Source organism: Stieleria bergensis (genome assembly GCA_007745635.1).
GTDB classification, from domain to species: Bacteria; Planctomycetota; Planctomycetia; order Pirellulales; family Pirellulaceae; genus Stieleria; species Stieleria bergensis.
In genome coordinates this window covers 4,901,786-4,993,487 of record CP036272.1, presented here as the reverse complement: position 1 = coordinate 4,993,487, position 91,702 = coordinate 4,901,786, and the positions used below count along the sequence as shown (strand labels likewise).

Annotated in this window: 40 protein-coding genes and 2 tRNA genes (1 of these 42 only partly in view); 23 read left to right on the top strand and 19 right to left on the bottom strand. The window is 55.8% G+C overall.

The genetic code is table 11. The features are described 5' to 3' along the window. Nucleotides 1-207: 207 nt before the first annotated feature. Entirely contained in the window at nucleotides 208-975 is a 768-nt protein-coding gene (hisF, locus tag SV7mr_RS17480) for an imidazole glycerol phosphate synthase subunit HisF (RefSeq protein WP_145275058.1), read from the top strand. A 15-nt stretch (nucleotides 976-990) separates the two neighbouring features. On the opposite strand, the gene SV7mr_RS17475 is transcribed toward hisF, so the two are convergent. The 3 genes from SV7mr_RS17475 to SV7mr_RS17460 form a co-directional block, all read right to left on the bottom strand. Beyond that, complete coding sequence (locus SV7mr_RS17475; protein ID WP_419187535.1) at nucleotides 991-1,506, bottom strand: DinB family protein; 516 nt, start codon at nucleotides 1,504-1,506, stop codon at nucleotides 991-993. An 808-nt stretch (nucleotides 1,507-2,314) separates the two neighbouring features. After that, nucleotides 2,315-2,983 (bottom strand): response regulator transcription factor, encoded by a 669-nt coding sequence (locus SV7mr_RS17470; RefSeq protein ID WP_145275055.1) that lies wholly within the window; start codon nucleotides 2,981-2,983, stop codon nucleotides 2,315-2,317. 1,081 nt (nucleotides 2,984-4,064) lie between these two features. Then, the gene (locus SV7mr_RS17460; protein ID WP_419187534.1) at nucleotides 4,065-5,453 is read right to left on the bottom strand and encodes a sulfatase; all 1,389 of its coding nucleotides are present in this window, start codon (nucleotides 5,451-5,453) and stop codon (nucleotides 4,065-4,067) included. A gap of 376 nt (nucleotides 5,454-5,829) precedes the next feature. Between SV7mr_RS17460 and SV7mr_RS17455 the strand changes: the two genes are divergently transcribed. Together SV7mr_RS17455 and SV7mr_RS17450 are read left to right on the top strand one after the other, a co-directional pair. Further along, a complete protein-coding gene (locus SV7mr_RS17455) occupies nucleotides 5,830-6,690 on the top strand; it encodes an alpha/beta hydrolase (RefSeq protein WP_419187533.1) in 861 nt (286 codons plus the stop codon). A 348-nt stretch (nucleotides 6,691-7,038) separates the two neighbouring features. Further along, nucleotides 7,039-8,097: a hypothetical protein gene (locus SV7mr_RS17450; RefSeq protein ID WP_419187532.1), complete on the top strand. Its 1,059-nt coding sequence runs from the start codon at nucleotides 7,039-7,041 to the stop codon at nucleotides 8,095-8,097. A gap of 43 nt (nucleotides 8,098-8,140) precedes the next feature. On the opposite strand, the gene SV7mr_RS17445 is transcribed toward SV7mr_RS17450, so the two are convergent. Further along, the gene (locus SV7mr_RS17445) at nucleotides 8,141-10,141 is read right to left on the bottom strand and encodes a sodium-translocating pyrophosphatase (RefSeq protein WP_145275042.1); all 2,001 of its coding nucleotides are present in this window, start codon (nucleotides 10,139-10,141) and stop codon (nucleotides 8,141-8,143) included. A 487-nt stretch (nucleotides 10,142-10,628) separates the two neighbouring features. Here SV7mr_RS17445 and SV7mr_RS17440 point away from each other — a divergent pair, with 487 nt between their 5' ends. The 5 genes from SV7mr_RS17440 (at nucleotide 10,629) to SV7mr_RS17420 (ending at nucleotide 17,013) form a co-directional block, all read left to right on the top strand. Beyond that, nucleotides 10,629-11,687, top strand: a complete 1,059-nt coding sequence (locus SV7mr_RS17440; RefSeq protein ID WP_145275039.1) for an NAD-dependent epimerase/dehydratase family protein — start codon at nucleotides 10,629-10,631, stop codon at nucleotides 11,685-11,687. A 355-nt stretch (nucleotides 11,688-12,042) separates the two neighbouring features. Further along, nucleotides 12,043-13,995 carry an alpha/beta hydrolase gene (locus tag SV7mr_RS17435; protein WP_145275036.1) on the top strand — a complete coding sequence of 651 codons (1,953 nt, stop codon included), beginning with the start codon at nucleotides 12,043-12,045 and terminating at the stop codon, nucleotides 13,993-13,995. A 236-nt stretch (nucleotides 13,996-14,231) separates the two neighbouring features. Next, nucleotides 14,232-14,317: transfer RNA gene (locus SV7mr_RS17430), tRNA-Leu, on the top strand. A gap of 166 nt (nucleotides 14,318-14,483) precedes the next feature. Further along, nucleotides 14,484-15,533 (top strand): class I SAM-dependent methyltransferase, encoded by a 1,050-nt coding sequence (locus SV7mr_RS17425; protein WP_145275033.1) that lies wholly within the window; start codon nucleotides 14,484-14,486, stop codon nucleotides 15,531-15,533. Between the two features lie 304 nt (nucleotides 15,534-15,837). After that, entirely contained in the window at nucleotides 15,838-17,013 is a 1,176-nt protein-coding gene (locus tag SV7mr_RS17420) for a hypothetical protein (RefSeq protein ID WP_145275030.1), read from the top strand. A gap of 296 nt (nucleotides 17,014-17,309) precedes the next feature. Here the strand turns inward: SV7mr_RS17420 and SV7mr_RS17415 are convergent. Continuing rightward, a tRNA-Pro gene (locus tag SV7mr_RS17415) sits at nucleotides 17,310-17,383 on the bottom strand. A gap of 353 nt (nucleotides 17,384-17,736) precedes the next feature. Between SV7mr_RS17415 and pyrF the strand changes: the two genes are divergently transcribed. The 7 genes from pyrF (at nucleotide 17,737) to SV7mr_RS17380 (ending at nucleotide 25,327) form a co-directional block, all read left to right on the top strand. Beyond that, complete coding sequence (gene pyrF, locus SV7mr_RS17410) at nucleotides 17,737-18,651, top strand: orotidine-5'-phosphate decarboxylase (protein WP_145275027.1); 915 nt, start codon at nucleotides 17,737-17,739, stop codon at nucleotides 18,649-18,651. A 238-nt stretch (nucleotides 18,652-18,889) separates the two neighbouring features. After that, a complete protein-coding gene (rpmI, locus tag SV7mr_RS17405; RefSeq protein WP_145275024.1) occupies nucleotides 18,890-19,096 on the top strand; it encodes a 50S ribosomal protein L35 in 207 nt (68 codons plus the stop codon). A 172-nt stretch (nucleotides 19,097-19,268) separates the two neighbouring features. Further along, nucleotides 19,269-19,625, top strand: a complete 357-nt coding sequence (gene rplT, locus SV7mr_RS17400; RefSeq protein ID WP_145275021.1) for a 50S ribosomal protein L20 — start codon at nucleotides 19,269-19,271, stop codon at nucleotides 19,623-19,625. Nucleotides 19,626-19,672: 47 nt separating this feature from the next. Next, nucleotides 19,673-20,701, top strand: a complete 1,029-nt coding sequence (gene pheS, locus SV7mr_RS17395) for a phenylalanine--tRNA ligase subunit alpha (RefSeq protein ID WP_145275019.1) — start codon at nucleotides 19,673-19,675, stop codon at nucleotides 20,699-20,701. A gap of 225 nt (nucleotides 20,702-20,926) precedes the next feature. Further along, on the top strand, nucleotides 20,927-22,972 hold the full coding sequence (gene pheT / locus SV7mr_RS17390; RefSeq protein WP_145275016.1) for a phenylalanine--tRNA ligase subunit beta: 2,046 nt from the start codon (nucleotides 20,927-20,929) through the stop codon (nucleotides 22,970-22,972). A 1-nt stretch (nucleotide 22,973) separates the two neighbouring features. Continuing rightward, the gene (locus SV7mr_RS17385; RefSeq protein WP_145275013.1) at nucleotides 22,974-24,002 is read left to right on the top strand and encodes a DUF4272 domain-containing protein; all 1,029 of its coding nucleotides are present in this window, start codon (nucleotides 22,974-22,976) and stop codon (nucleotides 24,000-24,002) included. Between the two features lie 323 nt (nucleotides 24,003-24,325). After that, the gene (locus SV7mr_RS17380; RefSeq protein ID WP_145278556.1) at nucleotides 24,326-25,327 is read left to right on the top strand and encodes a CDP-alcohol phosphatidyltransferase family protein; all 1,002 of its coding nucleotides are present in this window, start codon (nucleotides 24,326-24,328) and stop codon (nucleotides 25,325-25,327) included. A 3-nt stretch (nucleotides 25,328-25,330) separates the two neighbouring features. On the opposite strand, the gene hrpB is transcribed toward SV7mr_RS17380, so the two are convergent. Then, nucleotides 25,331-27,931: an ATP-dependent helicase HrpB gene (hrpB, locus tag SV7mr_RS17375; RefSeq protein ID WP_419187531.1), complete on the bottom strand. Its 2,601-nt coding sequence runs from the start codon at nucleotides 27,929-27,931 to the stop codon at nucleotides 25,331-25,333. Between the two features lie 38 nt (nucleotides 27,932-27,969). Then, on the bottom strand, nucleotides 27,970-29,034 hold the full coding sequence (locus tag SV7mr_RS17370) for an alpha/beta hydrolase-fold protein (protein ID WP_419187530.1): 1,065 nt from the start codon (nucleotides 29,032-29,034) through the stop codon (nucleotides 27,970-27,972). Nucleotides 29,035-29,425: 391 nt separating this feature from the next. Here SV7mr_RS17370 and SV7mr_RS17365 point away from each other — a divergent pair, with 391 nt between their 5' ends. Genes SV7mr_RS17365 through SV7mr_RS17345 form a run of 5 tightly spaced genes read left to right on the top strand, consistent with a single transcriptional unit; the run spans nucleotide 29,426 to nucleotide 37,443 of the window. Continuing rightward, the gene (locus tag SV7mr_RS17365; protein WP_145275006.1) at nucleotides 29,426-33,355 is read left to right on the top strand and encodes an outer membrane protein assembly factor BamB family protein; all 3,930 of its coding nucleotides are present in this window, start codon (nucleotides 29,426-29,428) and stop codon (nucleotides 33,353-33,355) included. After that, complete coding sequence (locus SV7mr_RS17360) at nucleotides 33,352-34,389, top strand: hypothetical protein (RefSeq protein ID WP_145275004.1); 1,038 nt, start codon at nucleotides 33,352-33,354, stop codon at nucleotides 34,387-34,389. The genes SV7mr_RS17365 and SV7mr_RS17360 overlap by 4 nt, the downstream gene beginning before the upstream one ends. A gap of 60 nt (nucleotides 34,390-34,449) precedes the next feature. Further along, on the top strand, nucleotides 34,450-35,967 hold the full coding sequence (gene modA / locus SV7mr_RS17355) for a molybdate ABC transporter substrate-binding protein (protein WP_145275002.1): 1,518 nt from the start codon (nucleotides 34,450-34,452) through the stop codon (nucleotides 35,965-35,967). After that, nucleotides 35,960-36,808: an ABC transporter permease gene (locus tag SV7mr_RS17350; protein WP_145275000.1), complete on the top strand. Its 849-nt coding sequence runs from the start codon at nucleotides 35,960-35,962 to the stop codon at nucleotides 36,806-36,808. Before modA ends, SV7mr_RS17350 begins: the two co-directional genes overlap by 8 nt. Continuing rightward, nucleotides 36,805-37,443, top strand: coding sequence for an ABC transporter ATP-binding protein (locus SV7mr_RS17345; RefSeq protein WP_145274998.1), 639 nt, complete (start codon nucleotides 36,805-36,807; stop codon nucleotides 37,441-37,443). The genes SV7mr_RS17350 and SV7mr_RS17345 overlap by 4 nt, the downstream gene beginning before the upstream one ends. A 1-nt stretch (nucleotide 37,444) precedes the next feature. Here SV7mr_RS17345 and SV7mr_RS17340 read toward each other — a convergent pair whose 3' ends face one another. Together SV7mr_RS17340 and SV7mr_RS17335 are read right to left on the bottom strand one after the other, a co-directional pair. Continuing rightward, complete coding sequence (locus SV7mr_RS17340) at nucleotides 37,445-38,209, bottom strand: HesA/MoeB/ThiF family protein (protein ID WP_145274996.1); 765 nt, start codon at nucleotides 38,207-38,209, stop codon at nucleotides 37,445-37,447. A 140-nt stretch (nucleotides 38,210-38,349) separates the two neighbouring features. Further along, nucleotides 38,350-39,888 carry a lipopolysaccharide biosynthesis protein gene (locus SV7mr_RS17335; protein WP_145274994.1) on the bottom strand — a complete coding sequence of 513 codons (1,539 nt, stop codon included), beginning with the start codon at nucleotides 39,886-39,888 and terminating at the stop codon, nucleotides 38,350-38,352. Nucleotides 39,889-40,555: 667 nt separating this feature from the next. Between SV7mr_RS17335 and SV7mr_RS17330 the strand changes: the two genes are divergently transcribed. Then, nucleotides 40,556-41,569 carry a GNAT family N-acetyltransferase gene (locus SV7mr_RS17330; RefSeq protein WP_419187529.1) on the top strand — a complete coding sequence of 338 codons (1,014 nt, stop codon included), beginning with the start codon at nucleotides 40,556-40,558 and terminating at the stop codon, nucleotides 41,567-41,569. Nucleotides 41,570-41,592: 23 nt separating this feature from the next. Beyond that, entirely contained in the window at nucleotides 41,593-42,486 is an 894-nt protein-coding gene (locus SV7mr_RS17325; RefSeq protein WP_145274990.1) for a polysaccharide deacetylase family protein, read from the top strand. A gap of 73 nt (nucleotides 42,487-42,559) precedes the next feature. Here the strand turns inward: SV7mr_RS17325 and SV7mr_RS17320 are convergent, their stop codons facing one another. The 5 genes from SV7mr_RS17320 to SV7mr_RS17300 form a co-directional block, all read right to left on the bottom strand. Continuing rightward, nucleotides 42,560-43,438 carry an HDOD domain-containing protein gene (locus SV7mr_RS17320; RefSeq protein WP_145274987.1) on the bottom strand — a complete coding sequence of 293 codons (879 nt, stop codon included), beginning with the start codon at nucleotides 43,436-43,438 and terminating at the stop codon, nucleotides 42,560-42,562. Between the two features lie 246 nt (nucleotides 43,439-43,684). Beyond that, entirely contained in the window at nucleotides 43,685-44,407 is a 723-nt protein-coding gene (locus SV7mr_RS17315) for a pyridoxine 5'-phosphate synthase (protein ID WP_145274984.1), read from the bottom strand. An 88-nt stretch (nucleotides 44,408-44,495) separates the two neighbouring features. Continuing rightward, nucleotides 44,496-46,034 (bottom strand): flagellar basal body P-ring protein FlgI, encoded by a 1,539-nt coding sequence (locus SV7mr_RS17310; RefSeq protein WP_419187528.1) that lies wholly within the window; start codon nucleotides 46,032-46,034, stop codon nucleotides 44,496-44,498. 714 nt (nucleotides 46,035-46,748) lie between these two features. Further along, complete coding sequence (locus SV7mr_RS17305; protein WP_145274978.1) at nucleotides 46,749-64,904, bottom strand: tandem-95 repeat protein; 18,156 nt, start codon at nucleotides 64,902-64,904, stop codon at nucleotides 46,749-46,751. A 395-nt stretch (nucleotides 64,905-65,299) separates the two neighbouring features. Then, nucleotides 65,300-82,951 (bottom strand): tandem-95 repeat protein, encoded by a 17,652-nt coding sequence (locus tag SV7mr_RS17300; RefSeq protein WP_145274975.1) that lies wholly within the window; start codon nucleotides 82,949-82,951, stop codon nucleotides 65,300-65,302. 918 nt (nucleotides 82,952-83,869) lie between these two features. On the opposite strand from SV7mr_RS17300, the gene SV7mr_RS17295 reads away from it, so the two are divergent. Then, on the top strand, nucleotides 83,870-86,965 hold the full coding sequence (locus SV7mr_RS17295; protein ID WP_145274972.1) for a PVC-type heme-binding CxxCH protein: 3,096 nt from the start codon (nucleotides 83,870-83,872) through the stop codon (nucleotides 86,963-86,965). Between the two features lie 117 nt (nucleotides 86,966-87,082). Here SV7mr_RS17295 and SV7mr_RS17290 read toward each other — a convergent pair whose 3' ends face one another. The 5 genes from SV7mr_RS17290 to SV7mr_RS17270 all read right to left on the bottom strand — a co-directional run. Next, nucleotides 87,083-88,234 carry a lactonase family protein gene (locus SV7mr_RS17290; RefSeq protein WP_145274969.1) on the bottom strand — a complete coding sequence of 384 codons (1,152 nt, stop codon included), beginning with the start codon at nucleotides 88,232-88,234 and terminating at the stop codon, nucleotides 87,083-87,085. A 60-nt stretch (nucleotides 88,235-88,294) separates the two neighbouring features. Continuing rightward, nucleotides 88,295-89,509 carry a coiled-coil domain-containing protein gene (locus SV7mr_RS17285; RefSeq protein ID WP_145274966.1) on the bottom strand — a complete coding sequence of 405 codons (1,215 nt, stop codon included), beginning with the start codon at nucleotides 89,507-89,509 and terminating at the stop codon, nucleotides 88,295-88,297. A gap of 93 nt (nucleotides 89,510-89,602) precedes the next feature. Then, complete coding sequence (locus SV7mr_RS17280) at nucleotides 89,603-90,730, bottom strand: hypothetical protein (RefSeq protein WP_145274963.1); 1,128 nt, start codon at nucleotides 90,728-90,730, stop codon at nucleotides 89,603-89,605. A gap of 73 nt (nucleotides 90,731-90,803) precedes the next feature. Beyond that, on the bottom strand, nucleotides 90,804-91,634 hold the full coding sequence (locus tag SV7mr_RS17275) for a tributyrin esterase (protein WP_419187527.1): 831 nt from the start codon (nucleotides 91,632-91,634) through the stop codon (nucleotides 90,804-90,806). Nucleotides 91,635-91,692: 58 nt separating this feature from the next. Further along, on the bottom strand, nucleotides 91,693-91,702 hold the final stretch of the coding sequence (locus SV7mr_RS17270; RefSeq protein WP_419187526.1) for a purine-nucleoside phosphorylase. Its footprint extends 872 nt past the window's final position; only the last 10 of its 882 coding nucleotides appear in the window; its start codon lies beyond the right edge, outside the window; it ends in the stop codon at nucleotides 91,693-91,695.

Here is a 91,702-nt window from a genome sequence, read left to right as displayed (position 1 = left end):
GAAGACGACTACGAGATCAAGGCAGATTGACGTATAACCTGGGCGTGATTTTTCCGCGTTCCAAGGCCCGGGATTCCAAACGAGGCGTTTTGCCCTCCGCATCCTGGGACGCGGACGTTTACTACCTGGTTCCTCAGCAATCACGCTGCTTGCTCAGCAATCGCAACACTGAATTTTCCATAGGCGCCCAAGGGTCTTCAACGCAACATGTTAGCCGCACGAGTGATCCCCTGCTTAGATGTTCATGCTGGTCGTGTCGTCAAAGGCACGAATTTCGTCAACCTCCGCGATGCAGGCGATCCTGTTCAGGTTGCCAGTCGCTACGAGGCCGAAGGCGCCGATGAACTGGTCTTTCTTGATATCACCGCCAGCCACGAAGAACGCGACATCATCCTCGATGTCGTCCGGCGGACGGCGGACTGTGTGTTTATGCCGTTGACCGTCGGCGGTGGAGTTCGCACCATCGACGATGTACGCGACTTATTGAACGCCGGCTCAGACAAGGTGTCCATCAATTCTGCTGCTTGCCAAGATCCAGACTTCATCCGTCGCGCCGCAGATCGCTTTGGTAGCCAGTGCATCGTGGTTAATATCGATCCCAAACGCGTGATCAAAGAGGGCCAGGAGTTCTGGGAAGTCCATATCAATGGTGGCCGAAAACCGACGGGCTTGCAGGCCGTTGAATGGGCTCAACGAGTCGAAGAGCTGGGGGCCGGTGAAATCGTTCTGACCAGCATGGACGCCGATGGTACCCGCGATGGCTACGACTTGCCGATTACCTCGGCTGTCAGTGAAGCCGTTTCCATCCCGGTTGTCGCCAGTGGCGGCGCCGGTAGCCCGCAACACTTGGCCGACGCGATCACAAAAGGAAAAGCCAGCGCCGCCTTGGCCGCCAGCATCTTTCACTTCGGTCAGTACTCGATCGCTGAAACTAAGCAAGTGATGAAAGACGCTGGCATCTCGGTTCGCATGTAATCACTGCCATCGCGATTACATCACGACCGGCAATTCCAACTGGCGACGCAGGGGAACCAGTTGTCCTGCGTGCATCAATGGATGGCAGGCAATCAACACGTAGACGTCGCCAACGGTCTTGGCGATGCTTTGCAGGTATTCCGGAGCATCATCGTCCAGGCTCTCGTCACTGGCTTGTTCCAGACCCGCGAAGGTTGCTGCTTTGATCTGCTCAAGCAGCTGGAGGTACTGTGACTTGCTGTAAAAGTCCGCGGCGTTGTCGTTGCCAGCTGTTTCTTTGTTGTGCTTGTCGGCAAAACCTTCTGGCAGCTCAATGGTCTGGGCGCCAACGCCTTCCAGCATGCCGTTTGCAGAGCTAATCAAGTGGCCGAGTTGCCAGGCCACGTGATTGCAGCCCGGCACGGAGCGGACAAGCAGGTTTTCATCGGTCATGTCATTCACGTAAGCCGTCAGAACCATGTGGCTGATCTTATAGGCTTGGCGGATCGAGTCCTTGGCATGCATGTAGTGTTGTCCTTTTGGTTTTCGCATCCGCGTCAGGTTCGGTCGTCTGTCGTTGCGATGAACCCGTTGGTTCAACAGCATCGCCTCAGATGAACCCAGCGGCGATGGAATGCGCGTGGTGATGGGAAATGCGATGGAGCAAAAACACGGCTGGCTGAATTCGCCAGCCGTCATGGAACGATTCGATCGTGGCAAAACACCGCCTTTGAATCGTCGTTACCAGCCAATGTAACCGGTCCGTCCCAGAACCCACAGACAGTGAGCTTGGTTCGGCGAGATCCAATGGATCTAGTCTGGGCTGTCAGAGGCGTTATCAAAGAAAACGGATAACGCAGTTGAAAAAAGAAGCTAGCCCTTTCGCACCTTGACGAGCATCAAGGAAAGGAAATAAGAACGAAAGTCATCGGATGAAAAGGGCTAGCTTTGTGCTGGGCAAGCATTCTGATCGATCACTTGCCAGCATCAGTAAGCGGAATGAATTCAAACTCTTGTCGCCTAACAACAGGTTCTCTCACCACTGCAAATGCCCCACTTGCCAAGGTGAGTCATGTCAACGACGAGTGTTCAACCAATCCGCTTGCATGTCGTTACCGGCATGCGTGTCAGCGAAAGCTGGAGGCTTTTGCTGACGAACAGGCAACCGGTCTATCTGAATTAGAACGATCGGCGCCGATACCAAATACAGAATCATCTGCATAATTCTGCGGGAAGCTGCAGGTGGTGTTGGTGAGGTGAACTGGCAATCGCAGGGTTTCTGCGTTTGGGGACCTCATGGGGAGACACGCGTTGCTAAGAGCGTGTCTCACCCGGCAAGACCTTTGAGTCGAGGGTTCTGCTAAGTCAATTGAGACTCATGATGCAGATCCAGTTCCTCAACATTCGCCTCGATCACCATTCGCACCAATTCGACAACCGAACCGGCTTGCAGTTTGTTGTAAATCTCACTGCGGCGGTTTTCGACCGTGCGAACACTGACGTCCAGACGATTTGCGATGACCTTGTTGGGTTTGCCTTGGACGACAAACGACAGCACGGCACGCTCCGATGGTGTGAGTTCGTCAATCCGATGACGGATCTCGCGACGACGTGTTTCCGCAACTCGTTCGCTGGCATCAGTTGACAGCGCGCGTCGAATGGCGTTCCACAAATCGTCCTCAACATACGGCTTGTCCAGCATCGTGATCGCACCACGCTGAATCGCTTCCACCGTGACCGGTGTTGTCGCATAAGCCGTTAGAATAATCACCGGGAGCATGGCTCCCATCTCCTCTAGCCGGGCTTGCAGCTCCAAGCCGCTCATGCCAAGCATGCGTACATCGGTGACCAAGCATCCAGGCTGGTCAATGTTGTAGTCTTGTAAAAAAGCTTCAGCAGACAGGTAAGCTTTGGCAGCTAATCCCATTGAAGTTACTAAAGCACAAACGGACTCTCTGGCCCGCTGATCGTCGTCCACGACAAAAATGGTTTGCTGTGGAACCTCCGCTAATGGTTGTTGAGATGTCATTTGCGAACCCCGCTAAACGTTGCAAGAAGGGACCCGCTTTTCCAAAGCCAAACTCAAACCTGTACTTTGATAGCCATGAATATTGCACGTGCACATCGGACCAAGCGGCAACCCACTTCGCGCTGCAACCTAGCCCCAGGTTGCTTTGCTGATGTGTTGCGTTGAAGTCAGTCTCTGGTCGTTGCCCGACATCGCTCGGAATCCCGAGAAATCTCAGTAAACGACCGCAAGACAAACCGTGTCGGCCTCTGCCACGCACCATCGAAACAAATGGTCGCCACACAATCGTGTGGCCACTAATTACAAACTTTCTCTGCCCCAGGAACAAACGCAATGGTTTGCTCCGAATGAATAAAAAGAGAACAACGGCTAAAATAAGCAAAGGAATCATTCAGTTAGGAAAAGCGAGAGTGAATGAAAAGAAAAGAAAAGAGAAGGTGGAGAGAAAAAGGAACTCTCCGAAAGACAAATCCCCGTTGGGGTGGAAGCTAGATTACACTTTATTAGACCGCTAGTAAAGCGATTCAGCGGACCCTTAGCGTATTCTGAAGAAAAGGGCCCACGCAATTTGGGTTGCTTGCGTGTGGCTGAATGGGTGGATTGAGGCTGGTTGCGCTTGCGAATGAGCCCCTTTTGTCACCTTTCTGTTAATTTGGGTGTTTTGCATGCGTTTTCAGCTCCATCCCATTTTTTTTCTTTGAGTCCCCTGAGTACTTGCAGCTGAGGTGGGCGTTTTGCGCCAATCACGTTCGATTTACACATAGCACGCGCATTGGGTGTGGTTGACGATCAACGCTGCATCATCGGCCAACACCCTGTCGTCAGTTCCCTCGCCAACACCTTGTCCCCGTTCTTCACGAGCAACGCGCCGATGCTTCACACACGGCCTGGTCGTTTTTCGAGCCCCCGTCGTCTCGGCCCCCGTCATCTCGGCGGTCTGGCATCTCGGCGGTCTGTCATCTCGGCGGTCTGGCATCTCGGCGGTCTGGCATCTCGGCGGTCTGGCATCTCGGCGGTCTGGCATCTCGGCGGTCTGGCATCTCGGCGGTCTGGCATCTCGGCGGTCTGGCTGGCTGTAGGCTCACTTGCCTTGGGCAGCTTCAATCCGCTGCATCAGCTGTTGATGCATTCTGTGTCGCACCTCCTGATGCTCTTTCAGTTCCGCCAAGTTCTGGTACTGAGTGGCGTCTTGTTGCATGTCGTACAGCATGACGCCTTCGGGATGCTTTTTGGATTTCGGGTACCACATGTAGGCCCAGCGTCCGTGCCGTAATCCGAAACCGCCGTTGACTTGAATCAAGGCGTTTTGCTTGGCGTGGGTGGCTTCTGGATTCTCTAGCAAAGCTGCCAGGCTATTGCCTTGTGCAGCACTGTCGCTGGGCAATCCGGCCAGTTCAGTCAGGGTGGGATAAAGGTCGACCAGTTCGACGGTTCGCTGACAGGTTGCTCCTTGTGTTTTCCCGGGCGCGGAGATGATCATTGGCACATGGATCGCTTCTTCCCAGAGCTTGGCTTTTTTCCACATGTGATGTTCACCAAGCAGGTAGCCGTGATCGGAAACAAAGACGACGATGGTGTTGTCACGAAGTTGCAGCGTTTCCATCGCTTCGAGCAGACGTCCGACTTGCCGGTCCATAAAGCTAACGGCACCGAAGTAGGCTCGGCGCATTTCTTGCTGTGCTGGTTTTTCGAATTTCAGCACCGTATTGATGGTTTGTTTGGGCATGTCTTGATGATCGTTGGCCGGGACGTTGGGGATCGCCAGTTCGTCAGCGTGGTACTGCCCCATCGTTTCCGTTGTCCCGATGAACGGGAAGTGCGGTCGAATCAGTCCGACAGCCAAGAAGAACGGTCGCTGATCGTTGGCCCGCTGCTGCAACAGTTCGATGGCTTGATCGGTTGCCATGGTATCGGCCAGCAAGCCTCGGTCTTTTTCTGCAACCTCAATCGAAGCATACTGAGCGCGGGCAACTTGCGTGTGTTGATAGGGTTCGTTTGCAGCGCGAGCGGCGAGCCATTTTTTGCGTTCAGCGGCGTACTGTGTGACACTTTCAGGGTTTAGAAAGTCGGTGGCTTTTCCGGGAGTGATCGCTTCCATCGCCATCATGTTGTGAGCTTCGTGCCAGGAGGCTGCGTGGTCGTTGCCGGGCTTGCCTTCGACGATATCCCCTGGGATTCCCATGTGGTAAATCTTGCTGACCCGGCCGGTCCAGTAACCGTGATTGGCAAAGTGTTTCGGCAGTGTGACTCGGTTTACAGCGACGGTGCCCCCGTTGCCTTTGACGCCATTGATCATTGGATACTGTCCGGTCATGAGCGATGCGCGGGACGGTCCGCAAAGCGGGAACTGGCAATACGCTGACGTGAAACTCACGCCGGTCTTTGCGAAGGCATCCAAATTCGGCGTCTTGCACTCGGGATGCCCCATGCCGCTGAGCGTCATGCTCAAGTCATCCGAAATGATGAACAATACATTGGGCTTTCTGAGTGTTGGTTCGGTGGCCGCAGGCTCGGTTGCTTGCAACGGAACTCGGAGCCCGAAGGCTAGAACAGCAAGCGCGAGTCGTGACCAGAAGGACCGGCGGGGCAAGCAGGCAGCAGTCAGTTGAAGCATCACAGCGAGAAAACCAGACGAGAGTGCAAAAGGCAGTTAGCCGGGAGTGGAGGTGCCCAGCATGAGGTTGGAAGACGGAGTATAGTCTACCGTCGTGATGGACGGATCCTGCCCAGCATTTCGAGCATCCATTCCAAGAGCACATCCTACTCTGATGAGATCTTCCCCATTCAGGCATCGTTTGTTGTGTGCCGTGGTTCCCTGGCTTTGTCTTTGCATTCATCCCTGGCCGATGTCACTGACTGCTCAATCACCTGATCACGCTGACATTCCTTATGCCAAGCTCGGTGAACGAGAACTGCATTTGGATCTGTACCTGCCGACTGCGCGGGCTGCGGATCGTCAAGCAGAGGTTGTGGGGGACGGGGCGCCACTGATTGTTTGGGTGCACGGTGGCGCTTGGCGAGCGGGGTCAAAGGCCAGCGTGCCAGTAAAGCATCTGCTGCAGCATGGCTTTGCCATTGCCAGCGTCGATTATCGTTTGAGCGGTGAAGCAAAGTTTCCAGCACAAGCCTTTGACATTAAGGCAGCGATCCGCTACCTGCGCGCGAACGCGGACCAACTGGGCATTGCCCCCAATCGATTCGTTATCGCTGGCGCCTCGGCGGGCGGACATCTAGCTGCTTTGATCGGCACATCGAATCACAGCAAGCCATTGGAAGGCAGCGTGGGTGAGCATCTTGACACCTCATCAAGCGTCCAAGCAATCGTCTCGTTTTACGGAGCAGCCAACTTGGAAACCATTTTGGCTCAATCGACTCCACATGGCCTTCGCGTCCGCGTGCCAGCACTGGAACTCTTGCTCGGTGGTCAGCCCAAGCAACAAACAGCATTAGCCAAATTGGCAAGTCCGGTGAACCACGTGGGGCCAGAGGATCCAGCGTTATGGCTGATTCATGGCGACGCTGACCCGCAGATGCCGTTTGACCAGTCGGTGGAGTTAATGAAAGCCTATCGTGTGCAGAAACTTCCGGTTCGTCTGGAGGTCGTCTCTGGTGGTCAGCATGGCGGCAGCGAGTTCTACGCCACGCGGCGTTTGGACCGACTTGCCGAGCAGTTACATGAACAGTTGCCCAAGCCCCTGTCTCGGTAAGTGTGCTGCGTCCCGGTAAGTGTGCCCCTGTCTCGGTAAGTTTTTTATCTCGCGTTGTTGTTCCCAGCCCAGTTCGTCGCCCTGCTTTATTGTTCTACCGATTAAGCCTGTGTTTGGCGCGGATCGTGCAGACGCGGTTGTTTGTTGAGGGAAACCACTCTGTGGCAATGTGAGCAATCTCTCATCAGTCGCACCCGGGTGATGTATAGATCCTCAGAGGGGGCTCTCCTACCGACCGGCTAAGCATCTGGTAAGATCCCGGCTGGGCCGCAGCCGAATTGAGGGCTCTTGCCTTCCAATCGTCTTGATTTTCCTTCACTCACCCACGCTGGCAACCACAGACGGCTCATGAACGCTGAGATCATTGCGTTGATCGGTTTCCTGATCGCCGCTTATGCAATCGTTGCCAATGATGCGATTCAAACTTTGGGTACCTTTTTGAGTTCTAACTCGAAACGTCCCTGGTGGGTGCTGTGGTTGTATGCTGGCAGCGTGCTGCTGATTGTCTTTCTCTACAGTTGGTTTCGCTATGACGGGGACGTCACGTACGGGCGGCTTGAAAAGTTCCCCGAGCCGGCAGGTGGATTGACCTGGTTGCATGTGATCCCACCTGTTGTGGTGCTGGTCCTGACTCGATTTGGGATTCCGGTCAGTACGACGTTCTTGGTGCTGACCATGTTTGCGCCTAGCAATATGGGCGGCATGCTGACCAAGTCGCTGATGGGGTACGTGGTCGCATTTGTGCTTGGCTTATTGGTTTATCGTTATGTCGCCAAGACTCTTGAAAAGCGTTGGATCGATTCGCCCAGTGACGCGCCCGGACGGACCTGGGTCGCCCTGCAATGGTGCTCGACTGGGTTCCTATGGAGCCTGTGGCTGATGCATGACTTGGCAAATATCTTCGTCTACCTTCCGCGTCGACTAAGCATTGCCTATCTGGTGTTCGCTGCGGTCACAATGTTGGTTCTGCATGCGATTATCTTTGCGTTTCGTGGTGGCGAAATTCAAAAGATTGTCCTCTCCAAGACCAACACGACGGACATCCGGTCGGCGACGGTTGTTGATTTCCTGTATGCCTTCATTCTGTTGTTCTTCAAAGAATTGAACAACATGCCGATGAGCACGACCTGGGTGTTCCTGGGGTTGCTGGCCGGACGAGAAATCGCCATCACGCTCAACAGCAAACAGAAATCACTCAAGGCAACCGGCAAGCTGGTCTTGTCCGATGGAGCCAAGGCGGGAATCGGGTTGGCCATCAGTGTCTTGCTGGCGATCGGTTTGCCCGGGATCAACCATTCGCTAAACGAAGGCTCATCGTTGACCGCCAGCGAACCGGTCACCAAGACCGTTGAACCAAAGGGTGCCAGGGAACAAAACGCGGCCCTTGCCAACACGCCACTGCATTGAGCAGCGACGCGTTTTCGCAAGGGATTGATTCGGTCTCCTGGGTTTACAGCAACAAAGGGGCGATCACCAGGCTGGTGACTGCCAGGACTTTGATCAGGATATTCAACGCCGGCCCTGAAGTGTCTTTAAACGGATCGCCCACCGTGTCCCCAATCACGCAGGCATGGTGAACGTCAGAGCCTTTGCCGCCCAGGTTGTCTTGTTCGACGTACTTCTTGGCGTTGTCCCAGGCCCCTCCAGCGTTGCTTAGCAAGATCGCCAGCAAAACACCCGTCAGCATGGATCCGACCAGTAATCCCCCCAGTGCATCCGCTCCGACAAAGAAACCCACCAGCGGTGGCGTCGCGAGCGCGATGACCGCCGGTAGTGGCGTTCGTCGCAGTGCCGCAGCGCCAGCAATCTTGATACAGCTGGCGTGATCCGGTTTCGCTTTTCCTTCCATCAGTCCGGGAATCTCGCGAAACTGACGACGAATTTCTTCCACCATCTCAAAGGCTGCGTCGCCCACGGCGTTTAGCGTCAAAGCACTGAACAAGAACGGCAGCATGCCGCCGATGAACATGCCCGCCAACACACGCGGGCTATCGATTTGCAGCCCACCGGGAAACGATGGCTCGATCACTTTTAGAAAGGCGCTAATGACCGCGAGTGAAGTTAACGCAGCGGCGCCGATGGCAAATCCCTTGCCGACCGCTGCGGTGGTGTTGCCGACTTCGTCCAGTTCGTCGGTGATTTCTCGGGTCTCTGGCCCCATTGCTGACATTTCGGCAATGCCACCGGCGTTGTCTGCGACCGGGCCATAAGCATCGACCGTCATGATCATCCCGACGGTGGCCAGCATGCCAACCGCTGCCATGGCAACCCCGTACACGCCGGCAAGTGAAGTGGCAATCAAGATCGCGACCGAAATCGAAACAATCGGAATCACGATGGATTCCATCCCAACTGCGGTGCCACTGATGATCACCGTCGCCGGGCCAGTCTTGCCTGTTTCAGCAATGCGTTCCACTTTTCGTCCCCGGGTGTAGTACTCGGTGGACAAGCCAATCACGACGCCTGTGAGTGCTCCGCAGACCACTGCCCAGCCCACATTGGGTTTGACACCTAGCAACCACAGCACCAAAAAGATCGTTGGCACGAATAGGACACTCGATCCCACCATGCCCCAGCGCAAAGCATCAGCGGCGCTCTTGGCGGCAATTGGTTTCATGATCAGCATCGCCAGCAATGAGACCGCCAAGCCAGCGGCGGACAAAAACAAGGGCAGCCCAATCAGGGCGGCTTTACCACCCAAGGCATCGGTCTCTTCGGCACTCAGGACCAGGGCGATGGCGATCGCCGAGATAATCGAGCCGCAATAGGATTCGAAAATGTCGGCGCCCATGCCAGCCACATCGCCGACATTGTCACCGACGTTGTCCGCGATCACGCCAGGGTTGCGCGGATCATCCTCCGGAATGTCTGCTTCTAATTTGCCGACCAAGTCAGCGCCGACATCGGCACACTTGGTGAAAATCCCACCGCCGACACGCGCGAACAGCGCCACCAATGAGGCGCCCATTCCAAAGGCGCTAAACAGGGTCAGTGATTCCTCGGTGACGTCCAAAAACACATACATGCTGCCCAGCCCGATCAGGCCAATGGAGGCAACTGTTAAACCCATCACGATGCCACTCATCACCGCCACCATGAACGCACCGACACTGCCCTGCTCTTTGGCGGCAACAGCGGTGCGACTATTGGCTTTTGTGGCCGTGAGCATTCCTATGATGCCAGCTGCAGAAGACCCGATCGCCCCACTGACAAAGGCAACCGCAGCGGTCGGTGAGAGCAACCAAGCCATGATCCCAGCAACCATCACCACCACGGCCGCCAGCACGGTGTACTGCTGACGCAGATAGATGATCGCGCCAAGCCGGATCGCACTGGCGATCTCCTGGACCTTGCTGTCACCCGCCGGTCGTTGCAGAATCGAACGCGTCACTGCCGCCGCAACCACCAAACCTGCAATTCCCGCCGACGGGACTACCCACTGATAACTCATGATGCTGCCTCCTCATCATCGTGTTCCAAACAGGGTGTGGATCGGAGCGACTCATTCAGTTCCACAGAACGAGGTGTAGCTTGCCTTCATTCAATGGTTAAGGGCGCCATAACTGATTTCATCGCTATCCTCTCCGGTCCGATTTCTTGATCGTAACAGAATCTAAACCTTCCTCCGCCATCAGTTTGGCCGAGGCCGAGGCAGATTCTACAAGTTAGCGGCAAAAGGCAAGTCCGGTTGTATGGTGTCAAACCTGCGAAGTGTTTTGAAACCGATCAGCCTGCCGAAGAATTTGATCTGGCCATTGATCGGGTAACTAAAATTGAGTTGGAACACCAATTTTGAACCAATGACCAGTCCGTTGAAACGCTCATGGGCAACACAAGGATGAGCAGCGCGGGAGATTTCTAGCAGGGAGGTCCTTGGTCGCAACGCAAGAACGACTCAAGACCAAACCACAGCCATTGAAGTAGCGGGGCATTGTGAGATGAAACAGGTTCTGATTACCGGGGCCACCGGATTTATTGGCGCTCAACTGGTGCGACTTCTGAAACAACAGGGCGTTGAAGTTCGCTGTCTGGTTCGGAAAACCTCCGATCGAAGTCGCTTGGATCCGTACAGCCCGGAATATGTCGTTGGTGAGCTGACTGACGACAATGCTCTGGCACGAGCCGTTGAGGGTTGTCAGACGGTGTTCAATTTGGCGGGCACCACAAAGTCTCTTGGCTTACGCGGTTTCGTGCGCGCCAATGTGCACGGTCCTCGCTCGGTTGCCAGAGCCTGCCTGAAACAGGATGCCAAACCTGTGCTCGTGCATGTGTCCTCACTCGCTGCGTCAGGTCCCAGTACCTCCGATCGAGCGCGTCAGGAGAGTGACTGCGAAGCGCCTGTTTCGAATTATGGACGCAGTAAATTGATGGGGGAACGAGCGGTTGCGAGCTACGCCGATCGGCTGCCGATTTCCATTGTGCGGCCGCCGATTGTCTTGGGACCCGGCGACAAAGACGGATTTGAAATGTTCCAAAGCGCTTCGCGTTTCGGAGTGCATGTCACTCCCGGCAAGGGCAACGGCAAAATGTCTGTCGTCCACGTGGACGATCTTTGCCAAAACTTGACGGCTGTCGCGCGGCGCGGCCAACGTTTGACCAAGCCCAATCCCGATGGCCAGGGCATCTTCTATGTGGGCGACCATCATCAGCCCACGTACGCAGAACTCGGCCGCATGATTGGCAAAGCGATGGGGCTGCGCTCCACACGCGTGATCCCGATCCCCATGCCGGCGCTGTGGGCCGTCTCGGCGGTCAATCAGTGGGTCAGCAAGCTACGCGGTCGACCTCATATTCTGAACTTGGACAAGACCCGCGAAGCCGCAGCCGGTTGCTGGACCTGCGACCCCGGCAAGCTGCGCGAGCAATTGGGATTCCAGCCCGTCTTCAGTCTGCAAGAACGCTTGAATCAGACCGCGCAGTGGTATTTGGATAACGGTTGGCTCAGCGCAGGAAGCACTGTTACAGAGCCTCGCAAAGACACCCTCTCGACGCGCTGATTGCCAGCTCCGGCGCTGCATCGCTGGCCTGGCCAGCGGCGGAGCACTGCTTGATGTCATGGCTGGGAAGCCCCACGCGACAAAATTCGGCGCGACAAAATTCGGCGCGACAAAATTCGGCGCGACAAAATTCGGCGCGACAAAATTCGGCGCGACAAAATTCACGGCCATCGGTCCTGAACGCTGCGTCTTGGATGCGATGATGCTGGTTGGCAATCGCTCGCATTCAGGATGCTCTCGACTTGCAAGCCCCCAGCTGGCTAAACTGGCGCGATGAAGCAGCGTCCGTTTCCGCAACGTTTCGCTGACCAGGACCAGGACCAGGACAACTTGGATCACAAGAGCGAATGCAAGGATGCCAGCGATGAACGTGGTGGGGCGAAGGAGTGCAGGGTACAGCAGTGGGGCAACCAAGCTTGTTCGGCGGACAAGTCCCGTCATCTTGCTGTGCTTGATCCTGGTTGGCTGTGGGGGTGAGTCTGCTGACGCTCCTGCTGAGCCCGAACCCGGCCCCGATAAAATGGCTCAAGCACCGCCGCCGCTGGATGCGGTGGAAGGCGGCGATTCACAGCCCCTGCTGGACAAGCCGCTGGACAAGCTGCTGGACAAGCCGCTGGACGATGCCTTCCCTCCAGTGCTGAACCCTGACGACTTGGTCGAATCTTCAGAGCTTCAGACCGTGCCGTTGCCGCAAATGGAGTTCCGCCGATCGCAAGCAGCCCCGCGTGTTGAGATGGCAGCTCCGCGTGTTGAGATGGCAGCTCCGCGTGTTGAGATGGCAGCTCCGCGTGTTGAGATGGCAGCTCCGCGTGTTGACAAAGCAGCTCCGGTGCAGATGCCGCTGCAGATGGCTGCCGAACCCGAGCAAGCTGCCGAACCCGAGCAGCCTGCTCAAGCAGCGCCCAGTGAGGCGATCGCCACAGGCAGTCCCAATCCGGCCGCTGGAGATCCATCCGGTACTGACAGCGCCGCTGTCGGGCCAGCGGTCGGGCCAGCTGGCGCAACGATCGATCGCGACGCGGGTTATCTGACTGTCCCTGTTTTTTACGCAACCGATCGCTTGTCCGATCCGGTGGGTTTATCTCAGTACCGGATCGCAGGGAATCGCAAGAGCTTCTATACCGTGCTGATCGCATCGATTGTTTTCGCAGTGTTGGCGATCGGGCAGTGGTTGCGTCGCAATCTGTTTGCGGCGGGCGTCATGGGCTTGTTCGGTGCTGCATCGGTGCTCATTTGCGGCATCATTCTTGCCGCCGGTTCGACGCACCTTCAAAAGCACGGCGTCAATTATGGGGCGGCGCGCGGTCGCTTTGTTCGTGGAATCAGTCGAGTCACCGTGCCGCTGGAGCGAGAGCGTGGTGATGTTCCTCGGCCGAGCGTGTTTCGGTTTGAATTCGCAGAAGACCAGCGCAAGCATGTTGTCCTTCGCTCGGCAGTGGAATTGGATCAGGATCAATTCCAGTCACAACTCGCCGACACCGTGGCCAGCGCCAACCAGCCCGAAGCGATGGTGTTTGTGCACGGTTACAACGTGACATTTGAGTCAGCCGTCCAGCGGACCGCTCAGCTTGCGGTGGACTTGCCGTTTGACGGTGTGGCGGTTTGTTATTCCTGGCCCAGCCAAGGCAGTCTTTCTGGTTACACGATCGACGAGACCAACGCCCGCTGGACAGCCACGCATTTGAAGCAGTTCCTCCTGGAGTTGGCTCAGGTCAATGGCGTTCAAAAAGTGAACGTGATCGCTCACAGTATGGGCAACCGCCCCACCACCGCAGTGTTGAAAGAGATCGCCAGTGATCTCCGTTTGGACTCGGCAAGTTTAGCCGCGTCAACAGATGCAGCGGTGGCTCCCAGGAAAGCACCGGCAATGGTGCCCGGCGGAGCAAGCTTTGGGCAAGTCGTCTTTGCCGCTCCCGACGTTGACGCCGATGTGTTTCGACGGGACTTGGCTCCCGCTCTGATTCCGCTGGCAGATCGCGTGACGTTGTACGCTTCGTCCGACGACCAAGCGTTGGTCGCATCGAAGAAGGTTCATGGTTACGCCAGGGCTGGAGAAGGAGGCGCAGAGATCACCGTCGTCCCCGGGGTGGAAACCATTGATGTGACCGGCATTGATCTCAGTTTGCTGGGACACAGCTACTACGGCGATCATCCTCAGATTTTGCATGACTTGTACCACGTCATGACGCATCCTTTGCCGGTCGACCAGCGTCGAGCGTTGATTGCCACTCAGGCGGGCCCTGGAAAAAGCTATTGGAAAATGCAGCTCGGACGTCCATTGCAGACGGCTCGCGCGGTCGATCAGTGAGTCCGTGTTCGGGCTTCGTGCTCGATCAGAGTCACAGCTTGTGACTTCTGGCAGAACTCGTCCGGCAGGGGTTCTGAAATGCTGCCGGTGACGCTAGAATCTGCAATTGTTCGATCAGAGCCATCAAGCAGGCGAACCCACCTTCGCCCACTTGACTCTGTTTGAGTGTCATGGCCAACGGCTTGAACATTGCAAGTTTCGCTTGGTCCGCTGGCCATCATTGATGGCAGCAATCAGCCCGGGTGGTGGAATTGGCAGACACAGGGGATTTAAAATCCCCCGGCCAAATGCGGCTGTGCGGGTTCGAGTCCCGCCCCGGGTACTTGCTTTTCTGGCCGTCGGGCCAGCTTTTCTGTTGGCGCCGTTTCTCGCCTGTCTTTTTTGGCAATGTCGGATCGTGCCCTCGCACTGGGTACCACAATCCGTTGCAGTGCCGCTCTAATGGTTCGTTTGATCAGTCATCAGCCGAACACAGAGGGGGACACGCGATGGATGAAAACGAACTCAATGCGTTGTTAGGTCAGTTGCTTCAAGATTTGGGCGGAGCGTTCAGTGTGCCCTTGGTGCAGATTGGTGAACGACTGGGCCTGTACGAAATGCTGACCGATGCGGGACCATGTACCGCGCAAGAGTTGGCTCAAAAAGCTGACGTCAATGAACGTTACCTTCGCGAATGGCTTAGCGCTCAGGCGGCATCCAAATACATTGGTTACGATCCTGAGTCTGACACATTTTTTATGACGGCAGAGCAAAGTTACGTGTTCGCTGATCGATCCAGCCCAGTTTACATGGCGCCGGGATTCAGCGCAGCGGCGGCGTTTGCACAAAACGAGCCACTGGTGCGAGAGGCTTTCAAAACAGGGCAGGGGATTCCTTGGGGAAGCCAAACGACCTGCCTCGCCTGTGCGGTGGCACAGTTTTTTCGGCCCGGATACGAGAACCATCTTTTGCAAGCCTGGTTGCCCGCGCTCGAAGGGGGGTTGGAAAAGTTACAGTCCGGAGCAAACGTCGCTGATATCGGTTGCGGGCACGGTCTGACCACAACCATGATGGCCAAGGGCTTTCCGAATTCGCAATTCTTGGGAGTGGATTTTCATGAACCTTCCATCGAGGCGGCGCGTGAACATGCTGCCCCGCTGGCATTAGGAAACCTGAAGTTCGACATCAGTTCGGCAAACGCGGTTTCAGGTGGTTTTGATTTGGTCACCATCTTTGACTGTCTGCACGATATGGGCGATCCGGTTGCCGCAATGCGGCATGTCAAAGAGATGCTTGGCGCCGAGGGTGTCTGCATGATCGTTGAGCCGATGGCTGGCGACTCATTGGCAGAAAATTTGAACCCCGTCGGGCGACTGTATTACAGTGGCTCGACCATGGTCTGCGTGCCCACGTCATTAGCCCAGGAGACAGGGGCGGCACTGGGAGCTCAGGCCGGCGAGAAACGACTCCGGCAGCTGATCGTTGAAGAGGCTGGATTCAGCTCCTTGCGGCGCATTGCAGAAACCCCCTTCAATATGGTGTTAGAAGCCAAGCCATAGGAAACCTGCCGCGTGCTCGCACGCGGCGTTATCGCCATAAAGGGTGACAGGTGATGCGACGCGGGCTGGCGTGCAAAGCGGCAGCGCGCGAAAGATCGTCACGTCTTGATGGGCCGGCTGTCATCGAAAGCTGAGCAACCTGCCGATCCGTTGGCATGGTGCTTTGCGAAGTGTGGTTGGGGGCTGGAAGAGTGGGGGCGTTAGGGAGTGTGTGAAGTCGCAGATTGGCGTTGTCCTGGGCTTTCGATTTGGCCTATTAGCAATGGGTTGTCAGCGTTTTTCCCTTTCGCTTGCTGGTTCAGTCATGTTGAAGGCTCGTCACTTGAGTTTCTCGGTCCGCCTTCGCGCCGCGGTTGGCTGTACCGCCGTTTGTTGTGCGTTTGTGTGTTGCACCGTGATGTGCTGCCCCGCTGGCAATGCTGAGTCCCCTAAGTCCAGTCCGTTCGCTGCGCCGACCGTCAGCGCCCCCGCGACCGGTGAGCCTGCCGTTGCAGAGGAATTGCCAGTCCCAGAGTCGGCCATTCCAGAGTCGGCCATTCCAGAGTCACTGCCTGTTGATCAGGTCTCTGGTCTGAACTTGGAACCGGTCGTGATTGATGACCTGTTGATGGACGAAGAGGTTGTCGAGGGTTCGGTTGTGATCAGCGACCGGGTTGTGCAAACATCGGAACCGGCTGTTGTGACACCGATCGAGCCGGATGCCGTGCCTGAGATCGAGCCGGACGGTCACAAAGTTCAGTTCGGCGATTGGGTGGGATACAACGCAACGCAGAACAATACAACTTGGTTGGCGGGTGGTGATTTCGGGATGTACAGCATGGAGTCCTATCCTTCGCTCGACTTTGGCGATGATTCTTCGATCAAACTGACCAGCGGTTTTCACTTTCTCGATGGTCCACGTGTCCCCGACATGCCGCCCAGATTATTCGATTTTCAAGTGGCTTTCCAAGGTCGTCGAGCCCTGACCGATCACACGATGGTTGATGTCCGTTTAGGCGTTGGTGTGTTCAGCGACTTTGAGGGCAGTGCTCGAAAAGGCGTTCGCTATCCTGGGCATCTCGTCACTTACTGGGAATACGATCCTGGCCTTGCGGTGGTCTCTGGTGTTGAAGTTCTGGATCGAGACGATCTTTCGGTTTTGCCTGTCGCTGGGTTGGTGTGGCGTCCTGTAGACGATCTGGTTTTAGAATGTGTTTTTCCGCGTCCCCGAATTCAGTTGCGTTTGGATTCTAACAAAGCGATGCACTTTGGCGGAGAGCTTGGAGGAGGCACCTGGGCGATTAAGCGACTCGACGGCACCAACGACAACGTCACGTATCGGGACCTGCGAGTCACCTGGGGAATCTCTAACTTTGATGAAGACGACGAAAGCACCATGGAAATTGGCTGGGCGTTCGATCGCTGGTTGGGATATCGTTCGGCAACCCCCGACACTCATTTTGACGGCGCCTTTCTTCTGCGTTGGCACAAGCACTACTAGCGAAGCGTGATCATAGGCCGCAGGAGAATGCAGCAACCTACCCTGAAGGGGTTGGGAAAACGGGTCACCACCAAGTCCGGTGCCGTGCTTGCACGCACCAATGCTTTGAAGCCAAGTTGGACTCGCCAGAGGGAAAGCGTTGCCGCGCCGCAAACGCTTGCACCAGTGCTTGCACCAAATCTAGGAAAGCAGGGACAATCGGAGTCACTTTCTGGCCATCGGGGCGGTGAAGGCGAGAGTACCTTAGAAACGAAGAAACCCCGCAAAACGCTGGGTTCTACGGGGTTTTTACGTAGTCGGGATGACAAGATTCGAACTTGCGACCTCTGCACCCCCAGTGCAGCGCTCTACCAGGCTGAGCCACATCCCGCTTGTGGCTGAAAGGTTAACGAACCGAGACGTCGTTTTCCAGGCCATATTGTGCCGCTTTCGCTCGTTTTCTTTTCGCCCTCGGTTTCTCGGCTCCTCGATGGACTCGCTTGCCCGTGGTGTGGCGAACGGTCAATGTTGAGGGACAGCCAAATCGGGGCTACAACCCGATGGGCAGTGCGACGTACAATCCCCGTCGGCAGAGGCATGGCCGCAGAGGTTGTTTGCCCCAGTCGCGGCGATTGCCACCGCCAATCCGGGCGGGGCTGGTCGCCGGAACCCATTGCTCGCACCGAATCGCCCTTTGCTTGCAATCAACAGGCCCTTTGCTCGCACCACCAATGGATGCAACCGATGACAATTGCCACGCCAAGCTTTGCTACTTTGCTGACTGAGGCCGTCCAGAAGACCCGCAGTGTGACCTGCGTGGGGCTGGACCCGCGAAAAGCCAATCTGCCTGAGCCGATGCGCCAGGCAATCGCCCAGGATCGTCCCGAAGAATGGGCAGCAGCTTACACGCAGTTTTGCTGTGGAATCATCGATGTTGTGGCTGGCAAAGTTCCCTGTGTGAAGCCACAGGCGGCGTTTTTCGAGCAACTGGGACCCGCCGGAATGATCTCGCTGGGCGAGGTCGTGCGTTACGCTCGCAGCAAACAGCTGCTCGTCATCCTTGATGGCAAGCGAAACGACATCGGTAGCACCGCTACGGCCTATGCGGACGCTTATCTCGGTGCGGACAGCCCCTGGCAGAGCGATTCGCTGACCGTGAGTCCTTATCTGGGACAGGATAGCATTGAGCCTTTTGTGGACGTTTGCGACCAGCGTTCAGCGGGCATCTTTGTGCTGGTGAAGACCTCAAACCCCGGCGGTGGATTGTTGCAGAACCGTGAAACCGACGGCCAATCGGTCTTTCAGCGTGTAGCGGAGTTGCTGACGGAACTGAACAAGCCGCGTCTGGACAGCCATGGTTATGGGCCTCTGGGAGCGGTGGTTGGAGCGACCTATCCCGAAGAATTGGCACAGATGCGCCAAGCCATGCCACATAGCGTGATTCTGATTCCGGGCTTTGGAGCCCAGGGTGGCGCAGCGGACGACGTCAAAGTTGGCTTTCACGCGGGCGGCTTGGGCGCGGTGGTGAACAGCTCTCGGCACATTATTTTCGCCTACCAGCGACCTGAGTACGCCGAAAAATTCGCCGGAAACGCCTGGCAGCGAGCCGTCGAGGCGGCGACCGATGACATGAATCAGCAGTTGAATTTCTGCGAATAAACGCTGCACCAGGGCTCTGTTTGGCCGGTTGCCCGATGGTCGACAGCAGTGAAATTCGAGGATCGTTGCCTGAGGGCGTCGCTTTGAATGGACGCCGCTCGCGGGATCTACTGGGCTTTTCACCGTGATCGGGCTGCTGCCCCCTGGCGAAAACCATCGTGATTGGCTAGATTTCGCGGTTCCCTGTCGAGAGGCCTCGACGGGCCGTTACGTCAATACCCCCAAGATCAACGGATTCATGGGCACTAAAATCAAAACCCACAAGGGCACTAAGAAACGCTTTCGCCTGACGGCGAAGGGGAAGGCCATGCACCGTCAAAGCGGCACCAGCCACTTGGCTGGCGGTCTGACCAAGAAGCGTCGCCGTAACCTACGTGGCACAGCAGCGGTCGACACCTGCATGGAAAAGACCATTCACGCTGCATTGAACGGCAACAGCTATTGATTTCAGCTGTGCGTGAGACAGCGGTTTCACGTCAAGGGTCGCCATCAATTGGCATCGCCCGGAAATCAACCTTTCTTTCATTACATCCATTTGGATAGGCGAAACTTCAGCATGGGCGTCGCGTTGACGTGACTGCTGGGGCCTGATTCCAGAACATTAAAAGGCTTGCACAATGCGTGCTACCAAAGGTGCCGCTCGTCGGCAATCTAAGAAACGTCTCTTCAAACGTGCCAAAGGTTATCGTGGCGGACGCGGAAAGCTGATCCGTACGGTCAAAGAAACCTTGCTTCGTAGTGGCGCGTACGCTTTTCGTGACCGTCGCGTTCGTAAACGTGACTTCCGTCGCCTGTGGATCACGCGTCTGAACGCTGCCACACGTGCCCACGGGTTGCGTTACAGCGAGTTCATTCATGGCTTGAAGAAAGCCGGCATCGAATTGGACCGTAAGACTCTTTCCGAGATGGCGATCCACGACAAAGATGGCTTTACTGCGGTTGTCGACAAGGTCAAAGAAACGCTGGCCGCCTAAGGTCGTTTGCGAGTTGTCGCTTCCATTCGCCGATCATCCACGGATCGATGTCGCTGCAAAATTTTCTCACTGCGTTGGATTCACTTAAGCGTGAAGCCATCGATACCCTGCAATCGGTTGCCGATGCTGAAGCATTGGAAGCTGCGCGGGTGAAGTATGCCGGTCAGAAGAAAGGTGCGTTGAAAGACGTCCAGAAACTGATGGGTTCCGTCGCGTCAGAGGATCGCAAGACCGCTGGCATGGGTTTCAACGAGGCCAAGAATGCGATCGCCGATGCCTTGCAGGCGGCGACCGATCGCTTCTCTCAGGGCGGAGCCAGCGGCGCGGATCCAACGTTCGACCCTTCGCTGCCAGGTGTCCGTCCCCGTATCGGCCATGTGCATCCGATCACCCAGACCATCACTCACCTGACGGAGATCATGGGGCGGATGGGCTTTGAAGCCGCCGAGGGCCCCGAGGTGGAAGATCCGCATCACAACTTTGTGGCGCTGAACATTCCCGAGGATCACCCCGCTCGCGATCCCTTGGATAACTTTTATCTGGCCACCGCTCAGGCGGCCGAGAAAAGTAACACCGAGGGCAGTCGCCTGCTGCGGAGCCAAACCAGCACCGTGCAGATCCGCGTGATGGAAAACAAGCAGCCGCCGATTCGCGTGATTTCGCTGGGCCGGGTCTATCGCCCCGACGATCCCGATGCGACACACTTTCCAATGTTTCACCAGATGGAAGGCCTGTTGGTCGACAAACATGTCACCATGGCCAATCTGAAAACCGTCTTGCGTGTCTTTGCCACCAACTACTTGGGCGATGACGTGCAGATTCGGTTTCGTCCCTCGTTCTTTCCATTCACCGAGCCCAGTGTGGAAGTGGACTTCCTGTGGGATGGTCAGTGGATTGAGTTTGGTGGCGCCGGAATGGTCGACCCCAATGTCTTCAAGGCAGTCGGCTATGACCCCGATCAGGTCTCTGGGTTTGCGTTTGGTTTGGGTGTTGAGCGGCTGTGCATGCGTCGCCACGGCATTAAAGACATTCGCGACTTGTACAGCGGCGACATGCGTTTTCTTAGCCAGTTTTAATTGCGGCCCAGGCCGATGACTGGTCCTTGATGTCTGCCGTCAAGATCAGTCAGAACAAGACTCTGATCAGATCAAGGCACTGATCGTTGTTCCTAGCAGTCGGCAGTGCCCCTAGCAATCAGCAGTCGTGTGAGACATCGCTCGTTCCATTGGCGTCTCGCTTCAGCTTGATCAATCAGCGGTGACTGTCAGCCGAATTCTTGAAATCACATACCGGATCGAATCATGCTCGTCTCTTGGAAATGGTTGTCGAACTATGTCGACTTGCCTAGTGATCGCCCGGAAGTCGAAGATCGACTCAGCCTCAGCGGATTGAATCACGAGGGGACCGAAGCTCCCGGCCCTGAGAATGGTTTGACCGAGGGCGACGTCTGCATCGACCTGGAAGTCACCAGTAACCGCGGCGATTGTCTGGGGCACATTGGCGTGGCACGCGAGATTGCTGTGCTATACAACCGCGAGTTGAAAATCCCAAACGTTACATTGGCGGCGTCTCAGGCAGATGTTGCGTCACTGTTGTCGGTTCGCAATGAAGACACTGGATCCTGTCCCCGTTACACGGCGCGGGTGATTCAGGGCGTCAAGGTTGGCCCCAGCCCTCAGTGGATGCAAGACGCGCTGCAAGCGGTCGGCATTGGCGTGGTCAACAATGTAGTGGACGCGACAAACTACGTGATGATGGAATGCGGCCAGCCCTTGCATGCATTTGATTACAGCAAGATCGCCGACAAAACCATCGTTGTCCGGCGAGCGGTAGCGGAAGAAACGCTGACCGCGATTGATCACAAAGACTACGCGCTGACCAGCGACATGTGTGTGATTGCAGACGCGGCGCAGGCCTCAGCGGTTGCCGGCGTGATGGGCGGTGCTGATTCCGAGGTGAATGACCAGACGACGGATGTGGTCATCGAAGCGGCGATCTTTTTGCCGCTAAGCGTGCGGCGAACAGCTCGCGCCCTGAAACTGCATAGTCCCTCGTCGTTTCGTTTCGAACGTCGCGTTGATCCTGTCGGTTTGGATTGGGCCAGCCGCCGAGTGTGTCAACTGATCACTGAGATTGCTGGCGGCAGCGTCGCTGAAGGCGTGGTTGATACTGCCGCAGAGGTTCCCGCCCGCGACGCAATTGAGCTTCGTCTGGACCAAATCGAGCGTTTGCTGGGCATTGTCGTGCCAGCTGCTGAGGTGGATCGCATCTTGGTTGCTCTTGGTTGCCAGTGCGAACAGTCGATCGCTGAGGGTTGTGGCAGTTTCGTGCCTCCCCCTTGGCGTCATGATTTGACTCGGCCCGCCGATTTGATCGAAGAAGTTGCACGAATCTATGGCTATGACAAGATTCCAGAGGACAGCCCCATCCCGGTGGCTCCCAGCAGCAAACGCGTGTTTGATTCGGCGACGGAGAAGATCCGCACGGTGATGATCGCAGCGGGCATCAGCGAAGCGATGACGCCAAGCGTGGTCACCAAGGGGCTTGATGGTTCGCTTTCGCCATGGACTGAGCGTCCAGCTTTGATGACTCAAACTCCAATGCTAAAAGGGGCCAAATCCCTGCGGCGGACGCTGATGCCAAGTCTGTTGCAGGCTCGGGCAAACAACTGGGCCATGGCATCTATTCATGCAGACTTGTTTGAGATCGCGCACATCTATCTGCCAGGAAAGACCGAAGCGGATCTGCCAGAGGAACTGTACACCGTCGGCTTCGTCTGTGGCTGTGACTTCTTTACCGCCAAGGGCGTGATTGAGTCGCTTTGTCAGATGATGGGTGTTTCCGGGGCTTTGCAAGTTGAACCTGTCCAACGCGATGGCTTTGTGGCTGGGCAAATCGTCCAGCTGAAACTTGGCGATGCCGACTTGGGCTACTTGGGTGTCGTCGCGCCAAAGACATTGAAACAATGGAAGCTGCCGGGGGAAGTGGTTGTTGCGGAGTTGTCGATTCCCGCCTTCCTTGCACAAGCGAAGCTCGTGCCACAGCAGCAGGTCGTTAGCATGTTCCCCAGCGTGGAGCGTGATTTGAATTTCGTGATGGCTGAAGCAGTGCGTTGGAACGAGCTAGAAAGCATTGTTCGTGCTGCCGTTGGCAATCAGCTGAAGGCCGTGACCTACCGAGAAACGTATCGCGATCCAGAGCGAGACGGCAAAGACACCAAACGAATCCTGCTTTCCTTGCAACTGCAAAAGGACGACGCCACGCTTAGTGGAGAGGAAGCCGATGCGTTGGTGCAAAGTGTGATTGGTGATTGTCGTCGCAAGCTGGGTGCGGAGTTGTTGGGATAGCATGCCCGTTCAATTAGTTGCCTACTGCACACACCGCGATTACTTTGCAGCCGAGTTTCCTCACGAACTGGAAGCGGTGCGCGATGAATCGGAGCGCGGATTCGTTGAACACTTGATGGCAAGGGTGCAGCGATTGATGGAGCTCAGCGATGGCGAGGCAGCTCAAACTGTTTACGCCGTCTGTCGTCACCTGCAGCGCAGCAAGCATCTTGTTCAGATGTCCGTCGATGGCGAGCATGTCGAAGCCTTGGCTCCCTGGGCTTGGAAGAACAACGCCGTTTTGCTGCTGCCCGATGGCAGCTTCCGCGATCCCAATGGAGCCGTTTTGGTCGATCCCGATACCGGGATGCCAGACGAGCGTGCACAGCTGCCCTTTCTGCCTGACGCGCGGCAACGCAAGGTGCAAACGGAGCTCGATCTACGCAATCGATCGATCGATATCCCCGAGTTCTTGCCCCCCGTTGTCAGCGTCGACGAAGTGGAGCTGCGAACCGCAGAAGAAGTTGCTTGGCGATGCCAGGCGCTATTCATGGTGGCGGTGCGAGCGGAGTCGTTGGCCAATGATCAGCCGATCGCGTTGACAGCACTGAAGAAACGCTTGCCGCTGGCCATGCACTCGTTGACGACTTGGGAGAAGGAGTTTATCGAAAATGAGCACCCAGCACCCGAAGCCGTTTCGGCCGCCGGTTGGCGTTACGAGGCTTTGACTGTGTTATTGTGGTCGCTTGGATTAACTCCGGAACTGCCCTTTCCCGATCAAATCTGTAATGTCCCTCACATCGCTGAGCGGATGATGGCCATTAACGGGGCCGAAATGGTCAATGATGCCCAGTTGCGACCGGTGGAGCAAATCTTAGACGCCTTGGATTGTCATTATCGGTTATTGTGGGTGTGTCGCGGTTCAGCCTTGGCTGAGACTGACCCCCCGGCCGGTTTAGAAGAAGGTGTGGTGGTCGAACGCCAGTATGCACTGAACTGGTTAACCAGTTTCGAGCGGGCTGATTGGGATGACGTTGATACACCGAGTTAAGAGGCGTGTCCGCTTGCTCGCACTGCTTTGAGCATGTTAGCATTCTGGTTGATGTTGCGTTTCCCAGGGTTTTCTCTGGGCAATCGCGATTTCATCGATCCGGGGCTGGGTTCGTAGGGTGCCGTGCTTGCACGCACCAATGAAATGGCAGCGCACCGTTGGGCTGCAATCACGTGGATTTTCCGCATCCGCACCACCGGAGTCGAAGATCTTCAAAGCAGTGGTGCAAGCACGGCGCCGTAGGATTGATGGATGCTGCTCAACAGGCTCTTAGGCTAGAGAGCGAACAAGCATCGCCACAGACACATTACCTCAGGTCACCGATGAGTGAACTAAAACGCGAATTTCAGTCCTCTTCGGAATCCGACGATGGCGAGCTCAATGGTCATGACTTGGCCGCCGCTCCAGAGTCCGACGCCGACGATGGGATCGATGTTGAGGATAGCAAAGCCGTGCGCCGTGCGAATCGCAAGAAGCGACGCCGAAAACGCAGGCAGCTGATGTTGGCTGTCTTGCCAACCTCATTGACGCTAGGCAATGGTGTGTGTGGCTTGGGAGCCATCGCGATCGCGGTTAGCGGCGAAGAAATCGGTTGGTCGCTTGAGCAAAAGCTCTTCACTGCCGGAGCGTTGATCTTTGGCGGCATGTTGTTTGACGCACTGGACGGATCGGCTGCCCGACTTGCTGGGCAGGAATCGGAGTTTGGTGCTCAGCTAGATAGTCTGTGTGATGCGGTCACCTTTGGCACTGCACCGGCGGTCATCATCTGGCGCATTACCGATGCCTTGCCGCAGCGTTTTTTGTGGGCCGTCGGTGTCTTGTTTACCTTGGCCGTGTTGATCCGCTTGGCTCGCTTTAATGTCGAAACCGACGAGGGTGATTCGCACCATACCTTCGAAGGCTTGCCCAGTCCTGCAGCCGCCGGCACCGTTGCCTCGTTCGCCATTGCCATGCCAGAACTCAAGTCAATCGCGTCCGACGGGAGTTACCCGGAATGGATGGCCTGGTTAGCGCAAAAGACACTCGAAGGTTCCCACTATTTCATTCCCGCGTTGGCGGGCGTGTTGGCTTATCTGATGGTGTCGCGTTATCAGTTCCCGCACTTGTTCGCTCAGTACGCCTCTGGGAAACGTTCGCCGCATCAGATCGGTCAAGCGATGTTTGTGATCGGTGGCGTGTTTCTCCTGCACTGGTTGGCGGTTCCGATTCTGCTTTGCATTTATGCCTTTGGAACGCCGATTCGGACACATTTGCGGCGGTCTTTCAATCGCGAACCCTCGGACTTGGCGTCAGTTGACCAGGTCGATGAGACCCTTGAGAACTGAGCACTATGAGCGTGGTTTCAGTCCGTTGCGGGTGGCTTGAGCACTGCCTGGGTCATCCGGCCAGTGATGTTTGCTGTAACGCCGTTTGAGTTCTTTTTTGATTTCCGGGTAGGTGTTCTTCCAGAAGCTTTCCAGGTCGTCGGTGATCTGCTGCGGTCGGTGGTTGGGGCCCAGTAAATGAAGCTGAACGGTGACGCGACCACCGGCCAGCGTGGGAGTTGTTTTCCAGCCATAGATTTCTTGGATCCGAACCGGCAGCACCGGCGGTTTTCCCGCTTGATAGTGCACGCGCAGCCGGTTTCCGCTAGGCACTTGCAAGCTGGACGGAGCGTTCTGGTCCAGCCACTGTTGTTGTGCGTAGTCGAGTCGCCCGATTAGAAAGTCGCGCCAGGGGGCTTGTTCAAGTTCCTTCAGTGACGTGAATTGTTGGCAAAACTGTTCCAGGACGGCCCTGATGGCATCGTCGCAGCTTTCGGTCAGCGGGTGATCGCTGCAGTGTTCGTCAATGAACTGCCATCGATTCACCAAGCTTTGCAAGTCTTTGCCGCCGGCGTGCAGGATGCGTTCGAGTTCGGGCATTGCGTGCGACTTCAGCAGTGCCGCGGTTTGTTCATTGGCGACACGCTTGGCGGGGCTTTCGTGTAAAACCAAATCAGCAAACTTCGTCTGCGAGCGAGCGATCACGGCTTGCCGGTCTTCGTCAAAGAAAAATGTTTCTCCGCGAATCAGTTGCTCTGCCGGGAGCCAATCTTGCTTGACAGCCGACGCCATGCGGACCAGCGCTTCTTTGGAGCCGTCTTGCAGATCAAGGCAAAGAAACAGTTTGGCATCCTTGACCAGCGAGCCACGCGCCAGACGCACGCCGCGGCCGCCAACCATTCTTGCGGTATCCGAACCCTGTTCTCTGCGCAAGGCCAGGCGGTCCGCGTAGGCAGTCAGCAACGACCGGCAAAGCCCTTCCCGACGACCGACAGAGGCGTTGTGATCCGCGTCCGTGTTTGCTGAGTCCTTGTCCCTGACCATCTGCTGATAACGCTTGGCAACACGCTCAATGGTCTTGGCGGCAGCGGAATGGATCATGTGACCGGAGCGACCCTGGAAATGAGCCTCCAATGCTTCCACGCGCTCGACGAGGTCGCTTTCCAACCCGGTTGCCGATGGCCTTGGGAATGACGCATCGCGTTCAAAGGGGCTGCGTTCGGAAAGCAGCGCCGCCGCAATCGCGGCTTGCTCCAAACAGCCTTCATCGGCAGCCGCCAGCAGGAGTCTTGCCAAACGAGGCGACGTTGGCAGCTGTTGCATGCGATTGCCAAGCTCTGTCGCAGCGCCCTGTTCATCAATGGCTCCCAGTTGCTGCAGCAGACGCTTTGCTGCCGTGATGGCCGAATCCGTGGGCGGCGTGACCCAGGGGAATTCACTGACGTTGCGTTCACCCCAGCAGGCCAGTGTTAACACGGCGCCTGACAGATCGCCACGCAGGATTTCAGGCAGCAGATGCTTGGCTCGGATCCGGTGCATCGCTTGCGGCCACAGTCGAATTGCGGTCCCTGCTGCGGTTCGACCTGCACGGCCCGCACGCTGATCCGCAGACGCTTTGCTGATCGGTTGAAGTTCGAGTCGAGGGATGCCGGTGGCGGAATCAAATCCGGTGATCCTGGCCAGCCCAGTGTCAATGACGCAGGTGATTCCATCAATGGTGACGGAGGTCTCTGCGATGTTGGTGGCCAGGATGACTTTGCGATGTGGAGACGGCAGAAACACTCTGTCTTGGTCGCCCGGTTTCTGTTCTCCATAGAGCGTCAGGAGATCGAGTTCGCCGGTGCGGTTTGAGCGGATCATCTTTTCCAGTGTTAGGATCTCGCCAACGCCTGGAAGAAAAATCAGCGTGTCGCCGGTCGTCTGTTCGCAGACGCGGTTGAATGCTTCAAAGGCACGCTGGGCGATCTCCGAGCGACGATTACCGGTGACCGAAAGCGATTCGGTGTAGGAGATCTCGACGGGGAATTGTCGCCCCGGACAGCGAATGATTTGGGCATCGTTCAGCAGTCCAGCCACCGAATCGATGTCGAGCGTTGCGCTCATCACAATCAGCTGTAACTCCGGTCTTAGTTCCGATCGGATCTGTTGCAGCATGCCCAACGCCAAATCCAGATCGATCGAACGCTCATGGAACTCATCCAAAATCACGCACTGGACGGTTTCCAGCAGCGGGTCGCTTCCGAGTTGTCGCAGTAAGATGCCGGGCGTCATTGCAACCACACGGGTCGCCTGAGAGAGCTTGCGATCAAAACGGACGTGATAGCCATAGTCCTGTCCCACGATCTGATCGGCTAATTGGCTCAATCGAGTCGCCGCAGCCCGAGCGGCGATGCGCCGCGGCTGAATCAAGACGATGCGTCCGGCTTCTGCAGGCAGTGCGGATGCCAGTGCTGGTGGGACGCCTGTTGTCTTGCCGGCACCGGGTTCAGCTTGCAGGATGATTGGCCGTGACGTCCCAACGGCACTTAGAACATCAGGGATGACCTGATCGATCGGCAGCCCTGTCTTGTGCGGACTGTGGTGGCCCACGATGTTCTTGCTCGGTGGCTTGTTGCCGTTGTTCACGTTGCCTGCGATTGAAAAAAGAAGCGTCTGGCGGCCTGCTATTGGAAAAGCTTTGGAAGGAATTGTGGCAGATATTCATCACGCCAAACATCCCAATTGTGCGAGCCTTTCGTTTCCAGGTACTGATGTTCAACGTCAGCCTCGCTCAGCAGTTTCTCGAACCGATGATTGCGTTCGAGCAGGAAGTCTTTGTCTCCGCAGGCGATCCAGAACAATTGGTTCCGTTTCTTGAACGTGTCTAAGTCGGTCGCCAGGTCCTCCAGTGACTCTTGCTGAGGCATTGCCGCACTAAAGGCACCTACATAGGCAAACGCGTTGGTCGCCAGTGCGATTCGCGTGGAGTGACCGCCCCCCATCGATAAACCAGTGATTGCTCGAGATTCGGGCCGGTCGATGACACGGTAATGTTCAGTGACCCAGGGCAACAGGACTGTTTGGACATCTTTAATCATGGCAGTGTCATTGTTGCTGCCATAGTCTTTGTCCCGATTGCCGAAGGGCAGGGCGACGGGGTGGCCATAAGGCATCACGATGACCATCTCCTGGATGGTCTTTGCGGCAATCAGGTTGTCGGCAATCAAGTTTGCTCGGCCCACTTCGGTCCACGCTTGATGGTCGTCGCCAAAGCCATGCAACAGGAACAGCACAGGGAACTTCTGGTTTGGATCTTTGTTGTAGCTTGGCGGTGTGTAGACCAGCACAGGGCGTTGGCTTTCGGTCACCGGCGAATCGTAATAGTGCTCGTGCAGCGTGCCGTGAGGAACGCTTTGGCGTTCTGTGACCAGTGCTGGACTGCCAGGCACTTCAACGAGGTTGTTGATGGAGTACCATTTCTTGAACCAGCGATTGCGACGATCCAGTTGAGTGTTGCCGTCGACACGAAAATCGTATTCGTAGATGCCAGCAGGCAGCGGAGTGGAGGTGCCTTCCCAGTAGCCCTGTTCGGTCTTCGTTAACTCGACCGATCCGTTTTCGGTGCGATTGATTGACACCTTGACTGACTGAGCGTCTTTCGAGGTGGTGGTTCGAAAGGTGACGCTTCGGTCATCGTTAACTTCGGGGCTGCGTAGATGTTGTGCAGCGACGTTGGAAATGGCAGTCACGGAAACCAGGGTGAGTAGTAGAAGTGTAAGGCAACGAGGCATAGGATCACTAATCTTGCGAGGCAGAGGGTGGGGGGAGATGCTCACGAGTAGTTTAACCCGAATCATGCCCTCGTAGGGTGGTGCGTTTTCCAAACAATCCGAACCGTTGCTTTGGCTGAAACCAAGCTGTTGCATGGACCGCTGGGGCAGTTGCGTCTTGCTGGAATTCTAGAAACCACGCGTCAGCGAGCCCATCTCTGCGGACCTGCACTGGGGCGTGTTGCGATTGTTCAAAATCTTCTTCATCGTCGTCCTGGTTCTGTGCTGCGCAAGCGGTTCTAAGCTACAATCAAGCAGTCTGCCGTGACAGCCCTCCCTCCCCTTCTTTTCCACGCTTTGGAAGCATCTGATGAGCAGTCAACTCAACCGCAAGACGACCCTTCGTTCGTTCTCGCACCGCTGGTTCGTTTTAATCGCGATCGCGTTGATTCAACTGCCAAATTTGGCTGTGGCTCAGCAGTCCAATCCGTTTGATGCCGCGGCCTTGCTGAAACGTGCCGATGTGCGCGGCGGATTTGTGGTTCATTTGGGTGCCACTGATGCCGAGCAAACAAAGTCGCTAAAGCAGCATGAATCGATCCAAGTGCATGGACTTGTCGCGTCGTCGGACAAGGTTCAATCGCTGCGGCAACAGGTGATCGCCTCTGGCGATTACGGAGCGGTTGCCTTCGAGCATTTTGATGGTGAACAGCTGCCGTATGTTGACAACATGGTGAACTTGCTGATCGTCGAAGATCTTGGCGATGTCAGTCAGGACGAGATCAAGCGAGTCTTGGTGCCTGAGGGGATGGCATTGATCAAAGAGGGCCAGCAGTGGCAGGAATATCGCAAGCCACGGCCCGACAATATTGATGAATGGTCGCACTACCTTCATGATGCTACCGGAAACTCAGTGGCTCATGACGATGTTGTCGCGCCGCCACGTCACTTGCAATGGGTTGGCAGTCCACGTTGGTCGCGGCACCATGATCGCATGGCTAGCATGAGTGCGTTGGTGTCTTCGGGTGGCCGGATGTTCTACATCATGGACGAAGGCAGCCGAGTTTCGATTCAGTTGCCACCGGACTGGAAACTGATCGCGCGTGATGCCTTCAACGGCAGTGTGCTGTGGAAAAAAGAGATTCCCAAGTGGCAGTCGCATCTGTGGCCATTGAAAAGTGGTCCCTCTCAGTTGTCACGCCGACTGGTGGGAACACCACAGCGCGTGTACGTGACCCTAGGGTATGATGCACCGACAGTCGCCCTTGATGCTCAGACTGGCGAAGTTTTACAGACCTATCAAGGCAGTGACGCCACCGAAGAGATTATCTTGGCCGATGGTCGGTTGTATCTGCTGGTCCGCAAAGGCAAGGCCGAACTGGCTGAATACGCACCAGCATTTGGGACGGTGGGGGATCAACAGCGATCGCGAAACTTCTTTTGGAATGAAGAGCCACGCGTGTTGATGGCCTTCGATGCTCAGTCGGGTGAGCAGCTCTGGGCCAAACAATCAAAAGTGTCCCCGCTGACCATGTCGTCCAAAGATGGCAAAGTCTATTTTCATGACGGTCAACATGTTGTTTGCCTGGATGGGCAATCTGGCAAACCCGAATGGCAAAGTGATCCCGTCACGCGTCGTGATTCCTTTAATTTTAACTTTGGTCCACGGTTGGTGCTGTATCAAGACGTCGTGTTGTTCGCCGGGGGGGATGGCAAAATGATCAGCGCCGATGCGGCGACCGGCAAAACACTTTGGCAGGCACAGTTTCCAAACAGTGGTTATCAATCACCACAAGACTTGATGGTCGTTGATGGTTTGGTTTGGCTGGCCCCGCTAACCTCTGGTCGCGACACGGGGCAGTACACGGGCCGAGACCCTCGCAGCGGAGAAGTCATCAAGCAGTTCTCGCCGGACGTGGACACGTATTGGTTCCACCATCGCTGTTACATCGCCAAAGCCACCGATAACTTTTTGATGCCTTCGCGTACCGGGATCGAGTTTGTTGATCCTGACGCGGAGCACTGGGACATCAACCACTGGGTGCGTGGCGGTTGCTTGTACGGAGTCATGCCATGCAACGGTTTGACGTACGCACCGCCTCACAACTGTGCCTGTTATCCAGAAGCAAAGTTGTTTGGATTCAATGCCTTGGCTCCGACCGCGCCAACGCGTCCAATCCCTGTCGACGTTTCCGACGAGGGACGCTTGCAAGCCGGCCCGGCACGTCAGGCGGACTTGCTGGATGCACAGCCGGCAACGGGCGATTGGGTGACCTATCGTAATGATTCCACCCGAAGTGGAACCTCGTCTGTTCCGATCGATGGGCAAGTCACGCCCAAATGGCAAGTGGAATTGCCGGGCGAATTAACCGCCCCCGTGATTGCTGGCGGTCAGGTCTTTGTGGCTCAGAAAGATCGCCACACCCTGAATGCCTTGGGCGAGCAGGATGGCAAGCCGTTATGGTCATACACCATCGGAGCACGCATCGATTCGCCACCGACCGTTCATCGAGGACGAGTCGTCTTTGGCGGAGCGGATGGATACGTTTATTGTCTGACCACCGATGGTGAATTGGTTTGGCGTTTTCGAGCTGCCCCACTGGATCGCCGCGTGATGGCATACGAACAACTTGAATCGCTATGGCCTGTGCACGGCAGTGTCTTGATTCATAACGACATCGTGTACTGCGTGGCGGGACGATCGAATTTTCTCGATGGCGGATTAAGAATCTTGGGCTTGGATCTGGCCACCGGAGAGAAACAGTTTGAAACCGTGATGGACGAGACAAATCCAGAGACCGGGAACAACTTGCAGGAGAAGCTTCAGATCCTGCAGATGCCGGTTGGCTTGCCCGACATTCTGAGCACCGACGGTCGCCATGTCTTTATGAAGTCACAGAAGTTTGACTTCGCTGGCAACCGTTTAGAGATCGGGCCAAACTCCGGTGACTTTGCCACTCAGGCTTCCAAGCAGCGAGGCCCTGACGCGCACCTCTTTGCTCCGATGGGTTTCTTGGATGACACCTGGTTCCACCGATCCTATTGGGTTCTGGGACAGAGCTTTGCCGGAGGGCATGGCGGTTACTATCAAGCGGGCCGTTTTGCTCCGTCCGGACGCATCTTGGTCAAAGGAGATGGCTACGTTTATGGTTATGGACGGAAGCCACAGTACTTGCGCTGGACCACTGTGCTGGAACACCAATTGTTCGCTGCTGAACAGAACCCGCCAGAGATTCCCAAGGCGTCACGTGCACCGCGTCGTGCACCTCAGCCGGTGGGGCCGTCGGTCTCCTTCCCCATGACTCCTAGCCAAAATCCCACGGGCAAACCGATTACGGTTGAAGCTTGGATGACGACCACGAACCCTAACGGAGTCGTCGTCGCACGCGGTGGTCCTGCGGAAGGCTTTGCGATCGCTCTGAAGAATGGTCGCCCAGAGTTTCACGTGCGTGCCAAATCAAACTTGACCACCGTCACTGGTCCTAAACGAATCGTTGGCGGTTGGCATCACTTGGTTGGCGTCCTGGGGCCGGACGGTTCCATGCGACTGTACGTCGATGGCAATCGCGTCGCCGAAGGCAAGTCACCACAACTGTTGGCAAGTGATCCGGTCCAAGGATTCGACGTCGCCGTCGACAGTGTTTCTGCCGTGGGACCGTATCAGTCGCCTGCCGGATTCACCGGAGTCATTGATGAAGTCCGATTGTATTTCTTGGCAGCCACCGACGAGCAGATTACCCGTCGCTACGAGAACGGTGCGGAGATTTCATCCGATGCGGTGATCGCCGTTAGTTTTGATGACGGTAGCGCTCGCGATCATAGTTTGAATCGCAACAACGGGACCGTCGAAAGCGCTAAACTCGTTCAAGGCAAGTTTGGGAAGGCACTGCAATTTTCGAATCGCAAAAAGACTCCCAAGGGAAAGAAACCCCAGCAAGCCCAGTCCTTCGTCGAAACCAAGTGGGCCGAAGACGTTCCAATCTACGTTCGTGGCATGGTTCTGGCTGGGCGTCGGCTTTACATCATCGGGCCTCCAGACACGATCAACGAAGAAGAAACCTTTGAAAAACTGACCAACAGCGATCCGCAAGTGCAACAGGAACTGGATGCTCAGGATGCCGCGTTGAACGGGGCCGATGGTTCGCGTTTGTTGGTGATTAACACCTCAACGGGCGAAACGGAGCAAGATCTCGCAATGGAGCCGTTACCAACCTGGGACGGCTTAGCAGCCGCCAATGGTAACTTGTTCCTCACGACACTGGACGGCAAGGTGATTTGTTTAGGTGGTGAAGAAGAATGAACAAGCCTGAAATCATGCAGCGAGGCAGATTCAACTTCCCAGTCGCCGTTGGTCAACGGGCTGCGATCGGATTGGCGTTGCTGGTCTTCGTCGGTGCCGTCGCAGGTGCCTGTAACATTCCTGTGTTTCGCTATGCCTTGGAACGCTGGAAGCCGGATCAGGCGGAGCTGGTGATCTTTCACGACGCACCGTTAACGGAATCACAGCAGACGCTGGCCGAGAAACTCACGCGAGCCACGGTGGCCAAAGACCAAGGCACGTTGAATGCCGAAGTTCGGTTTGTGAACGTGATCAAGAATTCAGACGATGAATTAACAGACCTCTGGCGGTCATGGAACGAACAAGGCAAGCCACTTCAGTTGCCGATGGTTCTAGCCAGGACCAAAGTTGCCCGAGGCAAGCGAGTCAACCACTTTCATGGTCCGTTAGAGGATCAGACCGTGACCCAGTTTTTGCAGTCGCCTATTCGTCGTCAGTTGCGTGAGCGATTACTGGCCGGCCACAGTGTGGTGTGGTTGCTGGTGCGTGGCAAAAATGAGCCTCAGAACCAAGCGGCTCGCAACACGTTAAACAAGACCATGCGTCAGCTGGAACGGACGATCGAACTTCCAGAGGGGATTGGATTGCCCGGTTCTGAGCTTTACGCTGACACTCCCCTGGTGGTCCAGTTCAGTCTGCTTGAAATGGATGCCAATGATGCGCGTGAGCGAATGTTGGCCAGCCTGTTGACGGGGATTCGTAAGCAGGCCTTCGAAGAAGGTCAGCCGTTGTTGGTGCCAGTCTTCGGTCGCGGACGAGCACTAGAAGTGATTCCTGGCGAGGACTTGTCGGCCGGTTTGATCAGCGAGTTGACGCGGTTCCTAAGCGGAGCTTGCAGTTGCCAGGTCAAGGAGCAGAACCCCGGTTTTGATCTGATGATTGCAGCGGATTGGGATCAAGAATTGTTCGGTGGTTCCCAGAATCGTCCTCCCGACCGCAGTTCTCAAGAAGGTCAGAATCGCGAGCCAGAGTATGTGCCCATTCCACCGGGTTGATCTCTATAGCTGTGTCCTTGCATCCTTGTTGTTTTCCTCACTTTAGATTTAGCCGCAATCATGTCTCGCATTTACGCGTTGATGGGCGTCTCCGTTATCGCCTTTGCTCTGTTGTTGTTGGCCATGTCGGGCGGCGGCAGTAAGCAATCGGGTGATGGTTTGTTGTTTTACTGCGCGGCCAGCAATCGCGCTGTGATGGACGAGATTCTGAAACAGTATGAACAGGAAACCGGACGCCGTGTCGAAATCCAGTACGGCCCTTCTCAGACCCTGTTGTCCTCGTTAACGGTTGCTGAAAAGGGGGACTTGTTCCTGCCAGCGGATGATAGTTATCTGGATCTTGCCGCTGACGATGGATTGGTGCATGAGGTGATTCCCATCGCTTCGATGCGTGCGGTGATCGTTGTCCCCAGGGGAAACCCCAAAGGGATCAAGCAAATCGGTGACCTGCTTGATGATGATGTCCGTTATGTTTTAGCTGACCCCAAATCCGCGGCAGTCGGCAAAGTGGTTCAGCGTGAATTGGAAAAGACCGGCCAGTGGAAAACACTGGCCGAGAACGTGACTTCGTTTCGAGCAACTGTGACGGAGGTCGCCAATGATGTCTTAGTCGGCGCCGTGGATGCTGGCATTGTTTACGATGCGGTCCTGCACACCTACCCTGACTTACAGGCGGTTGAAGATCCGTCGCTGGCCGACACCGAATCCATCATTGCGGTCGGCGTGTTGGGCAGTAGTAAACATCCCGAAGATGCTTTGCACTTTGCCCGCTACGTTGCCGCCGCAGATCGTGGGCTGGAGCATTACCAAGGGCACGGATTTACGATCACCAACGGCGATCTCTGGGCAGAACGTCCTGAACTGACCATTTATGCTGGATCCATGTTACGCCCTGCGATTGAAGAAACCATCAAGAACTTTCAGCAGCGTGAAGGCGTTGATGTTCTTACCAAATACAACGGCTGCGGAATCTTGGTCGCTGAAATGCGCACTGGGCCCACGCCGGACGCGTACTTTGCCTGCGATGTCGAATTCATGAATCAAGTGAACGATCTTTTTCTGGAACCTGTTTCCGTTTCGCAAAATGAATTGGTGATTCTGGTTCCCAAGGGCAATCCTGAAAAGATCACAGGGCTTAGAGATTTGGCTCGCAATGATCTTCGTGTGGGCATCGGCCATGAAAAACAGTGTGCGATGGGTTGGCTCACACAGAACACGTTGAAGGAGAGCGGGGTCCAGTCAGAAATCATGGGGCGCGACCCAGTGCAGATGAACACCGGAGATCTCTTGGTCAACGCGATGAGAACAGGTGCTCTGGATGCAGTTGTGGTCTACTTGAGTAACGCGGCCGGCGCCGGTGAACTCTTTCAAGCGATTCGAATCAAAGAAATTGAGTGCAGCATTGCCGTCCAGCCTTGGGCGGTAGCGCGAGAGTCAAAGTATCCCTTGTTGGCTTCGCGTTTGTTCTCGCAAATCTGCTCGGCTGAATCACAGGCCACATTCAAGAAGAAAGGTTTTCGCTGGGATTTCACGCAGGACCAGGCGGTTGCCGCCGGAGGTGGCTCGGCTGATGAGTGATCGCCGTGGCAGCGAACTGCCCAAGCACCCACGACGGCGACGCAGCGATGTCCCGTTCTTTCTGGTTAGTAGCGGTATCTCAGCATTGTTTGTGCTGTTGATTGTCTTGCTGGTTGCTGCGGATGTGGCCTTTATTAGCCCTGCCGAATTTGCCGCAGCGATTGCCAAGCCGGAGATCAAGGCCGCCTTTCGGTTAACACTGCTCTCCTGCACCGCGGCATCGATCCTTTCGATTTGGGTGGCCACTCCGCTTGGATACCTGATGTCTCGCTTTCGATTTCCAGGCCGCTGGATCATCGACACGATTGTGGACATTCCGATCGTTTTGCCGCCACTGGTTTTGGGACTCAGTTTGCTGATTCTTTTCCATACGTCGGTAGGTGGGTTTCAATTGGAACGCTGGTTGACGGACTCGGTGGGTTTTCCTGTCACCTTTCATTGGCCGGCGGTCATTCTGGCTCAGTTTTCGGTGTCATGCGCATTTGCGGTCCGCACGATGCGCGTGACCTTTGATCAGATTGACCCGCGCGCCGAGGACGTGGCACGGACCTTGGGGTGCACTCGCAGTCAAGCGTTTGCCACCGTCGCCTTGCCACAGGCGATTCCCGGCATGGTGGCCGCGTTCACCATTGCATGGGCGCGAGCGTTGGGCGAGTTCGGTCCGATTTTAGTCTTTGCGGGTTCGACTCGCATGAAGACCGAGGTGCTTTCAACGAGCGTGTTTCTGGAACTAAGCATTGGTGAATTGGATGCCGCAGTGGCGGTTTCCTTGGTCATGGTTGCAATGGCCGTTGCCGTGCTGCTGGCGCTGCGAGTGATGGGGACGGGGTTGAACTCGTGATTGAAGTTCAAGGGTTATCGATTCAGGCGGGTGAGTTTGCCTTACAGGATGTTTCCTTCCAGGTTGCGACCGGGCAGTATGCTGTCTTGATGGGGCGAACCGGTCGCGGCAAGACGACGATCTTGGAAGCCATTTGTGGACTGAGAGGCTTGGTGTCAGGCAGCGTTCTGATCGACGAAGTCAACGTGACCGAGTGGTTGCCAGGAGATCGTCAAGTCGGTTATGTGCCTCAGGACGCGGTGCTGTTTCCAACCATGAACGTCCGCCAGCATCTTGAATTTGGACTGCAGCTTCGCAAGGCCGGTCGAAAGGTCTGCCAACAGAAAAGTGCCGCCATGGCAGCACTGTTAGGCATTGAGCATTTGCTCGAACGCTCGGTCAGGGCTCTCAGTGGCGGAGAATCCCAGCGAGTCGCTCTGGGCCGAGCCCTGGCGTTTGAGCCCCGTGTGTTGCTGCTGGATGAACCGCTGAGTGCCTTGGATCAAGAGACGCGATTGGAGATGCAGGGTTTGCTGCGTCAGATCAAAGAGCAGACAGGGGTGACGACACTTCACGTCACTCACAATCAAGACGAGGCCGATGCGCTGGCTGATCGCGTCTTGAGATTAGACGATGGCGTCGTTACCGAAGACTAGATCAGCTCGATGGTAGGTGGCCGCAAACGGCGCAGTCTTCTCGACGTTGGATCTGGAACTTCTGAAATCGCATGTTACGAAGATCCATTCGCAGCATTTCATTTGTCAGCGGCTTGCCGATGCCAGAGATCAGTTTGATCGCTTCGGTTGCAGCGAGACAGGCGACGGTGCCAGAGACGGCGCCAAAGACAGGAAACTGGCGTCGCCACGCTGGCGGAGCTTCGGGAGTCAAGCACCGCAGGCAGGCGGTTTGCCCAGGGATCACGGTGGTGATGTTGGCGTCCATCTCAAACATCGCGCTTTCAATGATCGGCTTGCCCTGTTGGACCGCTTCGTCGTTCATCGCGAAACGTTCTGGAAACAAGGGGGCACAATCAACGATCAGGTCGGCTTGGTCGACCAACGATTTGACGTTCGACTGGTCAACGTTTTGATTGACAGCCGTGATTTTCAGGCGGGGATTAAGCTCCAGTAGTCGTCGCTCAATCGATTCAATTCTGGGTTTGCCAATCCAGTCGTGCGTCATCAAGAGTTGACGATTCAGGTCGCTTGGTTTGACATTGCCAGCGTGTGCCAAGATCAAGTGCCCCACGCCAGCAGCCGCTAATTCATAAGCAACCACACTGCCGACGCCGCCCACGCGTGAGATCATCACGGACGCTTGTTTTAGCTTTGCTTGTCCTGCTTCGCCGAAGTCGTTGACCCAGAGCTGCCATTGATAGGTTGCTCGATCATCATCGTTGAGTTGGATGTCACCACTGTCCACTAATCTTGACCTGCGGGAATGCTGTTGACGGATTGGCAGGGCTGCAGTTTATCGATCCACAGCGAATTTGACCACAGGTAAGATGGGGCTCTGCGTGCTGGCCGTGCCAGCCTGTGTCGTTGTCACGCCCCGTTGCTGACTCAGTAGCCAGGCTTTGTTCTGGGCCGAAGCGTGTTGGCGACCTGGGCACAGAGTTTCGTTCTGGCCGAAGTGGTCAACAAGCTTTCTCCGCCCAACGCGATGGCGATCATCCCCAGCAGCGACGCCAGAGCATGCCAGGGGCCAAAGACGCTGGCGAAAAGTGCGGCGGGCAGAATGACGGTGCCTGGAAGGAGTTGCAAACCATGACGCGTGTTATAGGCGACCACCAAAACGAACGACAGCACCTGAGCCGCCAGCGTCGAAGCAGCCACTGCAAACACTCCCCAGCGATCAATCAGCAACCATCCCACCAAAGCATTGCAGAGCACACCCATCGCCATTAGCAGGCAAGTCATCCGTGCCTTTTCGATGCACCACAGGTAAGCCGTTGCCACGGTGGCAATCGCTGAGAAACTGGTGAAAACCAAGCAGATCGGCAGCAGACGCAGCCCGAGAGCAAATTTGTCGCCCCACAAGAGATGAAACAGCGCCGGACCCACAAAGGCCAACATCGTACAGGCAACCAAACACAACGCAGCGGTCCCCTGTATCAAATGATTGATCCGCGTTGAAACCGCCTCTCGATTACCCTGTTCCCATTGAGTGCTCAAATAGGGCAGGCCGGTGGAACTGATCATGGCGCCAATCGATGCGAGAACCAGGGGAATGATACAAGCGGTGTGATATTGGCCGACAAGGTGTTGGATGTGTTGCGTCTGTTCGGCACTGGATGTGGGATGCGGAATCAAATTGACAATCAGCAATCGATCACAGATCCCTGTCAATCCCATGACAAAGTCCGCTAGCCAGAACCAAACGGCAAAGGGCAACAGCGTCTTCCACAAGTGACCGCGCGTTGCCTTTGTGGGGCCATCGGCATGTCGATCGACATGCACGTACAGTAGACACAGCATTAACGCGATGGCATAGGATCCGAACAAGGCACAGACAATCGCCTCAGCAGTGGGCGGTTGCCAATACAAAAGACCCAAGCACAAGGCAGCAAAGCTGATCGATTGTGTGCACTGAATCCGAAACACGATGCGATTGAGACAGCGCCCGGTGAACCAGCTGGTGAAAAAGTTGAATGTGATTGGCAGAAACAAACCGATCGTGATCAGACGCGCCAAAAACACATTCTCCCGATCTCCTAAGAAATGCTTGGCGATCCAGTCCGCTGAAAACCAGAGAGCGAAGGTCGCCATCAGGGTCAAACTGAGGCAGGCTATCAGAGTTTGACGCAGGACGCGACGCGACTGCCCAGACGCTTGAAACGACGGCAGGTATCTTCCGAAGGAACCGGGGATTCCCAAGACTGCCACGGGGGCAGCGACGACCAGGAAATTGAATGCCAAGTCCCAGCGTCCAATCTGCTCCGGTGATAAGGAATCGCAAACAAAGAAGCTGCGAAAGAACCCAACGCCACGTTGCAAAACCATCAGGCCTAAGATCAGCAATAAGCTCTTGCTGAACGTATCGCTGGCCAGGGAGCCACCGCGGTTGGGTTGAGTTTCTGAGGCTGCTGGTTGCCGATCCATCGGTGGTGTTAGCTTTGATCGCGAGGTGACGGTGATGCGTTGTCTTTTGCTGTGATTGCTTCGACCGGGCGTGACGATCGTTCCTTGGCGATGCTTTACCTGAAGGGGGCGATGCTTTACCTGAAGGGGGCGATGCTGCACCTGAAGGGTCAGATTAGCGCAAGAGGTAACGAACCGTAGGTCAATCCACAGGAGCGGTCACAGAAATGAAGCGGCAGCCGCCGGTCCAGCCTGAAGCGGTTCCAGTTACAGCAATGATCCTGATTGATCAGCCGTGCCGCTACAACCACCGTTGGGAATTGTCAAAACCGTCATGGCATTCATGGTTGGCTTAAACGATGCGACCGTTGATGTTGGCATGACCGGCTCGCGAACGTAGATCGTTTCGATCCAGCCAACCTGAACGGCACCGGCGGCACACTGAACGATTTCTAGGAATGTTGAAGGCTTTCAATGAGCACCAATCTAGGTTGGAATTGACGCGTGTTCTGACCGGCAGCCGTCACTTTTCATTCGTTGATCTCGCCGCTAGCTTCTCCCTCAGTCATCCTTAACCCTCGCTTATCGTATGGACATACAGCTCATTGAGCGCCTCGATGCGTTGACGCACGATGACATTGCCTGTTGGAATCGACTTGCAGCAACGTCGATGCTGAGATGGGAGTGGATGAGCAGCTGGTACAGCGCGTTTCAAGATGATTACCAGTTACTGGTGTTAAAACTTTCCCACGCCGGCCGCTGTGTTGGTTTCGTCCCTTGGTGCCTGCGCAAACGCTGGGGCGGAGGGGACACGATTTGTTTTCTGGGCTCGGGGAAAGCAAGTAGCGATCATTTAAGCTTTTTGCTCGATCCGGACAAGCGTTCTGCGGCAGTGAAGGCTGTGGCCCAGTGGTTGCTCGCGTCTTCCTCGCAAGGGAGTCCATCGGTTGGGTTTAAGAACTGGGACAGCATTGAAATCGAGGGCGTTGACGCCAGCGACGAAACCATGTCCCTGTTTGTGGCCGAGTGTCAACGGTTGGGCATGGGAGTGCAGAACCGAAGTGATGAGCCCTGCTATGCGATCAAGCTGCCAGAGACGCTTGAAGACTATGTCAAGCAGCGATCCAAGAGCGGACGCCGTGAGATCCGCAAAGGATTGAAGTTGATCGATGAAGGAAACATTGTCATACACCACGTGACGCCCGATTCCTTTGCTGAAGACTGGCCCGTACTGGTCCATCTTCATGAAGCCAGGCGAGCCTCTTTGGGGGGCACGGGGTGTTTTGCCGACTCCAGGTTTGAGCAATTCCTGCGACAGGCCACCGAACAGTTGTTGAAGGCGGGGAGAGTCAGCTTCCAGGTTGCGATCTTGGAAGACCGTCCTGTGGCGGTTGAACTTTCACTGTTAGACGAGCACTCGGTACGGCTGTATCAATCTGGAATGGATCCTGAATTTCAGCAGATGCGTCCGGGAGCGGCCATTCTGGCGAACCTGATTCGGCGCTCCATCGAGAATGGTTTGAGCGAAGTGGACATGTTGCGCGGTAGTGAACCCTACAAAGAACGTTGGCTGGGGCAGCCCACTGAGACTCTGTCGCTGCGTTTGTTTCATCCAAAAAAGAGCGCCAAAGTCAGGCAAACAATCGTTCAGGTTGGCGCGACTCTGAAGGCCATCTTGCCCATTCGTTCGGCCACGCATTAGTTGGGAAAAGGAATTCGTCTCTTATGTCTCTCGTCACTCAGTTTGGGTTGCCGGTTTATCACTTCGCGACCGGACCGTATCGGCGGTCTCAGTTGCAGGCACTGCAAGCGTCCGGCCAAGCGCCCCTTTCGGTCCTGTTCTATCATCGCGTTGCGGATTCGCATCCGAACCCCTGGACAATCTCTGTCGCGGATTTCAAGCGGCAGATCCTCTGGTTAAAGCAGCATTGTGAACTGGTTTCACTCTCCGAGATTCAAAAACGAATGCGGGAGGGTGGATCGCATCGGCCAGCGGTGTCGATTACGTTTGATGATGGCTATGCAGAAAACAATGAACATGCCATCCCATTCTTGCTAGAACAGCAGGTGCCCACCACGTACTTTGTGACGTTTGGAAATGTTCAGCAGCAAACTGCGTTCGACCATGATCGGCAAGCAGGATGTCCAGCGATGCCGAACACCTTGACGCAGATTCACGCAATGTCGGAGGCCGGGATTGAAATTGGCTCCCACACCCGAACTCATTGTGACGTCGCTGCCTTGAAAAACGCCGCGCAGATTTATGATGAAGTCATTGTCGCTGGCGAACAGTTGCAGCAGGCGATTGGCAAACGCATTCGGTACTTTGCCTTTCCCACAGGAATGCCTGAAAACATGAGTCGAGCGGCTGTGACGCTGGCCAAACGGCATGGCTTGGATGGGATTTGCTCTGCGTTCGGCGCTTACAACTTTCCAGGTGATGATGCGTTTCATGTGCGACGGATCCACGGCGATCCCATGATGGCACGCTTAAAGAACTGGATCAGCTACGATCCTCGAAAGAGAAGAATCGGCCGTGCGTTTGAGTTCGCTGAACGGGCTGTCACTGAGCAACAAGTCCATGAATTGATGGATCTGCTTGCGCCGTCGACCAGTTGAATCATCGAGTTTGTCATTCAGAACAGACCATTGAGTTGGACGCAGATCGATTCAACCCCAGCTACAGAATCTGTTAGGGTGTGCTGAATTCAGGCAGCACCACATCCAAAATGTGATCCACGATTCCGTCGTGGTTCTTGACAATCTGAGGGTGCCCAAAGTTTGACAAGACATGCGCTCCGCGATTGAGGCCTTCATCGTATCCCGCGCGTTCTTCTTCACGCTGGTAGTAGTTGGCCATATGATCGGCTGCAGCCACTAATGCGATCAGTTTGCTGTCAGGGTGATGCGACTCAGGCAGGTGATGCATCTCAATGCTGGCAACAATCGATCGTGGCAGGTTGTTCTGTTCGGCGAACCAGGCGCCAAACTGGCAATGGTCGGTGCCAAAGTGTGCGTTTTCATTGGCGAGGTTTTCTTCATTGTCGTCAAAGGCAAGCCGATCAACGGTCGGGAACAGCTCAGGTGCCGCAACAGCTAGTAGCAAGCGTCCGAAGTCGTGAAGCAACGCGCTGGAGAATTCTTCGCCTTCGAACCCGAGTTTCAGTTCGCGATTCAACGTCGTGGCAACCTTTGCAGTTCGAAAGCTGTGTTGCCACAAGACTTCTCGGACCCACTCTTGTTCCAGAGGCAGCTTGCGCATCAAGCTTGCGGTTCCGGAGGTTAGCAAGAGGTTTTGCGTTTGATTGAGGCCCAATCGAATGATTGCTTGACGAATGTCCATGACGGGGGCGCTGGCACCGAAGACGACGCTGTTGGACATCGACAGGAGTTCGGTGGTTAGCTTGACGTCTTTTTCAATGACACTGGAAAGCTGATTGAGCGAACACTCGGGATCTTTGGCGATTTGCAAGGCTTCGATCGCGACGGCGGGAAGCATTGCGATATCGCCTGCCTTCTTGTTTAAGCGGGCGCGCAGCTCGTCTGCAGTGAAGCAGGTTTGAGAGGACATGTTGACTTCCGAGTTTCAAACACAGTGTGGGAGAGATGACAGCGAGCAGTTGGCCGCCCAGCGTTCCAAAACGCCACGCGGCCCTGCGTTCGAAAACGCCGTGCTGCGCAGTGCTCTCAATCTTTCGCCGCAATTTGATGGTGCTGCCGGAGGGAACGTCGAAAAAGAGACACCTAGGGGAATACCCTCTCGATGGGACCGGCAATCGTTTACGTCCAGACGCAACATTTTGGCCCGGTCAGCTTGTCAGGGACAGCAGACGTCGAGAATCCGTCGCATCTCAGCAACGGCTTGAGTCATACCGACCATGACGGCCCGGCTGACGATCGAGTGGCCGATGTTTAATTCGATCATGCCCGGGATCTTGGCCACCGGCCGGACATTGTGGTAATTCAATCCGTGGCCAGCATGCAGGCGCATTCCCGCCTCGATCGCCGCTTGGCCGGAAGTCTTTAGACGGTCAAGTTCCATGGCGATTTGTTCACGCTTGGCAATCGCGTAGGGACCGGTGTGAAGTTCAACCGCATCGACCTGCATGGCAGCGGCTGCTTGAACCTGGTGGATGTCTGGATCGACGAACAAACTGGTATAGATTCCGCGCTCTTTGAGACGCGCCACAGCATCGGCGATTCGACCGTTGTCAGCCGCCACGTCTAAGCCGCCTTCAGTGGTCACCTCTTCGCGACTTTCCGGAACCAACAGCGCCCAGTCCGGTTTGACCTCCAGAGCAATTTGCACCACGTCTTCGGCACAGGCAATCTCAAAATTGGTCCGCACCGTGACCGACTGCATCAGTCGCTGGACATCAAGATCTTGAATATGACGCCGATCTTCACGCAGGTGAAAGGTGATGCCGTCGGCGCCACCCTGCTCTGCCATCGCGGCGGCGATGATCGGATCGGGTTCATAGGTGCGACGCGCTTGTCGCAGGGTCGCGACATGGTCAATGTTTACGCCAAGTTCAATCATTGTTGAATACTGGATTGCCAATGCCGCCGATCCGGTGACGGATCCGCGGCAGATCGTGATGCGATGCTAAGCAGCGTTGCTAGCTAATCTATTCAGACGATTGCTCACGATAGTAGGTTCGCATCGATTCTGGTAGTGGGTCGATGGCAACCTGGGCGAGGATATGCCCTTGGTTTTTCAATTCTTTGATCAATGAGATCACATCGCCGTAGTCGCCGCCGATGCTGGCGACCCCTTGAGCCAACCCTTGCAGAGTGGCTGGCATGCTGACTCGGCGATCACGTTTGCCGACTTGAAATCGTGCCAAACTGATCTGCTTAGAATTCTGCAAACTGGGTTTGACGATCAATCCGCTCGGCCCACGGACAGGGCTTGTTAAGTCCAATGCGACCTCTCCGAAGACCACGATTTCCTGACGCTCATGCGTGGAAATCACGACGGCGGGCGACGCGTCAGATTCTAGATTGTAGTACAACGCAACGCCATCAATTCTGCTGGGGGCAAGCAGGGCCATCGAGTCACTACGCTTTCGCAATACATGAAATGCCCCGTACCTGGCTTCAAGGCTAGATTGATGGAAGAGACGTTCTAAGGTGGTGATCACTTCCGGGTGCCGAACCCCCTGCAGAGCCAGTAAGGCTGAATGGCGGAAGGCCGGCTCGCTGATGATGCTTTGCTCTAACACGGGAATGGCTTCTTTGCGATTCAAGTAAGCCAATGACTCGGCTGCGTAGAAACGCAGCTCTGGGTTTTGCTCGTTTGCCAAGACATCCAGCAACACCGGAATGCCACTGTCACCGATGGCTTCCAGTTGCAGGGCAGCTTTGCTGGCTGTAGAAGCCTGCTTCATGTCTTCGGCGAGCATTTCAAGTCGCTCTTGCCCACTGATTTCACCGGGATTGAGAATGATCGAATTGATCACGGCAATGTAGCGGCCAATCGCGTTGTCATATCGAGGGTGCAATTCCAAACGCAGGAAGTCATCATTCACCGGCTCGGCGACGCCACGTCGTGTGGATCCGTCAAAGAAGAAGAACCGTTCGTTGATGACTTTGGAAACTGCAATCGATGAAGAGACGTTTTGGAAGTCAGGGCGCAGCCACAGTCCGATCTCTCGATCTTGTTGAACGGTCGCACCGCGAAGGATTCGCGCCTGAGTTCGAGTATCGAGTTCGGTGCTGTTCTCGATCGCTCCACGCGTGGTCAGCTGACCGGTGCTGATCGCCATCACGTCGCCGCCACTTAGACGGCCGCCTACCATGGCTTCGACTCGCAGTCGGGAGTCTAGCAGCCAGCCGCCGTGCAAGTTTTCGGTGTTGGAGCTCGATGGAGCTTTACAATACACATCCACTCGGTCGCCGCGTTTCGCGCCAGCGGGAATGTAGGCGTGCACCTGCACCAACGCGTTGGTCGTTTTTTCAAGCAAGTGGTTTGGATTGGAGACGTCACTGCGATTCATGTCGTCAAGCAACGCGTCTCGCAGAATCGATGGATCGGGAGCGCCACCTGATCCTGGCAAGGAGTCGACTAAACCAACCCCGGTGACCTTGATGGGTTCCAAACCGCGTGCCGCGACGGCTTGACCAACCTGTGCCGGTAGCTCTTTGATCTCCGATGCTTTCATCATCGCCAGATTTCTGTCTTCCTTATTTTGGGAAAACAGGTTGCAGCCGGTCGTCGAAATGACCGCCGACAACATCGCTGAACAGGAAAGCAGCATGAAGCGCCGTCGATCCTGTGAGGCATCTCTGGAGCGTCCAGAAGTTTGATCGGTTGGCTGCAAACGCCCGTTGTTAGAAGTTGTGCCCGGAAGTTTACCCGGAGCGGAGGCGTGTGGGGCGGGATGGCCCAGGGTTTCCGCGAGGTGTGGGGTTCTGCGGTCCATTGATGAGCGACCTAGCATTGAGTTTGCAGCATGTTGAAAGAGAACTGTCGCTCCCCCCCTCGCTGATTCACTGTGTCCCACGCCGGGGCAGCGATTCCAAGCTGGGGAGCCTGACATCGATTGGGTTGCCTATAGCAAAAGTGAACCCCTCACGGCAAGATGGCCCTGAATCCGCCCACACAAGAATTCTGCTTGGCACCCATCGCTGGGCTCTGGCGAGAGAACTGAGGAAGATTGCGCAGAATCAGGGGTTCTAAAGCCGATGCTGTGAGGCCGATGCTCTGAAGCTGGAATAGGCCGGCGAGACAGGCCAGCTCGCCACCGGGTGGCTCCAGAGCAGCTGATCCACCCGGTGGTTTTGAATCCGGCAGGGCGATGCGGCAAAAAGAAAGCCCCTTGGCGTCTCGCGAACGACAAGGGGCTTCATCTATCTGGGAACTAAGGATGCAGCGATGCCTAGGCTAAGTCAGCAAAAGCAGCGTCGACAGCTGACACGTGATCATCCTTGTCGTCGTCATCATCAATGTCGTTGGCCAGCAGTTGAATGACCTCGTCCTGAACCGGTGCTGGCGTTGGGATTTGCTCCGTTTGACCACTGGCCTGACGTGTCAGGTAATTGATCACATCCAGGGCGTCGCGGAGTCCAACCGTCTGGTCCCCGTTGACGTCATAGTACGCAGGGCCAGAGTCTAGTTCGGTCACAGGAATGGAGAGCGACCCGGAGGAGGCAAGTCGGTTGATCACCAACAAAGCATCCAGTGGGGTCACGTTGCCATCGCCGCTAACGTCTTCTTGGAGAACGGGGTTCTGCAAGCGGCTACCGATCACATTGATCGTCACGGTGGCCGCTTCGCCCAAACGCCCATCATCGTCAGCCATGATGTACTGGAACGTATCGATGCCGGTAAACGTTGGCGATGGAATGTACCGCACGGTGCCGTCTGCCAGTGGAACCGCCGTCCCTCTGGATGCTGGCGAGGTGATCTCGATGGATGTCAGGTCCAAGCTGCCATCAGGATCGCTGTCATTGTCTGCGACATCAACGATCACCGGTTCATCGACGTACGTGCTAGCACGATCATCAATCAAGATGGGTGCCGCGTTGGCCAGGACTCGGACCGTGGCTTCGTTACTGAAGACGCCAAGGTTATCGGCGACTTGGTACTTGAACGTATCCTGAGTCGTGAACACTGACGACGCCCGATAAATAACGATTGTGTCACCGTTATCGTCCGAGCCCAATTCAAGCGTACCAAAGGCCGGTTGGCTGGTAATCTCGAACGTGCTTGGGTTCACGTCACCATCGATATCGAAGTCATTGTCAAACGCACGAATGATGGTGGGTCCGTCAGCATTCAGCGTCGGTGAGTCGTCGACTGCCACAGGAGCGTCATTGACCCCGTCGATGGTAATCGCAACGGTGACAATGTTGCTGGTCGCACCGGCCAAGTCAATTGCACGGTAGGTGAACGAGTCCACCAAGCGTCCTTGTTCCGGAATCACCTCTTGGCCGTTGATGATCAATGCCGGCTGATAAGGCGGCAATGACTGGATGGCATCAGAGAACGTTGGGTTGTAGGTGAAGTTGCCCGTCGTCTCGTCATAGGTCACCAGAGCGCCATTCTGTGTCAGCGGCGAAAGCACATTCACATCGATGGATAGCGTGTCGCTTGGATTGCCCAAGTCAGGGTCGATGTCATTACTGAGCAATGTTGACGATGGAATCGTCAGCACGATGTCTTCAGTCGATGACAGTTCATCTGCAACAGCTGTTGGTGCGTCGTTGATCGGAGCGATCAGCAGATCCAACGCGAACGGTTCCGATGCGGCTCCTTCAGAGTCAATCGCGGTGACCATCAGGTTCACCAATCCGTTGGCATGAAGAGCCGGGATGAACCGCAATTCACCCGTCATGTTGTTAGGATCGGCGGCGTTGACGTTGATTTGAGGCTGTTGCTGGAACAGTCCCTGTTGGTGAGCTGGAACAGCAACATCGAATCGCACCGTTTGCTCACTTTCGTCAGCCGGTCCAGGTGAAACCTCTTCTGCCCACGTGGCGGTGTAGGGGCCACTGTCTTCATCAACTTGGATGAATTCCAGTCCGTCAGCGATCTCGTAGGTAGGCGCGTCGTTGACCGGATCAATGGTGATCGTGAAGGCACGCGAAATCGATTCGGGATCCGTGCCATCGGTCGGCGTATCGGTTAGCACAGCCGTTGCCAGGACCGTCCCATTTGCGTTCAACGCAGGGACGAAGTGCAGGCTGGCCGTTTTCGTTTCAGGATCGATGACTGCGGTGGGCTGTTCTGCGAACAGGGCTTGATCTTCCGGAGACAGGACGATTTCGAACTGCAGGACCTGATCCTGTTCATCTTCAGCGCGAGGAGGGCCAGCCAGGATGTTGGTCGCCCAGTTTTCAATCGGTGTCCCTTCTGGCGGACTGGAGTAGTTGCCGTCTTCGATCACGTTGACATTCTGAGGCCCACTGTAAAGCGGCGGATCATTGACCGGTTTGACCGAAATCAGCACCGTGTTCGTCGCAATGCGGCGGTCGGGGACTTCCGTCAGGTCGGTGCCAATTTCCACACTGGTTCCGTCATCGGTCACCGTGTAGATGAACGTGTCGGTTCCGTTGAAGTGTTCACGCGGGGTGTAGAAGAATCCGGTGATCTCACCGTCGTTGTCGAACTCTGGAGTTAGCGTGCCGCCACCCACTGTCCGTTGTGGCAAGATCGGATCAAAGCTGACCGACTGATTTCCACCAGGGGTGATGTCCGACGATTCGTTGTCTGGTCCAGGTGCAAACACGTCTAGCAAGCCAACTTGGTTGCCAGTGGTTCGTGCCGGAATGAAGATCGGGTCGATGGGGTCTTCCAGAATTTCATTCCCATTGGCGTCTTCAGTGATCTCGATCGTTGCCGCTCCATCGACCAGTACCGGCGAGTCATTGACGGGCAGGATATTGATGGTGATCGTCGCAGGCTGTGAAGCCCAGTCATCACCACGCTCTGGGTTGCGTTCGCCATTGTCAAGCAACTGAACTTGGAACACAAATTCACCGAAGACATCTGCAGCGGGCTCAAACGTCAGGTTGCCCTGGGGGCTGATCGCAGGAGCAACATTGAAGAACTGCGACATCTCCGTTGGAAGGAAGGACCGTGGCGCCACGTCGAAAAAGACATCCTGTCCAATGAGTGCGTCGACTTCATCGAATGCACTCAACGGCGGAGCGGCGTGAATGCCAACCGCAAAGCTGTTGACACGCGTTAGCGAACTGTCTTCAAGCACTTCGATGGGCTGGAAGCCAGCCTCTGGATTCGAAGGATCCGCAGGAGCACGGTTGACGATGAACTGAGGCTCGTCATTGACAAAGTTTAGATTCAAAATCACTGCGTTGGTGTAACTCAGCGGATCTGAAATCAGAGTGCCATTGATGTCTTGGTAGGTGCCACCGTTGTCAGTCACGGTGTATTCGAAGACATCCGGAATGCCAACAATGTTGTTGTAGTTCAACGGTGGCGTGTAGTAGACACCCTCGACACCGTTAACGGTCATCGGGACAAGCATACCACCGCGTTGCGTTTCAGTTGGGACATCGATCGATAGCGTTTGATCGCCACCATGAACGCCTGGTGCTGCTTCGTTGTCCGGGCCGACGGTCAGTGCGTCAATCAAACCCAGGCGGTTGAAACCCTGGATCGATTGATCACGTCGGAATGGAATGAAGAAGGGCTCAAACGGTTCGCCAACAGCAGGTGTGACGTCTTCTCGCAGGGTATAGGAGATCACGCCAAAGCCGTTGGGATCACTTGGTCCGCCAACTGCCCACTGATCGTCATCGCCGTTTTCCTGACCCTCGCCAGCAAATTCGGTATTGACTCGAGGCCCGTCGTTGACCGGCAGAACCGTGATGGTGATCGTTGCTGCATCAGCCGTGTTCTGGTCTCCGCGAGCATCATCCGCGTCCCCGCTATCGATGTAGTCGATCACAAACTCGAACACACCAAAGGCGTCAATCGCAGGAGTGAACGTGAGCGAGCCGTCTTGTCCAAGTGTCGGCCCATCGGCGAAGAAGTTGTCTTCGTCGGCTGGATCATAGGACATTGGCGTCAAGAACAGTTCAGCTGTTTGGTTTTCCAGTTCATCGGTCGCCGTGTCGGGGCCGGTCTGCATGCCGGTGACCAAGTCGGGGATCACCGTTTGCGTGCTGTCTTCCAGAACACGAATGTCTGCAAAGGGACTCGCTGGATCATTCGAATCGACGAGCGGCAAGTTGACATCGAACAATGGTTGGTCATTGACCGGGGTCATTGTCAGCGACACGGTATTCTGGCTCGCTTTGAAGTCGTCTTGCAACGAGCCTCCGATCGGCTGCGATCGACCATCATCAATCACGCTGTACACGAACGAATCTGGCTCGCCAATGTCCAAGTTGTAATCAACCGGTGGCGTGTAAAACACGCCGAAGACTTCAAGCCCGTTGCCGTCGATAATCGATCCCAATTCCAGCGTTCCGCCCAGTTCTGTGGCGGTCGGCATGCTTTGCAAGCCAATGGTCTGGTTGCCTGCATAAGCATTGGGATCAAGCTCATTCAAAGGACCAGCGGTGAAGACATCAAACAGGCCAAGCGGATTGAACAGCGGCTCGTCATCGTCATTGGTTCCAGCTGAGGTGCCGTAGAACGGAATGAAGTACGGCTCAAACGCGTCGCCAACGGCAGGCGTGTTGTCTTCCTTGAGTGTCAAGTTGATGGTGCCATCGAGGTCCAAGCCCGTGACGTCGTCGATCTGTTCATTGACGCTGTACTGGTCGTCGTCACCATTCGAATTCGATGTGCCTGTGACTTCGGGGACGAACCGTGGCGCGTCGTTGACTGGCAGGACGCTGATCGTGAACGTTGCCGTGTCCGCGTTTCGCTCGTCTCCGCGAATCGGATCGTCGTCGCCGCTGTCCTGCAGATTGATGACGTACTCAAAATCACCATATACATCAAACGCAGGTTTGAAGCTTAACGTGCCATCCTGAGTCAACGTCGGTACTTCATCGAAGAAGGCACTGACATCGATGGGGTTGGTTGGCGTGAGAGTCAAGTCCAGTGTTTGGGTTAACAATTCATCGGAAGCCGTTGGGTCAGGGCCCGCCAAAATGTTGTTGACAAAGCCAGTGATGGTGACGGTGTCGGTGTCTTCCAGGACCTGCAGCGGAGCCAAGCCGCTGTTCGGATCACCTGAGTCGACCAATGGCAAGGCAACGTCAAACAGCGGTTGGTCATTGACGTCAGTCAAATTGAAGCTGACCGTGTTGGACGAGATTCTGAAATCGTCTTGCAGAACATCGTTGATGGGTTTCGAGGTGCCATCGTCGATCACTTCATAGACGAATGAATCTTCAATGCCAATCTGGTTGTTGTAATCAACCGGTGGCGTGTAGAAGACTCCGTCGACGCCATCCTTCGTGCCCAATTCCAGCGTTCCGCCCAGGGCGGTTGTCGGTGGCAGGGAATGCAGGGACAACGATTGGTCACCCGCATAGGCTCCTGGGTCTTCGTCCAGTCCGTCAATCTCGTTTTGTGGGCCAGGGACAAAGACGTCGATCAAGCCTACTGGGTTGTAACCAGCGACGTCGGGGCGACGCAGTGGGAAGAAGTACGGTTCCGGAGCACTGCCCACCGGTTGGGTGTTGTCTTCCTTGAGCGTGTAGGTGATCGAGCCGTCGGTTTGTGAAACGGAATAGGCGTCGTCACTTGGGTTCGCTGGATTTTCAACCAGTCCAACCAGCTCGGCAGGATCAAGTCGCGGTGCATCGTTGACCGGCAGAATGCTGATCGTGAAGCTAACGCTGACCGCTTCATTGCGATCACCACGGTCTGGGTCGCTGGTTGCATCGTCAAGGCCATTGTCCACCAAGGTGATCGTAAAGCCCAAGTCGCCATAGTAATCCACGGCAGGCTTGAAGCTCAATTGGCCGTCCTGTGTCAGTTCTGGCAGTTCCGCAAAGGCCGCAGCAACCGCGCTTGGATCGTTGGGGATCAACGTCAGCGTCAAGTCTTGAGAGGCCAATTCATCCGTGGCGGTCGCAGCTGGTCCAGCAAAAATGTCAAAGACAAAGCCGGGCAGGGTCGTTGTCGCACTGTCTTCCAAAGCCTCCAGCGGTGCCAGCGGACCGGTGGGGTCATTGCTGTCAGCGGCCGGCAAGTCCACGCTGAACAGCGGCGCGTCATTGACAGGCGTGAGGTCAAAGACAACGGTGTTGGCGGTTTTCAGTGCGTTGGGAATCAACGTGCCATCAATCACCTGATCGGTTCCATTATCGATGGCTTCGTAAACAAAGGAGTCAGGGCCGTCGATGTCGCGGTTGTAATCTGTTGGCGGTGTATAGATCACCCCTGCAACATTATTGACCGTGGCGACCTCAATGGTACCGCCTTTCTCGGTGGTTGTCGGAGGAACAACCAGTGAGACCGTTTGGCCACCCGCGGCAGCATTTGGATCAATTTCGTTTTCCGGTCCGGCAACGAAGACGTCAAGCAATCCGAAGGGGTTGTAACCGACAATGTTCGGATCACGACGCAGTGGAATGAAGTACGACTGTTTGCTGGCATCCACGGCAAGCGTGTTGTCCTCTTTTAGTCGATAAGTAATCGTCCCGTCGATCACCAAGCCCGTCGCAGGATCAACTTCTTCTGCGACTTCGTAAGCGGCATCCGCGTCATTCGGATTCTCAACCAAATCGGTTCCTGTCACGTCAGGATTGAAACGCGGTGGATCGTTGACGGCGAGGACGGTGATGGTGACCGTGACGGACTCCGCATCGTGGACGTCGCCACGTGCTTCGTTGTCGTCTCCGGTATCCTCCATCAGGATCACGAATTCATAGCTTCCGTAAACGTCGGTATTGGGTTGGAACGTGAGTGTTCCGTCCTGTTCCAGCGTCAGGCCGTCAAGGAAGAACTCCGCTTCGTTCAGCGGGTTATTTGCTCCAGGTTCCCAGGACAGAATCGTCGTCTGATCCCGCAATTCGTCTTCAGCGGTCGTCGGGCCGGTCAGGATGTCGAACACAAAGCCCGGGATGATCTGTTCCGGGGAGTCTTCTGTAAGGAACAGTGGCACACGTGGTCCGCTGGGGTCGTTGCTGTCAACGAGCGGAAGATTGACGTTGAATGTTGGCTGATCATTGATCGGAACCATGTTCAAGAACACGGTGTTGCTCGATGACTGTGGTTCGTCTGTCAACGCACCGTCACGGAAGCTCAAACCATCGTCGGTAACCGTGTAAACAAACGAGTCAAGTGGCGTGTTGAACAGGTTGTTCTGATCCGTCGGTGGAACGTAGAAGTAACCGTCCACAGTCTGGCCACCGATGTCCTTCGTTCCAGGTGTTAACGTCCCGCCAAGAGTCGTTGTCGCTGGCACATCAAGCAATGGCAACGTTTGGTTGCCATAGGGGACATCAGATGCTTCATCGTCGGGACCAACGTTGAAGACATCGACCAATCCGATCGGCGCGTAATTGGCTCCCGTGCCACCGGCCAATCGTGCCGGAATGAACAGGGCCTCTTCAGGTTGCCCAACAGCCTGTGTGCCGTCTTCGGGCATCGTGTACGTGATCGAGGCGTCGGTGACGAAGCCCGTGGTGATATCGACCACGTTGGCAACTTCCCAGCCATAATCTTCAAACGGATCATCTGCCGCATCAGGCTGGCCATTGGTGCCAGCAACCGCGGGATCGAAGCGTGGTGCATCGTTCACTGGGTGAACGGTGACGGTGAACGTCTTGGAGGTGCTTTGTGGGTCAAGCGTTGGTCCACCGTTGATGTTGGTGCCATCATCGGTCGCAGTCACGACATAGATTGCTTCACCGGAGAAGTCCATCGTGGGATCGAAGGTGATCGATGAGCCAGTGGAGACATCCGGCAAGCCCGCCATCAGGCCTGTTGGGGTTTCGTTTTGCAGTTCGATCGAGAACGTGACATCCTGCTGACGCTCGTCTTCACCATACAGATCGGGATCACCACCGAGAACGCCAGTGAAGAAATCTTCGATGGTGAAACTTGTCGTTTCGTCTTCCCAGATTTCCACGCTGGTTGGAATGTTAAAGATTGGATTCGCATTGAAGGGTTCAACTTCGATGCTGACGGTGGCAAAGTTGGCAGAGTCCAGGAATTCCTGTCCTTCGTTACGCTGCGTGCTGATCGCATAGCGGAACGTGTCGGTGCCTTCGAAGTCCAAGTCCGGGAAGTACGTGAAGTGGGCTTGAGCGGCGTCATCCAGGCGAACGTGACCGAATTGCGTTCGGTACAATCCGGTGATTTCATCAAACGGCGCGTCGATCACGACCTCTGGTGAGAGGTATTGGTCGTCAGGAATGCTGTCTTCACCGTTGTCAAACAGCGATTGGTTTTCACCTCCATCAACAACCAGCACGTTGTCTTCGCTAACGGAGTAGCTGTCGTCCTGCGGTACAGGCACATCAACATTGACAATATTCACGTGGTAGTCTTCGACTTCCCCGCCCAAAGCCATCCCATCAGGACGTGTGATGCCTTCGTCCGAGAGACGGAATCGAGCGTACGTCATGCCAGGCACTGCGTTCGGTGGAGTGAACACGCGGACTTGGTTGACGCCTTCAGCCATCGTTCGACCGGTGATGATTTTTTCACCTGGATCGAGGAAGTCACCATCAGCGTTGAAGTCAACCCAGGCGTCGAGCACGCCGCCACCGGTGACGACGATTGGCAGGATGGCACCTGCGGCGTCGTTTCGGTTCAGGAAGGCAACCACATCAGCGGGCGAGACGGTGCCATCGAGCGTCTGATCTACAAGGAACAGGCCCGTGGTCGTCACGTCGCCGACGAATGAGCCAACACTTAGGCCGTCATCATCATCCAGCAAGTCATTGTCGTCACCATCGGCATTCGGCCCAGGCTGACCGTCTTCGTTGCTGTCGAATTCGGTCCCGAGGAAAACGTCAGGGCGGTCGGGACTGATGTGACGCGCACCGTTGCTTTCGTTCAGTGTGCGGTAGGTATCCGGCGCGTCGCCAAAGTCGATTTCAACTGGCGGAATGATGATCGTGAAGCGGGTTTCACCGTCCACTTGATTGCTGCGCAGATGGTTGCCGGCTTTGTCAGCAATCTGATCGTTGTTCAGCGTCACGATGTAGATGCTGGATCGTTCCCAAAGCGTTGCCAGGGGTGTGATGCGAAGCTCGCCGATCAGTTCGTTGAAGGCAATCGAATAGTCAATGCCTTGCTCCAGCGGTACGCCGTTACGAGTGATCGTGAGAGCGGTTTCGGCAACGGTCGGGTCATTGGTGTTCAAGACCGTCAGCCCGTTGACACCAGTGCCTTCAAAAGGAGAGCTCGGGTCTGGACCGTCACCCAATTGAATGCGGAAGTTTTCCACAATGGGGTCGGCAACCATGACCGTCGTCAGTTCGGGATCAAGGTCAGCGCCCTGAATGTCGTTGTCGACTGGATTGAGCAAGAAGGCAAACGGTGCCTCAAAGTCGGAGACGTCGGTTGCACCGCGGTCAACGAAGTTACCGTTGCCGCCCGGACCAGCGCTGGAGTCCACTCGCAGCTGTCCATAGATGTCACGATCAGGAGCGAAAATTGGGCTTTCTGGAATCCCGAGTTCACGCTTGAAGTTGACATAGTTCAAACGGTCTTGCTCAACCTCTTGCGAGCTATCAACGGCCAGCGAGCTGCTGACCAGAATGTAGTTGCCATTGGCACGATCGATGAATAATGGATCGCCGTTGCCGCCTTGCAGGACAACCGTTCCGGCATTGCCGTTGTTCGCATTGTCCTGGAAGAAGTTCGTACGGATCACCGAGCCGGTGCCACCATTGGTGATGCCACGATTGAGATCATTGAACACGTTGTTCATGATGGTCGGGCTGGCCTGGCCGCTAACATTGATGCCGATTCCAGTTTGGTCGGCACCAACAAAGGTGTTGTTGACGATTCGGGCCTGAGGAACTGGCAGGTTCGGATTGGTGCCGTTCGCTCCAGCAAAACGCACTCCATCGCCACCGACGATCACATTGTTTTCAACCACCACACCAGGGACCAAACGCTCTGCATTCAATTGCGGGAACTGAATCACGGGGCCCACGTGTGGAACATTCCCGCCCGCTTCGGTGACGCCGGGTTCGATGTTGATTCCAACGGTGGCTGAATCGCGGATGAAGTTTGACTCCAAGATCAGCATGCCTTGAGCACGTTCGCGGTTGCGGTCCGCGTCAATCTCGCTGGAGTTCGGGTTGACCGTGCTGCTTTCAACAATGTGCTGAACGTTGGTGTCAAAGACAGACGTGACGGAGTAGTTCGGTGAACCAGGTTCGGTGATGTATTCGTCTTCCGTACGGCGAATCTCTAACTGGTACTGACCAAAGGCTGGATTGTTGAAGCCGCTTGGATCAACTGGCACGGTGGTGGTCCCAGCGTCGCTGTTGGCGCCGGTGACCATCTCCCCGCGTTCAGCGAAACCGATGATGATGTCATCGATAAAGAAGCCTTCGTGGTTGTTGTTGTTGCTTCGTACCGATCGATTGTTGTTCGTCAGTTCACCGACCGTTCCGAAGCCACCCTCAGGGGTCGTTCCAGCGGTACTGAATTCAAACCGCAAACGGAGGTCACCCCGATTGGCATTGTCTTCCGTTTTGGCGTACGAAGAAAGGTCGACTCGGGCCTGACGCCACTGTCCCGTGCCATCGTGGAGGACTTGTCGTAGTTGATTCTCGTCACTCTCGCGAAGATCGACTGGACGCACCGGGCGATTCTTTCCCGCATCCGAAAATTGACTTAGGAATGAAGGCAGTTCACCGGTATTGTTGGTGGTCAACAATTCCCAATCGCCGCCGTCTTCGCTGATGAATACGCGGGCTCGGTCGATCTCTTGCGTGTCACCATCACCCGTGTCTGTGTCCAAGAAGTAGTTGAAGTAGAGCGTCGGACGATCGTGATAATCCCAGTCAGCCAACGAGAAAGTGTTGGTGGTCATCGTGCCATAGCCACCACCGGGTAGGTTGATGTTATCACCGATGACTGGATTGCTTGTCAAATCCTGGTGATACGCAGCGGTCAGAATACCGTACTGACGGTTAACGTCAAACTGATTGTAGTCTGATCCCTCGGTCGTGTTGTTTTGGTACTGTTCCAACCCAAAGTAAAGGCTGGTTCCACCGCTAGAGGCAGCGCGAGTATCGTCCGGTGCCGCGTTAATCCCGTGTCCAGGATTGTTGCCGCGATGGTTCGATGTGTGCCAGAGGTTGAAGTCCAGAGGGGAGAAGGCAAGGCCGACGGCATTGCCACGCCCAAGGTTGATCGAGGTCGCATCGGCCAATCCATCGCCTGTGCTATCGAATTCCGTTCGCAAGATCCCCTCGATTTGAGCTGCATCTGAGAGGTCTGTTGCTGCATTAACAGCGTCCAGATCAATCGCAAACATCTCTCCTGATCGTGTGACGGCAAAGAGAACGTCTTTCAATCGTCCGCCTTCCACGTTCTGCGGTCCGAGTGCTAGGCCTTCGAATTCAAGTTCACCGTAAGAGGTAAGGCCAAAGTCAAACCGACGTTGAACCTGACCTGATCCTTTGTTGATTTCCAGGAACTCTCCAGCGCGGGTAACACCGAACAGGGAACCGCTTGAGAAGCCGCCAAACGCGAGTCCAGTCACCCGTCCCTCTAGTGGGCCTGCAAGACCATTGGCAGCGTTCACAGAACCATCCGACGCACTGGTGGACGGACCACTTTGTAAGGCAAGCGCCCCATCGGTGTCTTCTTGCTCACCAGCGCCCGCAAACCCTGTCTGTGTCGTCACGTTCGCTGTGAAATACTTGCGAACTTCGGCGCTGTTGTTGATCAAGCTGGCAATCGCACCAGCGGTCGGGTTGGGGTTGTTGTCGATATTGAGCGTCAACGTGCCTGTGGTGCGGTTGACAGAAACGCTGTTGTTGCCAATATCGTTCTCGTTGATCTGCAGCGTGAACTCGCCGTTGCTTCCAGGCACTTTTGATTCGATGCGAACTTGTGCGGAAGGCGCATTCGCATCGCTGACGGAGATTGTGCGACTGGCGAACGTGACCCCATTTGGTTGGATGTCACCTTTCTCACCCCAGGGCTGGTTGGCCGCTTCTGCGGCCGAGCCGTTGTTGGGATTCGCTCGGTACAGTTTCGAATTCTCAGTGATCCCGCCTCTCCAGGACTCGGTCTCAAGGTCCAGGTTGTCCGTACTGTTCTCGCGAACGGAATAATACAGGTCGTAGTTGTTGGTTCCGTTACGTTCCCACGCCAGTGCATCGACCCAGTCAGTGGTGGCGAGTTCCGAGAAGTCGTTATTGCTAACGGTTGGCTGAGCTGACGACGGAATATTGTCTGCCTGACTCGAAATGACGCTGCCGTCATCTGGGTTCAGTTGCACCAAATTTCCGACTTGGTTGATGTTGTCAGCGACTCGTTGGTAAGCCCATAGCGTTCCATCGGAACGCATGACGATGTCCTGGTAGTCGTTACGCGAGTTCGGTGTGTAGGAATTGACTGCTCCCCCGAAATCACCGGCAACCGTCGTGACTTCGCCGCCCGTAAATGGATCCACGGTGTAAAGCGCATCGGTGTCAGCATTCAGAACATCGGTCGTTAGATACAGCGCGACATCGCTAAACGTAAAGGGTGTGACGTGAGTGTCGAGTTCAAGGCTGGTTTCAACGTCCAGCAAAGCACCACCTGTTGGCAAGTGTTCCTCGCCGTTGGAAACGTATCCCTGTGATCCGATGTGATCCTCAATGACTCGTTCGACCGAGTTGACTGGTTCCAGGCGAGTTAATGCATCTCCACCTCGATTAAAGACTCCATTCAAGGTGGCAGGGATGGTGCCGGAACTCATCACGGCGACGAAGTAGTTGTTGTTGCCCTCGGCAGTGGTCGAAAGGTGAACGGGTCCGATGTAGGCGTCTTTCACGCTCAGCGAGCCACCACGCAGGTCTTCGATCTCCGACTGATCATCGGCGATGTTTGAGTCGCGGCCGATATAGATCAGCTCCAAGTTGCTATTGAAGACGGCGATCGTCGTGTCGCCTCGCACGGCTCCAGCGGAATAGTCGATGTCAAAGACGACGCCGACCGTGTTGTCACGCAGTCCACGTGGGTCGCTGCCGTAGTTGTCTGCGTCGACCTGAGCAACTTCAAAGCGATAGAAGTCCACATCGCCATGACTACTGAGCGATCCACCCAAGTTGATCGCGGCCAAGTCGGTCTCGAGCAGGTTGACCAACTGCTCGGCTCCACCGGCTGTATTGTTGCCTCCGTTATTTAGCTCGCCGGCGTCGCCGGTTAACAAGCTGTGTGCTGGCAAGCCACGAACGTCGATCCCGGTCGAAGCATAGCGAATGTCCGCGTAACGAACGGTAGAACCAGGGAACTCTTGCACTTGGCGTGCGCGAATCTGCAACGAGTACTCACCGCTGCTTTCACCGTCCAAGCTGCTGATGCGAACAAAGTACGTTCCCGACGCGCTGCTGCCCGGCAACTGGTAGAACATGCCTGGGTCGCGAATGTTACTGCTGTAATGGTCAACCCCTAGCACAGGGTTTTGGGTCAGGTTGCTTTCGTCAAGTTCGCCAGCAATCTCGTTATCCGACAGCGCGCCAGTCACGCCATTTTGGATCGATCGAGCCAGCACGGTGCCGGTTGGGCTGAGGACTTCGATGACGGCATCCAGGGTCATGTCCGTGCGATCAATGTCTAGCCAGACTCCTGTGCCCGGAGTGGCTTCGAAGCTGTAAACATCCCCGTCGGTTGAATCATCAGGGCTGATGAAACCATTGACCTCAAAACCAAGGCGACGGGTTTCATCGCCACCTGTTTCATCGGGAGCCAGTGTTCCCAAGAATTGTGACGTGTAGGTTGAGTCATTGATGTCGTTGCCAGTTGTCAGCGGGTTTTCAAGTTCGCGTTCAATGGCAACGTTGCGGTCGTTACTGAATTCGTCGAACCGCAATCCACGCCAGCCACCGGAGTTGCCCGTTGATGGGTTGGCCGAGTTGTTGGTGTTGTATGCGACCGCACCGGAAGGCGTGTAGCCAGCACCCACCGAGTCATCGCTTAAGTGTGTCAGGACAACCGGGTGGCCCACTGCACCTAACACGTGCACCGTGCCACCGATTCGATCGTGGATGTCCAGCGGCTTGCCAGTCGCCGTGAAACCAGCGTTGTTGCCAGCGAGTTTGACGATCAAGCTTTCGGTGTTGCTGCTCTGCAGGGTCAGGCCGCTGTAGGTGTGGTGGTTGCCAACGACAATCTCATTTCGCAGGACATGAACAATGTCCGTGTCGTCCCAAACCGTCTCCGTTGTCAGCGTTTGGCCGATGATTTCTAGACCGTTGGTTTGGTTGTTTTCCAGTGCGTTCAGGCGGATCAGTGGACCACGGTTGTCGTCGAACTGAGCGTAGCGATCGATCAGGCCGGTTGCCCGGCCGGGATCTCGCATGTTTTCAAACCGCATGGCATTGGCATTGATCGTCATCGCATCGCTGGCGTTGTCCCGAACAATGTTATCAACCAGGATGGGCTGTGCGCCGCGAATATAGATCGCTGCACCCGAGTTCGGGCCACGACCGCCACGGTTCGAATTGTCTGCGCCGCTGCCATTGCCATAGATTTCGGTATTGGCAATCCGCGCCCAGGCTTGGTGGATTTCGATTGCACCAAAGGTCGCGTCACCACCTTCAATCGGACTCAGGCCACCGCCGTAGGCGATGATCGCATGATCAAGGCTCGCGGAGGTCATGTGGCCGAAGTACAGCCCGCCCCAGTCGCCGGCATTGGGGCTGGAGTTTGGTGTGTTGTTGGAATCAAACGAGCCACTGCCGCCAAAGCGATCGTCGCCGAGTGAGGTAAAGACGATCGGGCGGTTGACGGTGCCTTCTGCGATCAAGGCGCCCGCACCACGCTCGGTTTCAATGCGAGCGTCAGACAGTTTCAGAACCGTCCCCGGATCGATGGTCAACCGGCCAGCGATGCGTGCTTGGAGTGCTCCACCGGGGACTTCAACTGGACCACCGGCTGCCCCATCAATCAACAGGTTTTCGGTCAGAATGTGAGTGATGCTGGTGTCATCAAAGCGTGCCGACTCCGTTAGCTTTTCAATCGAGCTGCCAAACTCCGTGGAGACACGAATGTACAGGCCATCGATGGTGTTGCGACGCAGGTAGTTTCCGTCAATGTCAGGACCAATTCGGTCGACACCCGCGGAGGTGTAGAAGCTCTCGGCAAAGCTATTGGGCGTGGCCGACATTGCCGAATCGGCGCTCTGCCAGATGTAGTTGAATGAGACCGTGGGCCGAGCGTCAATGATGTTGACGGGGTTGTAGACCGCTTCTTCCGATTCAACAACCACTTTACCACCGCCATGCTTGATGTCAGCATGGTTGATGTGATTCAGGAAGATGCCGTGATCTTCCAGGTCCGAATCGTCACGCATCACGATACCACCAAAGTCACCCGATCGGACAGTGATGTTCAGGCCGTCGGAATTACCGCCAGCCGTGTCGTCGTGGTAGGAACGCAAGAAGACCGAGCGCTCGGGGGTTCCCAAGATTTGGATCGCTGATCCTTTGCGGCTGACCTGAGCGCTAGAAGTCCCCGCGTCAAGATTGGCTTTGCGCATTTTCAGCAACGCGCCAGCGTGCAGCATTGCGGTGACACCCTGAGGGACCAAGAAGTCCGCGCCGTCTTCTAGAGGGAAGCCACTGACATCGTCACCAATCAGATAAGGCTGGTTGTCTGCGATCGTATCAACGTTGCCATCCAAACCACCGTTGCCCACAATCTGGACCAGGTTAGGTGTGTTCAGCAAGGTTGGCGAATCTTCTAGGTCAAGATCATTGACGCCAGAGAGCTGTACGACACGGCCTTCAATCGTTGCGGTCACACCGTTCAATGCAGAGCCGTTGATCGCTGCCTGAATCGCGGTCGCGATGTCAGCAGCACTGTCGCTCGTTGGATTGATCGGAGTGGTGCCACCACCAAAGGTAAACGTGATTTGGCCAAAGCCATCGTCAATGGTGAAGGATTCGCCGCTCAGGTCGCCGCCGTCACTGGGGATGACCAATCGTGAGCCTGCGGCCGTCAAGGCATCCGAAATGCGGCTGAACGGGTTGCTCGTCGATCCAGTCTGGTTGTTGGCGAGGTTGGTCTTGTCGACATAGATCGACGTGTCGGTGTCACTGGACTGGAACCAGAAGCGGTGCACGCCACCAGGAGCGCCATCTTGATCACCGTCCAGTGCCGTGCCACTGGTGTCGGTTAATGAACCGTTCAAGGACGAAGCGCTAAACGAGAGTCGCAGTTCGTAGTCGCCTTGGGTGGACCCGTTGGAACCAGAGTTTTCGACCTGAGGATCGTAGTTCGTGTTGCCTGTGCTAGAGACGCCAACAAAGTAGGTGCCGGCATTGACAGGGACGGAGATGTAAGAGTCCGAGCCAAAGTACTGATCGTTTTGGGCGACCAGTTCAAGCTCACCGGTCAATGCGTCTTGGCGGAAGAGCTGCAGGGCGCTGTTTAGCAAGCTGGGATTGCTCAGCCGTTCAGCGAAGGTTTCTAGCTCCAGCGTCCCAGGTTCGCTCACATCGAACTGATACAGGTCGATGTCGTTACCACTGAGCGGTTGTTGCCGACGAATGTGTGCCAGGTCATGGTCGCCTGGGTAAACTGCAGCGCCATTCAAGTAGCTTTGTTGGCCCATGGTTGCGGGCAAACCGTAGGCGTGAGGCAGTTCCAATGCGTGCCCCAATTCGTGGATCAGAACATTGGTGAAGCTGTCGCCAAAGAAGCGGTTCGAGTTGTCCCAGACGTTGCCGTTCATGACAACAAACCCAGGGCCACCCCAGCTGGTGCCACCGTTGGGGTCGTCGTCGGGGACGATCGATCGTGTATCGCCCTTTCCGACCGCAAGTCGACCGCCCTGTGTGGGACCGTTTGAAGGAACGGCTTCAATGAATTCCCAGCCCGAGTACTTGGCGTAGATTTCAAAAATCTGACGCGCAATCTGTTTTTCAGATTCGGTGATTAAGTTTGGATAGGGATTGCCTAAGGGATCGTCACCCAGGGTGTCGGGGAAGTAATAGTACCGCGTTTGGATCGCCTGAGGTGCAACGGGGCCAATGCCTTCAGAGCTGGAATTGACGTGGTCGTCATTCTCGACCAAGTTGCGGTGGCCAGGCTCGTCGTTGGCCCCTGGTGGCAGCAGGACATTGGGAAGCCCGCTATTGTTGATGCTGCGGCTGAACTGGACGGTCGTTTTGCCCAGTGTTCCCAGTTGCGTCGCTGATTGAGTCGACGAATTGGAGTTGTTGGTGCTAACGTTCGTTCCCGTGGTGGAAAGATCCAGCCGGTAAGCGCCGGTTGATGCGGCTCCAACGCTGCGAACTTGCAAGAAGTAGTTCCCGCCGGCCAGTCCCCCTGCGAGATAGTTCAGAACTGCACCGGGAGCCGTTGCACCCGCGGTGGCAATTTCGACACCGCTTTGGTTGGTCAGAACCACTTCAAGTTGCAGTTCGGCGCTTGAAGGGAACAAGCCAATGCTCAGGTCATCACCGGGCAAGACATTGACTTCGTAATAGTCGACATCCGTTGCATCATCGCTGACGCCGCTGGCATCACCAAGGAAGCTATTGTCAACAAAGGTTTGCCCCGCGAAGAGCGTGCCAACTTGGACGGCATTGCTTTGGAGGTTGTCGTCAGCCAGAGGTTGCCCGATGTCCAATCGGAACGTGCCTTCGGGAATGTCCTGGGCGAAGGTCAGCGTGGCCGTATTGGTGTTGGAGTCATAGCTAACCGTCTGCGGTAGGATCGTTGTGTCATCAACCGAGGTCTCGCTGACTTCGGTATTTGTCAACCGATAGAATTTGGGATCCTCGGCCTGCTCTTGGTCGAGTGGTTGATCGTCAAAGTGAACGACGATTTCGTTACTCGCCTGTTGCAGGTTTCCGTTGCCATCACGACTGATGGGTTGGGGAATCACTGAAACGACTTGCGCACCGCGATCGAGTCGGAAACTCTGAACGAGGTCCAAGCCGTCATTAAAGGCTTCACTGCCGCGGTTTTGCAGCGGGTTCGCACCGGTACCGACGATGCGGATTTGGTACCAATCGTCCGGCATGGCGACGGCAGGATCGTTCGCATTAAACGCTGCGTCGCTGGCAGGTCGGAACACGATCTGCTGCAGGTTCGTGACGTCGTCTTGGCCCGGCTCTTGCAAGCCGATGTAGCCCATCGCGACGTCGATTTCGTTGCCGTCGCTAAAGGTTCCATCACCACCGGAGCGAACCAGTTGCACGGAATTGCTGGAGATCGATGATTCGTCCAGGTCGGCGCCGCCGCGGAACAGCAGGTTGAAATCGCGGGGAGCCGTTTTCAGAACGTCGCCATCTTCTAGCAAGGCGCCTGCATCGGGGCGAATCGCAATCAGCTCCGGCCCGGCGAGCAGGTTCCGGTCCTCAAGCTTTTGCACCAGGTTCTGGCGTGCTGTGGCCTTGCTCCGTTGACGTTTCTTCTCGTTTCGCCGTTTAGAGATCTGAGAAAGCCGAGAACCAATGCGTCGAAAACTCATCGTGCGATCCAAAAATCAATGTGATTATTGCCGCTTGTGATCCAATGCAGGACACAGTCGGCACCCAACAGGGAAGGTTGGGAAATGAAATAAGTAATAAGCTAGCTATCCAGGTTGCATGCCGAGCGAAACCGTTTCATGCGGTTGCCTCACATGCGGTGACGCGTCTTCTGCACGAAGTGGCGTCCCTGGGAGTGTCTTTTGTGGTACGTCAATGGTGTGTTACGGCGAGGTGCAGTTCAAAGCCCAGCCAAGCAGGGGATTATCCTTGGAACACGTTCGCCGTTCTATTGTGCTCAATCCACCACCCGGTTGCAGACCGAGGCGGCGGGATTGCGCGAATTACTTTCGTTTTTCACCAATGCGATGATGGCATTCAAAATTGAGAAGGCTCATCAAAGCGTCGGATCGAAACCGTTGTGATCGAGGTCGCTGTCGTCGAGGTCCCAGCTACCAAGGGCGTCATCGACATCCTGCTCGCTGACCTCTGTCGGATCAATCCACAGCAGGTCGTCGTTGCTTGCGGCACGAGCGTTGGCAGGGGATTCAATTTGCAGATTTGTCAGCAGGCTATCGGTGATCTCTTCGCCACTGGCGGCGCTTTCAACCGGCAGGACGACGCGAGAAGGCAGGCCTTGGCTTGAGGGGTTGACCAGCACGGAGCTGCTTGATGTCACGATCTCTTCCGGTGCCGCTTGGGATTGCAAGGCACCGATGACATCTAACGCATCATTCAGTTTGACAAAGCCGTCACCGTCGACATCGACGTACGGTGGTGGAGCGGTGCCAAGTTCCGAAACGGGAACGGTCAAGTTGCCTTGGCTCGATGCTCTGACCAAGGTGTTGATCACCAACAGGGCATCGATGGGCGAAACAAAGCCGTCTCCGCTGACGTCGTATCGGTTGGTCGAATTCTGGAACAGTGACGGACCGAACGTTAACGTGACGGTTCCCGTTCGATTGCCTGTTTGTGCATTTCCATCGGAAATCACATAGGTAAACGAGTCCTCGGTCACAGGTTGGTTGGAGCCGTCAACTGTCGTGGTGTTGGTGTAGATGAATGTTCCGTCGGAGTTGAGTTCCAGGACTCCGAACTCAGGTTCGGTGTTGGAAACAATCGTCAAGACATCATCAACATCGACGTCTGAGTCATTGCCCAGCAAGCCATTGGCAGGGTCTTGAACCTGCAATGACGAGCCGATTGGCACGATGTATTCGTCCGCACGAGCCACTGGAGCGTCCGGTTTGGATTCGACATCTACGGTGAACAGGTGCGAGGCACGGAATTCGCCGTCGGACACTTCGATCTCAATCGTGGCCGTCCCAGACTGGTTCGGCTGTGGCGTGATGACCAGTTGGTTCGACGTGTTGCGAGTGATCGAGCGGATCAATGGGTGACCCGCAATCTCGGTTGTCGATGGAGCGATCAAGCTGTCCAACCGAAGCACTCGGAAGCTCAGCTGATCATTGTCTGGATCAAAGAAGACCCTGTTCAGCTCTTCGATCGCCGGCTGATCTTCCACCGTTTCCACAGGGTCCAAGCTTCCGATCACGATCGGTGCATCGTTGATGTTGGCGATGTTAATCGTGATGTCACGGACCGTCTCAAGTGGCGGTGGCGGATCATCATTCGGATTGTTTGGATCAGGATCTGGCAGTGGAACTTCACTGGCCGTCACAGTCAGAATGATCGTGCCCGAGCCGAAGGCGTTGCGAGTCAGTTCCAGGATGCTGCCACTGACTTCCGCTTCAACCGCTGTCTGATTCCCCGGAACGCTGGCTGTGAATGTCAGTGCATCGTTTTCGGGATCCGTGAACCAAGTCGACAGGTCGTAGGTGTCGATCGTGGCGTTGGGTTTGCTTTCAATGAAGTTCAACGTCGTGATGGGGTTGTTGCCACCGTCTTTCTGGCCGTTGACACCTTGGAAAACAGGGGCGTCATTGGATCCAAAGACCGTGATCGTCACGGTCCCAGTGCTGGTGGCACCCAGATTATCGGTTAGCTCATAAGTGAACTTATCATCACCGCTGAAGAATGCTGGCGGGAAGTACTCGAGCTGGCTGGTGCCATCTCTGAAGACAAGGAATCCTCCGCGTTCGGTTCGCAGTGGTTCCGGCTGGTCAAACTGAGCGGTATCGATTGTTCGCGTCTGCTGTTGATCGACGGTTTCGTTTGTTGGGCCAGCGGTGTCGTTGGCAATTAAACCCGTGGGGCCAAAAATATCGATCAGCTTGGGAACGCCTTGGTTGGTGGTGACGAAGTCATCACCCGCGACCGGTGCATCATTGATCGGTTGGACCAAGATGGTCATGGTGCCAACACGATCTGCGGTTTCAACGGTTTGGCCGACCCCTGGTTCATCCGCAACCACGTACACGAATTGATCGGTATCCGTCGCAGACGTGCTAAAGAAGTCCAATGGAGGCGTGTAGATCACTTCGCGTCCACCGTCGACGATTTCTAGGAAGCCACCTTTCTCCGTCCGGAAACTTGTGACTCCATCGCCCACGGTATCAAACACCATCGTTTGATCCAATTCGTTTGCAGGACCAGGGACGTAGAACGGATCAATCAGGTCTTCGGCAAGGAAGCTGAAGGGTGTGTCTTCGTCTACCAAGTCTGTGCCCAATTCAACCGGTGCGTCAGCGACCGGTTGATCGTTCACTGGCAGCACCGTGATGTTCACGGTGATGTCCTGGTTGCTGACCAAGTTATGAGCTGGATTCGACTGCACATCGGTCACACGAGCGGTGAAGCTGACGTCACCATTGAAGTCCGATTCAGGAACGAACACAAACGTACCATCGGCTTCCAGTGTCAGGATGCCACCCAAATTGCCATCGGCGTCATACAGTGGTTCGTCGGTGACGATGTCTTCTGCAAAGATGCGAAGCGTGTCGCCCTCGTTGTCAAACACGTTGGACAACAGACCATCGTCCCCAGCAAACAGCGGCGAGGAGCTGCCGTCGGCATCGCGGACTTGAAGCACGGTGTCTTCGTCAACGCTGTAATCAAGCGAGCTTTCGTTGACCTGTGGCGGAGTCCCGTTCAGGATCATCACCGCATGGTCTTCGACTTCACCACTGAGTGACAAGCCTGTGGGGAGCAAGCCACCGGTGCGTGAAATTCTGAACCGAGCCGTGCTTGGCGTTGGGAACAAGGGGTTCGGCGTGGTGTCAGGCAAATAGGTGTCAAAGGTCAGCCACTGAGTGCCATCGCCACTGACTGCCAAGCTGGTCTGTGGAAGAGCCGTCTCTGGATCAGCTCCTTCCTCGTAGAACCGAATGGCTTCACTGGGGTCCCAATCGCCATCGCCATCGTAATCCACCCAGCCTTGCAAGATGCCCGATCCAGTGACCAAGACGCTAATCGGCGTTACCAATTCGCGGTTGAAGGCACCGGTGGGGTTGCGGTAGCTGATGAATGAGATGCCGTCTTCGTCGTCGCCATCAATGGTGACTCCATCGGCAGACATCTCGACTGCGGCCAACTGGATGCCGCTTTCTTCAATCGCGGCAACAATGGCTTCGTAGATCGACTCGTTGGAATTCGGTACCACAGGCTGAATGGCGAAGTGATCTTCGTCAAACCGACCATCGAGGTCGAATTCCAATGTGACCACTTCCAGGCCGTTGTCGATGACGATCAGATTGCCTTCGCTGATCAGCGGAGACACGCTGTCGTTGATCGAGATGGTCGTCAACTCTTCGGTGTTGACGTCGAACAGCACGCCTTCGGTTGTGACAAGCACTGGCAAGTCGTCTGCCAACGCATCGCTTGACGAACGGCCATCGATTTCCGCATCGATCTTGGTTCCCAGGTACAAGCCGTCATCGATGACGTGTCGAGCACCGTCGTTTTCAACCGAGGTTGGGTAGCGACCAGGAACATTGTTGACAGGGTCAGCTGCATCACCAAAGTCTCGAGCCACCACTGGCATCAGAATGGTGAACTGAGTGGTGTTGTCGTCTCGGTTTGCTTCCAGTGGGTTTCCTTGAAGGTCACGAATCGCTGGTAAGTAGTACTCTTGTACAGGCCCGTCGATCAACACGCCATTTTCAACAAACAGTGTGTCGCCACCGCGAATGGTCGCCGACAAGGTTGTCACGCCAGGCGTCTCGACATTCACGCTGTTGATCGCCGAAACGATCGATCGCATCACTTCCTCTGCCGAATCGGACGGTGAAACGCTGATCGCGACAGCACCGCCAGGAACACCGCTCAGACGCAGCGAAGGAGCCAGCGACACATCAATGTTCGTGCCGGGCAGATCGTTCAGTGCGATCCTGCCGTCAGCGTCGATCATGGCGTCAACGTCTAGCAGACCTCGGTTATTGTTGATCGCGTTTTTCAGAGTCTCTGAAACCGCCTCAACTGAGCTGCCCGCTAGGAAGGACACAGGAATGTTGCCTGGGGCAACGCCGCCACCATCACCCACTGAGTCAAACTCGTAGGTCACCGTGAAGCCATTCTGCGTGATCGAGAACAGTTCGCCGTCGGCGACGATGCCTCGTCGGCTGGCCAGGCTACTGTCCATCGTGTCCACGCGATCGGTTTCGATCAGACCCAGGGAAATCACTCCATTGCCCTGATTGCTGGCAACCACGCCTGCACCTGACAGGTTGACGACGAACGAGACGATGTCAGCCAATGTGTCTTGATCGGTAAACTGTGTGAATGGAATACGAATGGCTGTGACGTCGTCCATAACCCCATCGGAGTCAAATTCATAGCGAATCGGCGTTCCAAACGGACTGAAGATCGTGAAGGTTTCGCCATCATCTGGTGGTAGCGATGGAACGACCAGTTCAAGAGGACCAAAGATCTCTAGCGTCGACGAACCCGTCACATCGGGTGTGCCAACCACGTCAATGCTGGAACCGGTGATCGTCAAACCAAGGCCAGACTGACCCCCCAGTTGCAACAAGCCCGCTGCATCGGTATTGATTTCCGAGGCAAGCAAGCCCGGGATCGTCCGAGGACGCAAGATTCCAGCAATCGTCTCAGCCAGTTCTTGGCTGCCGCTCAATCGCGTGAAGTCGACCGCAAGGTTGTCATCGGTAACACCATCGTTAAACGGTGCACTGCCCAGAACGCGTTCGTCGGTGCGGTTCATTTCCAGCACGACCGGATCAGAGCCATCGCTTGGCTCCAGCGTTAGCAAGTCGCCATCACCAGGTGTGCGGCTGACGCCCACTGTGCGAATCACGCCCCCCAGGACATCGACGGTTCCGTCTTCCGGAAGCCCCAGGTAAATCACTTGATCAACCACCGATGGGGTGATCGACAGTCCAGAGGAAATGATGGCGGTTTCGACCAATGCGATGACTTCACCGCCGGTCAAAGGAACCGTCAGGTTGCCCAGTGGATCGGGTTGGTTGGTGATGTCGATTGGCAGAACGTTGGGGCCCGGATTTGGCGAGTTGATGTCGACAAATTCAAACGTTTGAGTCGTCAGTCCATCGAAGATCTGGAACTGATCGCCGACCGCGACGCCGCCCACATCTGATCCCGATGTTGGCATCTGCAAGCCAAGTGCTTTGGCTGACAATTCCAGGCGACTGGTGGCGATGTCCAGGCGAGTATTGGCTTCGCTGCCGATGATCACCGTCGGTCCATCAACCAGCACGTCAACATTCAGTTCGATGTTCGCGTCGTTGATTGCAGTGGTAATTGCCGCTGCGATGTTGTTGGCAATGTCGTTGCGATACTGCACCAGTTCAGACGGCTCATTGGGCGTCGCTTCGCTGGGCAACGTCACCGGAATGCTGGTTGGCAACGTTGAGTTGTCGGAATCGAACTCAAAGATCACCGGTGGGCGTAGGCCATCATTGATGATGAACACACCGCCGTCGATCAGACCGCCAGTGTTGGTGCCTTCAATCGGAACGGTTAACGCAAGTGGATCAGGCAGGCGAAGCACGTAACCTGATTCGAACTCAAAGACCACGCGACCGTTATTCGAATCGGTCATCGTGACTCGATCGCCATCAACAACCTTGTTGCCCGCAGGAGCTTTCAAGACGGAGCGATCTTTGTTGTTCAGTTCCACGCGGTAAGCACGATCAGGACGCCAAATGCCGGCCAAAGCCGTCAGCGTGATGATCTTCTTGGTCGCGTCATAGTTGAACGTGTAGTCCAAGCCTTCGGTCAACAGCACGTCATTTTCAAAGACGGTGATGTTTGCACCTTGGGGACGCAGCCCTTCGATTTCAGAAACCACAACCGAGTTGTTGTCGATACCGGAACCAAAGAATGGATCCGAGGCGTCACCAGAGTCTCGCAACTGGATGCGAAGCTCGGTGTACACGCCCGAGTCCAAATTGATGAAGCCAATGTTTGGATCGGTGTCCAGGCCTTCAGCATCGTTGTCACGCGGCACTTCAGCAATCGCTACAGGACCGATCACATCCGCCAGTTCGTTTGCACCACGGTCACCAAAGACTGCTGAACCCTGGCCCGTGTTGGGGTACAACGCATTGTCCGCTCGCAGGATGCCGGAACCGTCACGCGATGGTGCCAGTACGTTGCTGATCGCAATGCCTACCGAGCTCTTGACGATTTCCATGGCACTTCGTTCACGCAGCGAATCGACGTTGCGGTCGATGGCCGGACTGAACGGTGCTGGCAGGAAGTTGTCTCCGCCTGCGTTGACCAACACGAGGTCGCTGGTGGTGGCGGTGATGTTGAAGTCATCGGTACCGCCGTTGATGTTGCTGGGGCCAATCCCGCCGTTGGTGGTCAGGCCTGCTGCGGAAGACATCGAACGTGAGTGAATGGTCGTCTGCGTCTCGTCGTATTGGAACAGAGTACCAACAGCGACCACTTCGACGGGTTTGATGTTCCGGTCAGCGGGGCTGCCAGTGCCAACACGTGCACCGCTGGCGGTGGACTCCGAGATCACAACGCTTTCGTGAAGGTTGATCAAGACGTTGTTGAGCAACGCGGGACTTGAGCCAGGGGTCACCATGATCCCGGTTTCGTTGATCAATTGATCGGTGTCACGACCAGGGTTGGGATCCAGAGTGAAGAAGCCAGCTTGATTATGCAGCTCAACCTTGGCAGCGTTCTCAAGGAAGACGTAACGCTCGGTCGTTCCGTCACCAGGGCTGTACCGCCGATCGTGACCAAAGCCATCGTTGATACCAAACCCACCGCGATTGCCTTTGAACGTGTCAAAGTCACTGGTTCCTGTTCCAGGGTTGGCTGACGAACCATCGCGGTGCAGGATCGGAGTGAATTCCAACCCTTCGCGAATCGGGTTGTTGATGCCTTCGTTTTCACCCTCAAAGCCACCCAGTGCCGTTGCACGCACGCGAGCAATTGGGCCGGGAGCGGCATTCCCTTGGTTGTTGGGCAGCGGAGAACCGCCGCTGTTGTAAGGCTCCATCGCAGCGCTAATCGCACGCATGATGTCGCTCAAGTAGTCTGCTTGACCAACAGGCACAACAACGTTAGGTGCTTCAGGATCATTGTCGACTCCGCCAGAGAAGACGAATTCAACCTTGTTGGTATTCGAATTCAATCCCGGAAGGTCTGGAATCTGTGTGACGACAATCGATGCACCGGAGGTGAGCAACTCTCTGCCTCGCATCCGCTGCCCATCGCGAGGGTTGGGAGTCGTCGGGGCAGGGCCGATGACGAAGCTTCGTGGTGCGTAGGTTTCCAGGTTAACGGTGTACACGCCTGTCTCGCTGGCCGGGAAGTTCAAGTCTCGGTCAGACAAGGTGAACGGGTCGTAGGAGACATTGCTATTCGCACTGACTGCGACAAAGTAAGTGCCCTTCTCTGGTGCAAAGAAGTTTGCAAAGGGGTCGCGGTCATTGTCGGCTTCGGCGCCACCACCACCTGGATTCAGGTGACTGGGGACGGCATCCGAAGTGCTGACCGTTGAGGGAGCACTGTTGGCGTTGGTGAAGGTTTGGACTTCGCCGCGAGCATTGAAAATCTGCACGGCGGTGTCGGCTCCACCAATGTCTGGAGAATCAATGTCAACAATCAGTCGGTCACCAACATCCAGATTCACTCGGTACATGTCCACGTCGCCGGTCGCTGGCACAGGGGCCAGGTTGTTGCCGATGGATGTCGTGCTGGTGTAGACGTTGCGGTGGCTTTCGCCCAACTTGGTGTCAATCGCTTCGGACAACAAGTCATTCGCTTCGGTGTTGTCCTCTGGGAACAAACTCTCTTGACCATCGGATCCGTAGATCGTGTTGTTGATGATGCGAGGGAACTGCTGGACCGATTCTGCAATCGGAGCAAAGTCAGATTTCACAACCGCCGATGTGTTGACGTAAACCCCCGTCACACCTTCCAGGTAAACCGCAGCATTGAACCATTCCATCGGCTGTGGGTCAGGGATCAGGTAGGTTGGCGTGTCGAATTCCAGTGACCGATCACGGAAGTGTGGAGAGGGGCCAACGGTGGCGTGAACAAGTTCCGCCAGGCCGTTGGTGACCAAGATGCTACCTTGGATCGACTGCACCAAAGACGCTGCCATTTCCAGGGAAGAGTAGCCCTGAGGAATCAGGCTGCGACTGTTGTAAACCGACGGTGGTCCGTTGTCTCGGAAGTAAACAGGGACATTTCCGTTGCGGACGCCATCTCCTGCACCACTTGGCACGATGCCGCTGACGAGGTCGGCCTCACTGATGTCTTCAAACTCGAAGGTGACACGTGTTCCGGCAGCATCAATGGTAATGGTCGAACCATCGCCAACACCTTGGAAGAAGGCGTCGGCCATGTCCAACACCCAGGGTGCGGTCTGACCATCTACCTTCACACCGGAATATCCAGCTTGGTCAATGGTGTTATTGGAAACCACGATTCCGGGAGCCATGCCGCCAATCACTGATTCGTTCAGCGTCGGCAGATTGATTGCGTAACCCGGATAGGCGTTGCCTAGTGGCGGCATCTGCAGGATCGGATGCGATCCGTCGGGTTTCGCGTTCATGCCCAGCGGCAGCGGACCAAACGGACCGCCGTCACGAATGTCTTCAGGGTCGAGATCACGGGTGCCGGGTTGTGACCAAATCCCAATCGATCGGACATCGCTAATTTGGTTCGAATCAACAATCACCTGGCTTTGGGTTCGCACATAGTTGCTGTCGCCCTGGCCGTCGTGCAGGATCGCGGGCATCAACAGATGACCCTCCGCGTTGGTTTGCAGTGTTGTCGAAAGCGCGTCATTGGCACTGAAGACGGGGGCTAGCGAACCACGGGCTTCGCCACTGAGGGCCAAGCGTCCATCGGTCATGTCGCCCGTGGCATCGCCCGAGACTGCAGCCGCTTCGATGTCAATGTTGCGTTGCAAGTTGATCGCGGTGCGAATCGCTTGGGCGACCTCCGCTGGCGTGTCGGTTGTGCTGAACAGAACCGGAGTGTTGCCGAATTCGATGGTGCCCGCTGTGGTGGTGAATTCGAAGACCTGGTTGCTGGCTCCGTCGCCTAACACAAACGTGTCACCGTCGCTTAGTTGGCTGCCAGCTGGGGCTGCCAGCGTGACGCCCTGGATATGGCGATCGTTGGTGTCAAAGGACTGAATGAACGCATAGCCATCAGACGTTTCATTGGCATAGCTGGTCGCGATACGGGCTTCCAGTTGATACTCGCCCGATCCACCGGAACCGGCAAAGGTGTTGAAGCTGTCAACGCCCTGTGGCGCGTTGAAGATGCTTTCACCACGCTCGGCAAAACCAATGATGATGTCGTCAATAAACAAACCGTCATTGTCGCCGACGGTGACCTCGTCGGTGGCGTAGTCGATTTGCAGTTGAATGCCAGTGTGGCCAACAAATTCATCCAGTTCGGTGATCAGTTGTTGGTACCGACTGCTGTCGTTCAGAGCCCCGAACAGATCGGTGCCACCGGGATTTTGATCGCTGGTCATCGTGATGGTCACCGAGTCACCAGCCGATGAATCCAAACGATAGTTCAAATACAGTCGCGGCAGGTCAGCCGCAGAGTAGCCCGTCAAGTCAAACGCCTGCGACGTCAGGGTTGTCGACTCGGCATTGAGACGCCGATTGTAGCGCAGTACGTTATCCGAATCGGAGTTGGTACCGAACTCATGGTTCTCAACCGACACGTGCAGCCGGTAGGTCGCTGAAGTGTCAATGATTGGCGTGCCACCAGAGGATCGGATGGCGCCAGTGGGGGACACGGCAACTGTGACATCGTCTGGAGCGACCGCGATAACATAGGTGCCCGCCACAATCGTGGGACCACCGGGCTCGTTAGAGTCCATGAACGGGTCAGAAAGGGTGAAGCTTCCATCAGCTCCATCGACCGTGCCGGAAATGAAATTTTGGTCAACCAGTTCGTAGCTGCCGTTACCCACTTCTCGGAACAGGTGCAGCGTCGTGTCGACACCGCTGGGGTCTTGGACGATCGAACGAAGACCAAAGTCAATGTCGATAATGACTCGGTCGTCATCATTGTTGACGGTGAACTCGTAAAGGTCAGCCGCGTCGCTTTGCAGTCGGCCGTCGACGGAAATGTGTGGGATCAGCTCCGATGTATCCCTCGGAGAGGAGATGAATCCGCCGCCAATTTCGTCGTTCTCATTGACTGTCCATGGCAGGGCGTCCAAGGAAGCGGCTCGAGCAGCACCACCGACATCTTCAGGAGCGTCGCCAAGAGCGACAGTCGATTCGCTGAAGACTTGACCAAAGACGTTGGTATTGTCCGTGCTGCCGTCGTAGTGGGTTTGAACACCGTGTCCCGGTAGAGTGTCAGCGACGACACTGAAGTTGTTGTCGTTGATGTCTGACTCTGTGAAGAAGTCAGGGACGACGGGGCCATCGGCAGTGGTCGGCGGAGGGTTCAGGTCAAACCGCGCGTCCGCGATGCGGCGAACGGAGTTGATCGGTTCACGCCGAATGCGATCGGTCAGCAGAAACGCGTTTGGTTCCACTCCGGCACTGGTGATTGCCACGTAGTAGCTGCCTTCGCGAAGTGTGACAGGTCCAATCAGCGGATCGCCGGTTTCAATCGAACCGCGAGTCAGTTTCTCCGATGGATCATTCTCGCCATTCGGACTGGTCAAGTCATCAAAGATATTGCTGTCGGTGCCGAACAGAATCAGTCGTGGCTGTTCCGTTTGATCGAACTCCCCGTCAGGATCATAGAAGATGCTGATGTTGGTGTCCGGGCGATTAAACCCAGCGGCATAGTCAACATCGAAGATAAACGAACGCAGGTCGTTGACCACTTGATCGTTACTGACATCGATCTGGTAAAAGTCAACGTCCGCTTCGTCGCCCAATTCACCCGCAACGCCAATCACACCGGACTGGTTGGACAGGATGTTGCCCAGGTACTGAGCACGGTTGAGTGGTGCTTCGTTAAAGAGCGATGGGTAGACTGCCGGGAATTCCGGTGGAATGTACGTGTTGATTTCGTCATTCGATGACCAGATGTCATTGTTCTGACCTCGCACTCCGTCACCAAATGATTCGTTTTCGCGAGCTTCGGCAACCAGTGGTGAACTGGTCATCAAGCCGCGAACATGAACCCCATGATTGGCAAAGCGAATGTCGGTGTAACGAACAACGCTGCCTGGGAACTCTTGATCTTCGGTCAATCGCAATTGCATGCGATAGCCACCCTTCGTTTGACCACCAAGTGCATCATCCGGGTTGACCGATGCACTGCGGACACGCAAGAAGTAGGTACTGCGTGCGTTTGGATCGGAGGAGTTGCCCGTTAGCGAGAAGTGAATCCCCGCGTCACGTGGGTTGGTGGTGTCGTGGTCACGGTAAACGCCGAAGACGCCAAACTCGCTGTACAGCGGATCGCGTGCTTGCAGTGAAGTGGTGGTCCCTTCATGGCTGGGATCCAAAATGTCGACGGTTGACCCATTGGCAATTTCAGTTCCACTGTCGTTGCTGCGAGCCAAGACATTGCCGTTGGCGTCTAGCAATTCAACGACGGTGTCCAAGGTGAACGAAGTCTTGTCAACGTCGATCCAAACTTCCGTGCCTGGCGTGCCGATGAAGCTGTACGTATCGACATCGTCATCGTTGCTAAGGAAGCCTTCGATTTCGAAGCCTTGTCGCTGCGTTTCATTGCTGGAGAGCAAATCTTTCGCCAGCTCGCCAAGGACTTGTGCGTTATCCACGGTGCCGTTTAGGCCAGGCGCTAGCTCGGTCGAGAGTTCGTACTCCAAGACCAGGTCAACGTTGCGATCATTGCTGAACTGATCCAGCAAGATGCTTCGCCAGTCATTGGGCTCAGGACGTGAACTGATTTTGTCACCATTGTTGTCGGTGAACTGAGTTCCGTCAGGCGTTAAACCTGCACCAACGGTGTCGTCTTTGTAGCTGGTCAGAACAACGGGGGCGTCGGGGTAACCAAGGACGGAGACTGAGCCGCCGATTCGACCAGCGGCATCGTTGGGGGTGCCGGTTGCGGTTAGCCCGGTGCCAATGGTTGGGCTGTTGGGTGTGCCTTGGCCATCTCGCTTGCCGTTGACAAATTCAGAGTCTTGGTCGCCCAGCTTGATGACCAAGCTTTCATCAGGACGCGAACGTAGCTTCAGTCCGCCGCTGGAATGGAAGTTGTCGACCACGATGGAATCGAACACCAGGTGCACCATGTCGGTGTCGTCCCAGACGCTTTCGGTGACAAGATTGCCACCGCGAATTTTCATGCCGGTGATCTGGTTCAGACCGGGCAAGTCGTTGTCTTCGTAGCGGTTGTAACGCACCAACGGACCGAAGTTGTCGTCCAGTTCCGAGTAGCGATCAATCGAGCCGGTCGCGCGACCAGTGTCCACGCGACGTTCACCGTTGAACGAATCAACATCGATGTGGATGATGGCCCCATCGTTGCCGTTTGGCCCACCACTGAAGGTTTCAAACGTATCGTTGTCGACGAAGGTGTTACCAACCAGGATTGGCTGGCTGCCACGGATAAAGATCGTTGACGGAGCGACCGCCATGCGACCAAAGCGGCCAATGGGGCCTGCGCCATCTTGGCCGTCATTGTTGAATTCAAAGCGAGTGTTCGTGATCCGGCCTTCAGCCTGTTGCAGTTCCAACGGAACAAAGCCACGGGTCTGACCGCCTTGCAGCAAGCTGATCCCACCGGCATAGGAAACCACACCGTGGTCAATGAAGACCTGTGACAGCGGGCTGGCGTAAATGCCGGCCCAGTCGCCCTTGCTGGCCAATTGTTGGATGGGTGCGTCAGCATCGTTGTTGGTGTCAAACGTGCCACCACCACCGAAGCGATCGTCCAGCAAACTGGTCATCACAACGGGGTGCGATGCGGTGCCTTCGGCGACCAGTTGGGTTCCGGTCTGCAGTTCAATTCGAGTGCCGCTCAGTTTCATAACCAAGCCAGGATCCATCACCAATGATGCATCCAGGCGGCCTCGTGTCCCTGTTCGGTTCAGGTCCAGGATGACCGTGGAGTCATCAATGGGGCCGAGATCCAAACTGTCGATGTGCGACAGTGAAACGGCGTCGAGGTCGGCAACCAAACGGTATTGTGGGTTGGCGCCAGCCTCCGCGCGATACAGCCGGCGCGAAATAAATTCGCTGCCAAAGATAATCGTCTGCAAGTTCGTGACTTCGACGCTGCTGTCATCATTGGGAACGTTGATGGCAAATTCATCAGCGCTGGCCAAGGTTTCAAAACCATCGCGATCAACGAAGGTCATCTTGTACACGTAGTCGCCAGCAGCCAGACGGCCGCCGTTAAGCGATCGGCCTGAGACGAGGCTCATGGAAGGGGCGAAGCTACTGGTGACAGAGCCGCCGGGTTTGCCTTCGATGACCAAGTTTTCTGGCAACACGTGGACGATGTCGATATCGTCAAAGCGTCCCGAGGTTGTCAGTAGTTTAGGCGTTTGCGATGCGGTGGTCGGAACCCGGATAAACAGGCCGTTGACGGAGTTGTCGACCAGCGAGTTGTTGTTGATGTCCGGGCCAACGCGATCGTAATCTGCGGTGAAGGTGCCGCCTTGCTGGAACTCTGGAGCCTGGTACGAGGTTTCTTCAAAACTGTCCGGAGAGGCACTGACTGCCGAGTCAGAACTCTGCGTGATCTTGTTAAACGTGATCGTGGGACGAGTGTTGATGACCAAAATGGGGTTCACCAACGACTGAATCGAATCGATCAGGATGTTGCTGCCACCACCGTAGCGAATGTCAGCATTATTGACTTGGTGCAGGAAGATCCCGTTGTCTTCCAGGTCACGACGGCCTTCCACTTGATCCATGTCACGTCGGAAGATCAACCCACCCCAGTCACCAGCGTTGGGCAGTGGGCTGTTGGACGCGGCACCGGCGTCAGCACTGCGGTCGCGAATACTGGTCAAAATGACGCTGCCGTCTTCGCTATCGAGTGTCGTGGTTTCAACCGGTTCGCCTTGACGGCTCAGTTGGACCAAACGTGGTGCACCCAAGACCTGTAAAACCGAATTGCTGCGATCAACTTGCAGGTTGCTACTGCCAGCGTTGATGTACGACGAACGGAACTTGATCAATGCACCTGCATCGATCATGGTCGTCACGCCCTTGGGGATGTTCAACGCACGTCCGTCTTCCAGTGACGCGCCACCAACATCGGAAACACCGACTTGATAGCTGAGGTTGTCGGACTCAGTGGCGATGTCGCCATCGATACCGCCGTTGCCGATGATGCGAACGATGTCGCCTTCAGAGGCAGAAGAGAACGCGTTGGCGACCGCGGGGTTGGCAATGTTATTGAAGGGGCGATCAAGGCTACCGTCGGCGTTTGGCCCAGCGTTCTTGTCGACGAAGATGTTGCGACCAATGGTTTCACCGCCACGGAAGTCATCCGAGAGCGTGATGCTACGGTCGCCGGAGAGGATCAAGCGATCGCCGTCAACCTGGACCAAAATCCCGGTCTCAGCTTCACGGATCAGAATCTGCTGAGCCAAGGCTGTTGCCAAGCTGGTTGCTTGACTGGCGCCACCAATGGAGCCATCGCTGTAGCCGACCTCAATGTTCCCTAACTGAGCCGAACCACCTAGCGGCACAAACTCGTAAGTTCGGATCACACCGTTGGCCGATTCCAGGGTCACGGTTTGTCCCGGAACAATGGCTGCACCGGTGTCGGTGAATTTCACCATGCGATGCAATGGACGCGTTTGGAACCAGAAGTTCTTGGCTCCTCCGGGAACACCATCGCCATCGCCATCAATCGGGGTGCCAGGCACGCCGACTCGATCGCTGTCCAAGTCGCGGATCAAGTCGACCTCATCGACTTGTGGTTCGAACTTGAAGTGCAGTTCGTATTCGCCTTGAGTTCGTCCGCCGATGCCGCTGTTGGCAATCGTTGGATCGTAGCTGTCGTTGCCACTGGCAGAAACGCCGACGTAGTAAACACCTTCACCCAAAGACGCTACGATGCGCGAGTCTTCGCTGAAGTAGTCGTCGTTCTGTGCCAGTTCCAGCAAGCCGCCGCCATCGAGTCGAATCGGCAGCGGGTTGTTGACCGTCGTGCCGCTAATGTCGGTCAGTGGATCGCCGGTGGTGATCGACGCCCGCATGATGGACGCTGCAAAAGGATCGTTATTGATCGCATCGACCAGCGCTTGAGCAGGCAAGTTGGGCACGAAATTTCCGCGACGCGGCAAGTCCAACAAGATCACGTTGGAAAGCAAGCGACCCGATTGATCGTACTGGCGATTGACACGAATTTCAGTGTCGCCGACACCACGATCGCTTTGAATGAATCGGATCTCGGTGTCATTCCCCGCGCGACCGGGCAGTAACGATTCGATCGTCAATTCAAGTGACGAGCCAACGCCCATGTCCGCCGTCGCAGAAGCGCTGATCTCTTGATAAAGCGCCAGGCGAGTGTCCAAGTCACTGCTGTCGGTCAGTCGTTCCGCGAACGACTCAGCGGTCAGCGTGCCAACTTTGTCTTCGTCACCCAAGTTGACTTCGAAGCGATACATGTCAATGTCGACACTGTCCGCTCGGTGCAGGTACTGACCGTGAATGACATCAACGCCACTGGGGAACACAGGCTCTAGATCCTGGTCCTTGGGAAGCGTCTCAATTCCGTTGACGGCATTGCGATCAGCATCCAAGAATGGTTGGACCAATGCCATGATCGATTGATCCGGCAGGTCAGGAGTTTGCTCCAGACCCAACAAGAACCCGATGCCAGCGACTGATTTGCGAGTGAACTCTTCGCCGTAAAGCGTGTCGAATTGAATTTGGTTGCTGAAGACCATCGCCGAATTGGTGAAGGTCGAATCAATTCTCAGTGAGGCATTCAGGGTCGAGCCAACAGTCGAATCGCCTTCGATCAAGTTCGAGCCCAAGACGTCTTGCAAGTTGGCCATGTTGCCAACTGCAAACGTGATGCCTTCGTCTTCTGTTTCATGGAATTGGACACCGATTTGTGATGCCCATAGTTCCAGTGCTTCACGGATACGCTCTTTCTGAACCTCAGTGATTTGATTCAAAAAGTCCGTGTTGCCGACGCTGTCGTAGATGCCGTTAAAGTTATACGCAATCTCGGTGACGCCATACTGGTCGTCGGGCCCAAACTCAGGGTTGATGTGACGACTCAATTGGGCAACATCGCCGCTTAAGTCGCGGTGCCCCGGGTCGCTGTTGCCACCAATCAGTTCAATGTCATAAGCCTGAGGTTCGATGGCGTCCTTGACAATGACGCTGTTGATCTCAGAACCCTGGCCGAAAATCCCGACGTCCAAGGAAGTGACCAGCGTGTCACCCACCGCGTGCATCAACAATGGCGGAGCACCAATGACCGAGCGAGGCAGACGCAGCAGGTTTCCGGCATTCGGTAAGCCGTCACGCTCGGCGCGGATCTCAAGCACTGCGTTGATAGCTGTCGTGTTCAACGCGACCGCGCGCAAGTCGGTGACCGTGACGTCGACGCCACCAAAATCGAACACCACATTGTTGCCATCCAGGCGAGCTGAAAGCCCACCTGCACCGCTGTCCTCAAACAGGATGCCACGCTCGGTGTTGGATTCACCGCTGGCAACTTTGCTGATGAATTCAACTCGCAAGCCATCATGCTGAAAGTCCGTGACCGCGATCGGTCGCACGGGCATTTCCATCGGTGGCAGAATCAAGTCGGCACGCTCGTCAACGGCTGTGCCAACGCGCAGACGCCATGTTCCGCCTTCAAGTGGAACGCCTGGCAATGCATTGATGTCGCCATCAAAGAACAGACGCGCCGTGTGAGTTTCCGCATCGTAAATGACTTCTTCCGGATGGTACAGAATGTCATCGGTTGTGCGAACGGTTTCCTGCGTCAGCAGCAGTTGATAGAAACGCGGATTCTCTGCTGAACGGGCTGTGGGATTGCCCAGGTCGTCATCTTCAACGAACAGTGGATCTTCATTGAAGTAAACGACGATTTCATTGCGGTTCTGAGACAGCGTGCCGTCAGCTTCGTTGCGCACCACTGGTTGAGGCACGACGGCTTCAATCAAAGAACCGAGCGCCAAGCGGAATTCAACACGTTCGCTGCGCTGGTCGGGATCGCTGGGAATAAACAGCTCGTCCAAGCTGTTTCGCAGTCCCACAATGCCGCGCGCGGGGTCGTCGTACCCAAAGACTTCCAAGCGATAGTTGTCATCGGGAAGCGTTTCGGCGAAGCGAACAACCACTTCGTTTTCATTGGGATCACCCAGTGTCACCAAGCCCGGCTCAATGTTGACATCATCCGCTGTGCCCAGCTGACCATCATCACCCGCCCGAGTGACTTGGATGCCTTCGAACGTTGCCGGATCGATCTCTTGATCTTGGTCAAACCGAAATGTCAGCACGCCGGGCGCCGTTGAACGCACGGTGCCGGGGCCGATCAATTCGCCTTCATTCGGCTGGATGCCAGTCAATTGAGGACCGGCCAGCAACTGCCGCTGCTCTAATTGCTCTAGCAATTGGCGGCGTCGCAATTGACGGGTGTCTTGATTTCGGCGCGATCGCTTACGACCTGACGCTGATTGACTGGCGTTTGATGATGACTTGGAAACGTCTTGAGAAGCAGCTTCGGTGGGAGAGTGCTTTCGCTGGCGCGAACTCATAGACCAGACCTTTGTTGGGAACCCAAGCCTCCGGCAACCACCAATCGGTGTGGCCAGACCTTGGAAAATAATGGGGCGGACAATGTTGTGGGCTCGACGTTGTAGGTGCGGTCTTCCAAAGGCGTGCGAAAGCCAACTCTCTGTGTCTTTCGCGTCATGATAAAGTGGAATTTCCGACACTTGCGGGTCGAGTATAGTTCGGGCATCAAAACCCGCAAATCAATCGTGGCAACTCGGCACCGGTTGTTCGACACTTTGTTGTGCTTGATTTGGCCAGTGGCGTCCTGTTTTTGACCCTGCAGAGGGGCTCAGCAGCGGGTCTTCTTCAGTCCGCACACTCTAGCGTCGACGTTTGACGTCTATCCCGCACCTAAGTTCCTCCGTTTTAACGCTTGTGCGGGCTTTAACAGCAGAATACTGCTCTTTTGGGTGGGCGGCGCGTCAGGCAAACGTCGTGCGAAAATACCTGTCGCACCGATTCCCCTTTTGATAACAAATATGGGTGCGGTGATTTGTCACGTCTTGGCGGGGGTGACACTTTACTGGCGTCCAAACGCCAACCCTTGCCGGAGGAGTGGGCAACAGCATGGATCTTGTTTAATGCGCCCCGGTGGGGGCAAATGCCAGCGGAACCTACTGGCAATGGTGCACAATTCGTTTCCCTTTCGCCCATGGCAACGGTCTGCCAAACCTTGGCGACTGGCTGGGGGCGACCGAACAGGCGATTGGGATCAATTCACGTCGTTGGCGCGGTCTGGGGAAACTGCACCGGTTGGTTCCAGCAACGGTGCAAAGCTGTTTCGGGAGCCAGGGCCGCCCTTAAATGGTGTAAAATCGCTCGTTCCCTCTTAGAGCCTCGTCGCGCCCCGCCGCTGGGAGTACGACGCGCCGGCTTGATCCTTTTTCGGTAGGTGCAGCATGCGTTGTCCGAGTTTCGTCAGTTGGCTGGTTGGTCTTTGTGTTTTTCTGACCCCCAGCATCAGCCGCGGCCAGACCGATGGCCTCCCGGAGAACGCTGTGGAGCCCGAGTCAAATGCTCAGGACGAGTCGGAATCCATTGCCGGCAACGAACAGGTGGCCGACATCGTTCGCTCGTTTGCCCCGAGGGGCGCGCAGAAGGATCGCTCGCTGCCGACGCCACCGGATCAGATGGTGGCCCGTCTGAAGGGACGCCCCGACGTGACGGTGGACCTTGTCGCCAGTGAGCCGACCATCGCGCAGCCGCTGTTCTTGAGCTGGGACTCCAGAGGCCGAATGTGGGTCGTTCAGTATCGCCAGTACCAATACCCCGCCGGTCTTAAGGTGGTGCGATTTGATCAATACTTGCGGGCCGTCTTCGATAAAGTCCCACCGCCGCCGCCGGCTGGCCCGAAGGGAGCTGATCGCATCACGGTGTTCGAAGACACCGATGGCGATGGTCTGTACGATCGCAGCAAGGATGTGCTCAGTGATCTGAACATCGCGTCCAGCGTCCAAGTAGGACCGCAGGGGATCTGGGTGTTGAACCCACCTTATCTGTTGCGTTACCCCGATCACGATCAAGACGACATTCCCGACGGCCCTCCCGAGGTGCATCTGCAGGGCTTTGGTTTGCAGGACACGCACAGCGTTGCCAACAGTTTGCTATGGGGCCCCGACGGCTGGTTGTATGGTGCAAATGGCAGCACGACTGCAGGGACAGTCAGTTCGTCGGTGACCAAGGGAGTTTCCTTTGAAGGGCAATGCATTTGGCGCTACCATCCCACGACACGCGTCTTTGAGATTTATGCGGAAGGCGGTGGCAACACGTTCTCGCTGGACATCGACAGCCGTGGACGTGTGTTTTCGGGAACCAACGGTGGCAGCAAACGTGGTTACCATTACCCCCAAGGCAGTTACAGCGATAAAAACTGGGGCAAGCACGGTCCGCTAACGAACCCCTATGCGTTTGGCTACTTCACCGGCATGCCAATGAAAGGGGACACCCGGCGGTTTGCTCAGGCATTCGCGATTTACGAAGGGGGCCTGTTTGGCCAAGCCATGCAGGAAACGATTGTTGCCCCCAACTCGTTGCACAATTTGGTTTGGAACAGCCAGCGAGTTGCCGATGGTTCGACGTATCGTACTCAGGACTTGGGCAATCTAATTGAGACCGATGATCGTTGGTTCCGTCCCGTTTACTGTGGCGTTGGACCAGATGGTGCCATCTACATGGCCGACTGGTACGACACTCGGCTCAGTCATGTCAATCCGGTTGATGACTGGCACAAAGACAGCGGGCGCGTTTATCGCATCCGGCCCCATTCAACCCCCGCCGCCTACACCGAAGGTGACTTGACGAAGAAGTCCAGTGCGGAATTGATCGAACTGTTCGATCATGCTAATAAGTGGGTGCGCCGCCGAGCCATGTTGGTGCTGGGCTGGCGAAATGATTCCGCGGTCGTCAATGACCTTGTGCAACGCGTCAACCAGCACGATTGCTTGGAGTCACTGTGGGCGCTGGGACTGATGCAGCAGTTGGACGATCAGAACGTCACCGCATTCCTGGAATCCAATGACGCCGATATTCGCCGCTGGACAGTGCGACTGTTGGGTGACGAGCATCGTTCGCATCCGCAAATGATTCAGCTGGCGTTGACCGAGAAACATCCGCAGGTCCGTGTGCAGCTCGCCGCCACTGCCAAGCGTCTGCCTGCCAAACCGGCGCTGGCGATCATCGATGCCTTGACGGTGGTGACTGACCAAAACGCCGTTGATCTGGCGGATCCACATTTTCCTCTGATGCTCTGGTGGGCCTTGGAGGCGAAGACGCCTTCTTTTGCAGAAGTCGAAGCCTGGCTGAGCAGTGCGGAGGTTTGGCAGCGCCCCCTGGCACGTCAAGTCTTGCTCAGCCGTTTGATGCAGCGTTATGCCGCCGAGGGCGGAAAGCAAAACTTGAGCCACTGTCAACGGTTACTGGAGCTTGCCCCGCAAGCCACCGACAGGGATCAGTTGATGGTTGGCTTGATTGCCGCCTTCACGGGGCGATCGGTCGGCCAGTTGCCCGATTCCTTGCAAGCAGCCCTCCGCGAGTACCAAAAACGCCAGGGGCAAGATGGCGTCGTGATTGGCTTGCGAAGCGGTGATGCGCAGGCGATCGCACAGGCGTTAAAGTGGTTGGCAGATCGCAGCAAGCCTCTGCCACTGCGAATTGAGATTGCCCAAGCGTTGGGGCAGGTCAAGGCAGATCAGGCCAAAGACTTGCTGGTTCGAATTGCAACGGGGCGCGCCGGTGCTGAACCTGCCTTGCAGCGCACAGCGATTCAAGCCTTGGGGGCCTATGATGATCCTCGAATCGCCGATCAATTGGTTGGCGCCTTCTATGGTCGCATCAGTGATCAGGATGACTTGCGAGCCACGGCGTGTCGGACGTTATCAAGTCGCCCCGTATGGGCCGCCCGCTTGTTGCAAGAAGTCAATCAGTGGCGATTGAAGCCTGCTCAAGTTCCCCAAGACGTGGTCCAGAGGCTTCGGACCTATGAAACCGAACCGCTGGCATCACAGGTTCAGCAAGCCTTTGGCAAACTGATTCCTCTGTCCACCGAACAGCAAGTGGCCCAGTACCAGCGTCTCGAATCCATTGTGGCTGTTACCAAGGCAGATCCGAAACAAGGTCGGAAGGTGTTTCAAACCAAATGCGCTCAGTGTCATCAGTTGTTTGGCGATGGCAAACAGTTGGGGCCGCCGCTGGACGGCTATGAGCGAGGGAATTTGGCGTTCTGGATTAATAACCTCGTCGCTCCCAGCGCCGAGATTCGCGAAGGCTACCAGACCTTCCGAGCGCTGACCGATGATGGTCGTGTGATTACCGGGACAGTGGCTCAACAAGATCCAGCCAAGGTGGTCTTGCGAACCGACCAAGATCAGTTGATCACGCTCCCCAAGGATCAGTTGGAGCAGTTCGGGCCGGTTTCCATTTCACTGATGCCCGAAGGTTTGTTGAAGGATCTAACCGATCAGCAGATCGCCGATTTGATGAGCTATTTGAGGCTCTAGCAAGCCAATCACCCACGTTCAGTGCCATTGGTCGCAGGCAGATAGCCCCGGTTTGATCCCGCCGGCGGGAGGATGTTGCTGATAGCGCCGTGGCGAACGCGAAAACGGCGGATGCGGCTACTTCACCAGGAACCGGACGTTGACCGGCGCGCCGACGTTGATCTCTCCCTCCACAGGCGTCAGCTTGCCATTCTTGGGATTGATTTGCATGCTGACGACGTTGCCGCTGTTTTGATTGCCAGCAACCAAGAAGCGACCGTCGGGAGAGATGCCAAAACCACGGGGAGTCTCACCGCTTGTGTAGAGATTCTGGGTCAGACGTAACGTGTTGCGATCATGAATCACACGGAATACGGCGATCGAATGGTGTCCTCGGTTGGACACGTAAACAAACCGACCGCTGGGATGAAAGAGGCATTCAGCGGTGCTATTGCCTGGGACCGACTGACCCTCGGGCAATGTCGAGCGTTTCTTGAGCATCGTCAGTTGGCCGCTCTTGGGGGCGTAATTCAGCAAGGTGACTTCGCTGGTCAGTTCAAGGTTGGATGCGACGAGATGCGTCCCGTCTTCATTGCCCTCGGGGGCGAAACAAAGGTGACGCGGTCCGCCGCCAGCAGGCATGGGGAAGTCGGCGGTCTTGGCCGGAGTCAGTTGAGCGGATTGAATGTTGACGTCAAAAATGAACAGCTTGTCGGCACCTAAATCAGCGACCAAGACTTGGTTGCCGTCAGGGGAAAAGTTCACCGAGTGCGCGTGCGGTGCTTCCTGTCGCCGAGCGTTCACGCTACTGCCTTGATGCTTGATCAGAGAGGCACGTTCGCCCAGCGAGCCATCGTCGGCGATCGGAAACGACGCCGTGCTGCCGCCGGTGTAGTTGGCAACGGCCAGCAACTTCCCCGAGGGATGCACCATTAAGTGACAGGCCGCCCCGCCACCGGTCGAGCGAGCATTCAGCGCCGCCAGTTTCCCGTCATCCTCAATGCGATAGGCAAACACGCCCATGGTCTTTTCGTCACCGCTGCTCACTTCAGAAACAGCGTAGAGAAACTGCTTGTCTGGGCTGATCGCGACAAACGATGGGTTTTCCAGTTCGGCGACTAGTTCGGGGGCAGATAACGCTCCGGTCTGATCGTTCAAACGGGACAGATAGATGCCTTCGCTGGTCGAGTTGCCTTTGGTGTAGGTGCCCAGATAGACCAAGGTCTCAGCCGAGAGCTGACTAAGGCTGATCGCAAGAACGAAGATGAACGCGGAGAATCGCTTGAACATGAAGTTAAACCAGGTTGAAAGGGAATGATGTCGATCGACGAGATGCAAAATGGCTGCGGCCTATTTGTGATCACGCAATAATTGCAGCATGATGCTGGCTGCCTCGTCGCCTTTGTCAGCCGTTAGCAGTGTGTAGCCAAGTCGCTGGCCGATTTCGATTCGTAGCAACGGATCCTTGGTTTGATCCAAGGTCCTTTTTAGAATTTCAATGGCTTGATCAGGTTGTTGTTTTTTGTACAGCAAAAGACGATCCAGGAGCGCCATTCCAGCTTTGCGACTGTCACTTTGGAATTGGTTGCTGACTTCTTTTTCAAGCAGCTTCAATTCTAACTTTTTGCGAATCAGTTCAAGTTCGATCAGTTCCAGTTCCATCGCTTTGCGTTTCAGATCCAAACGCTGATGTTCGAGTTCCAGTTCGCGAGACTCTGCGTGCATCTGTTGTTCGCGGTGAAAACGTTCGGGACGTTCATGCATCTCACGATCATGCATCTCACGCTCGTGTATCTCACGCTCATGCATCTCACGCTCATGCATCTCACGCTCATGCATCTCACGCTCGTGCATCTCACGTTCGTGCATCTCACGTTCGTGCATCTCACGTTCGTGCATCTCACGTTCGTGCATCTCACGTTCGTGCATCTCACGCTCATGCATCTCGCGTGCTTCGATCTCACGACGCTCTTCCCGCTCGCGCATTTCAATTTCGCGACGTTCTTGCTGTTCACGTCTTTCTTGCGATTCTATTTCTTCGCGCTCTTCTTGTTCTTCGGATCGGACTCTTTGAATTTTGTTGTCCACACCCAGTGAGTCCACTCGCTGCCGCCGTTGCAGTTCCAGGCGAGCCAAGTAGACCTGCAGCTTCTTTTGTTCCTCAACGAGGTGAGCTTTGACGGTCGCTAATTCTTCAAACTCACGTGCTAGGGCGCGTTGCTCTTTTCCCTCTTCAGGAGCTTCGCGTTTGATCGCTTCAAGTTCTTCAAATCGCTTGGCAAGTTTCGCGATGGCAGCTTCAACTTCTTCGAAGCGTCGTTTGAGGGCTGTTTCTTCTTCGCGTTGGCGGTCTTCACGAATTTCTTTTTCACGCAGGAGTGCCAGTTTGCGACGGGCCTGTTCTGTTCCTGCTGCGGGCTTTTCTTTGCCCTGAACATCCGTGCCTGAAAGGGATTTTTCAGCGGGCTCTTGGGCAGTGGCCTGAGCGGCGAACGTGAACAAGCCAAGCCACATGACAACGTTTCGGCACGCGGTTTGACCGTTGAATGCGAGGGGAAAACGCATAAGAAACCTGCATAAAGGGAGGGCAATGAGTGGGGTGAGAAATCCGACCGACAGGCGCATTGTAGCACGCAACCCGATTGCCGCGCTGCCAGTTTAGGTCAACAATTCGGCGCTGCAGGCTTTGGCCCATTTGGGATGAAAGGTCGCAAGGCGGACGCCCTGGATCTCCGCGGTACCCAGGTTCGAGATGCCGGCGAGGGCTGCTTCCACCGGTTCGGTCAGCAAGCGATGCACCATCGAGGGCAAGTGGTGTTCGGCCAGCGGTTCTGGTGTCAGTCCGCGAGAGCTGCGGTGGAGCTGTTCAAAGAGAGGCTTCATCCAGTGATCGATGGCGATCGCAGACGCGCCCAGTCCAATCAATTTCGCCGCATCCGTGGGCGTGATTTGTCCAGGGACAACCCACAGAGACATGTCGGGATGCCCTAGTTGCTGGAGCTTGCGTTTTGCATAAGAAACCATGCTGGCAACTTGAAACGGGCTGAATTCTGGCTGATCAATTCGCAAGATGATTCCGTCGGGCGCTGATTTGACGATGGCTCGAATGTCTTGCCGCAATTGATAGGGCAGCAACGATGCCATCACGATCGCGCCCGGAGAGAGTCGACGCAATTGTTCGAACTTTGTCGCCGCTTGATCTGTCGAGGCAATGTCGGCGGGAAACGTTGCCGCGCCCACATAGCCGCCGCCTGCCAGTGGTTTGTCAGGCTCGGTGCGTTCCCAGCGCTGAATCTGATCCGGCGAATAAGCGAATCGTCGCAAGTGGTTTTGGTACGGGCACAGACGCACGTCGATGACGCTGGCGCCAACAAAGTCAGCGGGAATCAATCCGAATCGATCGACGTAGTAGGGCAGGATGCGTGGCAGGTACTCGATGTCACCCGTCTCACTGTCTTCTGGGTCGCCAAGCGGGCGAAAAAAATCAGCTTCACCGTCCACATCACTCAGGTCCCGGTGAAGGGCCGAAACCGTAATGCCCATGGATGCCGCGGTGGTTGCAACGGTATCCGCCCACGTGCAAGGCATGCCAATCCAGGGCGCTTGGTCAAGAAACAAAGGTGTCCGCAGCGTGACTGTTGAATGGCCGCCTTGGCCACTGAGGTCTCTAGAATCCACTGCTTGTTGGCTGACCGTCCAGTGGTTTTCGACGGAGTCCGGATCCGCTGCAGGTGGAGCCACGCCGGGAGGCAGAAAATGCAGTTCGTTGAATCGATCGTCGTTCATCAGTGGACGCAAGTTCGCAGGAGGGAGTTCACAGTCAGTTGAGCAGAGCGCTTTGAAGTGTTCGCATGAGACGCTAACGCCAATTGGGCATCAACTCGCCACGATTGTGTTGTTCCGCTTCCAGCTTGGCCTGCGGAATCACGCGTCGGAAATCGGAGGCACTGCCGCGGATGCCAGCGCTGATGAGGAGCAAGCCCAGTTTGACCTCTTGCTTTTTCCAGAGCGTCGCTTCGACGACTCCGTGAGCGAGGCTTTGTGCCTGTCCCCGAATGAAGACGTCAACATTGCTATGAGGGTCGCCGAGGTTTTTTCCGGCATCACCACCAATCACGATCGTGCCAGCCAAGGCACCCAGTCCGACATCGTCGCCAACGTCGCCGCGCACGAACAAGCCGCCACCACGCATCGCGGCACCAACACGATGTGAGGCTGATCCATAAATGGCAACCGTCCCTCCAGTCATGGCTGTTCCAACGCCCAAGCCGGCGTCGCCGCAGACGCGAAGCGAGCCACTGATCATGCCCTCGCCAGCTCCATGGCCGACGTTGCGTTCGACCTTCACAACGGTTTCGTCGTTCCAGGCACAGGCATAGTCGCCCAGTGATCCCAACACGCGAACACGCAGTGGATGATTGATTTGCATCAGTGCACAGTGTTGTCCCCGGGCGCCGGTCAGTTCCACACGGGGAAATTTTTCAGACTGAGCTCGTGGAATCCGCCGCAATGTCTCGATCAGCTCGCGATCATCCATCGCTTGCATGTCGAACGTGTGTTCCGGCTTAGCTTCATCACTCGGTTCGATATCGTTGGCTTCGGGACCCTCCGACGCAACGGATGCGTTGATCCGTTCGATGGCTTCTACCGAATCCATGGCAGGGAAATCAGAGGGTGCGGGGTTGGTCATTGGGAAACAGGCGTTGGGAAGAGCAGGGAATCGGCACGGCGAGGCGGTCGATCAAACGTTACTTGACC

Excerpts from the sequence above, each read along its gene's own strand:
- hisF (WP_145275058.1), top strand. The coding sequence starts at position 208 with ATGTTAGCCGCACGAGTGATCCCCTGCTTAGATGTTCATGCTGGTCGT.
- SV7mr_RS17475 (WP_419187535.1), bottom strand. The coding sequence starts at position 1,506 with ATGCGAAAACCAAAAGGACAACACTACATGCATGCCAAGGACTCGATC.
- SV7mr_RS17470 (WP_145275055.1), bottom strand. The coding sequence starts at position 2,983 with ATGACATCTCAACAACCATTAGCGGAGGTTCCACAGCAAACCATTTTT.
- SV7mr_RS17455 (WP_419187533.1), top strand. The coding sequence starts at position 5,830 with ATGTCACTGACTGCTCAATCACCTGATCACGCTGACATTCCTTATGCC.
- SV7mr_RS17450 (WP_419187532.1), top strand. The coding sequence starts at position 7,039 with ATGAACGCTGAGATCATTGCGTTGATCGGTTTCCTGATCGCCGCTTAT.
- SV7mr_RS17445 (WP_145275042.1), bottom strand. The coding sequence starts at position 10,141 with ATGAGTTATCAGTGGGTAGTCCCGTCGGCGGGAATTGCAGGTTTGGTG.
- SV7mr_RS17440 (WP_145275039.1), top strand. The coding sequence starts at position 10,629 with ATGAAACAGGTTCTGATTACCGGGGCCACCGGATTTATTGGCGCTCAA.
- SV7mr_RS17435 (WP_145275036.1), top strand. The coding sequence starts at position 12,043 with ATGCCAGCGATGAACGTGGTGGGGCGAAGGAGTGCAGGGTACAGCAGT.
- SV7mr_RS17425 (WP_145275033.1), top strand. The coding sequence starts at position 14,484 with ATGGATGAAAACGAACTCAATGCGTTGTTAGGTCAGTTGCTTCAAGAT.
- SV7mr_RS17420 (WP_145275030.1), top strand. The coding sequence starts at position 15,838 with ATGTTGAAGGCTCGTCACTTGAGTTTCTCGGTCCGCCTTCGCGCCGCG.
- pyrF (WP_145275027.1), top strand. The coding sequence starts at position 17,737 with ATGACAATTGCCACGCCAAGCTTTGCTACTTTGCTGACTGAGGCCGTC.
- rpmI (WP_145275024.1), top strand. The coding sequence starts at position 18,890 with ATGGGCACTAAAATCAAAACCCACAAGGGCACTAAGAAACGCTTTCGC.
- rplT (WP_145275021.1), top strand. The coding sequence starts at position 19,269 with ATGCGTGCTACCAAAGGTGCCGCTCGTCGGCAATCTAAGAAACGTCTC.
- pheS (WP_145275019.1), top strand. The coding sequence starts at position 19,673 with ATGTCGCTGCAAAATTTTCTCACTGCGTTGGATTCACTTAAGCGTGAA.
- pheT (WP_145275016.1), top strand. The coding sequence starts at position 20,927 with ATGCTCGTCTCTTGGAAATGGTTGTCGAACTATGTCGACTTGCCTAGT.
- SV7mr_RS17385 (WP_145275013.1), top strand. The coding sequence starts at position 22,974 with ATGCCCGTTCAATTAGTTGCCTACTGCACACACCGCGATTACTTTGCA.
- SV7mr_RS17380 (WP_145278556.1), top strand. The coding sequence starts at position 24,326 with ATGAGTGAACTAAAACGCGAATTTCAGTCCTCTTCGGAATCCGACGAT.
- SV7mr_RS17365 (WP_145275006.1), top strand. The coding sequence starts at position 29,426 with ATGAGCAGTCAACTCAACCGCAAGACGACCCTTCGTTCGTTCTCGCAC.
- SV7mr_RS17360 (WP_145275004.1), top strand. The coding sequence starts at position 33,352 with ATGAACAAGCCTGAAATCATGCAGCGAGGCAGATTCAACTTCCCAGTC.
- modA (WP_145275002.1), top strand. The coding sequence starts at position 34,450 with ATGTCTCGCATTTACGCGTTGATGGGCGTCTCCGTTATCGCCTTTGCT.
- SV7mr_RS17350 (WP_145275000.1), top strand. The coding sequence starts at position 35,960 with ATGAGTGATCGCCGTGGCAGCGAACTGCCCAAGCACCCACGACGGCGA.
- SV7mr_RS17335 (WP_145274994.1), bottom strand. The coding sequence starts at position 39,888 with ATGGATCGGCAACCAGCAGCCTCAGAAACTCAACCCAACCGCGGTGGC.
- SV7mr_RS17330 (WP_419187529.1), top strand. The coding sequence starts at position 40,556 with ATGAGCAGCTGGTACAGCGCGTTTCAAGATGATTACCAGTTACTGGTG.
- SV7mr_RS17325 (WP_145274990.1), top strand. The coding sequence starts at position 41,593 with ATGTCTCTCGTCACTCAGTTTGGGTTGCCGGTTTATCACTTCGCGACC.
- SV7mr_RS17320 (WP_145274987.1), bottom strand. The coding sequence starts at position 43,438 with ATGTCCTCTCAAACCTGCTTCACTGCAGACGAGCTGCGCGCCCGCTTA.
- SV7mr_RS17315 (WP_145274984.1), bottom strand. The coding sequence starts at position 44,407 with ATGATTGAACTTGGCGTAAACATTGACCATGTCGCGACCCTGCGACAA.
- SV7mr_RS17310 (WP_419187528.1), bottom strand. The coding sequence starts at position 46,034 with ATGATGAAAGCATCGGAGATCAAAGAGCTACCGGCACAGGTTGGTCAA.
- SV7mr_RS17305 (WP_145274978.1), bottom strand. The coding sequence starts at position 64,904 with ATGAGTTTTCGACGCATTGGTTCTCGGCTTTCTCAGATCTCTAAACGG.
- SV7mr_RS17300 (WP_145274975.1), bottom strand. The coding sequence starts at position 82,951 with ATGAGTTCGCGCCAGCGAAAGCACTCTCCCACCGAAGCTGCTTCTCAA.
- SV7mr_RS17295 (WP_145274972.1), top strand. The coding sequence starts at position 83,870 with ATGCGTTGTCCGAGTTTCGTCAGTTGGCTGGTTGGTCTTTGTGTTTTT.
- SV7mr_RS17290 (WP_145274969.1), bottom strand. The coding sequence starts at position 88,234 with ATGTTCAAGCGATTCTCCGCGTTCATCTTCGTTCTTGCGATCAGCCTT.
- SV7mr_RS17285 (WP_145274966.1), bottom strand. The coding sequence starts at position 89,509 with ATGCGTTTTCCCCTCGCATTCAACGGTCAAACCGCGTGCCGAAACGTT.
- SV7mr_RS17280 (WP_145274963.1), bottom strand. The coding sequence starts at position 90,730 with ATGAACGACGATCGATTCAACGAACTGCATTTTCTGCCTCCCGGCGTG.
- SV7mr_RS17275 (WP_419187527.1), bottom strand. The coding sequence starts at position 91,634 with ATGACCAACCCCGCACCCTCTGATTTCCCTGCCATGGATTCGGTAGAA.